Origin of the sequence: Pseudomonas putida (genome assembly GCA_029953615.1) — a bacterium.
Taxonomy (GTDB): Bacteria; Pseudomonadota; Gammaproteobacteria; order Pseudomonadales; family Pseudomonadaceae; genus Aquipseudomonas.
In genome coordinates this window covers 1,496,066-1,608,214 of sequence record CP124529.1, presented here as the reverse complement: position 1 = coordinate 1,608,214, position 112,149 = coordinate 1,496,066, and the positions used below count along the sequence as shown (strand labels likewise).

The 112,149-nt window shown below is 61.8% G+C and carries 113 protein-coding genes, 2 tRNA genes, 1 other RNA gene and 8 pseudogenes (2 of these 124 only partly in view); 90 read left to right on the top strand and 34 right to left on the bottom strand.

Annotated elements, in window-relative coordinates; translation table 11 throughout:
• Both amn and QIY50_07465 read left to right on the top strand, forming a co-directional pair.
• Window positions 1–256, top strand: partial view of an AMP nucleosidase gene (amn, locus tag QIY50_07470; GenBank protein ID WGV22027.1) — the final stretch only. The gene continues 1,208 nt to the left of window position 1, outside the view; the window shows 256 of its 1,464 coding nt (coding positions 1,209–1,464); its start codon lies beyond the left edge, outside the window; it ends in the stop codon at window positions 254–256.
• Window positions 257–262: 6 nt separating this feature from the next.
• On the top strand, window positions 263–895 hold the full coding sequence (locus QIY50_07465) for a pseudouridine synthase (GenBank protein ID WGV22026.1): 633 nt from the start codon (window positions 263–265) through the stop codon (window positions 893–895).
• 113 nt (window positions 896–1,008) lie between these two features.
• Here the strand turns inward: QIY50_07465 and QIY50_07460 are convergent, their stop codons facing one another.
• Together QIY50_07460 and QIY50_07455 are read right to left on the bottom strand one after the other, a co-directional pair.
• On the bottom strand, window positions 1,009–1,212 hold the full coding sequence (locus QIY50_07460) for a DUF2788 domain-containing protein (protein ID WGV22025.1): 204 nt from the start codon (window positions 1,210–1,212) through the stop codon (window positions 1,009–1,011).
• A gap of 54 nt (window positions 1,213–1,266) precedes the next feature.
• A complete protein-coding gene (locus QIY50_07455) occupies window positions 1,267–1,743 on the bottom strand; it encodes an Lrp/AsnC family transcriptional regulator (protein WGV22024.1) in 477 nt (158 codons plus the stop codon).
• 395 nt (window positions 1,744–2,138) lie between these two features.
• Here QIY50_07455 and QIY50_07450 point away from each other — a divergent pair, with 395 nt between their 5' ends.
• The gene (locus tag QIY50_07450) at window positions 2,139–2,924 is read left to right on the top strand and encodes a hypothetical protein (GenBank protein WGV22023.1); all 786 of its coding nucleotides are present in this window, start codon (window positions 2,139–2,141) and stop codon (window positions 2,922–2,924) included.
• Between the two features lie 124 nt (window positions 2,925–3,048).
• On the opposite strand, the gene QIY50_07445 is transcribed toward QIY50_07450, so the two are convergent.
• Window positions 3,049–3,921 carry a cation diffusion facilitator family transporter gene (locus QIY50_07445; protein WGV22022.1) on the bottom strand — a complete coding sequence of 291 codons (873 nt, stop codon included), beginning with the start codon at window positions 3,919–3,921 and terminating at the stop codon, window positions 3,049–3,051.
• Between the two features lie 22 nt (window positions 3,922–3,943).
• A complete protein-coding gene (locus QIY50_07440; GenBank protein ID WGV22021.1) occupies window positions 3,944–4,363 on the bottom strand; it encodes a polyribonucleotide nucleotidyltransferase in 420 nt (139 codons plus the stop codon).
• Window positions 4,364–4,478: 115 nt separating this feature from the next.
• Between QIY50_07440 and hrpB the strand changes: the two genes are divergently transcribed.
• Window positions 4,479–7,007 (top strand): ATP-dependent helicase HrpB, encoded by a 2,529-nt coding sequence (gene hrpB / locus QIY50_07435; protein WGV22020.1) that lies wholly within the window; start codon window positions 4,479–4,481, stop codon window positions 7,005–7,007.
• A 27-nt stretch (window positions 7,008–7,034) separates the two neighbouring features.
• Here hrpB and QIY50_07430 read toward each other — a convergent pair whose 3' ends face one another.
• The 3 genes from QIY50_07430 to QIY50_07420 all read right to left on the bottom strand — a co-directional run bounded on the left by QIY50_07430 (window position 7,035) and on the right by QIY50_07420 (window position 8,735).
• Complete coding sequence (locus QIY50_07430) at window positions 7,035–7,532, bottom strand: hypothetical protein (GenBank protein WGV22019.1); 498 nt, start codon at window positions 7,530–7,532, stop codon at window positions 7,035–7,037.
• Window positions 7,533–7,549: 17 nt separating this feature from the next.
• Entirely contained in the window at window positions 7,550–8,002 is a 453-nt protein-coding gene (locus tag QIY50_07425; GenBank protein ID WGV22018.1) for a hypothetical protein, read from the bottom strand.
• 76 nt (window positions 8,003–8,078) lie between these two features.
• The gene (locus QIY50_07420) at window positions 8,079–8,735 is read right to left on the bottom strand and encodes a YciC family protein (GenBank protein WGV22017.1); all 657 of its coding nucleotides are present in this window, start codon (window positions 8,733–8,735) and stop codon (window positions 8,079–8,081) included.
• 167 nt (window positions 8,736–8,902) lie between these two features.
• Between QIY50_07420 and QIY50_07415 the strand changes: the two genes are divergently transcribed.
• The 3 genes from QIY50_07415 to QIY50_07405 all read left to right on the top strand — a co-directional run bounded on the left by QIY50_07415 (window position 8,903) and on the right by QIY50_07405 (window position 10,911).
• A complete protein-coding gene (locus tag QIY50_07415; GenBank protein WGV22016.1) occupies window positions 8,903–9,655 on the top strand; it encodes a DUF2076 domain-containing protein in 753 nt (250 codons plus the stop codon).
• Window positions 9,656–9,817: 162 nt separating this feature from the next.
• Window positions 9,818–10,297: an NYN domain-containing protein gene (locus tag QIY50_07410; GenBank protein ID WGV22015.1), complete on the top strand. Its 480-nt coding sequence runs from the start codon at window positions 9,818–9,820 to the stop codon at window positions 10,295–10,297.
• A gap of 8 nt (window positions 10,298–10,305) precedes the next feature.
• Window positions 10,306–10,911: a 3'-5' exonuclease gene (locus tag QIY50_07405; protein WGV22014.1), complete on the top strand. Its 606-nt coding sequence runs from the start codon at window positions 10,306–10,308 to the stop codon at window positions 10,909–10,911.
• On the opposite strand, the gene QIY50_07400 is transcribed toward QIY50_07405, so the two are convergent.
• Window positions 10,908–11,357: an Lrp/AsnC family transcriptional regulator gene (locus QIY50_07400; GenBank protein WGV22013.1), complete on the bottom strand. Its 450-nt coding sequence runs from the start codon at window positions 11,355–11,357 to the stop codon at window positions 10,908–10,910. The genes QIY50_07405 and QIY50_07400 overlap by 4 nt on opposite strands.
• Window positions 11,358–11,511: 154 nt before the next feature.
• Between QIY50_07400 and yedA the strand changes: the two genes are divergently transcribed.
• Both yedA and QIY50_07390 read left to right on the top strand, forming a co-directional pair.
• Window positions 11,512–12,432 (top strand): drug/metabolite exporter YedA, encoded by a 921-nt coding sequence (gene yedA, locus QIY50_07395; protein WGV22012.1) that lies wholly within the window; start codon window positions 11,512–11,514, stop codon window positions 12,430–12,432.
• A gap of 55 nt (window positions 12,433–12,487) precedes the next feature.
• A complete protein-coding gene (locus tag QIY50_07390) occupies window positions 12,488–13,819 on the top strand; it encodes a DEAD/DEAH box helicase (GenBank protein WGV22011.1) in 1,332 nt (443 codons plus the stop codon).
• Between the two features lie 120 nt (window positions 13,820–13,939).
• On the opposite strand, the gene QIY50_07385 is transcribed toward QIY50_07390, so the two are convergent.
• From QIY50_07385 to QIY50_07375, 3 genes and pseudogenes are all read right to left on the bottom strand, one after another.
• Window positions 13,940–15,175, bottom strand: coding sequence for a TIGR03862 family flavoprotein (locus QIY50_07385; protein ID WGV22010.1), 1,236 nt, complete (start codon window positions 15,173–15,175; stop codon window positions 13,940–13,942).
• A 148-nt stretch (window positions 15,176–15,323) separates the two neighbouring features.
• A complete protein-coding gene (locus QIY50_07380; GenBank protein ID WGV23015.1) occupies window positions 15,324–16,238 on the bottom strand; it encodes a histone deacetylase in 915 nt (304 codons plus the stop codon).
• A 196-nt stretch (window positions 16,239–16,434) separates the two neighbouring features.
• A pseudogene (locus QIY50_07375) lies at window positions 16,435–17,122 on the bottom strand (histidine phosphatase family protein).
• A 179-nt stretch (window positions 17,123–17,301) separates the two neighbouring features.
• Between QIY50_07375 and QIY50_07370 the strand changes: the two are divergent.
• From QIY50_07370 to QIY50_07355, 4 genes are all read left to right on the top strand, one after another.
• A complete protein-coding gene (locus QIY50_07370) occupies window positions 17,302–17,871 on the top strand; it encodes a GNAT family N-acetyltransferase (protein WGV22009.1) in 570 nt (189 codons plus the stop codon).
• 95 nt (window positions 17,872–17,966) lie between these two features.
• Complete coding sequence (gene tesB / locus QIY50_07365; GenBank protein ID WGV22008.1) at window positions 17,967–18,836, top strand: acyl-CoA thioesterase II; 870 nt, start codon at window positions 17,967–17,969, stop codon at window positions 18,834–18,836.
• Window positions 18,833–19,423, top strand: a complete 591-nt coding sequence (locus QIY50_07360) for an HAD family hydrolase (GenBank protein ID WGV22007.1) — start codon at window positions 18,833–18,835, stop codon at window positions 19,421–19,423. Before tesB ends, QIY50_07360 begins: the two co-directional genes overlap by 4 nt.
• 165 nt (window positions 19,424–19,588) lie before the next feature.
• Complete coding sequence (locus tag QIY50_07355) at window positions 19,589–20,599, top strand: NAD(P)-dependent alcohol dehydrogenase (protein ID WGV22006.1); 1,011 nt, start codon at window positions 19,589–19,591, stop codon at window positions 20,597–20,599.
• 148 nt (window positions 20,600–20,747) lie between these two features.
• On the opposite strand, the gene QIY50_07350 is transcribed toward QIY50_07355, so the two are convergent.
• A complete protein-coding gene (locus QIY50_07350) occupies window positions 20,748–21,455 on the bottom strand; it encodes a FadR/GntR family transcriptional regulator (GenBank protein ID WGV22005.1) in 708 nt (235 codons plus the stop codon).
• 261 nt (window positions 21,456–21,716) lie between these two features.
• On the opposite strand from QIY50_07350, the gene QIY50_07345 reads away from it, so the two are divergent.
• The 3 genes from QIY50_07345 to gabP all read left to right on the top strand — a co-directional run bounded on the left by QIY50_07345 (window position 21,717) and on the right by gabP (window position 26,235).
• Entirely contained in the window at window positions 21,717–23,069 is a 1,353-nt protein-coding gene (locus tag QIY50_07345; protein WGV22004.1) for an MFS transporter, read from the top strand.
• A gap of 19 nt (window positions 23,070–23,088) precedes the next feature.
• Entirely contained in the window at window positions 23,089–24,435 is a 1,347-nt protein-coding gene (gene gudD / locus QIY50_07340; protein WGV22003.1) for a glucarate dehydratase, read from the top strand.
• A 408-nt stretch (window positions 24,436–24,843) separates the two neighbouring features.
• Window positions 24,844–26,235: a GABA permease gene (gene gabP, locus QIY50_07335; GenBank protein ID WGV22002.1), complete on the top strand. Its 1,392-nt coding sequence runs from the start codon at window positions 24,844–24,846 to the stop codon at window positions 26,233–26,235.
• Window positions 26,236–26,292: 57 nt separating this feature from the next.
• On the opposite strand, the gene QIY50_07330 is transcribed toward gabP, so the two are convergent.
• Entirely contained in the window at window positions 26,293–27,156 is an 864-nt protein-coding gene (locus QIY50_07330) for a LysR family transcriptional regulator (protein WGV22001.1), read from the bottom strand.
• A 176-nt stretch (window positions 27,157–27,332) separates the two neighbouring features.
• On the opposite strand from QIY50_07330, the pseudogene QIY50_07325 reads away from it, so the two are divergent.
• The 6 genes and pseudogenes from QIY50_07325 (at window position 27,333) to QIY50_07300 (ending at window position 33,321) form a co-directional block, all read left to right on the top strand.
• Window positions 27,333–28,857, top strand: a pseudogene (locus tag QIY50_07325) (MFS transporter).
• Window positions 28,858–29,020: 163 nt separating this feature from the next.
• Window positions 29,021–29,500, top strand: a complete 480-nt coding sequence (locus QIY50_07320) for a hypothetical protein (GenBank protein WGV22000.1) — start codon at window positions 29,021–29,023, stop codon at window positions 29,498–29,500.
• A gap of 702 nt (window positions 29,501–30,202) precedes the next feature.
• Window positions 30,203–31,081: a WYL domain-containing protein gene (locus QIY50_07315; GenBank protein ID WGV21999.1), complete on the top strand. Its 879-nt coding sequence runs from the start codon at window positions 30,203–30,205 to the stop codon at window positions 31,079–31,081.
• A gap of 32 nt (window positions 31,082–31,113) precedes the next feature.
• Window positions 31,114–31,227 (top strand): annotated as a pseudogene (locus QIY50_07310) (integrase).
• A 422-nt stretch (window positions 31,228–31,649) separates the two neighbouring features.
• Entirely contained in the window at window positions 31,650–32,738 is a 1,089-nt protein-coding gene (locus tag QIY50_07305) for an AAA family ATPase (protein WGV21998.1), read from the top strand.
• Window positions 32,739–32,799: 61 nt separating this feature from the next.
• Complete coding sequence (locus QIY50_07300; protein WGV21997.1) at window positions 32,800–33,321, top strand: hypothetical protein; 522 nt, start codon at window positions 32,800–32,802, stop codon at window positions 33,319–33,321.
• On the opposite strand, the gene QIY50_07295 is transcribed toward QIY50_07300, so the two are convergent.
• The 7 genes from QIY50_07295 to QIY50_07265 form a co-directional block, all read right to left on the bottom strand.
• Window positions 33,318–34,499, bottom strand: coding sequence for a DUF3596 domain-containing protein (locus QIY50_07295; protein ID WGV21996.1), 1,182 nt, complete (start codon window positions 34,497–34,499; stop codon window positions 33,318–33,320). The genes QIY50_07300 and QIY50_07295 overlap by 4 nt on opposite strands.
• 206 nt (window positions 34,500–34,705) lie before the next feature.
• Complete coding sequence (locus QIY50_07290; GenBank protein ID WGV21995.1) at window positions 34,706–34,846, bottom strand: hypothetical protein; 141 nt, start codon at window positions 34,844–34,846, stop codon at window positions 34,706–34,708.
• Window positions 34,843–35,226 carry a hypothetical protein gene (locus QIY50_07285; protein WGV21994.1) on the bottom strand — a complete coding sequence of 128 codons (384 nt, stop codon included), beginning with the start codon at window positions 35,224–35,226 and terminating at the stop codon, window positions 34,843–34,845. Before QIY50_07285 ends, QIY50_07290 begins: the two co-directional genes overlap by 4 nt.
• Complete coding sequence (locus QIY50_07280) at window positions 35,213–35,440, bottom strand: YlcI/YnfO family protein (protein WGV21993.1); 228 nt, start codon at window positions 35,438–35,440, stop codon at window positions 35,213–35,215. Before QIY50_07280 ends, QIY50_07285 begins: the two co-directional genes overlap by 14 nt.
• Window positions 35,430–35,621 (bottom strand): carbon storage regulator CsrA, encoded by a 192-nt coding sequence (csrA, locus tag QIY50_07275; protein WGV21992.1) that lies wholly within the window; start codon window positions 35,619–35,621, stop codon window positions 35,430–35,432. The genes QIY50_07280 and csrA overlap by 11 nt, the downstream gene beginning before the upstream one ends.
• Window positions 35,622–35,710: 89 nt before the next feature.
• Window positions 35,711–36,106, bottom strand: coding sequence for a LuxR C-terminal-related transcriptional regulator (locus tag QIY50_07270; protein ID WGV21991.1), 396 nt, complete (start codon window positions 36,104–36,106; stop codon window positions 35,711–35,713).
• Window positions 36,107–36,247: 141 nt separating this feature from the next.
• Window positions 36,248–36,976, bottom strand: a complete 729-nt coding sequence (locus QIY50_07265) for a LexA family transcriptional regulator (protein ID WGV21990.1) — start codon at window positions 36,974–36,976, stop codon at window positions 36,248–36,250.
• A 106-nt stretch (window positions 36,977–37,082) separates the two neighbouring features.
• On the opposite strand from QIY50_07265, the gene QIY50_07260 reads away from it, so the two are divergent.
• From QIY50_07260 to QIY50_07200, 13 genes are all read left to right on the top strand, one after another.
• Window positions 37,083–37,376 carry a Cro/CI family transcriptional regulator gene (locus QIY50_07260; protein ID WGV21989.1) on the top strand — a complete coding sequence of 98 codons (294 nt, stop codon included), beginning with the start codon at window positions 37,083–37,085 and terminating at the stop codon, window positions 37,374–37,376.
• A complete protein-coding gene (locus QIY50_07255; GenBank protein WGV23152.1) occupies window positions 37,321–37,923 on the top strand; it encodes a hypothetical protein in 603 nt (200 codons plus the stop codon). Before QIY50_07260 ends, QIY50_07255 begins: the two co-directional genes overlap by 56 nt.
• Complete coding sequence (locus tag QIY50_07250; protein ID WGV21988.1) at window positions 37,917–38,213, top strand: hypothetical protein; 297 nt, start codon at window positions 37,917–37,919, stop codon at window positions 38,211–38,213. The genes QIY50_07255 and QIY50_07250 overlap by 7 nt, the downstream gene beginning before the upstream one ends.
• Window positions 38,210–38,959: a phage antirepressor gene (locus QIY50_07245; GenBank protein WGV21987.1), complete on the top strand. Its 750-nt coding sequence runs from the start codon at window positions 38,210–38,212 to the stop codon at window positions 38,957–38,959. Before QIY50_07250 ends, QIY50_07245 begins: the two co-directional genes overlap by 4 nt.
• Window positions 38,956–39,480 carry a hypothetical protein gene (locus tag QIY50_07240; protein WGV21986.1) on the top strand — a complete coding sequence of 175 codons (525 nt, stop codon included), beginning with the start codon at window positions 38,956–38,958 and terminating at the stop codon, window positions 39,478–39,480. The genes QIY50_07245 and QIY50_07240 overlap by 4 nt, the downstream gene beginning before the upstream one ends.
• A gap of 4 nt (window positions 39,481–39,484) precedes the next feature.
• The gene (locus tag QIY50_07235; protein WGV21985.1) at window positions 39,485–40,282 is read left to right on the top strand and encodes a helix-turn-helix domain-containing protein; all 798 of its coding nucleotides are present in this window, start codon (window positions 39,485–39,487) and stop codon (window positions 40,280–40,282) included.
• Window positions 40,263–40,733 (top strand): hypothetical protein, encoded by a 471-nt coding sequence (locus QIY50_07230; protein ID WGV21984.1) that lies wholly within the window; start codon window positions 40,263–40,265, stop codon window positions 40,731–40,733. The genes QIY50_07235 and QIY50_07230 overlap by 20 nt, the downstream gene beginning before the upstream one ends.
• Window positions 40,734–40,753: 20 nt before the next feature.
• Window positions 40,754–41,065 carry a hypothetical protein gene (locus QIY50_07225; GenBank protein WGV21983.1) on the top strand — a complete coding sequence of 104 codons (312 nt, stop codon included), beginning with the start codon at window positions 40,754–40,756 and terminating at the stop codon, window positions 41,063–41,065.
• Window positions 41,062–42,453 (top strand): DnaB-like helicase C-terminal domain-containing protein, encoded by a 1,392-nt coding sequence (locus tag QIY50_07220; GenBank protein WGV21982.1) that lies wholly within the window; start codon window positions 41,062–41,064, stop codon window positions 42,451–42,453. The genes QIY50_07225 and QIY50_07220 overlap by 4 nt, the downstream gene beginning before the upstream one ends.
• Window positions 42,440–43,774: a site-specific integrase gene (locus QIY50_07215; protein ID WGV21981.1), complete on the top strand. Its 1,335-nt coding sequence runs from the start codon at window positions 42,440–42,442 to the stop codon at window positions 43,772–43,774. Before QIY50_07220 ends, QIY50_07215 begins: the two co-directional genes overlap by 14 nt.
• Entirely contained in the window at window positions 43,767–44,054 is a 288-nt protein-coding gene (locus QIY50_07210; protein ID WGV21980.1) for a hypothetical protein, read from the top strand. The genes QIY50_07215 and QIY50_07210 overlap by 8 nt, the downstream gene beginning before the upstream one ends.
• Entirely contained in the window at window positions 44,051–44,440 is a 390-nt protein-coding gene (locus tag QIY50_07205) for an antiterminator Q family protein (GenBank protein ID WGV21979.1), read from the top strand. Before QIY50_07210 ends, QIY50_07205 begins: the two co-directional genes overlap by 4 nt.
• 145 nt (window positions 44,441–44,585) lie before the next feature.
• A complete protein-coding gene (locus QIY50_07200; GenBank protein WGV21978.1) occupies window positions 44,586–45,050 on the top strand; it encodes a hypothetical protein in 465 nt (154 codons plus the stop codon).
• Window positions 45,051–45,100: 50 nt separating this feature from the next.
• Here QIY50_07200 and QIY50_07195 read toward each other — a convergent pair whose 3' ends face one another.
• Complete coding sequence (locus QIY50_07195) at window positions 45,101–45,502, bottom strand: type II toxin-antitoxin system HicB family antitoxin (protein ID WGV21977.1); 402 nt, start codon at window positions 45,500–45,502, stop codon at window positions 45,101–45,103.
• A 37-nt stretch (window positions 45,503–45,539) separates the two neighbouring features.
• The gene (locus tag QIY50_07190) at window positions 45,540–45,722 is read right to left on the bottom strand and encodes a type II toxin-antitoxin system HicA family toxin (protein ID WGV21976.1); all 183 of its coding nucleotides are present in this window, start codon (window positions 45,720–45,722) and stop codon (window positions 45,540–45,542) included.
• 225 nt (window positions 45,723–45,947) lie between these two features.
• Here QIY50_07190 and QIY50_07185 point away from each other — a divergent pair, with 225 nt between their 5' ends.
• From QIY50_07185 to QIY50_07045, 29 genes and pseudogenes are all read left to right on the top strand, one after another.
• A complete protein-coding gene (locus QIY50_07185; GenBank protein WGV21975.1) occupies window positions 45,948–46,271 on the top strand; it encodes a phage holin family protein in 324 nt (107 codons plus the stop codon).
• 9 nt (window positions 46,272–46,280) lie between these two features.
• Window positions 46,281–46,493, top strand: a complete 213-nt coding sequence (locus QIY50_07180; GenBank protein WGV21974.1) for a hypothetical protein — start codon at window positions 46,281–46,283, stop codon at window positions 46,491–46,493.
• Window positions 46,494–46,496: 3 nt separating this feature from the next.
• On the top strand, window positions 46,497–47,237 hold the full coding sequence (locus tag QIY50_07175) for a hypothetical protein (GenBank protein WGV21973.1): 741 nt from the start codon (window positions 46,497–46,499) through the stop codon (window positions 47,235–47,237).
• 185 nt (window positions 47,238–47,422) lie between these two features.
• A complete protein-coding gene (locus tag QIY50_07170) occupies window positions 47,423–47,968 on the top strand; it encodes a terminase small subunit (protein ID WGV21972.1) in 546 nt (181 codons plus the stop codon).
• Window positions 47,952–49,992: pseudogene (locus QIY50_07165) on the top strand (phage terminase large subunit family protein). Before QIY50_07170 ends, QIY50_07165 begins: the two are co-directional and overlap by 17 nt.
• A complete protein-coding gene (locus tag QIY50_07160) occupies window positions 49,983–50,183 on the top strand; it encodes a primosomal replication protein PriB/PriC domain protein (GenBank protein ID WGV21971.1) in 201 nt (66 codons plus the stop codon). The pseudogene QIY50_07165 and the gene QIY50_07160 overlap by 10 nt, the downstream one beginning before the upstream one ends.
• Complete coding sequence (locus QIY50_07155; protein ID WGV21970.1) at window positions 50,180–51,706, top strand: phage portal protein; 1,527 nt, start codon at window positions 50,180–50,182, stop codon at window positions 51,704–51,706. Before QIY50_07160 ends, QIY50_07155 begins: the two co-directional genes overlap by 4 nt.
• A complete protein-coding gene (locus QIY50_07150) occupies window positions 51,645–53,684 on the top strand; it encodes a Clp protease ClpP (protein WGV21969.1) in 2,040 nt (679 codons plus the stop codon). The genes QIY50_07155 and QIY50_07150 overlap by 62 nt, the downstream gene beginning before the upstream one ends.
• 68 nt (window positions 53,685–53,752) lie before the next feature.
• On the top strand, window positions 53,753–54,070 hold the full coding sequence (locus QIY50_07145) for a DUF2190 family protein (GenBank protein ID WGV21968.1): 318 nt from the start codon (window positions 53,753–53,755) through the stop codon (window positions 54,068–54,070).
• Window positions 54,070–54,450 carry a hypothetical protein gene (locus QIY50_07140; GenBank protein ID WGV21967.1) on the top strand — a complete coding sequence of 127 codons (381 nt, stop codon included), beginning with the start codon at window positions 54,070–54,072 and terminating at the stop codon, window positions 54,448–54,450. The genes QIY50_07145 and QIY50_07140 overlap by 1 nt, the downstream gene beginning before the upstream one ends.
• The gene (locus QIY50_07135) at window positions 54,425–54,943 is read left to right on the top strand and encodes a hypothetical protein (GenBank protein ID WGV21966.1); all 519 of its coding nucleotides are present in this window, start codon (window positions 54,425–54,427) and stop codon (window positions 54,941–54,943) included. Before QIY50_07140 ends, QIY50_07135 begins: the two co-directional genes overlap by 26 nt.
• Entirely contained in the window at window positions 54,924–55,490 is a 567-nt protein-coding gene (locus QIY50_07130; protein ID WGV21965.1) for a phage baseplate assembly protein V, read from the top strand. Before QIY50_07135 ends, QIY50_07130 begins: the two co-directional genes overlap by 20 nt.
• A gap of 85 nt (window positions 55,491–55,575) precedes the next feature.
• Complete coding sequence (locus QIY50_07125) at window positions 55,576–55,797, top strand: hypothetical protein (GenBank protein ID WGV21964.1); 222 nt, start codon at window positions 55,576–55,578, stop codon at window positions 55,795–55,797.
• 6 nt (window positions 55,798–55,803) lie between these two features.
• A complete protein-coding gene (locus QIY50_07120) occupies window positions 55,804–56,130 on the top strand; it encodes a GPW/gp25 family protein (protein ID WGV21963.1) in 327 nt (108 codons plus the stop codon).
• Window positions 56,127–57,017, top strand: coding sequence for a baseplate J/gp47 family protein (locus tag QIY50_07115; GenBank protein WGV21962.1), 891 nt, complete (start codon window positions 56,127–56,129; stop codon window positions 57,015–57,017). Before QIY50_07120 ends, QIY50_07115 begins: the two co-directional genes overlap by 4 nt.
• Window positions 57,010–57,648 (top strand): phage tail protein I, encoded by a 639-nt coding sequence (locus QIY50_07110; protein ID WGV21961.1) that lies wholly within the window; start codon window positions 57,010–57,012, stop codon window positions 57,646–57,648. Before QIY50_07115 ends, QIY50_07110 begins: the two co-directional genes overlap by 8 nt.
• Window positions 57,645–58,163, top strand: coding sequence for a hypothetical protein (locus tag QIY50_07105; GenBank protein ID WGV21960.1), 519 nt, complete (start codon window positions 57,645–57,647; stop codon window positions 58,161–58,163). The genes QIY50_07110 and QIY50_07105 overlap by 4 nt, the downstream gene beginning before the upstream one ends.
• The gene (locus tag QIY50_07100) at window positions 58,153–60,993 is read left to right on the top strand and encodes a phage tail protein (GenBank protein WGV21959.1); all 2,841 of its coding nucleotides are present in this window, start codon (window positions 58,153–58,155) and stop codon (window positions 60,991–60,993) included. Before QIY50_07105 ends, QIY50_07100 begins: the two co-directional genes overlap by 11 nt.
• 50 nt (window positions 60,994–61,043) lie before the next feature.
• Window positions 61,044–62,618 carry a phage tail protein gene (locus QIY50_07095; protein ID WGV21958.1) on the top strand — a complete coding sequence of 525 codons (1,575 nt, stop codon included), beginning with the start codon at window positions 61,044–61,046 and terminating at the stop codon, window positions 62,616–62,618.
• A 71-nt stretch (window positions 62,619–62,689) separates the two neighbouring features.
• Complete coding sequence (locus tag QIY50_07090; protein ID WGV21957.1) at window positions 62,690–63,850, top strand: phage tail sheath family protein; 1,161 nt, start codon at window positions 62,690–62,692, stop codon at window positions 63,848–63,850.
• A gap of 11 nt (window positions 63,851–63,861) precedes the next feature.
• Window positions 63,862–64,371: a phage major tail tube protein gene (locus QIY50_07085; GenBank protein WGV21956.1), complete on the top strand. Its 510-nt coding sequence runs from the start codon at window positions 63,862–63,864 to the stop codon at window positions 64,369–64,371.
• A gap of 11 nt (window positions 64,372–64,382) precedes the next feature.
• Window positions 64,383–64,970 (top strand): phage tail assembly protein, encoded by a 588-nt coding sequence (locus QIY50_07080; GenBank protein WGV21955.1) that lies wholly within the window; start codon window positions 64,383–64,385, stop codon window positions 64,968–64,970.
• A gap of 150 nt (window positions 64,971–65,120) precedes the next feature.
• A pseudogene (locus tag QIY50_07075) lies at window positions 65,121–67,908 on the top strand (phage tail tape measure protein).
• A 13-nt stretch (window positions 67,909–67,921) separates the two neighbouring features.
• On the top strand, window positions 67,922–68,800 hold the full coding sequence (locus QIY50_07070; GenBank protein WGV21954.1) for a phage tail protein: 879 nt from the start codon (window positions 67,922–67,924) through the stop codon (window positions 68,798–68,800).
• Entirely contained in the window at window positions 68,775–68,981 is a 207-nt protein-coding gene (locus QIY50_07065; protein ID WGV21953.1) for a tail protein X, read from the top strand. The genes QIY50_07070 and QIY50_07065 overlap by 26 nt, the downstream gene beginning before the upstream one ends.
• A 24-nt stretch (window positions 68,982–69,005) precedes the next feature.
• A complete protein-coding gene (locus tag QIY50_07060) occupies window positions 69,006–70,049 on the top strand; it encodes a contractile injection system protein, VgrG/Pvc8 family (protein WGV21952.1) in 1,044 nt (347 codons plus the stop codon).
• Window positions 70,050–70,095: 46 nt separating this feature from the next.
• A complete protein-coding gene (locus tag QIY50_07055) occupies window positions 70,096–70,584 on the top strand; it encodes a glycoside hydrolase family 104 protein (protein ID WGV21951.1) in 489 nt (162 codons plus the stop codon).
• The gene (locus QIY50_07050; protein WGV21950.1) at window positions 70,581–71,093 is read left to right on the top strand and encodes a DUF2514 family protein; all 513 of its coding nucleotides are present in this window, start codon (window positions 70,581–70,583) and stop codon (window positions 71,091–71,093) included. Before QIY50_07055 ends, QIY50_07050 begins: the two co-directional genes overlap by 4 nt.
• A 13-nt stretch (window positions 71,094–71,106) precedes the next feature.
• Window positions 71,107–71,331 carry a hypothetical protein gene (locus QIY50_07045; protein WGV21949.1) on the top strand — a complete coding sequence of 75 codons (225 nt, stop codon included), beginning with the start codon at window positions 71,107–71,109 and terminating at the stop codon, window positions 71,329–71,331.
• A 260-nt stretch (window positions 71,332–71,591) separates the two neighbouring features.
• Here the strand turns inward: QIY50_07045 and QIY50_07040 are convergent, their stop codons facing one another.
• The 8 genes and pseudogenes from QIY50_07040 to QIY50_07005 form a co-directional block, all read right to left on the bottom strand.
• Window positions 71,592–72,173 (bottom strand): hypothetical protein, encoded by a 582-nt coding sequence (locus QIY50_07040; protein WGV21948.1) that lies wholly within the window; start codon window positions 72,171–72,173, stop codon window positions 71,592–71,594.
• 1 nt (window position 72,174) lies between these two features.
• Window positions 72,175–72,822, bottom strand: a complete 648-nt coding sequence (locus QIY50_07035; protein ID WGV21947.1) for a hypothetical protein — start codon at window positions 72,820–72,822, stop codon at window positions 72,175–72,177.
• 3 nt (window positions 72,823–72,825) lie between these two features.
• Entirely contained in the window at window positions 72,826–73,638 is an 813-nt protein-coding gene (locus QIY50_07030) for a hypothetical protein (protein WGV21946.1), read from the bottom strand.
• A gap of 245 nt (window positions 73,639–73,883) precedes the next feature.
• Window positions 73,884–74,282, bottom strand: a transfer-messenger RNA (tmRNA) gene (ssrA, locus tag QIY50_07025).
• A gap of 100 nt (window positions 74,283–74,382) precedes the next feature.
• Window positions 74,383–74,679 carry a hypothetical protein gene (locus QIY50_07020; GenBank protein ID WGV21945.1) on the bottom strand — a complete coding sequence of 99 codons (297 nt, stop codon included), beginning with the start codon at window positions 74,677–74,679 and terminating at the stop codon, window positions 74,383–74,385.
• A 269-nt stretch (window positions 74,680–74,948) separates the two neighbouring features.
• A pseudogene (locus QIY50_07015) lies at window positions 74,949–77,760 on the bottom strand (FAD-binding and (Fe-S)-binding domain-containing protein).
• Between the two features lie 75 nt (window positions 77,761–77,835).
• Window positions 77,836–78,981 (bottom strand): FMN-dependent L-lactate dehydrogenase LldD, encoded by a 1,146-nt coding sequence (lldD, locus tag QIY50_07010; GenBank protein ID WGV21944.1) that lies wholly within the window; start codon window positions 78,979–78,981, stop codon window positions 77,836–77,838.
• A 63-nt stretch (window positions 78,982–79,044) separates the two neighbouring features.
• Window positions 79,045–80,715, bottom strand: a complete 1,671-nt coding sequence (locus QIY50_07005) for a lactate permease LctP family transporter (protein WGV21943.1) — start codon at window positions 80,713–80,715, stop codon at window positions 79,045–79,047.
• A gap of 257 nt (window positions 80,716–80,972) precedes the next feature.
• On the opposite strand from QIY50_07005, the gene QIY50_07000 reads away from it, so the two are divergent.
• Entirely contained in the window at window positions 80,973–81,740 is a 768-nt protein-coding gene (locus QIY50_07000) for an FCD domain-containing protein (GenBank protein WGV21942.1), read from the top strand.
• A 123-nt stretch (window positions 81,741–81,863) separates the two neighbouring features.
• Here the strand turns inward: QIY50_07000 and smpB are convergent, their stop codons facing one another.
• Window positions 81,864–82,346, bottom strand: coding sequence for an SsrA-binding protein SmpB (gene smpB, locus QIY50_06995; protein ID WGV21941.1), 483 nt, complete (start codon window positions 82,344–82,346; stop codon window positions 81,864–81,866).
• A gap of 163 nt (window positions 82,347–82,509) precedes the next feature.
• On the opposite strand from smpB, the gene QIY50_06990 reads away from it, so the two are divergent.
• Window positions 82,510–82,944, top strand: a complete 435-nt coding sequence (locus QIY50_06990; GenBank protein ID WGV21940.1) for a type II toxin-antitoxin system RatA family toxin — start codon at window positions 82,510–82,512, stop codon at window positions 82,942–82,944.
• 63 nt (window positions 82,945–83,007) lie between these two features.
• On the opposite strand, the gene bamE is transcribed toward QIY50_06990, so the two are convergent.
• Window positions 83,008–83,541, bottom strand: a complete 534-nt coding sequence (gene bamE, locus QIY50_06985) for an outer membrane protein assembly factor BamE (protein ID WGV21939.1) — start codon at window positions 83,539–83,541, stop codon at window positions 83,008–83,010.
• Between the two features lie 97 nt (window positions 83,542–83,638).
• Between bamE and fur the strand changes: the two genes are divergently transcribed.
• Window positions 83,639–84,043 (top strand): ferric iron uptake transcriptional regulator, encoded by a 405-nt coding sequence (fur, locus tag QIY50_06980; GenBank protein WGV21938.1) that lies wholly within the window; start codon window positions 83,639–83,641, stop codon window positions 84,041–84,043.
• 191 nt (window positions 84,044–84,234) lie between these two features.
• Here fur and recN read toward each other — a convergent pair whose 3' ends face one another.
• Window positions 84,235–85,908 carry a DNA repair protein RecN gene (gene recN / locus QIY50_06975; protein ID WGV21937.1) on the bottom strand — a complete coding sequence of 558 codons (1,674 nt, stop codon included), beginning with the start codon at window positions 85,906–85,908 and terminating at the stop codon, window positions 84,235–84,237.
• A gap of 191 nt (window positions 85,909–86,099) precedes the next feature.
• Between recN and grpE the strand changes: the two genes are divergently transcribed.
• The 8 genes and pseudogenes from grpE (at window position 86,100) to QIY50_06935 (ending at window position 96,498) form a co-directional block, all read left to right on the top strand.
• On the top strand, window positions 86,100–86,657 hold the full coding sequence (gene grpE / locus QIY50_06970; protein WGV21936.1) for a nucleotide exchange factor GrpE: 558 nt from the start codon (window positions 86,100–86,102) through the stop codon (window positions 86,655–86,657).
• Window positions 86,658–86,760: 103 nt separating this feature from the next.
• Complete coding sequence (gene dnaK, locus QIY50_06965; protein WGV21935.1) at window positions 86,761–88,686, top strand: molecular chaperone DnaK; 1,926 nt, start codon at window positions 86,761–86,763, stop codon at window positions 88,684–88,686.
• A gap of 196 nt (window positions 88,687–88,882) precedes the next feature.
• Window positions 88,883–90,007 carry a molecular chaperone DnaJ gene (dnaJ, locus tag QIY50_06960; GenBank protein WGV21934.1) on the top strand — a complete coding sequence of 375 codons (1,125 nt, stop codon included), beginning with the start codon at window positions 88,883–88,885 and terminating at the stop codon, window positions 90,005–90,007.
• Between the two features lie 13 nt (window positions 90,008–90,020).
• Complete coding sequence (gene dapB, locus QIY50_06955; GenBank protein WGV21933.1) at window positions 90,021–90,827, top strand: 4-hydroxy-tetrahydrodipicolinate reductase; 807 nt, start codon at window positions 90,021–90,023, stop codon at window positions 90,825–90,827.
• 309 nt (window positions 90,828–91,136) lie between these two features.
• Window positions 91,137–92,274: pseudogene (gene carA, locus QIY50_06950) on the top strand (glutamine-hydrolyzing carbamoyl-phosphate synthase small subunit).
• A 105-nt stretch (window positions 92,275–92,379) separates the two neighbouring features.
• Complete coding sequence (gene carB / locus QIY50_06945) at window positions 92,380–95,601, top strand: carbamoyl-phosphate synthase large subunit (protein ID WGV21932.1); 3,222 nt, start codon at window positions 92,380–92,382, stop codon at window positions 95,599–95,601.
• Window positions 95,598–96,080, top strand: a complete 483-nt coding sequence (gene greA, locus QIY50_06940; protein ID WGV21931.1) for a transcription elongation factor GreA — start codon at window positions 95,598–95,600, stop codon at window positions 96,078–96,080. The genes carB and greA overlap by 4 nt, the downstream gene beginning before the upstream one ends.
• The gene (locus QIY50_06935; GenBank protein WGV21930.1) at window positions 96,058–96,498 is read left to right on the top strand and encodes an MFS transporter; all 441 of its coding nucleotides are present in this window, start codon (window positions 96,058–96,060) and stop codon (window positions 96,496–96,498) included. Before greA ends, QIY50_06935 begins: the two co-directional genes overlap by 23 nt.
• 141 nt (window positions 96,499–96,639) lie before the next feature.
• Here QIY50_06935 and yhbY read toward each other — a convergent pair whose 3' ends face one another.
• Window positions 96,640–96,948: a ribosome assembly RNA-binding protein YhbY gene (yhbY, locus tag QIY50_06930; protein WGV21929.1), complete on the bottom strand. Its 309-nt coding sequence runs from the start codon at window positions 96,946–96,948 to the stop codon at window positions 96,640–96,642.
• A gap of 102 nt (window positions 96,949–97,050) precedes the next feature.
• Here yhbY and rlmE point away from each other — a divergent pair, with 102 nt between their 5' ends.
• From rlmE to pnp, 15 genes and pseudogenes are all read left to right on the top strand, one after another.
• On the top strand, window positions 97,051–97,677 hold the full coding sequence (rlmE, locus tag QIY50_06925; protein WGV21928.1) for a 23S rRNA (uridine(2552)-2'-O)-methyltransferase RlmE: 627 nt from the start codon (window positions 97,051–97,053) through the stop codon (window positions 97,675–97,677).
• A 203-nt stretch (window positions 97,678–97,880) separates the two neighbouring features.
• On the top strand, window positions 97,881–99,785 hold the full coding sequence (gene ftsH, locus QIY50_06920; protein ID WGV21927.1) for an ATP-dependent zinc metalloprotease FtsH: 1,905 nt from the start codon (window positions 97,881–97,883) through the stop codon (window positions 99,783–99,785).
• A gap of 8 nt (window positions 99,786–99,793) precedes the next feature.
• On the top strand, window positions 99,794–100,645 hold the full coding sequence (folP, locus tag QIY50_06915; GenBank protein ID WGV21926.1) for a dihydropteroate synthase: 852 nt from the start codon (window positions 99,794–99,796) through the stop codon (window positions 100,643–100,645).
• Between the two features lie 16 nt (window positions 100,646–100,661).
• Complete coding sequence (glmM, locus tag QIY50_06910) at window positions 100,662–102,002, top strand: phosphoglucosamine mutase (GenBank protein WGV21925.1); 1,341 nt, start codon at window positions 100,662–100,664, stop codon at window positions 102,000–102,002.
• Between the two features lie 65 nt (window positions 102,003–102,067).
• Complete coding sequence (gene tpiA, locus QIY50_06905) at window positions 102,068–102,823, top strand: triose-phosphate isomerase (protein ID WGV21924.1); 756 nt, start codon at window positions 102,068–102,070, stop codon at window positions 102,821–102,823.
• 4 nt (window positions 102,824–102,827) lie between these two features.
• A complete protein-coding gene (gene secG / locus QIY50_06900) occupies window positions 102,828–103,226 on the top strand; it encodes a preprotein translocase subunit SecG (GenBank protein WGV21923.1) in 399 nt (132 codons plus the stop codon).
• A 21-nt stretch (window positions 103,227–103,247) separates the two neighbouring features.
• Window positions 103,248–103,333 (top strand) — tRNA-Leu (locus tag QIY50_06895).
• 100 nt (window positions 103,334–103,433) lie between these two features.
• Window positions 103,434–103,510, top strand: a tRNA-Met gene (locus QIY50_06890).
• Window positions 103,511–103,640: 130 nt separating this feature from the next.
• Window positions 103,641–104,099 carry a ribosome maturation factor RimP gene (rimP, locus tag QIY50_06885; protein ID WGV21922.1) on the top strand — a complete coding sequence of 153 codons (459 nt, stop codon included), beginning with the start codon at window positions 103,641–103,643 and terminating at the stop codon, window positions 104,097–104,099.
• 59 nt (window positions 104,100–104,158) lie between these two features.
• Window positions 104,159–105,641, top strand: a pseudogene (gene nusA / locus QIY50_06880) (transcription termination factor NusA).
• 27 nt (window positions 105,642–105,668) lie between these two features.
• Window positions 105,669–108,197, top strand: coding sequence for a translation initiation factor IF-2 (gene infB / locus QIY50_06875; protein WGV21921.1), 2,529 nt, complete (start codon window positions 105,669–105,671; stop codon window positions 108,195–108,197).
• 116 nt (window positions 108,198–108,313) lie between these two features.
• Window positions 108,314–108,712 (top strand): 30S ribosome-binding factor RbfA, encoded by a 399-nt coding sequence (gene rbfA / locus QIY50_06870; protein WGV21920.1) that lies wholly within the window; start codon window positions 108,314–108,316, stop codon window positions 108,710–108,712.
• Between the two features lie 3 nt (window positions 108,713–108,715).
• On the top strand, window positions 108,716–109,633 hold the full coding sequence (truB, locus tag QIY50_06865; GenBank protein WGV21919.1) for a tRNA pseudouridine(55) synthase TruB: 918 nt from the start codon (window positions 108,716–108,718) through the stop codon (window positions 109,631–109,633).
• 149 nt (window positions 109,634–109,782) lie between these two features.
• Window positions 109,783–110,052 carry a 30S ribosomal protein S15 gene (rpsO, locus tag QIY50_06860; GenBank protein ID WGV21918.1) on the top strand — a complete coding sequence of 90 codons (270 nt, stop codon included), beginning with the start codon at window positions 109,783–109,785 and terminating at the stop codon, window positions 110,050–110,052.
• 251 nt (window positions 110,053–110,303) lie between these two features.
• Window positions 110,304–112,149, top strand: partial view of a polyribonucleotide nucleotidyltransferase gene (gene pnp, locus QIY50_06855; protein WGV21917.1) — the 5' portion only. Its footprint extends 260 nt past the window's final position; 1,846 of the gene's 2,106 nt are visible here — the first part of the coding sequence; its start codon is at window positions 110,304–110,306; its stop codon lies off the right edge, out of view.

Genomic DNA, 112,149 nt, shown 5'->3' with positions numbered 1-112,149 from the left:
GGCGGTGGACATGGAAAGCGGAACCATTGCCGCCCAGGGTTACCGCTTGCGCGTGCCATACGGCACGTTGCTGTGTGTGTCCGACAAGCCGCTGCACAGCGAGATCAAGCTGCCGGGTTCGGCTAACGCCTTCTATAACCGGGCGGTCAGCCAGCATCTGAAGATCGGCATTGCCGCCCTCGACCTGCTGCGCACCGAGCTCAACTCGCTGCACTCGCGTAAACTGCGCAGTTTCGATGAGCCGCCGTTCCGCTGAGGATCCATGTCACTGCCACCCCGTTCCAAGCCGCGCCGCCCCCAGGCGCGGCCTGCCACCGGCCCGCGCCGCCAGCCCAAGGCGCCACCGGCCGAGCCGCGTCTGATCCTGTTCAACAAACCATTCGACGTGTTGACCCAGTTCAGCGACGGCGACGGGCGCGCGACGCTCAAGGACTACATCGACATCCCGGGCGTTTACCCGGCCGGGCGGCTGGACCGCGACAGTGAAGGCCTGTTGCTGCTGACCAACGATGGCGGCTTGCAGGCGCGCATTGCCGACCCGAAGCACAAGCTGGCCAAGACTTACTGGGTTCAGGTGGAGGGGGAGCCGAGCGAGGAGCAGTTGCAGCGCTTGCGCGACGGCGTGGAACTGAACGACGGGCCGACCTTGCCGGCCGAGGCGCGGCGCCTGGACGAGCCCGAACTGTGGCCGCGCAACCCGCCGGTACGTTTTCGCAAGAGCGTGCCGACCAGTTGGCTGGAGCTGGTGATTCGCGAAGGGCGTAACCGCCAGGTGCGGCGGATGACGGCGGCGGTGGGGTTGCCGACCTTGCGCCTGGTGCGGGTGCGGATTGGTGACTGGGCGCTGGATGGGTTGGAGCAGGGCTGCTGGCGCGAAGTGGCCGCCAAGCTTTAGTTCAGTTCAAGGGCCTGTTCGCGGGCACGCCCGCTCCCACAGGTAGGGTGCAGCCCTCAAGTGCAGCGCCGGCCCTGTGGGAGCGGGCGTGCCCGCGAATGGCCTGGAATTTTCTACACCCCTTCGAGAAACCCCACCACCACGCTCTTGATGATGAACGCCAGCACCCCCAGCCCCAGCACGAAGAACAGGATCAGCGTGCCGAACTTGCCCGCCTTGGACTTTTTCGCCAGGTCCCAGACGATGAAGCCCATGAAACCGATCAACACGGTGACCAGGATGATCATCATCCACTCTTCGAATACGGCGGGATCCATCGGTGTTCTCCTGGCGGGTTGAGCGGCTGATTATACGCCTGCTGGCGCAGGCAATTAACGCAGGTGGGTCAATGGCAGCTCGGTGCTGGCCAGCACCTGGTTCAGCACGAAGCTCGAACGCACGCTGGTGACGCCTTCAATACGGGTCAGGCTGCCTAGCAGCAGTTTCTGGTAGTGGTCCATGTCGGGCACCACTACTTTCAGCTGGTAGTCGGCATCCATGCCGGTGACCAGGCTGCATTCGAGCACCTGGGGCAGGTTGCGGATGGCCGCCTCGAAGGTTTCGAAACGCTCCGGGGTGTGGCGGTCCATGCCGATCAGCACGTAGGCCGTCAGGCTCAGGCCGAGCTTCTTGCGGTCGAGCAGGGCCACCTGGCGCGAAATATAGCCATCGTCCTCCAGTTGCTTGACCCGACGCGAGCATGGCGAAGGCGACAGGCCGATGCGTTCGGCCAGTTCCTGGTTGGAAATGCGCGCATCGCGCTGCAATTCGGCGAGGATGCTCAGGTCGTAGCGGTCAAGTTTGCTCATGGTGGATGCCTTTTCTGTTCCGATTGCGGTGAATTATCAATCCAGGGTGAAAAATTGCGCAAGTGCTATTTGTCTGAGCAATCTTCGCAATCCTCTGCTGCAACTGCTTCGGTATCTTTATCCACAGAATCACTGCCCGGACATCAGTCCACGGCGACGCGCCCTAGGCGGGCGGTCGCGGCCAGCCATCCAACAGGATCTGCAGGCCCCCGGGCTACACACTTTCCAGAAGACGGTGTGAGGTGAGCCGGCGCCACAAGTGCCGAGCACGGACGACAATTCCTGAAGGGAGGCCCTGCGGCCTCCCTTTTTTCATGTCCGGATTTTTAATTGGCCTGCGCGACGGGCGCGGTAGACTGGCGCTGGTTGCCGTATTTTCTACCGAGAGGAACAACATGAAGTCGCGCATCTGGCAGTTGGCAGGTGTTGGTGTGCTGGGGTTGAGCATCAGCCTCGGGACCATGGCCGAAGGGCAGGGTGAGGGCGCGCCGGGGCGTTCGCTCAACTCGCGTGACGAAGTACAGCAGACCCAGCCGCCACGCCAGGGTTACTACCAGGACATTCCCCGCCGTCATGGTGAGAATCGCCACTGGGAAGCCGGTGGCCAGGGGCAACGGCCTGGCGGTGACTGGCAAGGGCGTCCGGATGGTCATGGCGATGGCTGGGGGCCTGGGCCGCAGTATCGCCCGGGGCACACCATCGATCATTTCCCGGACCGCTACTGGAAAGTGCCCTACCGTGGCGACGACTACTTCTACTCCAGTGGTTACTGGTATCGCCCCCATGGTGGCCGTTATGTCGTGGTGACCCCGCCCCATGGCGTGCGGGTCGACTACTTGCCGCCCTATGCGCGGGAAGTCTGGCTGGGCGGGGCGCTGTTCTTCCTGGTGGCCGATACCTATTACCAGTACCTGGCCGACAGCCGCGAGTACGTGGTGGTCAACCCACCAGTGGCCGTGCCGGCACCCGTAGGCGGTGGGTATGACGTGGTGGCCTACCCGATGTATGGGCAAGGGCAGGAGCAGCAGGACCAGGATCGTTACCAGTGCCATCGCTGGGCGGTGGGCCAGTCAGGGTTCGACCCGGCAACGGCGACGTACGCGCCGCCGGCCAATGTGGCGGACAGCTACCGACGGGCGCTGGGTGCCTGTTTCAGCGGCCGGGGTTACAGCATCAACTGAGCCAGATGTGCTGCCTGTTCTGGCCCTATCGCCGGCAAGCCAGCTCCCACAGGTATTGCGCATGCCTTCAGGCCGGTGCGGTTCCTGTGGGAGCTGGCTTGCCGGCGATAGCGCCCTTGCAGGTTCACACCGGATCCGCATGCACCATCACATCCGCCTGTGGATAACGCTGGCGGATCACCCTCGAGGCCTCCACGCACAAGGCGTGCGCTTCATGCAGCGGTAGCTGCCCCGGCATATCCAGATGCAGCTGGACGAACCACTGGTTACCCGAGACCCGGGTACGAAGGTCGTGCACGCCTTCAACCCCGGGGATGGCCAGCACCAGCGCAGCCATGTCTTCGCCTACCTCGCCGGGCAGTTCCTGGTCCATCAGGATGGCCGTACTCTCCCGGGCGATCTGCAGCGCGCTCCAGAGGATGTAGACGGCGATACCCAGGCCGAACAGCGCATCCAGCTGCGGCCAGCCAAAGCGTGCCAGCAGCAGGGCCAGCAGGATGCTGCCGTTGAGCAGCAGGTCCGAGCGGTAGTGCAGGGAGTCGGCCCGCACCGCCGTGGAGCCGGTCAGGCGGATGACCTTGCGTTGCAGTGCCAGCAGGGCAAGTGTCAGCACCAGCGACAGCAGCATTACCCCAATACCGACGGCAGTATCGCCGAGCGGTTGCGGGGTATGCAGGCGCTCCACTGCCTGTACACAAATCAGCACTGCACTGACCCCGATGAACAGCGCCTGCGCCATGCCGGCCAGGGCTTCGGCCTTGCCATGACCGAAACGGTGGTCGTCATCAGCCGGGCGCAAGGCATAGTGCACGGCGAGCAGGTTGAGGAACGAGGCAACGGCATCCAGTGCCGAATCGGTCAGCCCTGCCAGCAGGCTCACCGAGCCGCTCAGCCACCAGGCCAGCGCCTTGCTCAGGACCAGGATGCTGGCTACCGCCAGTGATGCGCGGGTGGCCAGGCGTAGCAGGCGCTGGTGTTCAGCCGGGGTGGTCGTCATCCGTGGTCAGAATCCTTGTGGTTCAGGCTGCCGGCACCAGGCCCAGGCTGGCCAACTGCTCGATGCTGCCGCGCTGCTGGATCAGCCGCGGGTCGTTCAGCGGCAGACGTTGGCCCAGCTCGCTCTCCAGAATGGCCTGCAACTTGGTGTTGTCGACCTTGCCATCTGGGCTGACGGCTTCGCGCAGTTTTACCGGGTCGACCTGGGCGGACCGCCCGCCTGAGTAATAGATGGCGCCGGTGGCGAAGTCGATACCGAAGGCGATCAGCCCCGGGATCACGTAGAACAGGATGCCGATGGCATCCATTGCGGCAACCACAGGGTCGATCTTGCCGCCGATCTGGCCGCGACGCTCCGGGTAGAGAATGGTGCCGCAGGCGGTCAGTTGGGTCAGCAAGGTGACGATGAGGGCGCCACCGATGACGCGGGTTGGGATGCGCATGTAAATCTCCGAAAGGTATTCAGCAGGGCAAGCGAAGCGCCTGCACCTGAAGCTAAGACCATGATAGAGCAGGCTGGGTTCGCCGTTATACTCGCGGGACTGTTCGAGGACCACCATGATTTCATTACCGATCGATGCTGTCTTGCCTGCCTTGCGCCAGGCGCTGGAAAACCGTGACGAAGCGGTGCTCGAAGCCCCTCCCGGTGCCGGCAAGACCACGCGCGTACCGCTGGCGCTGCTCAACGAGCCATGGCTGGCCGGGCAGCGCATTCTCATGCTCGAGCCCCGGCGCCTTGCGGCGCGGGCGGCGGCAGAACGGCTGGCCAGCGAGCTGGGCGAGCAGGTTGGCGAAACGGTGGGCTACCGCATTCGCCTGGACAGCAAGGTCGGGCCGAAAACCCGCATCGAGGTGGTGACAGAGGGTATCCTCACCCGCCGCCTGCAGGCCGACCCGGCGCTGGAGGGGGTGGGCTTGCTGATCTTCGACGAATTCCATGAGCGCAGCCTCGACGCCGATCTGGCCTTGGCCTTGAGCCTGAATGGCCGCGAATTGCTGCGTGATGACCCGCCACTGAAGATTCTGCTGATGTCCGCGACCCTGGAGGGCGAGCGCCTGTCGCGGTTGCTGGACGATGCTCCGGTAGTCAGCAGCGAAGGCCGCATGCACCCCGTCGACATCCGCTGGGGGCGGCCTTTCCAGCCGGGTGAGTTCATCGAGCCACGGGTGGTGGACAGCGTGTTGCAGGCGCTGGCCGACCAGGCCGGCAGTGTGCTGGTGTTCCTGCCGGGCCAGGCCGAGATCCGCCGGGTGCACCACAGCCTGCAGGAAGCGTTGGGTGAGCGGCCCGAAATCCTGCTGTGTCCGTTACATGGCGAACTCGACCTCAATGCACAGCGTGCAGCCATCGACCCGGCGCCCAAGGGCCTGCGCAAGGTGGTGCTGGCCACCAACATCGCCGAGACCAGCCTGACCATCGACGGCGTGCGGGTGGTGATCGACGCCGGCCTGGCCCGGGTACCGCGCTTCGACCCCGGCAGCGGCATGACCCGCCTGGATACCCAGCGCATTTCCCGCGCCAGTGCTACCCAGCGCGCCGGCCGTGCCGGCCGCCTGGAGCCCGGCGTGTGCTACCGCTTATGGTCCGAAGCCCAGCATGACCAGCTGGCCGCCCACGGCAGCGCCGAAATCCTGCAGGCCGACCTGGCCGGCCTGGCCCTGCAACTGGCACGCTGGGGCGTTGCGCCCGAGCAGTTGCGCTGGCTTGACCAGCCGCCCACTGCCGCTTTCGCCCAGGCCCAGGACCTGTTGGCGCGGCTCGGTGCCTTCAAGCCTGGCAGCCGTGACAACCTTAGCGAACACGGCCAGGCCATGGCCGAACTGCCGGCCCATCCACGTATCGCGCATCTGCTGCTGCGCGGGCAGGACCTGGGCCTGGCACAGATGGCCTGCGATGTGGCGGCACTGCTGGGCGAGCGGGATATCCAGCGCGGCGGCGGTGCCGACCTGCACAGCCGGCTGGCGCTGGTCAGCGGCGAGAGTAAGGCTACGCGGGGCGGCCAGGGTGGTGTGCAACGTGCCCGGCAACTGTCTCGCCAGTACCGCGGCCTGCTGCGTGGCAAGGCCGGTGCACCGGTTGCCGACCCGGATCACCCACGCTGGCTGGGTGCACTGCTGGCGCTGGCCTACCCCGACCGCGTCGCCCAGCAGCGCCGCGAGGGTGGTGCGGAATATCGGCTGGCCAACGGCCGTGCGGCGCTGTTTGCCGAAGCCGATGCGCTGATGAAGTGCCCGTGGCTGGTGATTGCCGACCTGGGTAGTCGCCAGGGCCAGCGCGAAGAGCGCATCTATCTGGCCGCCGAGTTCGATCCGGCGCTGCTCGAGGGCGTGCTGGCCGAACAGGTCGAGCGGGTCGATATCCTCGATTGGGACGAGCGCGAGCAGGTGTTGCGCGCCGAACGCCAGGTCAAGGTCGGCGAGCTGGTGCTCAGCCGCGAACCGCTGCCCGGCCTGGATGACGAAGCGCGGGCTCGCGCGCTGCTTGGCCTGGTTCGACGCAAAGGCCTGAACCTGCTGACCTGGACCCCCGAGCTGCGGCAATGGCAGGCGCGCGTGGCCTTGCTGCGTCAGCTGGACTTGGCCAAGGACGGTCACAGCGAATGGCCCGACCTGGCTGACGAGGCCTTGCTCGCCAGCCTGGAAGACTGGTTGCAGCCCTACCTGGGCAAGGTGTCGCGCCTCAGCCATTTCGCCGCGCTGGACCTGTCGTCGATGCTGCGCAACCTGTTGCCCTGGCCGCTGCCGCAGCGCCTGGAAGAACAGGCCCCCGCGCATTTGGCGGTGCCGTCCGGCTCGAACATCCGCCTGGACTACAGCGAAAACCCGCCGATTCTCGCTGTGCGTTTGCAAGAGCTGTTCGGCCTGGCCGATACCCCACGCATCGCCAACGGCCGCCAGCAGGTCAAGCTGCACCTGCTGTCCCCGGCACGCCGCCCGGTGCAGGTGACACAGGACCTGGCCAACTTCTGGCGTACGACCTATGCCGAGGTGAAGAAGGACTTGAAAGGGCGCTACCCGAAGCATTACTGGCCGGATGACCCGTTGGTGGCCGAAGCAACCGCGCGGGCCAAGCCGCGCGGCAGTTGAGGCTGGGTGCCCGCTTGCAGAAGGGGCTCAGATTGGTGTGATCGGGCTAAGCAGGAAGGGGAACACTTTGCCTTGCTCGACATTGAGCAGGGCTATCCAGTGGCCGCTGAAGTGCGGGGTGTCCTTGAGGATGCCGACCCTTTGGCCCAGGTGGTCGCGCAGGTAGCACAGCAGGCCTTGGTCAGTCAGCTGCAGCGGTTCGATCTTCCAGTACTCGATGACTTCGGCGTGGCGGTAGAAACCGAGGTAGCCGTTGCGGCTGATACCCAGTTTCTTGCCGAGCGGCTGGCTGCGCAGGCTGATGTGGTAATGCAGGCGGTTGTCGGTTTGCGAATCAAAGTGAAAGTCGAAGACCGGCGAGTCGCTGTCGCCACCTGCCTGCAGCCAGTCGTCCTGTGGGGTAAAGCCCCAGTTCCACTTGTCGCTGCTGCGGCTCAGGCGTAGCGGAATATTGCCGGTGCTTGACCGCAGGTAGAGCTGGCCGCGGAACGAGTTGGCGTACAGGGTGCTGATTTGTGGGTCCATGCGTCGTCCTCCCGGCTTCATTTGCCTGCAAGTTTGAGCAGGAAGGTGCAAGGTTCGCCTTTGGCTACGTTCAGTATCCTGTCCTCGCTGGCAAGTTCCGATGCCCGGCGGCCCTTGTCGTCAAGCAGGTTGCACAGCAGGCCTTCGCCGGTCAGTTCGAGCGGTTGCAGCTGCCACGGTGCCTTGACCGCCGCCGAGCTGTAGAAGCCCAGGTAGCCATTGCTGCTGATACCGAGTTGCTTGCCGTCACGGCCCTGGATGATCCAGATCGAATACAGCAGGCAGTCATTGCGGGTGGACTGGAAGTGGAACTCCAACAGCGGTGAGTCCTGGACGCCACCGACCCTGACCCAGTCATCGACTTGCTGCCTTTCATTGCTGATGCGCAGCGGGGTGTTGGCCCCCGCCGCGCGTTGGTACAACCGGCCGCAAAACGCTTTGCCGTAGGTGGCCTGGATGGCGGGATCCATGGTGCAGCTCCTGAATGATCAAAGGAGTTGCCACTGTATCGGCCGGCCGCTGCTGCCAGCAGGCCGTAACCTTTCCTCAAGCGCCCGCTTCACCCTCAAGCAACATGAACAGGCGATACAGCACCACGGTGCTGAACAGTTGCAGGAAGCCGCTGAGGCTGTCCATGGCCAGCTCCATGCCTGGCGATGGCTCGGGGAAGGCCATCAGCAGCAGCCCGTCGATCAGCCAGATCGGTGCCAGCACGCCGACCACGCAGATCATGATGCGCATGAAGTGCCCGGTGGTCATGCTGGCGCTGTCACGCATCGCCTGCACCACCGGCCGGCCGCGCAGTACCAGCAGGTACTCGGCGAACACCAGGTTGATCATGATCCATACGCCCGGGAAGATGAACAGCGCAAGGCCCGCCATGATCAGCAGCGAGCTGATCAGGATCAGCAGGGCCAGTTGCGGCCACAGCTGCACGGCACGGGCGAACAGGTCGCGCTTGGCGATTTCCTGGCCGTTGCTGCGGGTGTCGAGGTACAGGATCAGCGCAGCGCTGTACAGCGGGTAGAACAGCAGGCTGACCAGCATGCCGTAGGCCGGCGATGCCTGGTCACCCATCTGCCGGTACAGCAGCTGGGTGAGCAAGGCCTCCAGCACCACCAGCGGCAGGCACAGCTGGAGGATGTTCGGCAGGTGGCGGCGGAAGAAGTACAAGGAGTCGCGCAGGACGCTCAGCGGATTCATCAGTCAAGATCGCATGGCAGTAAAAACAGGGGCCTAACTTTAGCCCAAAGCAAGCTTGAGGCTGTCATTTGCTGAAAAAAGTTTCACGCCGCCGGTGATTGAATCCCACGTCTGTACGCCCCATCTTTGACGCTGTCCGTTGTCCCGCTACCCCACGAGGTCGCCCCATGAATACTGAAGAACAAACCCTGATCGATGGCCTGTTCGGCCGCCTCAAGCAAGCCGAGGACCCGAGCCAGCCGCGTGATGCGCAGGCCCAGGCATGCATCGAGGAACACGTGCGTCAGCAGCCGGCGGCGCCTTATTACATGGCCCAGGCGATTCTGGTACAGGAGGCGGCCATCAAGCGCCTCGACGAGCAGAACAAGCAGCTGGAAGCCGAACTGAAGCAGGCCCGCGCCCAGGCCGAGGCCGCCCGTGTCGGCAGTGCGCCGAACAACGGCGGTGGTGGTTTCCTGTCCAGCATCTTTGGTTCGGGGCGCAGTGCTGCCCCGGCCGTGCAACCGCAGCGTCCCGCTGCCGCCCCGGTGGCAACCGGTGGTGGTTGGCGTGAGCCGTCGGCGCCGGGCTTTTCCCAGCCACAAGCGCAGCAGCCTGGCTTTGGCGCCGCGCCGGCACGCAGTGGTGCCAGCAGCTTCCTCGGTGGTGCGATGCAGACCGCGGCCGGTGTGGCGGGTGGTGTGTTGCTGGCGCAGGGCATCAGCAGCCTGTTCAACCACAACTCGCAGCCGGAGGAGGTGGTCGAAGTGATCAAGGAAGAGCCGGCGCCGGCCAGTGACAGCGGTGGCTGGAACGACTCGGGGGCGCAGCAGCAGGTGGCTGACAACGGTGGTTGGGGCAGTGACCAGGGTGGTTATGCCGACAGCGATTATGGCAGCGATGATGGCGGGTTCTTCTCCGACGACGATTCGTACGTCTGACAGGTCTGGCATACTGCTGGCAATTTTGGGGGCGCTTTGCGCCCCTTTCGCGACGCAAGGCCGCTCCCACAAGGGTACGCGAACCCCTGTAGGAGTGGCCTTGTGTCGCGAAAGGGCTGCAGGGCAGCCCCCAGCAATCCCGGCCTGACAAGAGATGCCCAGGTGAAAAAGATCGCGCTGTTCGCCGATGTGCAGAACCTCTACTACACCGTGCGCCAGGCCCACGGTTGCCATTTCAACTACGCCGCGCTGTGGGCCGATGTCAGCCGCGAAGGCCAGATCATCGAGGCCGTGGCCTATGCCATCGACCGTGGCGACAGCAAGCAGCAGCAGTTCCAGCAGATCTTGCGCAACCTCGGTTTCGATGTGCGGCTCAAGCCCTTCATCCAACGCAGCGATGGCTCGGCCAAAGGTGACTGGGACGTGGGCATTACCCTGGATGTGATCGATGCCGCCAGCCGCGTCGACCAAGTGGTACTGGCCTCCGGCGATGGCGATTTCGACCTGCTGCTGGAGCGGGTGATCCAGCGCCATGGCACCGAGGCAGTGGTGTATGGTGTGCCCGGGCTTACTGCACTGTCGCTGATCCGTGCCGCCACCCGTTATGTACCCATCGAGGGTGCGCTGTTGCTCAAACACTGAGATTTTTCATGGAACGTATCGCTGTCATCGACTTTGAAACCACCGGCATCAGCCCCGGCGCCGGCTGCCGCGCCACCGAGGTGGCGGTGGTGATGCTGGAGGGTGGGCGCATCGTCGAGCGTTACCAGAGCCTGATGAACGCCGGCGTGCCGGTACCCGCCTTTGTCGCCGGGCTCACCGGCATCACCACTGCCATGCTGCGCAGTGCGCCGCCGGTGGACAAGGTGATGAACGAAGTGGCCGAATTCGTCGGTGGCACCCCGCTGCTGGCACATAATGCCGCTTTCGACCAGAAGTTCTGGGACTACGAATTGAGCCGCATCGGCCGTAGCCGCAGCCAGGCCTTCGCCTGTTCCTTGCTGTTGTCACGGCGCTTGCTGCCGGCAGCCCCGAACCACAAGCTGGGCACCCTGACCCGCTGGGCCGGGCTGCCGGATACCGGTACCGCGCACCGGGCCATGGCCGATGCCGAAATGGCCGCCAACCTGCTGCAACACCTGGCTGGTGTGTTGCGCCAGAGCCACGGTGTCCAGCAACTTTCGCACGACTTGCTCTGTCGCCTGCAGAAAACCCCTGCCGCAAAGGTTCGTGAAACCCTGGCCAGGTTCTGTTAGGGCTTCCTCTCCAGTTGCGCCAGTGGCACCCGCCGTTCCACCGCGCTGGAGAGAATGATCGAGGTCTTGCTGAAGCCGAACTGGGCTACCCGGTTGATCAGTTCCTCCAGCTCGGGCATCGAACCCACTGCTGCCTGCATGATGACGCAGGGGTCGCCGGTAACCCGGTGGCATTCGGTCAACTGGGGAATCTGGGTCAACGCTTCGTAGGCCTGCTGATTGCCGTGACTGGCCAGGCGCAGTTCGATCACGCACTGTATTGGCAGGCCGATCTTGCTCATGTCGACCTTGGCCTGGTAGCCGGTGATGACCCCGCTGGCCTCGAGCTTGGCCACCCGCTCGGCCACCGCAGGCGCCGACAGGTTCACCTGCCGCGCCAGTTGCGCGAAGGTGGCGCGGCCGTTGTCGAGCAGTGCGGCGAGCAGCATGCGGTCGTACTTGTCCATGGAATTTTCCTGCCTGGTTTCGATTCGATTGAAAAGCATCCGAATAACCATGCAATGCAAAGTGTTCGGGTTATTTAAAGCTGTTTTGTAACTTAAGTTTACACGTTGGCCTTTCTAAACTAAGCCACCCGTAAACGGATTTCGAGTGTTTCCCATGCCTGCCTCACGTCGCTTCCCTTTATTGCTCGTTGGCGCTTTCCTGGCCTTGTACCTGGTCTGGGGCTCCACCTACCTGTTCATTCGCATTGGCGTCGAGAGCTGGCCACCGATGCTCATGGCTGGGGTGCGCTTCCTGATTGCCGGTGGGCTGCTGTATGGGTTCCTGCGCTGGCGCGGTGTGCCGGCGCCGACCTGGCCGCAGTGGCGCGCGGCGGGAGCGATCGGTTTTCTGCTGCTCAGTTGCGGCAACGGTGGCGTGACCGTGGCCGAGCATGCTGGCGTAGCCTCGGGCGTGGCAGCACTGGCGGTGGCGACGGTGCCGCTGTTCACCTTGCTGTTCGGCCTGTTGTTCGGGCACCGCAATTCGAAGCTGGAGTGGGCGGGGATCGCCCTTGGGCTGGTGGGCATCGGCCTGCTGAACCTGGGCTCCAACCTGCAGGCAAGCCCGATTGGCGCGGCGCTGATCATTTTTGCGGCGGCCTCCTGGGCATTCGGCTCGGTGTGGAGCAAGACCTTGCCGCTGCCCCAGGGGCCCATGGCCAGCGCTGCCGAAATGCTGGTCGGTGGTGCCGTGCTGTTGCTTGGCAGCGTGCTGTCTGGCGAGCGCATGACGCACATGCCGACGGCTGCCGGCTGGGGCGCGCTGGCCTACCTGGTGTTCTTCGGTTCGATCCTGGCGTTCAGCGCCTACATGTACTTGCTCAAGCACGTGCGCCCGGCAGCTGCCACCAGCTACGCCTACGTCAACCCGGCCGTGGCTGTGCTGCTGGGCATCATCTTTGCCGGTGAGCAGATTGGTGCCGAAGAGTGTGTGGCTATGGCGGTGATCATCGGCGCTGTGGTGCTGATAGGCCTGCCGCAGTGGCGCAAGGCACCTGAGCCGGCGCAGCCGTTGAAAGGCGAAATCTGCAAGTAGGCAGGGGCGATGCGGTAAACTTGCCGCCTTCGCTGAACCCCCTGACGGTATTGCCATGAATTTCGCCAAACTCGGCCTGATCGAACCGCTGCTGCGCACCCTGCAGCAGCTGGACTACACCACCCCGACCCCGGTGCAGGCCAAGGCCATCCCCGCCGTGCTGGCCGGCCGCGACCTGATGGCCGCGGCCCAGACCGGCACCGGCAAGACCGCAGGTTTTGCCCTGCCAGTGTTGCAGCGCCTGGCGCTGGAAGGCGAGAAGGTAGCCAGCAACTCGATCCGCGCGCTGGTGCTGGTGCCCACCCGTGAGCTGGCCGAGCAGGTGCACAACAACGTGCGCGAGTATGCCGAGAACCTGCCGTTGAGCACCTACGCGGTGTATGGCGGGGTCAGCATCAACCCGCAGATGATGCGCCTGCGTCGTGGTGTCGACCTGCTGGTAGCCACCCCGGGGCGCTTGCTCGACCTGTTCCGGCAGAACGCCGTGAAGTTCAACCAGGTGCAGACCCTGGTGCTGGACGAAGCCGACCGCATGCTCGACCTGGGCTTTGCCGAAGAGCTGCAGTCGGTGTACGCCGCGCTGCCACGCAAGCGCCAGACCTTGCTGTTCTCCGCCACTTTCTCCGACCAGATTCGCATGCTGGCGGGGCTGGCACTGAACGACCCGCTGAGCATCGAAGTAAGCCCGCGCAATGCCACGGCCACCAGCGTCAAGCAGTGGCTGGTGCCTGTGGACAAAAAACGCAAGGTCGACCTGTTCTGCTACCTGCTGCGCAAGCAGCGCTGGAAGCAGGTGCTGGTGTTCGCCAAGACCCGCAATGGTGTGGACCAACTGGTGGAGCGCTTGCTGGCCGAGGGTGTGAATGCCGACGGCATCCACGGTGATCGCCCGCAAGCCACCCGCCAGCGTGCGCTGGACAGCTTCAAGGCCCGCGAAATCCAGGTGCTGGTGGCGACCGATGTGGCCGCCCGCGGCCTGGATATCGATGACTTGCCGCTGGTCGTCAACCTTGACCTGCCGATCGTTGCCGAGGATTACGTGCACCGCATCGGGCGTACCGGGCGGGCGGGCAACAAGGGCGAGGCGATCTCGCTGGTGTGTGCCGATGAAGTGCAACTGCTGGCGGCGATCGAAGTGCTGACCCGGCAGACCCTGCCGCGTCATGAAGAGCCTGATTTCATCCCCGACCACCGAGTGCCGATGACCGACGCCAGTGGCCAGGTGATCAAGAAGCCGAAGAAGCCCAAGAAGCCGAAGGAAAACAGCGCCAAGCGCGGGTTGGGGCGCTGGATGGACAGTGCTGAAGCAGGCAGTGCGGAGCCGGCGGTGAAGGCGGTGCGCAAGGTGCCTAGTTTCAATGGTGGGCCCCGCAAGCGTAAGCCGTAGCCTGGGGAAGCTTGGCCCCTGTGGGAGCGGGCATGCCCGCGAAGCAGGCACCGCGATGCATGGCACGGGCTTCGCCCGTGTTCGCGGGCACGCCCGCTCCCACAGTGGATCGAGTATGTGTCAGGATTTGAGCCAATCCACCGCCGCCCGCCCCGCGCGCAAGCCGCTGGCAAAGCACGCCGTCAGCAGATACCCCCCGGTCGGCGCTTCCCAGTCCAGCATCTCGCCGGCACAGAACACCCCCGGCATGCCCTTGACCATCAAGCCCTCATCCAGCGCCTCGAAACGCACCCCACCCGCGCTGCTGATCGCTTCATCCAGCGGTCGTGTGCGCACCAGCGTGATCGGCAACGCCTTGATCGACCTCGCCAACGCATCAGGGTCGGCAAAGGTCGCCTGATCGGTCAGCTCGCGCAACAGCGCCGCCTTTACCCCATCGATACCCAGCTGGCTGTGCAGGTGCTTGGCCATGGAGCGCGAACCCCGTGGCTTGGCCAGCGCCTGGGCAATCTTGTCCACAGGCTTGTCCGGCAAAAGGTCGAGCAGCAACATCCCGTGGCCGTCACGGTTGATGGCCTCGCGCACCGGCGCCGACCAGGCATATACCAGGCTGCCTTCCACACCCTGCGCGGTGAGGATGAACTCGCCCTTGCGCGGCGCGCCGCCGGGAATGCTGAGGGCAATGTTCTTCAACGGCGCCCCGGCGAACTTGTCCTTGAGCAGCGCGCTCCAGCCTGCCACTTCAAAGCCGCAGTTGCTGGGCTGCAAGGGTGAAATATCCACAGCTCGTTCGGCCAGCAATGGTTGCCAGCTACCGTCCGAACCCAGTCGCGCCCAACTGCCGCCACCCAGCGCCAGCACCACTACGGTGGCCTTTACCAGCCGCTCGCCCTGTGGATAAGCAATCCGCAAGGCACCCTCGGCATTCCAGCCCAACCAGCGGTGACGGGTGTGGATAACTACCCCGCTGTCACGCAGGCGCTTGAGCCAGGCGCGCAGCAGTGGCGCGGCTTTCATGTCGGCGGGGAACACCCGGCCCGAGGTGCCGACGAAGGTTTCGATGCCCAGGCCGTGAATCCACTGGCGCAAGGCGTCGGCATCGAAATCGCGCAGCAGCGCAGCAATTTCGCCCTGGCGTTCGGCATACCGGCTGACGAACGCCGGGTAGGGCTCGGAGTGGGTGATGTTCATGCCCCCGACACCCGCCAGCAAGAACTTGCGGCCCACCGAAGGCATGGCGTCGAACACCTCGACCGCCAGGCCCGCCTGGGCCATTGCTTCGGCGGCCATCAGGCCGGCTGGGCCGCCGCCGATGACGACAGCGAGGGGAGGGGAGGCGGGGCTCAGATCGGGCATGGTAGGCAGCAGGCTGTGGAAAAGAGGCGCATTCTAGCGCAGCGCGGCCTGAGGAAACACTGCTCAAAAAACGATCAGTGCTCTGCAGGCCTCGCCAGTAAAGGGCTGCAGCGGCTTTCCCGCAGGTTATCCACAAGCGGTTCCACAGTCATTGTGAACAACCGATGACGCGTGCTGCGCTGTGATGAAGGATGCCGTGGCGCCTGGCCAGGGCTGCTCGGTCCTTGCTGTAGCCACCGCCAATCACCCCCACCACCGGGATGTCGCGGCCCAGGCAGTGGCGCAGCACTGCCTCGTCACGGGCGGCAACGCCTGCATCGGTCAGTTGCAGATAGCCCAGGGCGTCGTCCTTGTGCACATCGACCCCGGCGTCATACAGCACCAGGTCGGGTCGATAGAGCGGCAGCAGGTAGTTGAGGGCGTCGTCCACCACCTTCAGGTAGGCCGTGTCGCCCATGCCGCGGGGCAGGGGGATGTCCCAATCGCTTTGCGCCTTGCGCGCCGGGAAGTTCTGTTCACAGTGCAGCGACACGGTGATGGCGTCTGGTGTGTCGTGCAGGATGCGTGCAGTGCCGTCACCCTGATGCACATCGCAGTCGAAGATCAGCACCCGGTGCACCCGGCCAGCCGCCAGCAGGTAGTGGCTGATCACGGCCAGGTCGTTGAAGATGCAGAAGCCGGCAGGGTGGTCGTAATGGGCGTGGTGGGTGCCGCCGGCAAGGTGGCAGGCGATGCCGTGCTGCAGCGCCATCTCGGCGCTCAGCAGCGAGCCGCCTACGGCGCGCACGGTACGCCGGGCCAGGGCCTCGCTCCAGGGCAGGCCGAGGCGGCGCTGGTCCTCGCGCGACAGCTCGCCGTTCATGTAGCGCTCGATGTAGCTGCGGTCGTGTGCCAGGGCGAGGATGTCGTTGGGGCAGATGTCCGGGCGCAGCAGGGCCTGGTCGGTGGTCAGCCCGCTGTCGATCAGGTGGTCGTGCAGAAGGCGGAACTTGTCCATGGGGAAGCGGTGCTCGGCAGGGAACTCCGGGCTGTAGTCTTCGTGGTAGATCAGCGGCAACGGCATGGGTGGGGTCGCAGTCAGGGCCAGTGCTGATCTTGCCATGGCGGGTGACTGATGTGGGAACACTTGATTTTGGCGCTGTCACTGGCCCCTGTGGGAGCGGGCGCGCCCGCGAAGCAGCCACCGCGGTGCTTGGCCCGGGCTGCGCCCGTGTTCGCGGGCATGCCCGCTCCCACAGGGATCGCGTCAGGGGCCAGAGCTATTTCGCGGTGCTGGCCAATACCCGCTGCCAGTCCGGCTCGTTCAAGCGGCCGAGGATGCGCGCCTTGCCATTACTGTCCACCGAAACGAACAGCGCACTGGCATAGCCGCTTTCCCGCTCGCCACCCACTACGTTCTGCTGGCGGGCGAAATGGTCGATGCAACCGTTGTGGGTCACCAGCACCAGGTTGTGCCCCGGTCGCTTGTGCGCCAGTGCTTCGCTGGCGAACTGCTTGTCGCACCCTTCCAGCCAGTCCTCGCTGGCCGCCGCCTGGCCGAGGAGTGAAATGCGCGGTTTGCCGGGTGCGCAGCTTCGGGCTGCTAAGCATGTCGGCGTTGTTCAGACCCAGCTGGTGCAGCCCTTGGCCCACGCGCCCGGCGGCCTGGCTACCGGCCACGGTGATACCGGTTGGGTCGTCCAGGCATGGGCCGGGGGCACTGTCGCAGCGCTCGGCGTGGCGGATCATCACGATCACCGCACCGCCGGCCCAGTCCTGCAGCAGGCCGCTGTCACTCAGTTGTTGTTCGTTGCCAAGGTCCACGATGTGCGTCCTCGTCGCCAGCCAGGTGCCCAACGCCGCCACCACCATGCACAGGCCAAGGGCGGCACCGACGGCTTTGCGGGTCAGGCGTCGCTTGCGCCGGGCGTGAATGGCTGGGTGCCCCAGGGTGTTGCTCGATAGCATGCGTTGCTCCGTTGGCAGGGTCGCGGCTGGCGCGGCGGTGATGGCGGGCATCCTGCCAAGTGGCCTGTCGGGGGGGGGTGAAGGGCATGTGAAAATTGCATTCGGGTGCGCCGGCTGGGTTAAACCCGCCCCCGCGCCTACGCTGTAAACTGCAAGGCGGTAAAACCGGAGCACGCCCCATGACCCCTATCCTGCAACTGGAAAGCGCACGCCTGGTGCTGCGCCAATGGCACGACGACGACCTGCGCGAGTTTGCCGCGTTGTGTGCCGACCCGCAGGTGATGCGCTACTTTCCGGCGCCGCTGACGCGCCTGGAGGCGGCTGCGCTGATCGGCCGTGTACGCGGGCATTTCAATGAGTACGGCTTTGGCCTGTGGGCCCTGGAGCGCAAGGACAGCGGTGCCTTTATCGGCATGACCGGGTTGTTGCACGTGGGGTTCGATGCTGACTTCACGCCGGCGGTGGAGATCGGCTGGCGCCTGGCACGCCGCCACTGGGGCCTGGGTTTCGCCAGCGAGGCGGCATGGACCTGCCTGCGCTGTGCTTTCGCCCAATTGCGCCTGGAAGAGGTGGTGTCGTTCACTAGCGAGAACAACCTGCCGTCGCAGAAGGTCATGCAGGCCATCGGTATGCAGCAGGACCTGAATGGCAGTTTCGAACACCCCCGCCTGCCTGTGGGCCACCCGCTGCGCCCGCATGTGCTGTACCGCATCGACCGCGCACACTGGGAGCGTACCTTGCGCGCCTGAATGCATGGCCATGCCCGACGCCTATGACAAACCCTGTATCATTTGCCTTCACAAGCGTGCTGTAGAGACGTGTTGCCTTGCTAGGAGAACCCCCGATGAGTCATGTGTTGGATGACCTGGTCGACCTGTTGAGCCTCGAGGCCATCGAGGAGAACCTGTTCCGTGGACGCAGCCAGGACCTGGGCTTCCGCCAGCTGTACGGCGGGCAGGTTCTGGGCCAATCGTTGTCGGCCGCCAGCCAGACGGTCGAGGATGCACGCCATGTGCATTCATTGCACGGCTACTTCCTGCGCCCTGGCGATGCCAGCCTGCCGGTGGTGTATTCGGTGGACCGCGTACGCGATGGCGGCAGCTTCAGCACCCGGCGAGTGACGGCGATTCAGAAAGGCCAGCCGATCTTCACCTGCAGCGCCTCGTTCCAGTACGACGAAGAAGGTTTCGAGCACCAGGCACAGATGCCCGAAGTGGTCGGCCCGGAAAACCTGCCCAGTGAAGTGGAGCTGGCGCGGGCCATGGCCGACCAGTTGCCCGAGCGCATCCGCGACAAGGTGCTGTGCGCCAAGCCGATCGAGATCCGCCCGGTCACCGAGCGCGACCCCTTCAACCCCAAGCCTGGCGACCCGGTGAAGTACGCCTGGTTCCGCGCCGACGGCAACCTGCCCGATATCCCCGCCCTGCACAAATATCTGCTGGCCTACGCCTCGGACTTCGGCTTGCTGACCACTTCGTTGCTGCCCCATGGCAAATCGGTGTGGCAGCGCGACATGCAGATCGCCAGCCTCGACCACTCGCTGTGGTTCCATGGCAACCTGCGTTCCGACGAGTGGCTGCTGTACGCCACCGACAGCCCTTGGGCAGGCAATGCCCGTGGCTTCTGCCGCGGCAACATCTTCAACCAGGCCGGGCAACTGGTGGCGTCGTCGTGCCAGGAAGGCCTGATTCGCCATCGCAAGGATTGGGCATGAGCCTGGGCGAGGTGCGCAACTGGGTGTTCGACATGGACGGCACCCTGACCGTGGCGGTGCACGATTTTGCCGCTATCCGCGTGGCGCTGGATATCCCGGCCGAGCACGACATCCTCACCCACCTGGCGGCGTTGCCGGCGGACGAAGCTGCCGCCAAGCATGCCTGGCTGCTGGAGCATGAGCGCGACCTGGCGATTGCCTCCACGGCAGCCACCGGTGCGGTGGAACTGGTGCGCGAACTGGCCGGGCGTGGTTGCCGGCTGGGCATTCTGACCCGCAATGCCCGCGCGTTGGCGCATGTGACGCTGGAGGCCATCGGCCTGGCGGACTGCTTCCCTGTGGAGCACATTCTCGGGCGTGACGAAGCGGCGCCCAAGCCGAGCCCGGATGGGCTGCTGAAGATTGCCAATGCGTGGGGCGTGGCGCCGGCGGAGCTGGTTATGGTCGGGGATTACCGCTTTGATCTGGACTGTGGGCGGGCCGCAGGGGCGCGCACGGTGCTGGTGAACCTGCCGGACAATCCGTGGCCGGAGCTGGCGGATTGGCATGCAGCCGATTGCCGGGCATTGAAGGTGATGCTGGGCTGAATTTTTGTATTGGCAATGCGGGCCCTATCGCCGGCAAGCCAGCTCCTACAGGGACCGCGCCGAGCTCAAATGCAGCACTCAACCTCTGGGAGCGGGTTCACCCGCGAAGAGGCCGGACCTGTCTATGCTGAACCCCAATCTATTCCCTGAACGGAGACCCCACCCATGACCAGCAAGGCCATCTACGTACAACCCGGCGGCGGCTACGACAAGGTCGAGGTCGGCACCTGCGAGGCCTCTTCACCCGAGGCCGGCGAGATCACCGTGCGCCTGCACGCCAGCTCCCTCAACTACCACGATTTCGCTGTGGTCAGCGGCATGTGGGGCCCGAGCGAACGGCGCATCCCCATGGCCGATGGCGCTGGCGAAGTGGTCGCGGTGGGGAGTGGCGTCACCGAGTTCCAGGTTGGCGACAATGTGGTCAGCACCTTCTTCCCCGACTGGCTCGACGGCCAGGCCAATGTCGAGGGCTTCGCCAGGGTGCCCGGGGATGGTATCGATGGTTACGCCCGTGAACAGGTTACCGCTCGCGCCAGCGCGTTCACCCTGGCGCCCAAGGGCTACAGCCACGCTGAAGCTGCCACGCTGACCACCGCCGGTCTCACGGCCTGGCGTGCGTTGATGAGCGATGACCACCTCAAGCCCGGCGATACGGTGCTGGTGCAGGGCACCGGTGGTGTGTCGATCTTCGCCCTGCAGTTTGCCAAGCTGGCGGGTGCGACGGTGATCGCTACATCGTCCAGCGACGCCAAGCTGGAGCGCCTGAAGGCCCTGGGTGCCGACCACCTGATCAACTACAAGAGCACCCCCGACTGGGGTGAGAAAGTGCGCGAGCTTACCGGCAACCGCGGCGTCGACCATGTGATCGAAGTGGGCGGCCCGGCGACGCTGGAGCAATCGATGATTGCCGCGCGCATTGGTGGGCATGTGTCGTTGATCGGCATCCTCACCGGCGTGGCCGGGCAGCTGCCGCTGGTGCAGGCGCTGGTGCGGCAGATTCGCCTGCAAGGCGTGCTGGTCGGCAGCCGCGCCCAGCAGCAGGCGATGGTGCGGGCGATCGATGCCAACGGCCTGCGGCCGGTGGTGGACAAGCATTTCGAGCTGGAGCAGATCGTCGAGGCGTTCCGTTATCAGGAGAGCAACCGGCATTTCGGCAAGATCTGCCTGACCTGGTAAGCAGGCCTGATGCGGTTCTCTTTGTAGGAGCGGCCTTGTGTCGCGAAAGGGCCGCGGAGCGGCCCCAGGATTTCAGCGACGATGCAAAAATTGCTGGGGCCGCTTCGCAGCCCTTTCGCGACACAAGGCCGCTCCTACAGGGATTGTGTCAGGCCTGTTCGGGCAGTAGTCGGTCGCGGCTGTTGGACAGGTGCAGGCACACCGCCGCCCGCGCCGCGTCCGGGTCCTGCCGGCGGATGGCATTGAGGATCGCCTCATGCTCAAGGTTCGCCAGGTACGCTTGCCGCGCCAGCTTGGCCCCGCTGCGTTCGGCCAGGGCCATGCGGTTGCGCGGGATCAGGCCGCTGCCCAGTTGCAACAGCATTTCAGTGAAGTACAGGTTGCCGGTAGCCTCGGCGATCAGCAGGTGAAAGCGCCGGTCGGCCTCGATGCAGCTGTCGCCGGCGGCGGCCAGGTCCTGGTAGTCGTCCAGCGCCTGGCGCATGCGCGTCAGGTGCCCCTCGTCACGGCGTAGCGCGGCCAGGGCTGCGGCCTGGCCTTCCAGGCCGATGCGCAGTTCCAGCAGGTCGCGCACATTCGCCGCGCTTTCCGCAGCGATGCGCAGGCCGGCCTGGGCCTGGCGCTCCATCACGAACGTACCGATACCGTGGCGTGGCTCCACCAGCCCCGAGGCCTGCAATTTCGACAGGGCCTCGCGGACCACCGTGCGGCTGACCCCGTGCTCGCGCACCAAGGCGTTCTCCGAGGGCAGCTTGTCGCCTGGCTTGAAGGTGCCCAGCAAAATCTGCTGGGTAAGGCTGGAGACCAGGTCATGGGCGCGGCTGTGGCCGCGTTGGTGGGCGTGTCCGGTGGCCATGGTAGGGTCCGATTGTTGTTGTGCTTGTACGACAAGTTAATCGATAAAAATATTTTTTGCCGATTTTTTCTGTGCTCAAGCCAGCGCGTAGTTTGTTTGTTCTCGCATGATCGATGCATTTATACATCGTACAAGCTTGTATTTTGCGATTTTGCTGCTTTTGTTGATCTTGTCGTACAACTGCGCTGCGCATAAGCTCCTGCCCACTGCCATGTCAGACAACCCCGACCCGCACAAAAACAATTAGTGGGAGATCCGCAAGTGAACGATACCCTCGCTCCGTCTGCCCGTAATGACGGCGAAGCCCTGGCCAGCGCCGTGGCCAAGGTCAAGCGCCACGTCCTGCCGTTGTTCGTCATCATGTTCATCGTCAACTACCTGGATCGCGTCAACATCGGCTTCGTCCGCCCGCACCTGGAAAGCGACCTGGGCATCAGCGCCGCGGCCTATGGCTTTGGCGCCGGCCTGTTCTTCATCGGCTACGCGCTGTTCGAGGTGCCCTCGAACATGCTGCTGCAAAAGGTTGGTGCACGGCTGTGGCTGACCCGCATCATGTTCACCTGGGGGCTGGTGGCCACGGCGATGGCCTTCGTGCAGAACGAAACCCAGTTCTACGTGCTGCGCTTTCTGCTGGGCGTTGCCGAAGCGGGCTTCTTCCCCGGGGTGATCTACTACTTCACCCGCTGGCTACCGGCCGCCGAGCGCGGCAAGGCGATTGCCATCTTCCTCAGCGGTTCGGCATTGGCGTCGCTGATTTCCGGGCCGCTGGCCGGTGCGCTGATGCAGATCCAGGGCCTGGGCATGCATGGCTGGCAATGGATGCTGTTCATCGAAGGCATGGCCTCGGTAACGCTGTGTTTCTTCGTGTTCTTCTGGCTCGACTCCAGGCCGCAGGACGCCAAGTGGCTGAGCCAGGCCGAGCAGGACGCACTGGTGGCCGCCATCGATCGCGAGCAGCTTGAGCGCGAAGCGGTCGGCGCAGTCAGGCCATCGGCCTGGCGCCTGCTCAAGGACCGCCAGATCCTGCTGTTCTGCCTGATCTACTTCTGCATCCAGCTGACCATCTACGCTGCCACCTTCTGGCTGCCGAGCATCATCAAGCGCATGGGCGACCTCAGCGACCTGCAGGTCGGCTTCTTCAACTCGATCCCGTGGCTGATCTCGATCCTGGCCATGTATGCCTTCGCCGCCGGCTCGGCGCGCTGGAAGTTCCAGCAGGCCTGGGTGGCAGGTGCGCTGGTGATCGCTGCCATCGGCATGTTCATGTCCACCACGGGTGGGCCGGTGTTCGCCTTTGTCGCAGTGTGCTTTGCGGCCATCGGTTTCAAGTCGGCGTCGTCACTGTTCTGGCCGATCCCGCAGGGCTACCTGGATGCCCGCATCGCCGCTGCGGTGATCGCCCTGATCAACTCGGTCGGCAACCTCGGCGGCTTCGTCGCCCCTACCACCTTCGGCCTGCTGGAGCAGCAGACCGGCTCGATCCAGGGCGGCCTGTACGGCCTGGCGGTGACCTCGGTGCTGGCGGCCATTGCCATCTTCTTCGTACGCACTCGCCCAAAGGGCGTCCCTTCCGATGACCTCACGGCCCCTTCGGCCCTGGGTCAGAGCCATTGATGACTGCGAGACAACAACCATGAACATGCACACCCTTCACACCAGCACCCCCGTGGTCACTGATTTGCGCGTGATCCCCGTCGCTGGCCACGACAGCATGCTGCTCAACCTCAGTGGCGCCCATGGCCCGTTCTTCACCCGCAACGTCGTGGTGCTGCGTGACAGCGCCGGCAATACCGGGCTGGGTGAGGTGCCCGGCGGCGAGAAGATCCGCCAGACCCTGGAGGACGCCCGCAGCCTGGTGGTCGGCCAGCCGATCGGCCATTACCAGCGCGTGCTCAATGCCATGCGCCAGACCTTCGCCAGCCGTGATTCGGCTGGTCGCGGCCTGCAGACCTTCGACCTGCGCATTACCGTGCATGCGGTGACGGCCATCGAGTCGGCGCTGCTCGACCTGCTTGGCCAGCACCTGAATGTACCGATGGCGGCACTGCTGGGCGAAGGCCAGCAGCGCGAGGCGGTGAAGATGCTCGGTTACCTGTTCTACATCGGCGACCGTCGGCAGACCGACCTGGCCTACCGCAGCGAAGCCGATGCCGAGGACGACTGGTTCCACCTGCGCCACGAAAAGGCCCTGACCCCGGACGCGGTGGTGCGCCTGGCCGAGGCCGCCAAGGCGCGCTATGGCTTCAGCGACTTCAAGCTCAAGGGTGGGGTGTTGCGCGGCGAGGAGGAGATGGAAGCGGTAACGGCCCTGGCCGAACGTTTCCCCGAAGCTCGCATTACCCTCGACCCGAACGGTGCCTGGTCATTGCAGGAGGCCATTGCGTTGTGCCGCGACAAGCATGATGTGCTGGCTTATGCGGAAGACCCGTGCGGTGCCGAGAACGGCTACTCGGGCCGGGAGGTGATGGCCGAGTTCCGTCGCGCCACTGGCCTGCCCACCGCCACCAACATGATCGCTACCGACTGGCGGCAGATGGGCCATGCGATCCAGTTGCAGTCGGTGGACATCCCGCTGGCCGACCCGCACTTCTGGACCTTGCAGGGTTCGGTGCGGGTGGCGCAGATGTGCAACGACTGGGGGCTGACCTGGGGCTCGCATTCCAACAACCACTTCGATATCTCGCTGGCGATGTTCACCCAGGTGGCAGCTGCGGCACCGGGTGAAATCACCGCGATCGACACCCACTGGATCTGGCAGGACGGCCAGCGCCTGACTCGCGAGCCGCTGCGCATCGTCGACGGGCATGTGCACGTGCCGGCACGGCCGGGGCTGGGGGTGGAGCTGGATGAAGACCAGTTGGCCAAGGCGCATGAGTGCTACCGCAACATGGGCTTGGGCGCGCGGGATGACAGCGTGGCGATGCAGTTCCTGATCCCGGGCTGGCGCTTCGATAACAAGCGGCCTTGCCTGGTGCGTTGAGGCTGCTGGCCTCTTCGCGGGCTTGCCCGCTCCCACAGGTTCTGGGGTTGTGGAGTACCTGTGGGAGCGGGCGAGCCCGCGAAAGGGCCGGTACAGCCACGACACACCCAAATGAAAAACAAAAGCTCCAGGCGGCCAGGTGACGCGATCGGGCATGCCATCGGCAACATCTGGCGTTAATGGAAACACCCTGTCGTGATCGAACAGTTCCGGGGCGTTCTCGTGTAATTTCCCGCAGCCCTGGGGGGCTTAAATGAAGCCCGACCTGCACTGACACATTGCTCTGTGACGCGCTCCAAATATCAACAACAGAACGCGAGCAACGTGTCGACTTATTGATTTCAAAGGAGATATTTTCGCCTACGCCTGCCCGTCCATCCTTGTGTCAGCAAAAAGAGAACAACATCAATGAACACCGTGGGATCTGATGGCAACCTTGCACAAGGTTTCAAGCCACGTCATGTAACGATGCTGTCCATCGCCGGCATCATCGGCGCCGGACTATTCGTTGGCTCTGGCCATGCCATTGCGGCAGCCGGGCCAGCTACCATAATCTCCTATTTCGTGGCCGGGACCCTGGTGGTACTGGTCATGCGCATGCTCGGCGAAATGGCCGTGGCACACCCCGATACCGGATCGTTTTCCACCTACGCCGAGCAGGCCATCGGCCGCTGGGCCGGCTACACCATCGGCTGGTTGTACTGGTGGTTCTGGGTACTGGTAATTCCGATCGAAGCCTTGGCAGCAGGGCATGTGCTGAACGCCTGGTTCCCGCAGGTGGACAGCTGGATCTTCGCCCTGGCCTCGGTGCTGCTGCTGGCCGGTACCAACCTGTTCAGCGTGGCCAAGTACGGTGAGTTCGAGTTCTGGTTCGCCATTCTCAAGGTCACGGCCATTCTCGGCTTCATCGGCCTGGGCTTCGCCGCGCTGATGGGTTGGCTGCCCAACCGCGAGGTCAGTGGCCTGAGCGGCTTGATGGCCGAGCACGGCGGCTTCGCGCCGAAGGGCTGGTCGGCGGTGGTCGGTGCATTCATCACCGTGATGTTCAGCTTCATCGGCACCGAAGCGGTGACCATCGCCGCGTCCGAATCCAGCGACCCGTCGCGCAATATCGCCAAGGCCACCCGCTCGGTGATCTGGCGTATCAGCACCTTCTACATCCTGTCGATCTTCGTGATCATATCGGTGGTGCCGTGGAATGACCCGCAGCTGGCGGTGGTGGGTTCCTACCAGCGTGCGCTGGAGATCATGAACATCCCCAACGCGGCCTTCATGGTCGACCTGGTGGTGCTGGTGGCAGTGACCAGCTGCATGAACTCTTCGATCTACATTGCCTCGCGGATGATGTTCTCGCTGGCCAAGCGCGGTGACGCGCCAGCCATGCTCAACAAGACCTCCAAGGTCGGTGTTCCGCGTGCGGCGGTGTTCGGCAGCACGCTGATCGGTGCGGCCATCGCCGTCCTCAACTACTTCGCGCCAAAGGGCGTGTTCGAGTTCCTGTTGGCCAGCTCCGGCGCCATCGCCTTGCTGGTGTACATGGTCATCGCCATTTCGCAGCTGCGCATGCGCCGCCGCCTGGAGCGGGAAAACACCGAGCTGAAGTTCCGCATGTGGCTGTTCCCGTACCTGACCTGGGCGGTGATTCTGTTCATCGGCGGGACGCTGGCAGTAATGATGTTCACGCCTGAACACCGGGCGGAAGTGACCTCAACGTTGGGCCTGGCGATCGTGATTTCCTTCCTGGGGATCGTGACCACGCGGGGCCATGCGCAACCGGTGGGGGCGCGTTCGATGGGGTGATTGAGTTCACCTGGCGGCAGGGCAACGGGCACCAGTGGAGGGTGCCCTTTGTTTTTTTTAGCCCTTGATCATCTCGATGTACTTCATTGCCGTTGGCGCTTTGTCGAAACGTCGATGAATCAGGCTGAGCCAAGAGCTGGCATGGCAGTCGACAATTCGCCGGTAGTTCACCTGCGGCAGGCTGATGCGCTGCACTACCGATTCCGGCACCACTGCGATGCCTTGGCCGAGTGACACCAGGGTGAGCACCGCCACCAGGCTACCGGGCTGTGGGCCAAGCCTGGGGACGAAACGACCTTGCGCCGCCACCTCCAGCGTGCCGGAGATCTGCTCAGGCAGGATGAAGGTTTCATTGGCCAGGCGCGAGGCCGGGATCTGCGGCACTTCATTGATCCGCGAGCTGGCCGGTAGGGCGAGGACGAAACCTTCCTGGTGCAAGGCGATAGCTTCGAGTTCCTCGGGGAGCTCCATCGGCGATCGCACGTAGGCAAGGTCAAGCAGGCCGTCGCAGACCATGCCGGGCAGTTCGGCCATGGGCAGTTCGCGAATGTTCAGGCGTACGCCGGGGCAGGTTTCGCTGTAGCGGCTGACTTGCTGTTGGAGCATGCCCGAGTACGCGGCCGAAGCCACATAGCCCAGTTCGATGCGCCCGCTTTCGCCTCGAGCTGCCCGTTGCGCACCCAGTTGCGCAGCGTCGAACTGGCGCACGGCATTTTCGGCCTCGACCAACAGCGCCTGGCCCGCAGCGGTTAGATTGACCTCGCGCTGGTTGCGTTCGAAGAGGCGCACGCCCAGTTCGCGCTCCATGTCCTGGATCTGCCGGCTGAGGGTGGGCGGGGCAATGCCCAGCTGTTCGGCGGCACGGGTGAAGTGGCCGTGACGGGCGACGCAGAGGAAGTAGCGGAAATGGCGGATTTCCATGGGTGTTACCTGCAGGGTAATGACACGGGCCGCCGGGGCTAACAAGCCTTGGGGCTGGCGGCGTTATGTTGGGGCCAACACTACAAGGCTGGTGGCTTGGCGGCAAAGCCTGCCCGGCGATCTTGCAGGCCAATAACACCGCCAGAACCAACCCGCTATGCATCCGGAGCCTCACCATGCCCTCTGCGCGTTTCACCTTGCTCACCGCCTCCCTGGTCTGCGCCCTGATCATTCTCGACACCAACATCGTCGCGGTCAGCCTGCCCAGCATCGCGCGCGAACTGTCCGGCTCGTTCGCCGATATTGAATGGGTGGTCAGCGCCTACCTGCTGGCCTTCGCCGCCTGCCTGCTGCCCGCTGGCAGCCTTGCCGACCGTTTTGGCCGCCGGCGCATGCTGCTGCTCGGCCTGGCCCTGTTCGGCATCGCCTCGCTAGCCTGCGGCGCGGCGCCCAATCTGCTGTTCCTCGACCTGGCCAGGGCAGCCAAGGGCGTTGGCGCGGCGCTTTTGCTGACCTCGGCCTTGGCCGCGATCGGCAACCGCTTCCATCAACCCCAGGAACGCATGCGCGCCTGGGCTTTCTGGGGCGCCTGCATGGGTGCCACCATCACTTTTGCGCCGCTACTGGGCGGGGTGATCGCCAGCACTCTTGGCTGGCGCTGGATCTTCTACATCAACTTGCCGTTGGTGGCAGTGCTGGCAGTGATGGTGTTGCGCAGTGTCGAAGAGTCCCGTGACAGCGCTGCGGCACGGCTCGACCCATGGGGCAGCCTGACTTTCGCCGGCAGCCTGGGTTACCTGATCTGGGCGATGATCGATGCCAACCAGGTAGGCTGGGGCAGTGCGCAAACCCTGGGGCGGCTGGTGATCAGCGCCTTCCTGTTCGGCCTGTTCGTCATGGTCGAGCGCAGCCAGGAACGGCCGATGATCGACCTGCGGCTGATGCGCAGCGGGCGTTTCGTTGGCGCCTTGCTGGGGATGTTTGCCTATGCTGCCTGCGCCCAAGTGATGATGACCCTGCTGCCGCTGTACCTGCAGAACGGCCTGCAATTGTCGGCCTTGGCTGCTGGCGCAGGCATGCTGCCGTTTGCCGTGGCCATGCTGCTGACCCCACGCCTGGGCATGCGTCTGGCTGCACGCTTGAGCCCGGCGCAGGTGTTTGCGCTGGGCCTGGTGCTGGTAGGGGCGGGCAACCTGCTGTGCGCCTGGGCTGCAGGGTACGGCGGCTATAGCGCATTCGCCCTCGCCAGCGTGGTGCTGGGCGCTGGCGCCGGGCTGCTCAATGGCGATACGCAAGAACATCATGGCTTGCGTACCGCGTGAACGTACCGGCATGGCTTCGGGCCTGAGCACCACCACGCGGTTCGGCGCGATCGTGCTTGCCATCGGTGTTCTCGGGGGTGTGCTAGCTGCCCGCAGCGGGCAATTGTTGCATGAGGCCATGGCCACCGTGGCTCCCGCTCAATCGGGCCAGGTTGCCGCAATGGCTACCCGGGTTGCCGCAGGTGACCTGCAAGCGGCATTGGCCATGCTCGACCCAGGCCTGCGTCAAGCAGTAGCTCCCTTGGCCCGGCAGGCGTTCATGGGTGGTTTCGAAGCTGTATTGCAAGTTGCGGGCGTAGCGGCACTGCTGTTTGCCGTATCGGTTGGCACGTTGCTGAGCCGGCCACTGCCAACCCTCCAGGGAGCACAGCAATCGTGAACCGGGTGGCCTGAAACGACGTTCGGCTTTGGAGGCAGGTCGCGTTGCATTACATGCTCCTTGCGCGCAACCAATTCAAATGATTACTCTCATTGAGGACGCGTAGACAACGGCGCCAAGGGATCTGGCAATCGCCAGATTATGCTGAGACAAGGACCTTCTCGTGCACGATTACTCCAACGAAACTTCAATCCCACAGTCCGAACTGCCGCCAGGCGTGTTTCCGCCGATGCCCGGCTTTACCATCGGCGACTTGCTTCATGTTGCCTGGCAGCCCGTTGAAGCGCTGCTTGAGCAGCGTGATATCGACCCCGGGCTGGTTCGCGAAACCAGTATTGCGATGGCCAGCCATCTGTACAAAGCGCTGGAGAGAGAAGATGCCCAGTACCAGATCGCGACCTGGTACCAGAAGCCTTATGACAAGCCCGAAAAGCGTGAGCGCAGCGTCGAGATCATCTCTGAACAGTTCGGGAGCATTACCTTGGATGCCGTCGCTGACTCCTTGGAGGGGTCACCTTTGCTACAGCTGGGCAAGGATTTTTATAGGCAGTTCATCGAGCTGACAGGAAATGCCATCAGGGATCATATTCTGAAGTTGAATGACCCTGCCTTCGATCCGTTTGCAAACCGCGAAGACAGGTGATAGCCAGGCATTAGGCAACTCGCCACTTTGCGCAGCGATTCATGTAGGCAGTACCCCACCCGTGAGCCAGGCTTGCGCTGGCTCACGTTCACATCCCGGGATACTTCAGCTCTCGGGCGCCACTCCCAGCAGCATCTGAACCTGACGCCGGAGCTGCCCCACCAGCTCACGTTCAGCGCGCAACTCGGAGCGCAGCTCATTGTTCTCGTGCTCCCGTGAATCCGAGCGATGCGCTGCACGTCCCGATCGTTTCTGACCACATCCCAGACCTCTCCAATCCGAGAGTGCACCAGCACGAGAACGAGCAGAGTGATGCCGCTTAGGCTCAGCAGTGCGAGCTGCAGGGTTTCCATTTATCGCTTCCTTGAGTAGTGGCTGTTTGCCGTTAAGTGAAACGATATGTCTAGTAAAGCTACACGTCTATATTGGCTACTTGTACAGGTAAAGGATTGGTGCAGATCCCGCCTGCGCTTGGCTGGCGCGTGGATAGGAGGGTGAAGGCAATGTGCTATCGTGCAGGCCGCGGATGGCATGGTCTTAAGAGGGAAGCGCTCTCGCAATGGAGATTTTCGACCGTCTGCTTGATACGTATAAATACTTTACATATCTAGCGCGTGTTGATCGTAATTGAGCAGACACGTAGGATTTCACGTCACGTCATTTGTCTGGTCGCTACCCACTGCCAATCATTCAGGGCCCACGATGAAACATAAGCAAAGCATGGATCAAATCCGCTGGGACCTTGCCCTGCGCTACCGCCTGATCGAAACGGTGGTCTGGTGGGAGGGGCGCCTGACCACCAACCACTTGATGCAGTGCTTCGGCATCAGCCGGCAGCAGGCATCAAAGGACATCAACACCTACATCACCGACTATGCCTCGAAGAATCTGGTCTACGACAAGCAGATCAAAGGCTACGTGCCAACCCGGCAGTTCAAACCGTTGTTCATCGACGACAGCGCCAGTGCCTACCTGGACCTGCTCAACCACAACGATGAGCGTGCGCCGCATATCGAAGGGTTGAACCTAGCTTACGCGCACACTGAAGTGTTGAAGGTACCCGATCGCTCTGTGAGGCCCGAGGTGCTGCGGCCACTGCTCAAGGCGTGTCGTGAAAAGCGGCGTCTGGACATCGAGTACGTGTCGTTCAAAACCCCGGAAGTGGAAGGGCGCACCATTGCGCCGCACACGTTGGTGTACACCGGGATGCGTTGGCACGTGCGGGCTTACTGCGAGAAGAACCGGGAGTATCGGGACTTTGTGTTGAGCCGTTTTCGAGGCGAGCCGGAGCTGCTCGACGATCAGACGGAAAATGGTGTCGAGCACGACGTGGAGTGGAACACCAAGATCGATGTGATCTTCAAGCCGGACGAGCGCCTGACGCCAGCGCAACGGTCGATCATTGAAGTGGACTATGCGATGACTGATGGGCAGCTTGTGGTCAAAAGCTCACAAGCATTGGCGAAGTACGTAGTGAAACGATTTCACGTAAATCCGAACCTGCATGACGCCCGCCCTGAAGCCCAGCAGTTGGTGTTGGCGAACCGGGCTGAGTTGAAACTCTGGCTGAGCCTGGACTAAAGACGTCCCTTGTCGACCTCACGGTTTTGCACATCGAGCGAAGACGGCCGATGATGATCTGGTGGGGTGAGCATATCCAGGAAGCAGCGACGGGTAATCTGTCAGTGTCAGCTATCCAGGAAAATCGGCACAGGGAGGTCGTTTAGATCCGCTGACACAGCCTCGAAGCCTTCTCTTGAGGCTTGGCGGCTTTGACTTTGAGGTCAGAGAGGAGGGTGGCTTGAGCGCGCATGCGGTATTCCAAGAGCGGTTTCGGTATTGCAAAAAATTGCCAGTAGATGGCTTGGAATACCGAATCTCGTGGATCCTGCTGGACGCTATCGGACCCTGATGGTGCTGAAAGCCGCGTATTTACTGGGTTTCAGGCACAAAAAAGACGTCCGTGGACGTCTTTGTTTGATAATTTGGGCCGGGGGGATTTGAACCCCCGGTAGGGCCCGTATCCTTGGGGGATTTGGGCCAGATGCTGTCATTAAGCTGCCATTCAGCTACGCTCCGCTACCCGACTGGGCATGGTAGGACATTCTGTGCCATCATCTTGGCATGCATGCCAAGCGATGGATTGCCCGTGAAGATCGAAACCCTCCGAATTAAGAATTTTCGAACCATATCTCAAGAGCAAGTACTTTCTCTTTCTGGAGGCCTAACGCTGGTTGGGCCTAATAATGCAGGAAAAACAAATGCTCTGATGGCCTTGTATATGTTTTTTACAGGCTATGACAACAAGCATGGTTATAATTCTGATACTGATCTTTCCTTCTCTGATAAATCTGTAAAAACAAGTTTGACTTGTCATTTTACGGGCGATCCAGCTGGCGATGATGCTGAAGCATTTGAAAGGTTGGGGCGGCTTAGAGGGTATCTTGGCATTGAAGATCCTCAAGATGGTTTTTCGATTAACGTATACTTCAATGGCTCTAATCCAGTTTATCAGGTGTACCCGGGAGTAAAGAGGCCGGAGGGAAAGGCATCTCAATATTCAACGGCGCAAAAAGCTTTTATACAATTGGTTTTAGATTCCTTTCAGTGCTATTACATACCGTCAAAAAAATCGATTGACGAGCTTTACAGTCAGTTTGTTTCGCCTTTCATTAAAATGAAAGTTGGGCAGGCTCTGACTGAGCATTTGCCCAAGATTCGAAAAAGTGTATCAGCGGTAGCCGATAGTATGAACTCTGTGCTTTCGGCTCATGGTCTGAATAAAATCACCGTAGGTTTCGATATTCCGAATGGTGCAATGAACGAGTTAGTATCCGGCTTCGACTTGCATGTTTCAGATCCTGATACTAGTTCTATTTATTCCAAGGGCATGGGCGTCCAAGCCGCAGTGCTGCTTTCCTCGTTCAAGTGGATCACTGAACAACAAACTGATGTCCATGTGATTTGGCTAATTGAAGAGCCCGAGACGTATATGCATCCATCCTTAGCATATCAGTCGTCGAAGATATTAGATGAATTGTCAGCTATCTCGAGCGTGGTTAAGACTACCCACGCAATCAATTTCGTGCCTACTGACATCAATGTGGTTCAGGGTGTAACACGCCAAGGAAAGTCTCAATCGACTTTGATTCGTCAGTTTCCTAATCATCGTGACGCTACGCAGTCGATTCGAGAATCGTTGGGGGTGAAATTTAAGCGACTATTTTGCCTTGGGTAAGTATACCCTCTTCGTTGAAGGTGAAACTGATAAGCTATACATTGAGCATGTGTGGGATTCCATGATTGACTACTTTCAGGCAAAGTATCCATTACTGATGTCCCATGATTTTTTAATTAAGGATTTTACAGGTGTTCCGGATTTATTAGGCTTCTTAAAGGCGAACTTTGGACTTCTTAATCCCGAAATATGCATCGTCTCGCTTTTTGATGGAGATAAAGCTGGCATAGATGCGTCAAAAGCCATGGCTGGATTCTGTTCTAACAAGCCTTATGATTTTAACGCCAATAGAGAGTACGTATTGCTTCCAAATGGCCGAGAAATTGAGGGGCTTTTCCCTGATGAATGGATTCTTGAAGCTTATGGGCATGAGCGCGCATGGTTTGAAAGCTCTCCCGTCGTGGATGCTGACGGACAGCTAATCTCGTTCAAAATCCGAGATGCTTCAAAGAAAGCCTTCGCTAAATACATGCTTGACCTTTATGACGACGATTCAACATATGATTCAGCGGAAGGTTTTTTCAAGATATTTAAAGTGATTAATAGAGCCTTTGAATTACAGGCCGAATTGAAGAAGCTTTAAAGTTGCTTCAAGGCCTTGTCGTTCACCGGTATGCAGTTTGCCCAGAGGTTCTCGGCACGCTCGCCTGACATATCATCAGCGGATGGCATCCAGCGCCCGTAGATTCTAGCGATCATTGTCCAGTCACTGTGGCCCATCTGCTTTGCCACCCACATAGGATGCTCTCCTGCTGAGAGCATCATCGACGCGTAGGTGTGCCTAGTCTGGTACGGACGCCGGTACCGCACGCCGGCCTTCTTTATCGCTGGCATCCACATCGTCTTACGGATGGGCTGATCCCCAGCCCAGCGCTCCAACGTTCGGGGATTTTGGAATACCTCGGAGTCAGCCAAAAAAGTATGCACTTTCTGCGCCCTGAGTGCCTCCATGGCAGGCCGCAGCAACTTCACTGACCGCCGGCCGGCAGCTGTCTTGGTCACTTCGGCCTCTCCACCTGCAGCCTGGGTCATCGCCCGGCTGATCATCATCTCCCCCCGCACCCAGTCCACATCCCCCCAGTCTAGCGCCACCAACTCGCTTGTCCGCAGGCCAGTCCAGAGCGCGAACTGCACCATGTTCCTGGCCTGGCCGCTCAAGGCCGCTAGGATCGCTTGCTGCTCCTCAGGGGAGAACGGGTCCACATCGTCATCTTTCGGCGGCGCTTCCTTCCTGGCGTAGGTCCACCCGGCGAGCGGGTTGATGTCCAGCAACTCTTCATCGACGGCATCATTGAGTGCAGATCGGAGGCAGCTCTGGATGTTGCTCAATGTCTTGTTGCCTACCTGTAGGCCATCCAGCCAATCGCGTACCAGCTTCCGTTTGAAGTCCACCACTAGGTGATGACCGAGCGCTGGCACCAGTCGAAGCTCGACGATCTTCCTGTAGCCTTCGAAGGTACTGCTCGATATGTGTTTCTGCTTGGCTGCCAGCCACCTAGCTAGAAACCCACCAACGGTTTCTTGGCTGGTCTCTGGCGCGAACTTGGCGGCCCGGGGAGAGCCAGGGAACGTAACGGCATAGTCGAACGTCCCCTGGGCGATCGCATGTTCGATCGCTGCCTTATGCTGCTGGGCCTTCTTCAGATTAGTGGCGGTGGGCTTGAGCGCGACGCGCTCGCGGCACCTAACACCCCGGAACATGAACGTGATCTCGATGCTCGAGTCTGAGACTGCCCTGACACCGCTCCCGCCTCTACCCATGATTCATATCCTTCCATGTCAATAAGCGTCCGGCCATCCGGCGCCTTTAGCCAAATTTCACCAAGCCGCCAGATCCCGTCGCGGATCTTTGAGCGGATCGCGTCCTCGGTGTAGCCAGACTCACTGGCAAACTTTCTGACGGTCATGTAGCGCATTGCCTTACTCCACCTGGCGCGTCAGGTTTTGGTTTCCACGATGATCTGTCACTACACGCCCCGGAAGTGGTCGGCCAGAACTTGTCGCCCGTCCAGCCCGCAGGCGGCGGACAGGTCGAGGACCTGTCCAAAGGTTGTTTCGCGCTGCTGCAGGGCGTCCCACAGCAGCAGGAGCAGGCCGGCTTGAGTCATGGCTCCTGCTCCAGCACCATCTGTTGCCGTTCGGCTTCCAGGCGCAGGGCTGTGTCGATAGCGCGATCCAAATCGCCGCCGCCGATGGCAGTGTCTCCTTGAAACACCAGTACATCGCTTCCTGGATCTTCAATGCAGACGCGGTCGCGCAGGTGGCGGTACCGGCGTGCGTCGGCAGCCATCTGGATATGGTCGTCGATGGAGAACTCTTCGCGCTCAAGCGTCGGGGTTACAAGATCACCTTGGCTGGCGCCGGCGATTACAGCCAACCCGCGGCCGATTGAAACGTGGGCGCCGAGCAGGGCGAACGGTAGGATCTGCTCCAGGCTTCCGCCTTCCGGTGCGCGCAGCACCAGCGTGATGCGATCAGGCAGCATCATGGGTAACCCCTTTCGCTTCAGCTGCTTGGGTGAGAGCATCGAGGATGGCGTTGGCACGTGCCCGGCCGTCCAGCTCGTTACGGATCGCTGTCACGATGAGCGAGTTCATGCTGCGGTCGTCTGCCTCGGCGGCTTTTGCAATCCGGTCGCGCATGCCGTCCGGAAGGCGAACGACGAACTTGTCGGCGTCGCGTGAGCCATATTCAAAGGTCATGGCTTACCTCCTGTTCCTTTTGCGCCTGGATGCGCTCATAAATTTCCTGGCGGTGAACGGCTACGCCTTCAGGCGCTTCGATACCCAAGCGAACTTGCATTCCGTTAACGCCGAGCACGGTGACGGTGATGTCGTCGTTGATTCGGATGGTTTCGCCTAGGCGACGGGTAAGGATCAACATGGTCAAACTCCTTTTTCAGGCAAGCCGGGGGCCTGCCGCGGTTGTTGGCTTTCGCAAAATCAGGGTTGGATCAGATCAGGCTGGCAGCTTCATGCCACCGCCAAGGCGCACTCAGCGCGCCGGGTTGCTATACGGGTTTCAATCTTTCGCTCGCCGCTGTTGCCGCCACGGCGGATGCGCATTGCATGGTCGTCGCCAATCATTCCGTGGATAGCCATGATGAGCGCCAATGCAGCTGCATTGTTACTGATAACGCCCCGCCTGAAGGCCTCGGCTACCAGGGCGGCGCGTCGTGTAACTCCCCACTTCGTGCCAAGCGCTATCACGCGCTTTTTTACACCGTCTTCGCTGATGCCAAGGATGCGTGCCACTTCTTTCCCTGATGCGCCTCCAGCAATGGCCAGCAAGCATTCCAGCTCACGCGGGGCAGCGCCGCGACCAAGAAAGCCGGTAAATCCAGACAGCGTGATGGTTTCGGTGCTCATGTCGGCTGCTCCATGCAGGGTGGCGATGATCGAAAGATACTAACGGTTATAATTTATTGTCAATACCAATGGTTATTATTTTTCGGTAGCACAAAAAAAGGCCCGCGTAAGCGGGCCTTTGTGAGAGCGAGGGGGGAGGGGTCAGAGCTTCATCATGGCTCGCACCACAACTCCGATAATTTTGCAGTTTCCGTTCACCTGGAGCATGGGGTATGCGGGGTTTAGAGGTTTCAAGAACCTGCGCCCAGCGTCTTCGATCAATTTTTTGAAGGTCGCTTCATTGCTGTCAGTCAGCTTCGCCACCACCAGTTTACCCGAGCAGGCATCGGCATCTGTATCCACCAGGATCATCATGCCCTCTGTGATGCTCGTCCCGCTCGGAGCTGTCATTGAGTCGCCTTTCACCTCAAGCCAGAAGGCGGCGCCCTTGGCTTCGTAGTCCGAAACCTCGTACCTATCAGAAAATCCTGGCGGGAACGGTTCGACAGCTTCAGCCCAGTCACCCGCCGCTACCCAGCTAATTACGGGATAGCGGTAAGACATTGATGGCTGAGCTGTGAGCTTGATATTGCTCTCCTCGCTAGAGGCGGCTTCCCCTATGCGAGCCGCCTCGGTGGTGTAAGCGATCTCGTTGGCGAGACGCGGACTGAAATTGGAAACGGGCACCTCCAGCAGCTTGGCAAAGACGGCGGCTGTACGAGCGTTCAATGGGTTGTACCCGTTCAGGTAATGGCTCACAGCTGCCTGGCTGATTTCAAGCTCAGCAGCGATTGTCGCCTGGGTGACTTTCCGATTCCTTCGAGAAAGGAAGGCTTCTTTGAGTCGGGCACATTCTTCTGCTTGTTCGGGGGGGAGGGCTCGTTTTTTCATGTGTTCATCCTAGAACTGATGGTAATGATGGTCAAAAACCAAAGGTGTGGACATATCTACTACCGGCGGTTATTTTATGTACCATAAGCCGTTTTTAGGTGAACCCATGACACCAGTTCAGTTGGCGGATTTCGTTGGTCAGCACGGCCAGGAAGAAGCCGCAAGGAGGCTTGGCACAAGTCAAGCCGCTATCAGCAAGGCCATTCGAAGTGGTCGGCAGATTCTAGTTCGTTCGCGTGCCGGCGGGCGCTTTGAGGCGTTCGAGGTTAAGTCGTTCCCGAGCGGTGGGGCGGTAGACAGACCGCGTGCCGACCTTGAGCTAATTATGTCGTCGATCGTTGGCCTTGCAGAGCCAACTGACGTGGCTGTTCAAACATCCAGTATCGGACAGGCTCTTTGATGAGGGCCTGTCCATCCCTGTTTTTGCTGTCTGGCTGACTTTTCACCAGGCAACAAAAAGCCCGCTTCGCAGGCGGGCCTTTAACCAGTCCCTTGCAGGGGACCTTCTTGAATCTTCGTCGCTTGGAGACGATTTCATGCACCCAAAAAATACCACCTCCGAAAGTCCAAATCAACATTCGGCAACGTTAACTGGTGTCTCCCAGTCTGGCGGCGGTCTAGCCGCAATCTTCACCCAAGATCAGCGCGCAGTTGTAGTCGGGCTGCTGATTGCCGAGCGAAACCATGCCAGTCGTTGGTGGACCTATCTTTCGGAAATGCGCCTCCACGGGCAGCTGCCTGATTGGGTCGTAGATCAGGAGGTCGGCCGCCATGTCGATTATGACCGCTGGAGTGTTCAGTGCCAGGCCACCAATCGTGAGCTGCTCGGTTTTGAAGGCCACCTCAACAGCTACGGCCGTTCCGAGTTGGCTGTTATGGACCTCCAAGAATGCGCTCCACAGAAACCTACTTCGCCAGTTCGTGGAGCGGGAGGTGCAGCATGCTAATTGCGCGAACCGAATTGGTGCCGATAGCGGTTGCCGGCGAGATAGTGCAGGACGTAATTGTCTCCGCAGAGGAGATCGCTAAATTCAACGAGGCCCGTGAGGCGTTCAGAGCCATCAAAACTCTCTACTGGTCCAAGGTTGTCCCAGGGCTTGGTGGCTTCGATAACCCGGTAGTGTGCGAGTTGGAGCGCCTCATGGAGCGAGTCGTCTTCGACACGCGCAATTTCCTGTACCCCCACCGCAACGCGGCTGCCTTCCATGACGCAAAGGATGTGGGAGGTGCTGAATGAATTTGTCCATCTCCACTGACAGCACCATGCCCAGCACGCAGTTGCGCGATCTGATCAATGAGGCGCGTGAGCAGGCCGGCGAGCCGAAGATTCGAAACGATCAGTTGATAGCCAAGATCGAGGACGAGCTTGAAGGCGAACTGGGGGTATGCAGAAAAATTGCGCACCCTCAAAGCGGGGTGCTGATGGATTCTTACGACCTGACTCGCGACCAATGCCTTCTGGTCGGGATGCGCGAGTCAAAAGCTGTCCGTCGTCGCGTCACGGAAAGACTCAAAGAGATGGAAGGGGCCGTACCCCGGGCCATGACCCAGGCCGAGCTGATCGCGGCCAGTGCAAACCACCTGGTGGCGATCGAGCGGAAGCAGGCAGAGCAGCGGCAGGCCCTGGCTCAGGTGGAGGATCGCACCAGCCGACTGGAGCAGGTCCGCTATCTCGACTCCGTGCCCAGCGGCTTTGAGACCATCACCACGATCCGCGACCGCATCAACAATCGCCATGGCCTGCCAGCCTGGGTGGTGAACGCAGTGATGCGTGAGGTTTCGGGGGCGCCGCTGCCGTTCGCCATGGTGCGCAGCCGCCATTCCGAAGAAGGGGGGCAGCCGTTCGCGATCTGGCCCAAGCCGGCCATTACGCGCCGATTTGACCAGTTCGTGGGGCAATGCGCATACGTCACACCCGAGTGTGCAACCCACCCCGAGATCCCACAGGGGCGATTCAAGATCAACCCGAGGGCGGCGCAATGACCGACAACGTGATCCCTCTGTTTGGCCGGAAGCCAACTGATCCGGTGGTGATCAACGAGGCGTACTTCGAACCACTGACCAACGATCAGCTCGCATACCGGGCCTGGAACCATTGCGACCTGGCAGAGGAAATCTTCTTCTCGGATGAGGCAGAGGAAGACTCCCTGCGCGAAGCCAAGTTTGAAGTGCTCATGGCTCAGTGGGCTTTGCGGGTGCTGGTTCGGCGACTAACCGGATTCCCTGCCCTTGAACTTCGGGAGCAGGTGAATCAGGCGTTCCTTGAGCGGCTTGCCATCGATCCGGGCGGGCTGACTTCAGCGACTGAGCCAGGCTCTGGCGAATCCTTGGTGATGTGCCCATGGCCCAGCTACGCCGGGGCTCGACATTTGCCTGAACGCGAGCGCTGGGTGGTTTACAGCACAGCCAAAGCATATCGGGCCGCATTGGAAGAGCAGGGTATCGCCATGGTTGAACCCTACGACCAGTTTGTCCAGCGGATCACCGCTGAGTTGGAGATTTGAACCGATGAGCGTTCAAGCAATGACCTGGGCCCTAGAACAGCAGGAGGTTGGCGAACCGCATGCCCGCCACGTCCTGCTGTGCCTGGCCAACTATGCCGATCAGGATGGGCGCGCCGCGTTCCCATCGGTCGCTCGCCTTGCAGTCGATACCGGCCTGAGCCCTCGCACTGTCCAGTATCGGCTTCGAGACCTGGAGCAGAAGGGAGCGATCCGCCGGGGCAACCAAGCGATTCCCGCTGCCTACATCACCCAGCGGGATCGCATTCCTGTGTGCTACGACATCGCCATGGAGCGGGGTGCACAGCATGCACCCGGTGCACGCCAAGACGTACCGGGGTGCACGCCAGAACATAACGGGGTGCACGCCAGGACAGAACGGGGTGCACAGCATGCACCCGAACCATCAATTAACCACCAATTAACCACCCATAACCGTAAAGAAGGCGCAGGCGCCTCTGGTGATGGCAAAGGGAAGCGGAAGGCAAAGGAATCCTTTGACCCTCTGATGGCCAAGCCGGAGAACTGCTCTGATCGCGCTTGGGCCGACTTCTGCGAGATGCGCAAGGCAAAGCGTGCACCGCTGACCAAGCGCGCTTGTGACCTGATTGCCAAGAAGCTGGAAGGGCACCAGAACGCTGATGCGGTCCTCGACAAGTCCACCGTCAGTTGCTGGACCGATGTTTACCCAGAGGCGACGGCAAACGCTGGCGCACGGCCAGGCCGGCCTGGCGCATTCAACAACCTCCCTCAGCACACCGATGACATGTACCAGGAGAGCCACGATGGCCGCTCGAATTTCTGATCTGTTCCACCGCACCCCGGCCAAGCGCATCTTCTCCGGCGAGTGCCCGGTGCATGGTCGCGTCGATATGAGCGAGGTCGAGCAGCTGGACGGCTCGATGCTGGCGCGTGGCTGCAAGCGCTGCGCTTGGGAGGCCCTGCATACCAGCCCCCGCGACTCGGCAGAGCGCGTCCTGGCCAATGCCCAGCACAAGGTCGAGAAAGCCAGCGAAGCGCTGATCGCTGCTGGGATCACCCCGCGCTTTGCTGGCGCCACCTTCGAAAACTATCTCGCTGAGAAGGAGCCGCAGCACAGGGCTCTGGCCAAGTGCCGGGCCTATGCCGAGCAGTTCCCTGCCAACTTCCGGGCGGGCCGCTCGCTGCTGCTGACCGGTAACGTTGGCTGCGGTAAGACTCACCTGGCCAGCGCTATCGTCCGCACGGTGGTGGCCGATAACAATGCCGTGCGCTGATCATCCCGGCCGGGGACATTGTGAGCATTGCCCGCGCCTCGATGGCGCCTGGATCGGGCTACACCGACCGTGACGTGGCAGTCCATCTTGGTGGCTTGGATCTGCTGGTGATTGATGAGGTCGGGGCGCAGAAGGGCAGCGAGTACGAGCTGGGCCTACTGCACAGCATTATCGACCGCCGGTATCAGGCCGTGCTGCCGACTGTGGTGATCAGCAACTTGAGCGCTGACGGCCTCAAGTGCTACATCGGCGATCGCGCCCTTGACCGCTTGCGTCAGAACGGCGGGCAGCAAGTCGGGTTCACCTGGGAGTCGAAGAGGGCTGCGGCATGAGGGCCCTGTATAGCGACGAGGCTGAGCACGGCGTGCTTGGCGCGGTCATTCACGCTTCGCTGCAGCAGGACGAAGGCCTGGTCGAGGACATGCTCGGCCAGATGACCTCGGCCGACTTCTATCACGCCGACAATGCGGCCCTGTTCGAGGCCATGCTGGAGTGCCGCGAGCAAGCCATGCCCATCGATCCGGTGACCTTGGGAGCAGTTCAACGGCTGCTCCCGGGTGGCGACAACGTCATGGCCTATGCCGCTGAGCTGGCCAGCAAGGTGCCTTCGCTGGCCAACTGGAAGGCCTACGCCAAGCACGTCAAGGAGTGGGGCGTGATACGCCGCATTCTCGACGTGGCGGGTGGCGCGCAGGAGATGGTGCAGGCTGGCGCACCTACCGGCGAAGTAATCGCCGCTGCCCAGCAGGCCATGGCAGACCTGCGCAACCTTGATGGTGAGGCAAAGGGTTACAAGCGGCTGGATCAATGGATGGGAGATGCCGCCGACCTGGTGGATGAAAAGCACCGAGGGGTGGCGCCGAAGTGGCCCTCCACGGGGCTCGAAAAGCTGGATGAGCTGGTCCAAGGCCTTCGCCCGAAGAAGGTGACCGTAATCGCCGGCCTGCCGGGCAGTGGCAAGACTACCCTGGCCCTGCAGATCGCACAGCACAACGCCGTCAAGGAGCGGAAGCCGTGGCTGGTGTTCTCCATCGAAATGCCCGGCGAAGAACTGGGGCTGCGCGCTATCGCCTCGCTTGGAGGGGTGGCTCTGCACAAGCTGGATAACCCGGCCCAGATGCGCGAAGACGACTGGGCCAGGATGAGCGGTGCCGTAGGATTGGCCCTGGAAGCCCCGCTCTTCGTCTGTGACGACCCGGTGCAGACACCGTCCACTATTCGCGCCACGGCTCGGCAGTGCCAGCGCGAGCACGGACTGGCCGGCATCGTGGTCGACTACCTTACCCTGGTGCGCAGCGAGCGTGGTGGCCGATCTCGTACCGAGGAGGTGGGCAAGATCAGCAAGGCCTTGCTGCAGCTGGCCAAGGAAATGGGCATCCCGGTCATTGAACTGGCCCAGCTGAACCGCGACTCGACAAAGCGCCCCGGGAAGAAGCCGCAGTCCAGCGACCTGCGCGATTCTGGCGAGATTGAGGCTGACGCCAGCTGTATCCTGATGGTGCACCGCGATATGGATACGGAGGAGGGCCAGAACGGCGTCACCGAGATCCTGATGACCAAGTGTCGCCATGCGCGGGTCGGCACCTGCATCGTCCAGCAGGAAGGGCAGTATGGCCGGTTCGCCACCTACGCTGGATCGCTGCCCAGTGATGATGAGGTCGAGGCTGGGCGTGGTAGCTATGCCCAGCGCTACAAGGGGGCCGGCAGTGAGCGATTCTAAAACTCTGACCGTCACCCTGAGCGATGCGGAGATTCGCCGGCATGCCGCCGGCGAGGTCTTCCAACTGCGGGATACCCGTCACCGAGAGCTGCGGTTCCGGTTCTCGACTGTTGATCGCTCCCGTGGTGCCTGGCACGTCGTGGTGCGCGGGCGCTGGGGCAAGGCTGGCGATTACCCGGGTATCAACACCAAAACTATGCTGACTACGCTGCCGGCCATCCTGGCGCGCCGGGCTGCCGATGCCGATGCCAAGTCGACGACCACCAGCTGGGCTACGGTGGGCGATGTGCTGGCGTGGTACCGCGATCGGATGAACCGTGACCGTGGCCTGTCGGCCAAACGCAAGGCCAGCGCCAAGTCAGCGCTTGATCGCCACCTGGTGCCCCGCCTGGGTGATCTGCTGTTGGCCGAGACCAACAAGCAGGCGATCGACCAGCGCCTGATGTGGCCGCTGCAGGAACGCTATGCCCTGTCCTTCGTGCGTTCGGTCTACGGTGTGCTTTCGGTCGCGTTCCGCCAAGCCCTGCGTCTGGACATGCTGCCCGCCAACCCCATGGCCTCATTGAAGTTCACCGACTTCGTGAGGACCCGGATCAGGCCGCGACCTGCGCGACTGCGTGGGGATGATGTGCCGGGCCTGCTGGAGGTGGTCGCCGAGCGCTTCGAGGTTGAGCCGGCGGGCTGCATGCTGGCTTTGATGATGCTGTGCCACGGTTCGCGGCTGGGCGAGACCCGGCTGGCGCGCTGGCGCAACGTCAACCTTGAAGCGGGCCGCTGGTTCATTCCGGCGGGTGACACGAAGACGAAGGCCGAGCACACCCTGCCGCTGACCCCCCAGGCTTGCGCACTGCTGCGCCGGTACCGACGCCTGCAGGCCGCCCAGGGCTATAACGGCCTGCTGCTGTTCCCGGGCAGCCATGGTGCACCGCTGAGCCCGAGCAAGGCCAACACCTTGTTCACCGATATGGCCAAGGGCGAGTGGTCAAGCCACGACCTGCGCAAGGTGGCCCGCACGGCGTGGACCGACCTCGGGGTGGATTACATGGTGGGCGAGCTGCTGCTGAATCACGCCATGAAGGATCTGGACGCCACCTACATCCACACCACGGCCGAAGGGCTGAAGCGTCAGGCGCTGGAGGCCTGGCACCAGCACCTCGACGGGCAGGGATTCGCCGCCATTCACACCGAGACATTGCCGGGACAGAAAACCGGACCTGCAACCGCTGACGCCAATACGGGCGTGGGTTGCAGCACCTCACAGCATCCATCCCAAGGGAGGATGCACGATCAAGAATTCAAGCCAGGAGATGGCCATGAGTAATGTCACTGCGGCCCTGCCGCGCAAGAGCATGACGCCCGTTGAGCGGGAATTCCTGAGCAAGGGCAACCGCCTGTTGTTGGAGCAAACCAACGGCCGGATCGCCTCGGCAGCCCTGATGGATATCGTCGCCGATTGGCACGGCTCACGCGCCGTCCAGGGATTCGAGCAGTACGCCAAGGCTTGGATCATCCAAGGTGGCGCCAAGAACAAACACGCCTTCAAGCTGCTGTGCGAGCTGTTCGGCCTGGACACCGACCCAACGCCCCGGAGGGCTGCATGAAGAAACGAACCTACGTGGACAAGGCGCTGGGCGATACCGAGTACCTGCTGGAGCAATGGGGCTGGTGGCGAATGAGTGAGATGGGGGTGCCCCGTTACGTGTCGCCGCTATACGCGCTCATGCGGGACAACGTCCCCAGCGAAGGAGGCGTCCGTCAGCATGTAATCACTGATGACCTGGCGCTCATCATCGACGGCGCGGTGGCCCGGCTGACAAAGCGCAACCAGCAGATGGGAGACTTCGTTTGGGCCTACTTTGGATCGAAGCACCCAGCCATGCGGGTCGGAAGGGAAGCGGGTATGTCCGAGCGTAAGGCGCGGGAGATCATCAAAGCAGGCGTCGCCTGGATCGACTGCGCGCTCGAAGGAATTCGAGAGGCGGCATAAAAAGTTCTATACGGGCGGATAAACACCTGTTTTCATAGCAGCGTGTCCAGCTTGCAAGCAACGCGACACAGAGAAACCCCGGCCATTGTGTCGGGGTTTTTTGTATGTTTAATTTGGCGACTCACGGACCATCAAGGATAGGTACATGAGTCGCTTCGGAAATCTCGTAAGGCAGTTTCAGGCTAGTTCTCAGCGGCTCGAGAGTCACGCTGATTATTTAGTCCTTCACGCTGAAGAATTGGCTGATGACTTCGGCGTTTGGTTGTCGCAAACCGAAAGTGGTCATACAGATCCGCTATCCCACCCAATTAAGGTCAAGGCGTTGGGGCGATACGTGGACGACGAGGGCGAGACCGTCTATAGCGAGAAATTGAGCTCTGGAGAGCTTGGCTACAAGCTGAACTTCGCGCTTGAGTTCAAACTGGCAGATGTGGATGTCTCAAGAGTTTCGAGCGTCATTCGCCTCCCGCTTACAATGGAAGTAGCTGAAGAAGGCGTGAAGGTGGAAGTATGCGACAACGGCGGCAAGTTCGGTTACACCCGTTCTAGGATGCCGGAGTATCTGTTCGATTGCCTGTACGAAATTTGTGAGAAATCGCTGAAGGTTTAATTCTGCGCCTCGCTGATAAGAGCCCCGCCATTGAGCGGGGCTTTGTGCATCTAACGTCCTAGCTTTTCCATGGCTGCATCGGCCAGGAAAGACGACCGACTCTTCACATTGTGATCGCGCACGTACCGATCGATCTGCTGGATGACAAAGCCCGGCAGAGTGACATTGACCTTCTCGGTCTTGCCTAGGTACGGCGTGATGTCGATTTCCAGCATACCCCACCCCATTTCGGCGAAGTCTGGATTGTTCCGGTGGGTGGCCGCGCTGGTGGGCATGGGGATGGCCTGGCCGCTGCCAGCGATCTCTTCCAGCATGATGTGGGCCACCTCGACTGCTGCCGCATAGGCCTCCTCGAAGGTGTCGCCAGCGGTGACAGCGCCTGGAATGTCGGGGATCTGAATACCGATGGCGGTATTCTCGTCGCCCCACTCGATGCAGATTGGGTATTGCATGGTGCTCTCCTACAGAGGTGCAAAGGGTGAAGCCGGGTTATTTCAACCCGGCTCGTTCCTTGATGCTCTTTACCGTGCCGATCGGTAGATCCTTTTTGGGGTGTGGCACTGGTATCGAGTTTGGGTTGTTGGGGTGTTTGAAGATGTGGTGGCTTCCAGTTACTCGTTTCAGAACCCATCCGGCGGCTTCAAGCTCCTTGATCAACTGCCTACTCTGCACCTCCATCTCCTTGTGTGGTTGATGGGATCATTATACCTCTAGGCGCATAAATCAACAAGGCAAATATGCGCCTAGAGTTACCTTTTAGAGTTCGCCATTACAGCGGACTTTTTGCCTTCTTGAGTCCAGCCATTGTGCTGGGCTTTTTCGTTTTCGGCCCAGGCCTGCTCCTAGCATCCCAGCGGATGCCGGCGACTTAGGGCCGTCCCTAACAGAGGAATGCAGATGAACAACGAGCACCAAGCGCTCGCTGATGTGCCCCTATGGCTGTTGATTTTGTTAAGCATGGCAGGCCTCTCGGGCGAGATGCTTCGAGCCTCAGGGGCCGATCTGAGTCTGCGGCAGATTCTGCAGCGCGTGGCTTTACGTTTCCTGGCGTCTGGATTGCTCGGCATGGCAACCCTACTGCTGGCCTTGGCCCTCTGGAGCAACCTCTATCTGGCTGCTGGTCTCGGCATTGTTATTGCCGTAATCGGCGCGGATGTCGCGGGCGGCTTGTATACCCAGTTCCTTGCCAAGCGGGCAGGGCTTCCTTCGAACGATCAATAAGGCAGGGAAATGACTGTATCGAACGAGTGTCGAATGTTGAGTCATTTAGAGGGGGAGGCATTACAGCGCATCGGCATCCTGAAAGGTGATGCTGAGCGGCTGGCCAAGGTTATCGGTGGTAGGGCGACTGTCGATCAGAATGCTCTTGAGAGGGCAATGATTGCCTTGCGCCGAGCCCTTGCCAAACTGGAAGACGTTGTTACGCGTAACGCGGCGGGTTGAGCCATGTTCAAAATCGGGTTGGACAATGCGTCGGGCGTGTCCTCGGCCTTGCAGCGCCTGTACCGCGACCAGCTGCCTTTCGCGGCGGCGTTCACCGCTACCGAGCTGGCCAAGCTAGTCAAGGCCGGCGAAACGCGGGTAATGAAACAGCGCCTAGACCGGCCTACGCCTATCACGCTCACTAGTCTTTTCTTGCGTGCGGCCACCAAGGCGAAGCCCGAGGCGCGGGTATACTTCAAGGACTCATGGTCATCGGGCATTCCTGCAGACACCTACCTGCAGCAGGCAGTGGCCGGTGGGCCGAGGCCGCACAAGCGCTTCGAGAAATCGCTGATAGCTAAGGGCCTGATGCAGTCCGGTCAGTTCGCCCTGCCTGCGTCGTACATGCTCAACCAGTACGGCAACGTATCGCGCGGAGTGATGACCCGCATTCTTTCGGGCCTTGGGGCTGCCGAGTCCTCCAGGGGCTACCAGTCCAACGCCACGGGCAGCAAGCGCAGCAAGCGCAAGGGCAATGCCCGTCGCTATTTCTCGGGCGTGGTCGATAGCATCGATGGTGTGTGGGAGCGCATGGACACGGCCTTTGGCGATGCCATCCGGCCGGTGTTCCTTTTCAGCAAAAGCGCGCCGATCTACCGCATTCAATTCCCGTTCTTTCGTATCGCGGAGAACATCGTTACGGCCAACCACGGCCGCGTCTCGACCGAGGCGCTCGAAAGGGCGATTGCCACGGCGAAACGGTGAAAGAGTCGCGAAAACCCCTCGATTTCCGGCCCGTAGGGGTTGACGGGAGGCGGGGGAGGCTATCCGGCCCTGCCCCCAACCCCGGCTTGCGGGTCCTCCCGGCACCCCCGGCGGATGGGGGTAATTCGGGCCCCGCCTTTTCGCTATGTATGACCCAAATTCGGAGGTTGGTTGTTGTTTAGTCCATGACAAATTCAACGATTACCCGACAGCCGTTCTGGCTGAACAAAAAACGCATGGCCGAAAGCCTCGGAATTTCGGTTCAAGCCTTCGACAAATGGGGCGTAGAGCCGGTCCAGAGGATCGGCCGAGAATCGTTTTACGACGTTCGTTCGGTGGTGGATAACCGCCTGCAGCACCAGAGCGGCAAGCAACAACCTGGCGGCGACGATATTGACCCTCTCGCTGAGGCCAAGCTGTTGCAAGAGCGTCTGCGCCTGACCAGAGAGCAGGCCGACGCCCAAGCGATGCGCAACGAGGTTAAGCGCCGCAACCTGGTGCCGGTCGATTTCGTGACGTTCGCCCTAAGCCGGATCACCAGTTTGATCGGCTCAACCCTCGACACCGTGCATACAAAGGTCAAGCGCAAACATCCTGATATCGAGCCGCGACACCTTGAGGCAGTGCAGCGGGAGGTCGCCGTTACGCGTAACGAAACGGCAAAGCTAAACGAGCGACTGCCGGAGATTCTGAATGAGTTCATTTCCGCCATGGATGACGACGGAGGCTGACCCGCCATGGCTGAAGCCGTTGGCCGACGCAATCGAGGTCGGGCTCTCGGCGTTGTACAAGGAACCGCCCATGACCGTCGTGGAGTGGGCCGATAAACACTTCTACTTGTCGTCGGAGTCTTCCTACCAGGAAGGGCGTTGGACCACCGCGCCGTTTCAGGTGGCCATTCTCAATGCGATGGGCAATGACCTGATCCGCGAAGTCAACTTCGTGAAGTCGGCCCGTCTCGGTTACACCAAGATGCTGATTGGCGTTCATTGGCTATCTGATCCAGCACAAGAAACGCAACGTGCTGATGTACTGCCCGACCGAGGGTGACGCCGAGGGCGTCATGAAACGCCACATTGAGGGCATGATTCGCGATGTGCCGGTGGTGCTCGACCTGGCGCCCTGGTACGGCATGAAGCACCGTGACAACACCCTGGAGGCCAAGTGTTTCTCCAACCGCAAAATGCTGTGGTGCCTGGGTGGCAAGGCGGCGCGCAACTATCGGGAAAAGAGCCCGGACACCGTCATTTACGACGAGCTGTCGAAGTTTGATGAGGATATCGAGGGCGAGGGGGCGCCGACGTTCCTGGGAGACAAGCGTCTGGAGGGTGCCACCTTCAAGAAGTCGATCAGGGGGTCAACGCCGACCGAGGCCGAGATATGCCAGATCACCCGTGCCGCCATCGAGTCGCCGCACGACCTGCGGCTCAACATCAAAGCGCCGTGCTGCGGCAACGAGCTGGTGTTGGAGTGGGGGGGCAAAGACAAGCCGTTTGGCATCAAGTGGCGACTCAATGATCGCCATGAGGTCGAGGCGGCCTGGTATCTGTGCCCGCACTGCCAAGGCGGCACCTTTGAGTATCACGAAATGGTCGAGGCGGCTGAGGCGACTGGTCGCTGGGTGTGCGAGCGCTCGGGCATCTGGACGCGCGACAGCATGGAATGGTTTGACGCCGAGGGCGAACCGACCGCCACGCCGCGCTCGGTGACCTTCAGCGTGTGGACGGGTTATTCGACGTTCACCACCTGGGTGGATATCGCCACCGACTTCGTCAAGGTCGGCAAGGACCGGGGCAAGCTCAAGACGTTCGTTAACACCACCCTCGGCGAGGTGTGGGAGGAAGACCAGACCGAGAAAGTCGACTGGGAGCTGCTGTACGAGCGCCGCGAGGTGTACCTGGCCCCGGTGCCGCCGCGTGCGGTGGTGTTGACCGGGGGTATCGACACCCAGGACGACCGCTACGAACTGCGGGTATGGGCCTGGGGCGCCGGCGAAGAATCTTGGCTGGTGTATCGCCGGGTGCTCTACGGCGACCCGGCCAGTGCCGAGCTGCTGCGCCAGGTCGGGCTTGAGGTGCGTCGTCAATTCACCTGCGCCGACGGCTCCAAGCTGGGCGTTGAGCGGTGGTGCTGGGACTCCGGCGGCCACCACTCGGAGACGGTTCGCAAACAAAGCCGCCTGCTGGGTGTGCATTGGGTGATCCCGATTTTCGGGGCCAGTACCTATGGCAAGCCAATTGCCAACTTCCCGCGCAAGAAGGACAAGAAGTCGCGCGTCTACCTGACCGAGGTCGGCACCGACAACGCCAAAGAGGTCATTTACAACCGCCTCAAGCTGCAGCGGGACGGCAATCGTCCCGTGCCCGGCCTGGTTCACTTCCCGGCCGATGATTCGATCTGTGACCAGGACGAACTCAAGCAGCTGACCAGCGAGACCAAGAAATGGGTCATGGCCAAGGGGCGGCGCGTGCTGCGCTGGGATGCCAGCAAGCGGCGTAACGAAGCACTCGACTGCTTTGTGTATGCCCTGGCTGCGTTACGCATAACGCAAGACAAGTTCGGCCTTGACCTCGATGCCTTGGCGGCCGAGCGCTGCCCGGCGACCGGCGTTTGGGAGGTGCTGCCGGCGCCTGAGCAGGTCGCCGAGACGAACGAGCCGCCGGCCACGCCGGAGGCTGAACCAATCGAAACAGTGACGCCCGAGCAGCCCGATGGGGGCGGCTTCCTGGGCATAGGAGTTAGGCCATGGCTGTAGACCCTCAACGGATGGTCGACCTGTACGTGCAGGCCGAAATTGATGTGCTGGCTGGCAAAGATGTAACGCTGGGCGGGCGCCGGGTGACGATGGAGGATCTTTCCAAAATCATCGCCGGGCGTAAGGAGTGGGAAAGCCGCCTGAGAAGCGCGAGGGGGAGCCAGGGGTTTGCCTTGGCTGACCTGCGGTGAATGTGATTGACCGGATGCTCAGGCCTCTGTTTCCCGGCCTGGTGGCCAAGCGCTTGGGGGCACAGCATGTCATCCAGGCCTATGAGGCGGCCGATATCACCCGAACCCACAAGGCCAAGGGGCAGGCCCGCAGTGCTGATGCTTCGCTGCAGAAAGACGCGCGCTCGATGCGCGCCCAGTGCCGCAAGCTGGACGAAGACCATGATCTGGTTATCGGGTTGCTGGATCGTCTGGAGGAGCGTGTGGTTGGCGGCCCAGGAATCGGGGTTGAGCCGCTGCCGCTGGACTACGCTGGCGCGGTGCATGTCGACTTCGCGGCTGCGATCAAAGCCGCGTGGGCCGAATGGTCGCTAAAGCCGGAGGTATCCGGCGAGCTGACTCGGCCGCAGGTCGAGCGCCTGATTTGTCGGACCTGGCTGCGTGATGGCGAGGCCTTGGCGCAGATGCTGAAAGGGCGCGTGTCTGGCTATGACTACCAAGGTGGCGTGCCCTTTGCCCTGGAGCTGCTGGAACCGGACTATTTGCCCTGGGAGTACAACGACCTTTCAAAAGGCATCGTCCAGGGCGTGCAGCGCAACGCATGGCGGAGAGTCCAGGCGTATTACTTTTACAAGCGTCACCCCGGCGACCTGCTAGTCCATGGTTTGGCGGAAAACACCAAGCCCGTGCCGGCGGATCGTGTGATTCACATTGCCCACCGCAAGCGGATAGGACAAAACCGGGGCGTGCCTCTGCTGCATGGCGTCATTACCCGGCTCGCGGATATCAAGGATTACGAGGAAAGCGAGCGTGTGGCAGCGCGGATTAGTGCTGCGCTGGCGATGTACATCAAGAAGGGCTCGCAAGATGACTATCAGGTCAAGCCTGACGGGAAGGAGCGAACCATTCCGATTCAGTCAGGCATGGTTTACGACGGCCTGAACCCCGGCGAAGAAGTCGGGATGATCGAGAGCAACCGGCCGAACCCGTTCCTTGAGCCGTTCCGTAATGGTCAACTCAAGGCCGTGGCGGCCGGTACGCGCGGCACCTTTTCTAGTGTGGCGCGCAGCTACGACGGCACCTATTCGTCGCAACGCCAGGAGCTGGTCGAAGGGCAGCAAGGCTACGACCTGCTGCAGCACGAATTTATCGACTACTGGTCCCGCCCGGTGTACCGCAACTGGCTGCAGATGGCGATTCTGAGCGGCCGCTTGGTGGTCCCGCCCACGGTCGATCCCAGCACCGTCTACTCGGCGGTTTATCAGGGGCCAGTCATGCCGTGGATCAACCCGGTTCATGAGGCTACAGCCTGGAACCTGCTAGTGGATGCCGGCTTCGCCGATGAGGCCGAGGTGGCGCGCTCGCGGGGGCGTAACCCTGCGGAACTCAAGAAATCCCGCATTGCGGAAATCTTGGTCAACCGGGCGAACGGGCTGGTATTCGGCTCGGACGCCTATCACAAGTTCTACGGGAACAAAGGCAATGCAGACACTGCAAAAAATCCCGCTGATCCAGCCACGGGCGGCAATCAGCCAGGCAAATAAGCCCGAGGAAAGCTGGTACGCCATCCGCGCCGCAGCGCGCGGCGTGGCGGAAATCATGCTTTACGACGATATCGGCGCTTGGGGTATCTCGGCCCGCCAGTTTGCCCGCGACCTCGCGGCGCTTGGCGATGTGTCACAGATCAATCTACGCATCCACTCCGCCGGCGGCGACGTCATGGACGGCATTGCGATGTACAACATTTTGCGCGGGCACTCGGCCCGCGTTGAGGTGTACATCGACGGCATGGCCGCTTCCATGGCCAGCGTGGTAGCGATGGCGGGCGATGTGGTCTACATGCCGGAGAACTCCAGCATGATGGTGCACAAGCCTTGGGGCGGTCAGGTCGGCGATGCGGACGACATGCGCGAGTACGCTGACTTGCTCGACAAGTTCGAGGGGACGCTGATCAGGGCTTACGCGCTCAAGACGGGTAAGAGCGAAGAAGAAATCGCTGCGCTGCTCAAAAAAACCACCTGGATGGACGGCAACGAGGCGGTGGCGGCCGGTTTCGCGGACCAGGTGCTGGAACCGCTTAAGGCCGCCGCTCAACTCAGTTCGAAACGTTTAGAGGAATACACCAGCATGCCAAATGCAATGCGCACCCTGATGAACCCGCGGGCCTCGATTCCCAGCCCAACCCCCACTCCGACACCCGACCCAGTCGCGCCGGTGATCACTGACGAGATGCGCGCCCAGGTACTGGCCGCCGATACTGCCCGCCGCACTGCTATTGCGGCAGCGTTTGGTGGCTTCGCGGCAGGCCATGCTGAGCTGCTGCGCACCTGCCAAGATGACCCGCAATGCACCGAGGCAGTGGCTCGTGAGAAGCTGCTGGCAGCTTTGGGCGATGGCTCGGCACCGGTGAGTGTGCCGACCGCTCGTCATCCTGGCCATGTCACTAACGGCAACATCGTTGGCGATTCGGTGCGTGCCTCGATCTCGGCGCGAGTGGGGCAGTCGGACATGGAAGCCGGCAACCCGTACAACTACATGCGACTGCATGAACTGGCCCGCGCCTCCCTGGAGGGACGCGGTATCAGCTGCTCGGATAGCAACCCGATGGTAATGGTTGGCATGGCCTTTACCCACACCTCCAGCGATTTCGGCAACATCTTGCTGGATATCGCTAACAAGTCGGTGCTCAAGGGCTGGGAAGACGCCCCGGAGACATTCGAATTGTGGACCAAGAAAGGCCAGCTGAGCGACTTCAAGCCGTCGACCCGTGTCGGCCTGGGCTCCTTCAGCAGCCTGCGTGAGGTTCGCCCTGGTGCTGAATATCAGTACGTTTCCGTTGGTGATCGCGGCGAGCAGATCGTGCTGGGCACCTATGGCGAGATTTTCACCATCACCCGTCAGGCCATCATCAACGACGACCTGTCGCTGCTGACTGACATTCCGCGACTGATGGGGCGCGCTGCCAAGGGCACTATCGGCGACCTGGTCTATGCGGTATTGACCGGTAACCCGCAACTGCGTGATGGCAAAACCCTGTTCCATGCGGACCGTAACAACCTGCTCAAGGGTTCCGCTTCGGCCTTGTCTGTCGCTTCGCTGAGCGCGGCCAAGACGGCCATGCGCACGCAAAAGGGCCAGGTCGAGAACGGCAAGCCGCGCACCCTGAACATTCGCCCGGAATTCGTGTTGGTGCCGGTCGCGCTGGAGGATACCGCTCGCCAGATCATCGCGTCGGAGTCGGTACAGGGGGCAAACATCAACGCCGGAATCAAGAACCCGATCAAGGACTTTGCCCAGGTCATCGGCGAGCCCCGTCTGGATGATGTTTCGGCTATCGAGTGGTACATGGCGGCGGGCCAAGGTAACGACACCGTCGAAGTGGCTTACCTGAATGGCGTAGATGTACCGTATATCGAGCAACAAGGCGGTTTCACCATCGACGGTGTGGCCACCAAGGTGCGCATCGACGCCGGCGTCTCGCCGCTCGACTCGCGCGGCCTGGGCAAGTCCCTCGGCAAGTAGGCCAAGCTGCCCCCCAAAGCACCCCGCACCTGCGGGGTTTGTTGTTTCTGGAAAAGGAGAAATTGGCAATGGCCAAGAATTACTCGGGCACCGGTCAAACGGTGGTCATCATTGCGCCGGCTGGTGGCGCGACTTCTGGCAAGCCGCTGGTGGTCAATACCATGGTGCTGATGCCGCTGGAGACTGCTGCGCAAGGCAAGCCTGTTACCTGCCGCACCGGCGATTCCTGGAATCTGCCAGCAGCGGCAGGCCTCAAGCTGGGGGCCAAGGTCAGCGTACTGGCGGACGGCTCGCTGGTGGCCGACGGCACTGCCAACTCGACACCGTTTGGCCGACTGCTCAGCGATGAGTCGGGCGGATTTGCCTCCGCTCTGCTGCGCCAGTAATGGCTGCCCTGAGTCGCTTCCGCGAGCGAATGGCCGCCCTCACAATCCGAATCCTTGATCGCGTGGGTGACCACGCGATCCTGGAGGACGGCACATCGGTAAAGGGCACTTTCGAGAATCCTTTCCTCGACCCGCAGATGATGGGGAAGAGTGGCAAGGGGCTTGCGGCGTCGGTAGATGCCGCAGCTGTAGGGGAGCCCCGGTTTTGCGTGCTGGCAGCAGAGGCCAAGCGCTTGCCCAAGGGCTCGATTCTGACCATTGACCTGCCGGCCTCTGAGGGCGGCGGACGTTACCGGGTGATCCGGCCGGAGCCGCTTGGCGATGGCATGGTGAACCTGGTGTTGGGGGTTGAGCGTGAGCGAACCGCAGACATCCGATAGCGAACTGACGCGGCTGCATGAGGCGATTACCGCCACCATCAAGGAAGGCATTCCGCAGCTGAAGCATGTGGAGGCCTGCCCCGTGCTCGAGGACGGCCTGCCACTGCCCATGCTGATGTACGCCATCACGAACATGCAGCCAGGGGATGACCCCGGCGACGGCCGTGTGTGCGTCGTGGCGACGTTCGAGGCGTGCATTCTGGTTGAGGCGGCCCGGCACCAGGCACCCATACAGGCGGCCATTCTGGCCACCAAGCTGGTGGGGCTACTGAATTACCAGCAGTGGGGTCAGGACTTCGTCTTGCCTGTTTCCGATGTGTTCGCCGGACCGACTGCGCCCATTCCCGAGCTGGCGGAATGCACCGCGTGGGCGGTCCAATGGCGGCAGACCATTTACTTGGGAACCACTCAGTGGGTTTGGGACGATGATTCGCCCAGCTCGCTGGTACTGGCGCCCGGCGAGGAAGAACGGCATGAGCTATCCGCTGGCTGAGCATGACCGGATGATTGCCGGCATGATTCGCAAGTGCCGGGTCGTGGCGCTCGACCTCGCCGCCGATCCGCCGGTGTGCCGGGTTTCAGATGGCGAATGGACCAGCGCCTGGGTACGGTGGCACAGCCTGGGTGCCGCACCTGGTGCGCGGCACTGGCTTGCCCCTGGCATGCACGAGCAGGGGGTGTTGATCAGTACCAGCGGTGATGTAAGCCAGGGTACATTCCTGCCGGGGCTCTACAGCGGCCCTGCGCCGGCGCCGGATGACCGCGACCATGTCCAGCGCTGGCTGTTCGAGGACGGCGGTTCGCTGACCTATGACTGGCAGGCCAAGCGCTACAGCATCGAGCTGCCGGCCGGCCAGGTGGATATCAAGGTGGGCGGATCGGTCGTTACCGTAACGGAGTCGGCCATTGAGGCGATGGCGCCCATGCTGCGTTTCACCGGGCCGATGCTGATTCAGGGCGCGTTACGCGTAACGGGCGATATCTACGGTGACGCCCGAATCATCGACACGGCCGGCAACACCGCCAACCACAAGCACTGATTCACAGCGGGCGGGCGCTCATGCGCCGCAGCCCTGATAACCACCAGCCCGCTGCGCGCGGGCTTTTTCATGCCTGGAGGAAACCATGGCAACTAAAAAGGGCGCTGTCGCGGCCCAAGAGGCCACTGTGGCCGACGAAACCCCTCAAGTGCTGTACCGAGACGCGGCGTTCCGCTCCCGCTCCATTTTCACCCCCAGCGGCGCCCAGTTCGATGTGGTCAATTTCGAGGTGCGGGTTCCGGCCTCGGACGACGAGGCGCTGGCCACCTTCGATGAGCACCCGGATTTCCAGCGCGTGCAGGAGTAACCCCCCATGATCGGAATGGACCGCCACACCGGCGCCGTGTTGTCCGGGGTCGATCACTTGCGGCAGTCCATCGTGGACATTCTGACCACGCCGGTGGGGTCGCGCCTGATGCGGCCGGAGTACGGCAGCAAGCTGCGCCGGTTTGTCGACCAGCCGGTTAACGCCGGCTGGAAAAGCGCGGTGCAGGCCGAGGCCGCGCGGGCGCTGCAGCGCTGGGAGCCACGCTTGGTCCTGCAGAGCGTGCAGGTGGTTTCTGCAGTGGGTGGTCAGATCGGCTTTCGCATCACTGGCACCTATTCCGAGGACAGCGTGAACCTTGAGGTAAGCATATGAGCACCATCGACCTGGCCAGCCTGCCGGCGCCTACGGTGATCGAGGAACTGGATTTTGAGACGTTCTATCAGGAAGGCTTGACGGGGTTTCGCGCCCTGATGGGCAACAACTGGAACGCCGAGTTGCTATCTGATCCGGTGGTAAAGCTGCTGGAGCGTGCGGCCTATGAAAAGGTGATGACCCGCGCCCGTATCAACGACGCGGCCAAGTCGCAGTTCATTGCCTTCGCTCAGGGCGCCGACCTCGATCAGCTGGCTGCCAACTACAACGTCAAGCGTTTGGTGATCGTGGCGGAGGACCTGAGCGCGGTACCGCCGGTGGCCGAGCAGCTGGAAAGCGACGAATCTTTGGCCGAGCGCACTCTGCTGGCCTTCGAGGGCATGGCGGTAGCCGGGCCGGCCGGCGCGTATGAGTTTCACGCCCGATCCGCCGATGGTCGGGTGGCGGATGTGAAGGCCAGCAGCCCATCGCCGGCCACTGTGCTGGTCAGCATCCTGAGCCGGGTCAATGGCGGGGTGGCTACCCAGGACTTGCTCAACAAGGTTGCCCAGGCGCTGACGCCTGAGAATATCCGGCCAGTAGGTGACCGGGTGCTGGTGAAGTCGGCCGAGCTGGTCAACTACGAGATTGAAGCGGTGCTGTATATGTTTCCGGGTGCCGAAAACGAGCTGGCCCTGGCGCAGGCCAAGACTTCACTGGATACCTACATCAACGCGCAGCGCCGGCTGGGGCGGGATATTCGCCGCTCGGCCATCCATGCCGCGCTGCATGTGCCTCGCGTGCAGCGGGTGGAGCTGATCAAGCCCGCTGCAGACTATGTGATCGAGGACCACCAGGCATCCAACTGCATCGGCTCCAGCGTTGTGATGGGTGGTACCGATGAGTGACACCAGCCTGCTGCCGATCAACCGCACCGCGCTGGAGGATGCCCTGGCGCAGGTGGGGCTGGAGCCGGCCGACCTGGCCAACGTGTTGCGCTCGATGAAGCGACCAGAAACCTGCCCGGCCGACATGCTGCCATGGCTGGCGATTGAGCGCAGCGTGGACCGCTGGGACCCGGCATGGTCCGAGGAAATCAAGCGCAAGACGGTGCGCGACTCGTTCGAGGTCCACCAGCGCAAAGGCACCATCGCCTCGCTGCGGCAGGTCATTTCGCCGTTTGCCGACATTATCGACATTGTCGAGTGGTTCGACCTGACCCCTATGGGGCCGCCCGGCACTTTTAGCCTGAGCCTGGCGCTGCTGAATACCGGCCTCAGTGACCGTGGGATTGCCGAGCTGGAGCGCATGATTCTGTCGACCAAGCCGGTCAGTCGGCACCTGGTCGGGTTGAGCATCACTTACAGCCCCAACGGCCAGTTCTACATGGGCGCGGCCGTGTCCTCGGGTGACGAAACCGAGATTCTATCGGCCGACCTGCAGGCCGAGGCTTTTGCTGACCTGGAGCTGATGATGCTGGCCAATGACCTGCATTACTTCGCCAACCACCGAATGCCTGAATTACTGGAAAAGCCATGAGCGAACTATCCGACCGCCAAGCGGCCGCCATCGCCCTGATGGAAGCCGCCGCAAAGACGGCCCATGACATTGTGCATGGAGCTGCTGACGCCACGGTGCAGACGGCTTCGGGGCCGTCTCCGACCTACCTCGCGCTGGCCAAGATGATCACCGACCTGACCGGCGGGCTGCTGCTGCCGCGTCGCAAGGCCATTGCCGCCGCTGGCAGCGCCCTGGCGCTGGATGTGGCGTATACCGCCGGGGTGTCATTTTTCGATGTGACGCTAGACAAGCCGCAGTGCGCGCTGACCTTCACCAACTCGGCAGTGCCGCCGGGCTATACGTGGTCGTTTTCGGTTCGCCTGCAGCAGGGGACCGGAGCCAACCGGGTGACGTTCCCGAGCAACGTCCGCTGGCCGGCCAACCGTCCGCCGGTGCTGTCGTTTGAAAAGGGTTCGGCTGACCTGCTGACGTTCCTGTGGGACGGGGTGCGCTGGTCCGGGTTCTTTGACGGGGGGTGGATCAATGTTTCTTAATCCGCTCAACAGCCGGCGGCCGGTCAGCCAGCGCACGGCGCTGGCCAATGCCGTCAGCCTGATCGAGGGCCATCACCGCTTTCTGCGCAAAAACACCGGCGACACCGTCGACGCGACAGTGCAGCACTATGTGCAGAACAACCAAGGTGTGCTGTCGAACAACCGGCATTTCATCGCCCATTCGCAGATGGAGTACCAGCCCAACGGCGACGGCACCACCGAGGGCCAGGCTCTGCATATTCTGGGTTATGCCCATGCCTATCTGGCAACCAAGGAGCCGCGCTATCTGGAGGCCGCCATATGGCACTGGGAGGCCTACGAGAAATATTTCTATGCGGGCCAGCCGATCCCTGACACGCCGCAGCGGCGTATCTGTAACTGGATCATCAATTCAAAGGAGCCGGTGCTGGCCAACTGGCCGGTGGACCCTGTCGAGCCGACGCACAGCGGCTTCAAGGGCGTGCCGTTCGCCTTCACCAATGGCGCCCTGTCGATTCCGCACGGTGCGCCGCACTGGGGCGAGTACCTGGACAAGGCGACGTTTGCTTTTGACGGAGCGCTGGCCTGGGGGGCGATCAATGCCGGCGTGCGCGCGCTGCGTGAAGACGGCTCTACCGACTGGGACAAGGACGGCACGGTGTATGAGGTGGATTGGATCATTGCCCACACCGGCCAGAAAATCACCCTCGACGGCAGGGTGCTGTCAGAAGGGCATACCGGCGCCGAAATCGGCCGGGTGCAGCTCAAGGACAACACCCTGAATGGGACCCACCTGTTCAACTACGCCACCCGGCAACCGGTCGAGCATGGCGGCTACCTGATCCCGCGCAATGCGGTACAGCACAACCGCCCGTTGCATGTGCCGCTGCTGGGCGGGGTCAACCAGATGGGCAACGCTGCAGACGGCGAACTGTGGTACATGGACGCCTGTTATCTGCTGTGGCGTATCACCGGCGAGGAACGCTACAAGAAAGCCATGGACGCCTGCCTGTCCACGGCTCATGAGTACACCCTGATTGACTCCACTGACCGATTTTTCCGGCAGAGCACGGTGGCCGCCACGCCGTTTACAGACGGCATTTCCTACGAGTTCGCCTACCCCAGCGAGGCGAAACGGGAGTACGGCCGCGACTCGCAGGGCTACATCACGCTGCAGACCGATATGGGCGCCCAGGTATCCATCGAGCAGCAATCGGTGTGGTTCCGCGTCAGCAAAAACTCCAAGGTGCGGACCAGTTTCGGCGGGGTCGACCAGGCAAACGGCGCGCTGACAGCCAAGGTCGAGGTCACGATTGCCCCGGAGAAAGTCGAAAACACCGGCACCCGTTACTGCTACATGCTGCCGGAGTCGACCTCCAGCTGGCAGGTGCTGCAGCACGATATCCCGCTGTCGCAGTTCTACCGGGTGGCCAAGGATGATGGGTCCGAATACATCATGGCGGACCTGCGCGCGGTGGTGCACTCGGCCGACATTACGTCGCAAGAGCGGCATGTGCCGGTGATCTTTCCCGGTCGGGCGGGCAATGTGGTGCGCTCGTTCTTCCCGGGCGGCGGCAATGGCGGCTGGTATGTGATCGGCAATTACCTGCAGCCGACCAAAAAGGCGCCGCTCAAAAGCATCACCTACCGGGCGGACGGCAATTTCAACGTCCGTATTCAGGACAAGGACGGATGGCGGTGGTGGTGGATGCTGCCGGCCACCGATGGCGTGTTTTCGACTGTGCAGATTCGCCCCGAGGACGGCACCCTGTCAGGCTACCAGCCCAACGCGGCCGGCCGGCCAAACCCGTCAGCGCCGAACTATGACGAGCTGGCGGAAATGGACATTCTGCTGGACAACGATGCCGACACGAACCTGACGTTTGAGTATTACTGCATCAACGAGCTGCCCGACCTGTATGACGGGGAGGACGGTTACACCATGCTGTACCGGCTCACTCTCAACGGTCAGCAGGCGTTTCGCGGCCTCGTGGGTGATTGTACGGTGGTTGGTTATCGCAACGACTCGTTGGCCTACAGCCCTGGGGTGATTCCGTTTTCCAATATCTACTCGGACGGCACCGAGCAGATTGGCGCGTGGCACGGCATGCCCTATCCCGGTTATCAATACCCGCTGATCTTCTGCCTGGACCCTGACACGTACAGCGTCGAGCTGGGGAACATGGTTGATTTCCTGTACGACTCCCAGCAGTGGTACCAGCAGAAATTCGGTGTCCTCGGACCTGGTGCGGCGGCGTACATCTGGAACCGCTGGGACAACTACCGCTACGGCCCGGCCGACACCTGGACCCAGTATCACTGGGGCGATGGCAACGCCTGGGCCGGCTACCAGCCCAGGGCGATGATGGGCGCCTGCAGGGCGTGGTACGAGCTGGTGCACCGGGGCAAGCCCGTGCCGCCCAAGCTGGTCGCCTACGCCGAGAACTGGCTGCGCTGGCTGGTGCAGTTCGTCAAGGACTCCAAGGGCATCTTGCCGACCGACTTCCCGACCAACAGCGTGCCCAAGCCGGTGGAGGATGACTTCACCGGGCACATGACCGGGCTGTGGCTGGCCGGCGCCTGCCTGGCGGCGATGGCCGGCAGTCAGGTGGCTGACCTGGATGTGCTGATCGAGGCGTGCATGGACGAGCTGCAGGCGAACTACACGGTAACGCCCATTCCTGATCATGCCATGAACGGCAGTTGGACCCCCGACCCGCGCCTGGGTACCGATAACGGCATGTTCTTTGGCTTCTGGGCCGGGGAAATCCTGCGCGGCCTGGGCCTGTACATCCAGTACCGGACCTTGGGCGTCGGGGCCAACATCTACGGCGGGCCTGTGCCCGCTTAGCGCTTCACGGCCTGCCGCGAGGGCAGGCCCCTTACTTCAAGAGCGAACCAATGGCAGATACAGATGCGATTTACGTCGCCATGCTGACTGACGCGGGCGCGGCTGCGCTGGCGAAAGCCATCGCCACCAAGACCACCCTCAAGATCACCCGCATGGCGGTAGGGGATGGCAACGGCAGTACGCCGCTACCCTCCAAGCTGCAGAAAAAGCTGATTCATGAGGTGTTCCGGGTCAACCTCAACCGCCTCTCGGTGGAGAGCGGCAGGCCGGTTATCGTGGCCGAGGGCATCCTGCAGCCGGAGGTCGGCGGCTGGTGGGTGCGCGAGGTCGGCCTGTACGACGACACCGGCGTGCTGATTGCGGTGGCCAGCTACCCGGCGACCTTCAAGCCGCTGCAGGAGCAGGGCAGCGGCCGCACCCAGGTGATCCGCCTGCTGATACAGGTGAGCAGCACCGCCAATGTGCAGATTCTGCAGGACCCCAACACGGTAACGGCCACCCTGGCGGTGGTGCAGGAGGCCATCAGCCAGGGCGAGGCCGCTACGGCCCGCGCACTGGCCACCGAGCGCACCATTTCGCTCAAGGGTGATGCCACCGGTGCGGCCAAGTTCAACGGCGCCGGTGACGCGGCGATCAATGTCACCCTGGCCAACTCGGGGGTGCAGGCCGGTACCTATTCCAAGGTGCGGGTCAGCGCCAAGGGTCTGGTACTGGAGGGGGCGGAGCTGACAGCAGCTGATATTCCCAGCCTGGACGCGACCAAGATCACCACCGGCACCCTGAGCCGGCCGACCACCGGCAACGCCGGCAGTGCGACCAAGCTGCAGACACCGCGCCTGTTCACCTTTGACGGTGATGTGGGCGGGCAGGCTCAGTTTGACGGCGCCAAGGATGTGGCCATTACCCTCAGCCTGGGCAGCACCGGTGTGCAGGCCGGTACCTATTCCAAGGTGCGGGTCAGCGCCAAGGGCCTGGTGCTGGAGGGCGCGGCGCTGACGGCTGCGGATATCCCCAGTTTGGACGCGACCAAGATCACCACCGGTACCCTGAGCCGGCCGACCACGGGCAACGCCGGCAGCGCGACCAAGCTGCAGACGGGGCGGACGCTGAGTTTCACCGGTGACGCAACCGGGCAGGGGGTGTTTGACGGCTCGCAGAATCTGTCGATTGCCCTGTCCCTGGCAGGCCTGAACGCGGGCAAGATCAATAGCGGCATCCTGCCTATTGTCCGGGGCGGTACCGGTGGCGGCACAGCCGCAGATGCGCGACAGGCGCTGAATGCGGCGATTCGTTCGCAGTTCTCGGGAGCGCCTAACGGCTTCTATTGGGACACGGACAACGGTTTTATGGCCCAGTGGGGGCGCGTGGGAATAGGGGATTTGCCCACCCAGTTTTATGAGTACCAAATCTGGTTCCACTCGGGTGGATTCTCGGCCGCGCCGTTCATTGTCATTCCGGTGATCTACCACAACAGCAATCCGGGGGTGCCGGCGGCAACCCTGACGCCGGCCATCATGGCGGGCAAAACCACAGGGGAAAGCTTCAACATCATGATTGGTGAATGGGCGGGTTCACAGCAGGATTTCAGCCTGTACTGGTTCGCCATTGGATTCCGAGCGGGCTAGCGCTCAATACATTTCACGCTGTTCAACGCGACCGCCCTTTGGCGGTTTTTTCGTTTCTATGGGGAGCATTTATGCCTAACTTTTTCCATGGTGTGACCACTTCGCTGGTGAATTCCGGGGCGCGCACCATCAGCGTGCCCTCGTCGTCGGTGATCGGCATTGTCGACGTTTACACCCCAGGTGTTGGCCTGGTTGAGCCCAACACGCCCGTGCTGATTGTCAGCGACCGAGAGGCCGTGGCGGCGTTCGGTCCTAACTCGCCAATGACCAAAGCTTGTCTGCAGATTCTCGACCAGGCCAAGGCCGTGATCATTGCCGTGGGTGTTACGTCCGCCGGTACACCGGCCAGCATCACCAGCGCCGTGATTGGCGGTGTGGCGGCTGATGGCAAGCGCAGCGGACTGCAGGCCCTGCTCGATGCCAAAAGCCTGTTCAACCAGCACCCACGGCTGCTGCTGGCACCCAAGCACTCGGCCACCAAGGCGGTGGCCACCGCTATGGATACCCTGGCGGATAAGCTGGAGGCCATGGGCCTGATCGATGGGCCGGGCACCACTGACGAGGCGGCTATTGCCTATGCCACCGAGTTTGGCAGCAAGCGGCTGTACATGGTCGACCCCGGCGTCAAGAAGTGGAGCGTTACCAGTAACGACGACGAGGGCCTGGCAGCGTCGCCAGTGGCGGCCGGCCTGTTCGCGCAGACCGATGCCAACATCGGTTTCTGGGCTTCGCCGTCCAACAAGGAAATCAAGAACATAACCGGCACCGTGCGGGCGGTCGAGTACCTGGACAACGACCCGACTTGCCGGGCCAACCTGCTCAACAACGCCAATATCACCACCATCATTCGCGACGGCGGCTATCGCCTGTGGGGCAACCGCACGCTGTCCAGCGACAGCAAGTGGGCATTCGTCACGCGGGTGCGCACCGTCGACATGGTGATGGCGGCCGTTCGTGCCGGCATGAAATGGGCCGTCGACCTCGGGATCACCAAAAGCTATGTCAAGGATGTGACCGAGACGGTGCAGGCCTTCATGCGCGACCTCAAGGCCGCCGGGGCGGTGATCGACTTCGAGGTCTACGCCGACACCGAGCGCAACACGGCCAGCCAGCTGGCCCAGGGCAAAATCATTTGGGTGATCCGCTTCACTGATGTGCCGCCTGCCGAGAACCCGATTTTTGAAATCGAGGTGACCGACGAATACCTGACCCAAGTTCTCGACGTAGCCTAAGGAGGCACGTAATGGCTGTTATTCCAGAAGTTTTGTTCAACATGAGCGCGTCGGTGGGCGGTGTCAGCCTGCAGGGCGATGTGCCGTCGCTGACCTTGCCCAAGCTCACGGTCAAGACCGACGAATATCGCGGCGGCGGCATGGACGCGCCGATTGAGATGGACATGGGGCTGGAGAAGCTGGAGGCCAGCTTTACCTCCAACGGCATGCGCCGAGAAACCCTCAAGTTTTTCGGTGAGTTTGACCAGTCCGGATTCAACTGCGTGTTCCGGGGCAGTTTCAAAGGGCGTGGAGGGGCCACCAAGGCGGTGGTCGCCACCCTGCGCGGCGCGCTCAAGGAAATCGATCCGGGAGACTGGAAGGTTGGTGAGAAGGCCGAAATGAAGCACAGCATCGCGGTGAGCTACTACAAGCTGGAAGTCGGCGGCCGCGTCATCTACGAAATCGACCCTGTGAACTGCATCCGCGTTATCGACGGTGTCGACCAACTGGCCAGCGTTCGCGCTGACCTCGCCATTTAAGGAGCCTGAGCATGTCCATTACCAACACTACCCCTTCCTGGCTCAACATCGAGGGCGGTCGCGCCGTTGTGTCGCTGAGCGTGCCCCTGGAGGTTTACGGCGAGGTGCGCCAGGCGCTGACCATGCGCTGTCCGACCGTGCGCGAAGACCTCATGGTGGCGCATCAGGCCGGGGACAACGACGAGCAGCGCGAATTGCTCATGTTGGGATCGCTGTGCGAGCTGACCGAGGATCAGCTGACCGCTCTGCAGGTGCGCGACTACCGCCGCCTGCAGCGGGCCTACAAGGAGCTGCTGGGCGATGACAGCGGCGAGAATCCGGCATGGCTCAAGCTGACCCTGGAGCATGCGGTGGTGCGCCTGATGGAGCCTATCGAGCGCGATGGCGTGAAGGTCGACCACCTGACGCTGCAATCGCCCTCGATCCGTCTGAGCCGTGAGGTGGAGGCCGAGGCCGGCGACGACAATAGCAAGCTGGAAATGCTGCTGTTCCAACGCCTGACCGATACCACGCCGGCCGAGCTGCATTCGCTGACCACCCGCGATTACAACCGTGTGCGCGCGGCCTACTTTCGCCTGGTCCACCAAGACGGGGTTTAACACCCCCGGATTCCAAAAGTCGCTTGCCAAGCGCCTGGCGCGAGAACTGGGGTTCTCGGCCGGCGAGCTGGAGCAAATGCCATTCGCGCGCATGGTCTGGTGGCTCTCTGAGTGAGCCGCCAGGCTGTGCCTGCGTGGGAGTGAGAAACCATGGCCAACAACAAGTTTTCCATTGGCCTTGTGATCGGCGGGGTGGTCAGCGCAACGGTCGGCGCCGCGTTCAAAGACGTTGAGGGCCGCATCGGCAAACTCAAGAAGCGCGGCGAAGAAGCCAAGGTGCTGCAGGGCGTCATTGGCGAAACCATGCGCCTGCGCGATGAGTGGAAGAAAGCCAGCGAGGCGGGAGAGGCCAGTGCGCGCGGTCTGCGCAACCAGCTGGACCGCAACCTTGATGCATTGCGAAAACAAGGCGTTGAGGTCGGCCGGCTGGAGGATCACTACCGCACGCTGGGTCGCACGGCTCAAACCGCTGCCCGTCAGGCCAAGGGGCTGCAGCAGATCGAGGCGGGCAAAGCCGGCCTGCGGTCCACCGTTGTGCAGGCCACGGTGGGCACCGCGGCCTTGGCTGTGCCCACCAAGGTCAGTGCCGATTATCAGGCGATAGTGCGTGATATCGCGATCAAGGCAGGGGTGGCCAACAAGGCCGAGGAGGTCGAGCTAAACCGGGGCATCATCACCACGGCCAAGGACACGGGCCTGGCGCGCAACGAGGTTGCCGGTGTCCTCAACAACCTGGTGGGTGCCGGTATGGACCTGCAGGAGGCGGCGCGCTATTCCAGCGTGGCCGCCAAGTTTGTGGTGGGTCAGGGCGCGGATGGTACCGACACCGCACGAATGATCAATGCCCTGGGGCAGAACGCCAAGATCACCGACCCGCAGGAGATGCAGCGGGCACTGGAGGCCATTGCCTACCAGGGGCAGGCCGGTAGTTTCGAGGCCAGCGACATGGCCAAGTGGTTCCCTGAGCTGCTGGCTGGTATGGCGAAGCAGGGTATCTACGGCATGGACGCCGTCACTCAGCTGGGCTCGATGCTGCAGGTGCAGATCAAATCCGCCGGCAGCGCCGACGAGGCGGCCAACAACCTCAAGAACTGGATGGAAAAGATCGGCTCAAGCGAGACGGTCAAGGCGTACAAGGACGCCGGTATCGACTACCAAAACTCGCTCAACACCGGGCTACAGAATGGCATGTCGACACTGGAGTCGAGCTTTGCGCTTGCCCAGCAGTACATCCAGAAGACCGACCCCAAAAAGGCTGCAGCCATGGCCGAGGCGGCGGCCAAGATCAACCAGGAGACGGACCCCGAGAAAGCCAAGCGCATGATGCAGGCGCTGGAAGAGTCCATGCGTACCGGCGACCTGTTCGCGGATATGCAGGTCAAATCCGCGCTCATGGCTTACATGCAAAACAAAGCGCTGTATGAGGACCTGAAAACCAAGTCTGCAGACGCGGCGGGCATTCTCGACCAGAACCTGGCCGAGCGCCGCGAAACGTCCTCTCAGAAGTGGAAAGAAGCCGCCAACGCGATTGACGACGCGTTTCGTGCCATCGGTGACGGTCTGCGGCCGCTGACAGACGGCGCCGCCGATGTACTACGGACGACGGCCAACGGCATCGGCTGGATTGCTGAAAAAGTGCCTTCGTTGGCTCTTGGGGCTACTGCCCTGGCTGCAGGTGGCTTTGCCATCACCAAGGCTGTGGCAGCTATCCGGGTGGCCCGAGGCTTGTACAACGTCGCCAAAGGGGGCTGCAGGTGCTGCCGGGGTGCAGCGTGTGTTCGTCACCAATCCCCAGGCAGGCGGCGGTAAGGGGGGCGGACCGGTTGAGAGCGGCGTGGGCGACACCGCACGACGCAACCCACGGCGCAGTCGGTGGGGGCGTGTCGGCGGCTTCGTGGGGCGCGCCGGGCGCTTGGCTAGCCTTGGCAAGGGGGTGCCGGTGCTGGGCACTGCGCTGGCAGCGCTACAGGTTGGTAGCGCTATGGCCAGCGATCAGCCGCCTGAGCAAAAGGCCGAAAGTGTCGGCGGAGCGGTAGGAGGTTTGGCCGGAGGTATCGCCGGCGCAGCCACGGGCGCTGCCCTGGGCTCGATCATTCCGGTGGTTGGCACGGCCATTGGTGGCCTGGTGGGCGGCATCCTTGGGAGCATTGGCGGTGACGCACTCGGTGCCAAGGTCGGGAGCTTGTTTGCCGACAAGCCGCAGCCTGATTCAGCGGCTGTGCCGGTGGAGCAGGTGGCGCCTGCAGAAGGTCGCGAAGGCGGGGCGGTGAAAGCTGCGCCCGCTGAGTCGCCTGTGACGCGTAACGACCCTGAGGCGCTGCGGGTGGTGCCGGCGCCTGCCGGGTCGGCGGTTTCCTACGATCCCAAGGCCCCTGATTCCAAGGACCCGTTCCTGGTGCCGGCGCTGACTGCGGGCAAGGTGCATTTCCCTGGTGCACCGCTCACGCGGCCGCCGGCCGAACCGGTCGTTACGCGTAACGAGCCTGAGCCGCTGCGGGTGGTACCAGCGCCTGCCGCACCGGCGGTTTCCTACGCCCCGAAGGAGCCCGAATCCAAGGACCCGCTCCTGGCGCCGGCGCTGACTGCTGTCAAGGAGCGTTTCCCTGGTGTGCCGATCACCCGGCCGCCGGCCGGCGATCCTGCGGCCTTGCTGGGCAACCTGCAGTCAGCTGGCGTCGTTGCGCCAGGTTTGGCTCAGGCAGGGCAAATGCTGGGCGATTACCAGCGTGCAGCGGATAAGCCGGCACCGGCCAAGGCTGAGCCGGCATCGCTCAAGCTGGACCAGCGGTTCGAGTTGAGCATGCCGGTGACGGTGAAAGGCGATGTATCAGACCGCCAAGCGCTGGCCTACGAGCTGCGGCCTTATTTCATGCGAATGATCGAGGACGCGACTCGCGATCTTAACGCGCGTCAGCTGTACGACGCGCCGTACCTGTAGGGAGGATTAACCCATGGCTTACATGGAGCAGCTGCAGGGCAGCTTAAAGTCGCTTGCCGCTGCGGGAGAGGCTGGCCGCCGCGCGGTGGACGGCATGATTGGCCCCATGAATGGGGCCGTTACTCAGATGAGAGGGGCGGTTTCCGAGCTGGAAACTCTGCCGGTGGTGGGAGAGCTGATCGGCGGCCAGTTGAACCGGGTCATGGGCAGCATCACCCAAGCCCAGGCCAAAGTCGGCAAGGTATTGGCCATCTACAACCAGGCCAGCAACGCGGTCACGCAAGTCCAGGAACGGGTGGCCGAGTTTGGCGAGCAGGCAGACCGGGCAAAGAAGGCCATTTCTAACATCGCGGACAAGTACAACCAGGCCGGCGGCATCAGCGGCATGCTGTCCAATTTTTCGCTGTCGGAAATGTTCTCCAGCGCCTCGATCCGCCCCAAGGAAGACCCGCCCAAAGAAGCTATCAAGGCGTTTCCCCACCTGCTTATCCTGCAGCCTCAGAGCGTCAAGGCGGAGCCGTTCTACTTCAACCTGGACACGGCGGCCTTTGAGGAGCTGCGGCGCAAAACCTCGTTCCGCTGGGCTGCTCAGGAGCGCCTGGCCCGACGCTCTGCGCAGCAGGCGGTGGGCATTGGCGATGAGCGCCTGACGCTCAAGGGTGTCATTTTCCCCTCGTTCCGTGGAGGCCTTGGCCAGCTCGACACCTTGCGCAGCATCGGCGGCCAGCTGCAGCCGCTCGGGCTGACCACCGGCTATGGCCAGGTGCTGGGCAATTGGTGTCTGACCGATATCGAGGAAGAACAACCTACGCTCCTGCAGGGCGGAATCCCGCGCAAGCAGGCATTCACCTTGGAGTTCACACGCTATGGCGATGATCTGTCGAACGTCTGATGGCGATGTTCTCGACGCTATCTGTTTCCACTACTACGGGCACCTGAGTGGCACGGTGGAGGCGGTACTGAGCGCCAATCCGGGGCTTGCTGTCGAATCCCAGCCCTACCGTGCCGGGGTGCTGATCACCCTTCCCGAACTGGCTAGAACTGACCAGCTGACCGTCCAGCTGTGGGACTAGCATCCCGCCTAACTGGAGCTTTCCATGAAACCGCAATTTCGTATCGTCGCTGACGGTACCGATATCACGCGCCTGATCAATGACCGCCTGCTGATGCTGCGCACACTCGACAAGCCCGGCATGGAGTCAGACGAGTTCGAGCTGCGTATTGATGACCGGGACCAGGCTGTTTCGCTGCCGTCTCGAGGCGCCAAGGTCGAGGTGTTTTTAGGCTACGACGGCGCGCAACTGACCCGCATCAACAGCTATACAGTTGATGAGGTTGAACTGACCGGACCGCCGGACACGCTGGTGATCCGAGGTAAGGCCAGCGACATGCGCGGCAGCGGCAAGACCACCCGCAACGGCAGTTTCGAGGGAAAGACCTTGGCCGAGATTGTCGCCACGGTGGCTCGCCGCAATGGCTGGGTACCGGCCTGCGATGTGCAGACCGTTATGCCGCGAGCGGACCAGCTGGGCGAGTCGGACTACAACTTTATTACCCGCATTGCCCGGTTGCATGACTGTGCCGCCAAGGTGGCCAACGGCAAGCTGTTGGTCCTCAAGCGGCAGGCGGGTGTCACGGCCAGCGGCAAAACGCTGCCGGCGATCACCATCCGCCGCTCGGACGTTAGCCGCTACTCGTTCCGCCTCGGGGACCGCTCGACCCACAAGAGCGTCAAGGCCACCCACCACAACGCCAAGACCGGCACGCTGGACGTTATCGAGCTGAAAAACGACGACGCCCCGGACGGCCTTCCGCCGGTGCATACGGACCGCCACATACACCCGAACAAGACCGCTGCCGAGCAGGCGGCCAAGGCGCGCCTGGCGGCGTTCAATCGCTCGACGGCCGGGGTGCGCTTGGAAATGCCGGGACGCGTCGACCTATTCGCTGAACGCCAGATCAACGCCCAGGGCTTCAAGGATGGCTTTGATGGCGAGTACCTGGTGGATTCCCTGGAGCAGGTATTTACCCAAGCCGGCTGGTCGACCACCGTTGAATGCAATGGCGGCCAGAAGGGCAAGGCAAAGGCCGCCGGCAAGAAAAAGAAAGGTAGCGGCCCGCTCCAAGTGCTGCAGCTGTAACCCTCCCCCGGCCGCGCTCTGCGGCAATCATCCAAGGAAAACTACCATGGCAATTATCTCGGCTGCCCAAGCAGGCGGCACCAACGTGCTTCGGTTTCTGGACCTGATCGCCTTCTCAGAAGGCACCTCCACCGTAAAGGCGAGCAATGACGGCTACAACGTGCTGTATGGCGGTGGCCTGTTCGCTGGCTATGTCGATCATCCGCGCAAGAAGCTGACATTCCCCATCAATGGCAAGCCCGTGACGAGCACCGCCGCCGGCCGGTATCAGCTGCTCGCTCGCTACTGGGATGCGTACCGGGCCAGCCTTCGCTTGGTGGGCGGATTCACGCCGGAGAACCAGGACCGCATTGCGCTACAGCAGATCAGTGAGCGCAAGGCCTTGGACGATATCAAGGCCGGTCGCATCGAGCAGGCCATCTGCAAATGCTCGAACATCTGGGCATCGCTGCCTGGGAACAGCTACGGCCAGAACCCCCATCGCCTGGACATGCTGCTGACCCAGTGGCAGAAGCTCGGCGGAGTACTGGCGTGATCGGCCTGGGCGACGTACCGGCCTGGTGCTGGTGGCTTGCAGCGCTGCTGATTGTGGCTGGAGCCCAGGAAATACGAGTGGGAGCGGGAAAATATGAGGCCTTGGATGCCAGGTCAGAGCTTGCCGACTACCGTCTGGAAGTCGCCGAGCGCGACCAGCGAGCCGCAGCACAGGCAAGGCAGGAGGAACAGCGACGCGCTCAAGCGCAGGAGGAAGCGAGAGCCCATGCCCAGGAAGAACGAACGATTGCTGATGCTGGCGCTGCTGACGCCGATACTGCTGGCCAGCGGCTGCGCAGTGACGCTGCCCAGTTCGCCACCTCCGTCAGTCGCCCCGGCACGGATACCGCCGCTATGGCCAGAGGCCAGGCAGCCACCCGCGCCGCCATGGTGCTCTCCGACCTGCTCGACCGGTCTGTCGCTACGAATCGAGAGCTGGCGAAAGCTTATGACCAAGCCCGAATAGCAGGTGATTTATGCGAGGCGTCCTATAATGCCCTGATCAAGTGATCGGGGCAGGGAAGTGGACAAACGCACCTTCATAGGGATGGTTGAGGCCGGCGAGCCGCTGATTCAGCAGGCCATCGACGCATTGCGGGCATACCACGAAGCTCAAGATCGTGGCGCATCACCTGAAGAGGTCGAGCGCTTACATCTGCTGGCCGAGTCACTGTTCCAGGTGGTGTCCGATTACCAGCTCCGCGTCATCGCCAAGGCCAGAGGCAAGGATTTGCCACCCCTTCATTAGCGCCGGTTACCGGGAGTACCACGCCGCTAGCGCCAAGCAGCCAGCCGCGCCTCTATGGTGCTCTCCGACCACCATGTGGATCAAATCATGATGCCTGACAACCCAGACATGATTTAGGTTGTCCACGCAATAAAGCGCTACTCCTAAGAAAAAATGGACAAGTCAAAAGTAGGAAGGTTGCGCCTCAGCTTAGGCGCACTTCCAAGCGATTTACGAATGTCATTTAGTTCAATTGAGGCGAGAGAGGTGCATCATCTAAGTCAGGCTCCAGTTGGCGGGGCAACCAATCTAGAAAGATCAAACGCGTCCCTGAAATGATGTTGTATTGCCGCTTTTTCTTCTCTTCCTGCAGGAATTATGACGAATATGTCTGCATGGCTAGGGGTCTCCTCGAGAGGAGTGGAAAAAACTGCAAAAATGCGCCTGCCATCAGGAGTTTTAGCTTCCCTAAAATATGAACAAAGGCCGGCGACATAACCTAAGTAGCTGCGCTTTTTATCTTCAGGCTTGCCTTCGTTAAATTTCGTCACTTTCTCGGCACCAAATACATGGATCTTTTCCGGCGTGGTCAACGATAGCTGCTGTACCGAGATTCCCCTCTTTGTCGCTTCACTGAAAGCACCCTCTGTAAATTCAGATTCTTGTGCCTTTACATGGCTAGGGCTTTCCATAGCCCTAGCTAGTAGTTCTCCGTCAGCGACTCGGCTACTTGTTTCGTAGATGCGATACTCCTCTGCTGCCAGCAGAGCGTCATCCACGTAGTTGCACGCAACTAGTGACTTATAGCGATTCGCCGAAGGGGTTTTCTCTTCGTCAAATATTTCACTCAGCCTTTCAGGCATTTTAGCGCCTCAAAGGTCTTTGATTGAATTTAGCGTGTTCGCGTAGTTTTTCAGTCTCAGATAAGTAAAATGTAGCGACTGAGCTTTTTCGCGTAGGTCTGTGCATCTGATAAACAGTCACACTTTGTTCGCCGTAGAGCGATACCGAAATATAAGTGTCCCTATTGTCAAATATGAAGGTTGGAATGCCTTCGTCATCTAACCCAGGGGTTACATTTGGGCACGACTCGATTTCGCTACTCACCAGACGTAAAAAGACATGGGCGTCCGCCAGGCTGGACTCGCTTGGAGGTAAGGCTTCATCGCCATCCCACCCGTGCTCGAGATGTGCGTAGCGTTCCAGAGCAGCTACTGCATCTACGCAGTACGAACGCCAAGGAAGATCTTCCTCTTCAATGGAAACAAGCTCATCGTTATTCCAGGCCAAAGAGCAGAACTGAAATTCAGATGGAGATATAGTCACACTTCCCATGTCCTCCCACACAAAGTGCGGTTCGGAGGTAGACGTGCGCTTAGCAATTTCCAAACAAGCGCCGAGAGCATAGTCCTTAAAACCAAAGCAAGTGCCGCTTCGCTCTGGTACAAATGCCTCAAAGCTAGGGTGGATGTTAATATTGAAAAGCTCAGCTGCTCTAAGGGCTGCGTTCATATATTACTCCTGCTTAGGCTTTTTCAAGCCAATCCGTGCAGACAGTTCATCAGATACTATTTCATCCAGAATGCATGAGTTATGAATTCTGATGTTGTTGAGTGTCTTCTGGAAGACTTCTGAGAAGTTATTGCTGGCGTCTTCCGGATCCCAGAAATCATTCACGTGAACTAGGTCCAGCGTTACGATGTACTCGCTGTTGTCCCAGTCTTCGCCAATTTTCTGAACACCATGGCTGGCGCGAATATTGTGAAGTAAATGGGAGTTATCTGCAGCTTTTCCAAAAACGCCTATGGCGAAATGCCAGAAATCGCCTTTTTTTTCCAAGCACACTTGTGGGATGTATTTTGAGTTTCCCTTAAGAGACTCCGAGGGTTCCCAGTTTTCGTCAGTAGTCACGAATTTGTTCAGGAATCTGACAACTACTCGTTTTAATTTGGCGTTCGATTTCTCAAATGCGGTGTTTGCAGTTTCTAGGTAAAACGAACTATCAGCTACAAAGCTATTAAAGTTTGAGTACGCTTGAGTAGTGTATCTGGCGAAAGCCTCGTGGATTTCAAAGCTATCGCTTTCTTCATCATCTTTATTTTTACTATAGAACATATACCCGACTGGTTCAGGGGCAGATGTCAAAGCTTCATGAGCTGTTACACCTTGGCCAGCCTTGCGACGAACGCGCCGGTAAGGCAGGCGATTTTGCAGCCGCTTGGCTTCAGTACGGATAGTCTCAAGCCCAGCGGCGGTGACCTCAGAGGTGAACTCGCAGGTTACCGAAATGGAATCTATGGCATGAGTGTCATACTGGGGCTTGAGCACAGGAGAAATCCTTTGATTTGCCTAGCAAGATGGTCGTCTGGCTTGGCGGAATTAGCTTGGTCCTGACGTGAGCATAGCATCATGTCTGACGAGACCGTAAGGCTTGGGTTCCATTACATTCTGAGTGCAAGAATGGAAGGATCCCAAGCTGTCATTAAGCTGGCATTACGGAGCCAATCCAGCCCAAAAACACACAAAAAAGGCACTTACGCATAGAGCTAAGTGCCTGATTTGTTTGGAATTATTGGTGGAGCCGGGGGGATTTGAACCCCCGTCCGCCAGTACTCCGCTGTCGGTACTACATGCTTAGCCGTGTCTACTGATTTAATCCGCAGCCGCCCGACGGGCAGGGTGCTTTGGATGAGTTGTGTAAGTTTTAGTCACTTCGCCCACAACGTGCTACGCGACGATCCTGTTCTGTATGACAATCAGTTCGGGTTTACAGGCATCCCCTAGTGATTGCTGGAGCCGAAGCTACCAGAAGCAACGGGTCAAGAGACCGCATTAAGCGGCCAGCTTGTACTCCGCGCCGTAGGTTTCGTCATTGGCAACTATAAAAGTTGCAACAGTGGATTTACGAGTTCTGTTACCAACTCGGCATGCACCTAGAGTTTCGCTACCGGCGTCGAATCCTAATCGGCCCCACACTAGCTCTTGGCTAACGCACCTTACGGTACGTGAGGCAGAGTATACGCCATTACGCGGGCGACGTCGACTGCCGGCCCGGTCGCCCGCTTTCTGGCCTCACGCGCCGCTGCCACCGCCGCTGGTGCCGCTGCCTTTCTCGGTTTTTTCCAGGCGCTCCAGCACTTTGCTGGTGATGGCGATGCATTCCTTGGTGTCGCCCGCGGCCTGGGCAGCCTTGGCTTTGTCGACGTGCTCGGTGATGGCCTTGTCCAGGCCTTCGGAGGTGGCGCCGGCGGTGGCCATGCTGTCGTCGATCTTTTGCAGGTTGGCCGTGCACAGGTCTTCGGCGGCGAACACCGGTGAAGCCAGCAGGGTGGCGGCCGCGAACAGGGCCGAAAGCGCGGTACCTTTCATGGGAGTCTCCTTCTGGGCCTCTGGAAGGTGGGCCTGTAAGGGTGGACTGCGGGGGATTGGCGCGGGTTCAATCGAGATGATGGCGGGGTGAGATGATGGTGGGGATGGCACCGGCTATGCCGGTGTTCGCGGTGAACCCGCTCCCACATGGAATTGGGTTGGCTCGGGCATGTGCAGTACCGGTGGGAGCGGGCGTGCCCGCGAAACAGGCAGCGCGGTGTATGGCACCGGCTGCGCCGGTGTTCGCGGGCATGCCCGCTCCCACAGGGTCAGATACTGCGGGGGCGGGTGACGCGGTCTACAAGGTAGACCAGGCCGTGGTAGTCGATGCCGCTGTGGCTCGATAGGCCAATCTCGCAGGTGCGGCTGGTGGAGATGCCTTCGCTGCAATACTGCACCGCATCCTTCAGGCTACGCAGCGAGTGGGCGTTGAGCTCGGGGGTAGTGAAGCCTTTGTCACCGGCAAAGCCGCAGCAATGTATGCCCTCCGGGATTACCACCTGTTTGCTGCAACGCCGCGCCAGGTCGATCAGCGCCTGGCTTTCGCCAAGGTGCTGGGTGCTGCAGGTCACATGCACTGCCACGGGTTCGTCCTGGGGGGTGAACTCCAGGCGCTCGAGCAGGTGGGTGCGGATGAAGCGCACCGGGTCGTACAGGTCCAGCCGGGTGTCGCTCAGGTCCTGCACCAGGCGCAGGGTGCACGGGCTGGTGTCGCAGTAGATCGGGTCGAGGCCGCCGCGGCTGGCGTGCAGCAGGGCGGCGATCAGTTCCTGGCGTTTGTGTTCGGCCTGCTCGGGGTAACCCTTGGAGGCGAACGGTTGGCCGCAGCACAGGCTGTCGGCGTTGTCGGGGAACACCACCTGATAGCCGGCCTTTTCCAGCAGGGCGCGGGTCTTGTCCAGCAGCGAACTCTGCTCGCGGTCGGCATAGGCCGGGCCCATCACTCGCGAGACGCAGGCAGCCAGGTACACCACCCGAGGGCGGGCGTCGTTGCTGGCCGGGCCGAAGTCCAGCGGGCGCAGGGGTTGTGGCATGGCCGGGGACCACTGTGGCAGGCGGCCTTTGCTGGCTTTGCTCAGCGAGGTGCTCAGGCGGCCCAGGCGTGGAGCGCCGAGCAGCTTGCGGGCGGTGTTGGCGGCGGTCAGGGTCAGGCGCGCTCCAGCCAGGGCGGTGTGGAAGTGTTCGGCCAGCCAGTCGGCGGTTTTTTCGTGCCCGGCGGCCTGGCTGCGCAGTTTTTTCACCAGTTCGCCGGTATTGATACCGACCGGGCAGCGCTGGGCGCACAAGCCGGTGGCGGCGCAGGTGTCGATACCCTGGTACTGGTAAGTCTGCATCAGTTCGCGGGTGTCGAGGCCGGCGCGCTGCCTGGCCTGGATATCACGCCACATGACGATGCGCTGGCGCGGGCTGAGGGTCAGCCCCTTGGACGGGCACACCGGTTCGCAGAAGCCGCATTCGATGCACTTGTCGACGATTTCGTCAGCAGCGGGCAGCGGCTTGAGGTTTTTCAGGTGGATGTCCGGGTCTTCGCTCAGCACCACGTCGGGGTTGAGGATGCCGTTGGGGTCGAGCAGGCGCTTGAGCTTCCACATCAGTTGGTAGGCGTCGTGGCCCCACTCCAGCTCCACGAACGGCGCCATGTTGCGCCCTGTGCCGTGTTCGGCCTTGAGCGAGCCGCCGAACTCCACGGCCACCAGTTGCGCGACGTCGTCCATGAAGGCCTGATAGCGGGCGACTTCCTCGGCACTGTTGAAGCCTTGGGTGAAGACGAAGTGCAGGTTGCCTTCCAGGGCGTGGCCGAAAATGATCGCTTCGTCGTAGCGGTGCTTGTCGAACAGCTGGATCAGGCGGTTGACGCCCTCGGCCAGTTGTTCGACGGGGAAGGTGACGTCTTCGATAATCACCGTGGTGCCGGTCTGGCGTACGGCGCCGACGGCGGGGAAGGTGTCCTTGCGGATCTTCCACAGCTGGTTGTACACGGCCGGGTCCTCGCTGAAGTCCACCTGCTGCTCCAGCGGGAAGTCGGCGATCGAGGCCATCACCTGTTGCAGCTGTTCATGCAGCAGGCTCTGGCTGGCGGCGCGGGACTCGATCAGCAGGGCGCAGGCATTGTTCGACAGGCCTTTTACCCACAGCGGCATGCCGGGCATGTCCTGCACCGAGCGCAGGCTGCGGCGGTCGAGCAGTTCTACCGCAGAAACTGGCTGGCGCTTGAGCACGGTCACCGCGCGGCAGCAGCTTTCCACGCTGGGGAACACCAGCAGGGCGCTGGCCTTGTGAGGGTGGTCGGGCACGGTGTCGTAGGTGACGGCGCTGATGAAGCCCAGGGTGCCTTCGGAGCCGACCAGCAGGTGCTGCAGGATGTCCAGCGGCTGGTCGTAGTCCACCAGAGCGTTCAGCGACAGGCCAGTGGTGTTCTTCAGACGGTATTTGTGCCGGATGCGCTCGGCGAGTGCAGTGTTGGCCCGGGTCTCGCGGCCCAGGCGGGCCAGTGCTTCCAGCAGGTCGGCATGGCTGGTCTCGAACGCAGCGACGCTCGGCCGGGTCTTCGCTGTCCAGGCGCGTGCCGTCGGCCAGCACCAGGCGCAGGCCGGCCAGGGTGTGGTAGGTGTTCTGCGCGGTGCCGCAGCACATGCCACTGGCGTTGTTGGCGACGATGCCGCCGATCTTGCAAGCGTTGATCGAGGCCGGGTCGGGGCCGATCTTGCGCCCGAAGGGGGCCAGCCAGGCGTTGGCCTGGGCGCCGATGACGCCAGGCTGCAGGCGGATCTGCTCGCCTTGGCCGCGGATTTCGCGGCCGTTCCAGTTATCGCCCAGCACGATCAGCACCGAGTCGCTGATGGCCTGGCCGGACAGGCTGGTGCCGGCGGCGCGGAAGGTGACCGGCACCCGCTCGCGCTGGGCCAGCTTGATCAGGCCGACCACTTCGTCTTCGGACTCGACGCGCACCACCAGCTTGGGGATCAGCCGGTAGAAGCTGGCGTCGGTGCCGAAGGCCAGGGTGGAGGTGGGGTCGTCGAAGCGGCGTTCGGCGGGGATCAGGCGCTCGGCATCACGCAGGAACGCGGCGGGCAGGCTCATGCAGTCTCCTCGCGGGGCCGTGGCGTCTGTGCGCCACATGCCCCGGGTCAATCAGGCGGTCGTTCTTGCGGGCGGTCAGGCGCCCAGTTCGCGTACCAGCGAGTCGCGGGTGATTTCGCTGATCGACTTGGCGCCGGTCAGCACCATCGCTACGCGCATTTCCTTCTCGAACAGCTCCAGCAGGTTCTTCACCCCCGCCTGGCCATGCACGGCAAGGGCGTAGAGGAAGGCGCGGCCGATCAGTACGGTATCGGCGCCCAGCGCAATCATGCGCACCACGTCGAGGCCGCTGCGGATGCCGGAGTCGGCGAGGATCTTCAGGTCACCTTTGACCGCATCGGCAATTGCCGGCAGGGCTCGGGCGCTGGACAGCACACCGTCGAGCTGGCGACCGCCGTGGTTGGACACGACGATGCCGTCGGCACCGAAGCGGACCGCATCGCGGGCATCATCGGCATCGAGGATGCCCTTGATGATCATCGGGCCGTCCCAGAACTCGCGGATCCACTCCAGGTCTTTCCAGGAAATGGACGGGTCGAAGTTGTTGGCCAGCCAGCCGATGTAGTCGGCGAGGCCGGTGGGGTTGCCGCGGTAGGTAGAAATGTTGCCCAGGTCGTGTGGGCGCCCCATCACGCCGACATCCCACGCCCACTCGGGGTGGGTCATGGCTTGCAGCACGCGGCGCAGCGGGCCGTTCTTGCCGCTCATGCCCGAGTGGGCATCGCGGTAGCGGGCGCCGGGTGTGGGCATGTCGACGGTGAACACCAGGGTCTTGACCCCGGCGGCCTTGGCCCGCTCCAGGGCGTTGCGCATGAAGCCGCGGTCCTTGAGCACGTACAGCTGGAACCACATCGGTCGGTCGATGGCCGGGGCCACTTCTTCGATCGGGCACACCGACACCGTGGACATGGTGAACGGAATGCCGTGGGCCGCCGCCGCGCGTGCCGCCTGCACTTCGCCACGGCGGGCGTACATGCCGGTGAGGCCGACCGGGGCCAGGGCCACCGGCATGCTCAGGGTTTCGTCGAACAGCTTGGTCTGCAGGCTGAGCTCGGACATGTTCTTAAGCACGCGCTGGCGCAGGGCAATGCTGGCCAGGTCCGAGACGTTGTGGCGCAGGGTGTGCTCGGCGTAGGCGCCGCCGTCGGCATAGTGGAACAGGAAGGGAGGCAGCTTGCGTTGGGCCGCGGCGCGATAGTCGGTAGAGGCAGAAATGATCATGGATTCTCGCAGCGTTGCTTGTGGGGATTGCCGGGCGCGCCATGGCGCCCGGCCCCTTTCACTTTAGTGATGAACCAGCATGCCGGTCAGCCAGTAGGCCTGGATCAGGGTGATCAGGCCGACGATGGTGGCGAAGAACAGGCTGTGCTTGACGGTGAAGCGGAACAGGTCGGATTCCTTGCCGACCAGGCCGGTGGCGGCGCAGGCCACGGCGATCGACTGCGGCGAAATCATCTTGCCGGTCACGCCGCCACTGGTGTTGGCCGCTACCAGCAGGGTGTCGTTGACCCCGATCTGGTGCGCGGTGGTGGCCTGCAGCGAGCTGAACAGGGCGTTGGACGAGGTGTCGGAACCGGTCAGGAACACACCCAGCCAACCAAGGAACGGCGAGAAGAACGGGAACGCGGCACCGGTACCGGCCAGCACCAGGGCCATGGTCGAGGACATGCCCGAGTAGTTGGTGACGAAGGCGAAGGCCAGCACCATGCCGATCGACAGGATCGGCCAGCGCAGCTCCCAGAAGGTTTCCTTGAAAGTGGTCAGACCAGTTTTGAAGTTGATCTTCAGCACGGCCATGGAGATCAGCGCCGAGAGGAAGATTGCGGTGCCGGTGGCAGAGATCGGGTCGAGCTTGAACACCGCTGGCATGGCGGTAGGCGCGGCGACGATCGGTGCAGTCTTGATCACCAGCTGGTCCAGGTGCGGGATAGCGAAGTTGAAGACGAAGTTGTACATCGCGCCGCCGGGGGCGAAGGCCGCCTTGAACGGTTTCAGGGTCCAGATGGTGACCAGCACGGTGAGGATCAGGAACGGCGACCAGGCCTTGAAGATTTCGCCAAAGCTGTAAGGGCTTGGCTGGCTGCCGCTTGGTTGCACCACGGCGGCGCCAACGCTGCCCTTGGCTTCGGCGAATGAACGCTTGGGCTGCCAGACTTTCAGGAACAGGGTGAGGGCGATCAGGCTGGCCAGGGCCGAGGTGATGTCCGGCAGCTCCGGGCCGATGAAGTTCGAGGTGAAGTACTGGGTAACGGCGAAGCTCAGGCCGGCAACCAGGGCGGCAGGCCAGGTTTCCTTCACGCCACGCAGGCCGTCCATCATGAACACCAGCCAGAACGGCACGAACAGCGACAGCAGTGGCAGCTGGCGACCGGTCATGGCGCCGATGTGGAAGGCGTCGATGCCGGTGACCTGGCCGGCCACGATGATCGGGATGCCCAGGGCGCCGAAGGCCACTGGCGCGGTGTTGGCGATAAGGCACAGGCCGGCGGCGTACAGCGGGTTGAAGCCCAGGCCTACCAGCAGCGCGGCAGTGATTGCCACCGGTGCACCAAAGCCCGCCGCACCTTCCAGGAAGGCACCGAAGCAGAAGCCGATCAGCAGTACTTGCAGGCGCTGGTCATCGGTAATCGACAGCACCGAGCTGCGGATCACTTCGAACTGGCCGCTCTTGACCGTGAGTTTGTACAGGAACACCGCGGCAACGATGATCCAGGCAATCGGCCAGAGGCCGTAGAGGAAGCCATAACCCGCGGCGGCGAATGCCATGTCGACAGGCATCTGGAAGGCAAAGATTGCCACCAGGATCGACAGCGCGAGGGTGATGCTGCCGGCCACGTGGCCTTTGAGGCGGAACACGGCGAGGGCAAGGAAGAAGAAGACGATGGGAATGACCGCCGCCAGTGCGGACAGGCCAAGACTACCAAGTGGGCTATAGAGTTGTTGCCAGGTTTGCATATTGGGGTGGCCCCTAATTGTTGTTGGTCAGGCACTGGCATTGGATAATTGGTAAGACCAATTTACAATGGCTGGGCGCTAGGTTAAAAGCGTCGTCGTGGGTGTGTCAATTTGTCCCGTGCAAAACTTTGGTCGAGTGCCGATGAGCGGGCGCCTGATGGGCTTGGAAAATCATTGCCTGATGGGTGTTTGCGCGGCCTGGATCGGCGAGAATAGACGCCCCCTGAAATCTGCCGGGGGTTTGTGGAGAGCATGTGATGGTTTTTGATCAGGTCCGCCAACGGCGCCTGTCCGACGACATCGTCGATCGGCTGGAAGGGATGATTCTGGAAGGTACGCTGACCTCGGGGCAGCGGCTGCCGGCCGAGCGCGTCCTCGCCGAGCAGTTCGGCGTGTCCCGCCCGTCACTGCGTGAGGCGATCCAGAAGCTGGTGGCCAAGGGGCTGCTGGTCAGTCGCCAGGGTGGGGGCAATTTTGTCGCCGAGTCCTTGGGGTCCACGTTCAGCGACCCGTTGCTGCAGCTGCTCGAGCACAGTGCCGAGGCGCAGCGTGACCTGCTCGAATTCCGCCATACCCTGGAGGCGTCCTGCGCCTACTACGCGGCCCAGCGCGCCACCCAGCCGGACCGCGCGCGGCTCAAGGCGGCCTTCGATGCGCTACAGGACTGCTATGCCAGGGCTGACGAAGTGACCCGGGCGGAGGAGGGGGCGGCCGATGCGCGCTTCCACCTGGCGATTGCCGAGGCCAGTCATAATGCCGTGCTGCTGCACACCATCCGGGGCTTGTTCGACCTGCTCAAGCGCAACGTGGTAACCAACATCGGTGGCATGTACCAGCAACGGGCCGAGACTCGGGACATGCTGATAAGCCAGCACCGGGAGCTGTACCTGGCGATAGTCGAGGGCAGGGCGGAGGAAGCGCGGGAGGTGTCCAGCCGGCACATTCTGTATGTGCAGGAGGTGCTGGAAGAGGCGCACGAAGAGGCGCAGCGGGTGGCGCGGGCGGAGCGGCGTAGCGGGCGCTGAGATTGGTGTTGGATTCTTCGCGGGCTTGCCCGCTCCCACAGGATATGCGCCGAGCCTGAAAGTGGCGCGATACCTGTGGGAGCGGGCGAGCCCGCGAAGAGGCCGGAACAGGCTAAGGAGTTATTACTCTTCTTTGCCCTTGTTCCGCACAGCCCGCTGCAGCTCGCGGTTGGAATCACGCTCGCGCATGGTGTCGCGCTTGTCGAATTCCTTCTTGCCCTTGCCCAGTGCAATTTCGCACTTGATCAGGTGCTTGCTCCAGTACAGCGCCAGGGCCACGCAGGTGTAACCCTTTTGCGCCACGGCCGCTTCCAGGCGCTCGAGCTCGCGCTTGTTCAGCAGCAGCTTGCGGGTGCGAATGGGGTCGGCGATGACGTGGGTGCTGGCCGTGGTCAGCGGGGTGATGTGGCTGCCGAACAGCCAGGCCTCACCGTCCTTCAGCAGCACGTAGCTGTCAGTCAGGTGCGCCTTGCCGGCTCGCAGGCTTTTTACTTCCCAGCCGGACAGGACCAGCCCGGCCTCGAACTTGTGTTCGATGAAGTAATCGTGTCGCGCTTTCTTGTTTTGCGCGATGGTCCCGGTCGGATGTTTTTTTTGCTTAGCCATAGGGGCGGCATTATAGGCAAGTCGGTGCGTCGTCCGCTATGGGATTTCGGTGTGCTTGAGCCACTGCAATGAATACCGGACAATACCGGCGCTGTCATAGCTACAGAAAATGTTTTCGGCGCGCTGCGAAGCAACGCCACCCAGCCCTGGAAGTGACGCCTGGATGACTACCCATATTCAACGCTCCGCCCTGCTGCCATACCCCGCCCAGGCGCTGTATGACCTGGTCAATGATGTCGCCAGCTACCCGGAATTTCTGCCTTGGTGCTCCGATTCCACGGTACTGGAAGCCAACGACACGCACATGCGCGCCAAGCTCGAAGTGGCCAAGGGTGGCATGAGCCAGCACTTCGTTACGCGCAACGTGCTGGTGCCGGGGCAGTCCATCGAGATGAACCTGGAAGAGGGGCCTTTCACCCAGCTGCATGGCTTGTGGGTGTTCAAACCGTTGGGTGACAAAGCCTGCAAGATCAGCCTCGACCTGTCGTTCGACTACGCGGGGCCGCTGGTGCGCGCAACCCTGGGGCCGCTGTTCAACCAGGCGGCCAATACGCTGGTGGATGCGTTCTGCCAGCGCGCCAAGCAGCTGAATGCCTGATTGAAAAAACGGCAACAAAAAAAGCCCGGACCAGGTCCGGGCTTTTTTGTATCTGCTCGCCGCTTATTGAGGCGAGGTTTCCAGCGGGGCCGGCGTCGGGACCGGGGTGGTCTCGATAGTGTCGATCTCACGCTGGATGGATTCTTCCACCGAGCCTGGCTTGGCCGGTTTTTCTTCAGGCTGCACGGTTGGCTGCTCAGGCTGGTTGGCCGGGCTGACCGTGGTGTCGCCGCTGCCACCGAGGATTTCCTGGTCGCGGCTGACGCCTGGCATGAAGTCGCCAGACAGGCTGACCAACTGGTCGCTTTCGTTGAAGAACACGCTCATGCGTTCTTGCTGACGTTTGCCGCCGCCTGGCTGCAGGCTGTACAGGTAATCCCAACGGTTGGTGTTGAAGGTGTCCTGGATCAGCGGATTGCCCATGATAAACCTTACTTGCCGGCGGGTCATTCCGGGGCGCAATTGGTCTATCATGTCTTGCGTAACGACATTGCCCTGCTGGATGTCGATTTTGTAAACCCCGGGAAACGAGCAACCGGCGAGTGCGAGCAGTCCCACTAGGGTGAGGCTGGTTAGCAAGAGCTTGGTGTTTTGCATCGGTGGGCGACTTCCACTATCTTGGCTGGACAACGTAAACCCCGATCATACCCGTATTAAGAGAAGCTGCGAAGCAGCATCGGCGAGAAAGCTGACCATGGTTGAAAATAGCGAATTGCGCAAAGCCGGTCTCAAGGTGACCCTGCCTCGAGTCAAGATCCTTCAGATGCTCGACTCCACAGAGCAGCGTCACATGAGCGCCGAGGATGTTTACAAGGCGCTGATGGAGGCTGGCGAGGATGTGGGCCTGGCCACCGTCTATCGCGTACTGACCCAGTTCGAAGCGGCGGGTCTGGTGGTTCGCCACAACTTCGACGGCGGTCATGCGGTGTTCGAACTGGCCGATGGCGGTCACCACGACCATATGGTCAACGTGGAGACCAGTGAAGTCATCGAGTTCATGGATGCCGAGATCGAGAAGCGCCAGCGTGAGATCGTGGCCGAGCATGGCTACGAGCTGGTGGACCACAATCTGGTCCTGTACGTACGTAAAAAGAAGTAACGATTTTTATCGTTATGAATGACAAAGGCGACCTTCGGGTCGCCTTTGTGCTTTCTGGGGCTGGAAGATGTGTTGTCGGCGCTGGCCCCTTCGCGGGCGCGCCCGCTCCCACAGGTACGCTACAGATTTCAGATCCGGTGAATATCCTGTGGGAGCGGGCGTGCCCGCGAATTGTCCTGAAAAATGAGGGCTCAGGCCTTGCCGCTAACCACCATCTTGCGCGCATGGGCCAGGGATTCCTTGGTCAGGTCGATGCCGCCCAGCATCCGCGCCACCTCTTCGACCCGCTCGCGCTTGCCCAGGCTGGCCACGGCAGTGTGGGTGGTGTCGCTGTTGCGCACCTTGTGCACGAACAGGTGGTGATGCCCCTGTGCCGCCACCTGCGGCAGGTGGGTCACGGTCAGCACCTGGCCACGTTCGCCCAGGCGGCGCAGCAATTGGCCGACGATTTCGGCAGTAGGCCCGCCGATACCGACGTCGACTTCGTCGAACACCAGGGTGGGAATGCGCGAGGTCTGCGCGGTAATCACCTGGATTGCCAGGCTGATGCGCGACAGTTCGCCACCTGAAGCCACCTTGGCCAGGCCCTTGAGCGGTTGGCCGGGGTTGGCGCTGACCAGTAGCTCGATCTGCTCCAGGCCATGAGGGGAAAGGTCTGCTCCCTCATTGGGGGTAAGGGCGATGCAGAAGCGCCCCCCGGGCATGCCCAGGCGCTGGATCTCCTGCTCGACGGCCACCGCCAGTTGCTGGGCGGCCTGCTGGCGCAGTGCGCTGAGTTCGCGAGCCTTTTCTTTATAGTGCTGGGCGAAAGCGGCCAGCTCCTCACCCAGGCGCTCGATCGACTCGTCACTGGCGTTCAGGCCCTCCAGCTCTTCCATCAACTGCTGCTGCAGATGGGGCAGCTCGGTAGGGTGCACCCGGTGTTTGCGCGCCAGCGTGTAGATAGTGTCGAGGCGTTCTTCCAATGCCTGCAGACGCATGGGGTCGGCGTCGAAGTTGTCGAGGAAACGGTTGAGTTCGCCTACGGCTTCCTCGACCTGGATCTGCGCACTGGCGATCAGGTTGGCCGCTTCGCCCAGTGCCTTTGGCGAATTGGTGGCGGCACCCAGGCGGTTGAGGCTGGAGGTGAGGGCGCTGAGCACATTGCCAGAATCGCTTTCGCTGCACTGGTCGATGACCTGGCGGCAGATGCCGAACAGGGCTTCGGCGCTGGTCAGGTTCTTGTGTTCCTGCTCCAGCTGCTCCAGCTCGTGTTCGCCCAGGCCAAGATTGTCCAGTTCCTCCAGCTGGTAGCTCAGCAGCTGATGGCGGGCGCGCTGCTCATCGCCGGAGTTGGCCAGGCGCTCCAGCTCCAGGCGGGTCTGGTTCCAGCGCTTGGCCGCCAACTGTACCTGGCGGGCCAGGTCGACGGCGCCGGCGTACTCGTCGAGCAGGCGACGGTGGGTGTCGGTCTTGAGTAGCGACTGGTGCTCATGCTGGCTATGGATATCGATCAGCAGCTCGCCCAGCGCCTTGAGGTCGCCGAGCGGGCATGGCGTGCCATTGATATAGCCGCGGCTGCGGCCTTCGGCGGTGATCACCCGGCGCAGGATGCACAGGCCGTCGTTGTCCAGGTCGCGCTCGGCCAGCCAGGCATGCGCCTCGGGAATGTCCACCAGATCGAAGGTGGCGAGGATGTCTGCCTTGTCCGTGCCGGGACGCACCACGCCGCTGTCGGCCCGGTCGCCCAATGCCAGGCCGAGGGCGTCGAGCATGATCGACTTGCCGGCACCGGTCTCGCCGGTGATGACGGACATGCCGCGGGCGATTTCGAGGTCGAGGTGCTCGACGATGGCGTAGTTGTGTATGGACAGGTGCACCAGCATGGGGCGGCTCCCGAAAGTCAGATCTGGTTATTTATACAGTACTTTTTTCAGGCCTGCCAATGCCCCCTGGCAGATTCTGTTGCAGCCGGGAAAACCACCTTGCCCCTTGAAGCTGTTTTTTTCGGCCCCATATAGCCGACATCCAAGGCGAGCCTGGCTCGCAGTCCACAAAATTGCGCAGGAGAGACCCCATGGCTGACGAACAGCTGAACGAAAAAGACCTTAACGTTGAAGAAACCGGTGCAGAACCCGCTGCTGATGCCCGTGTTCTGGAACTCGAGGAACAGCTGGCCGCTGCCAAGGACCAGTCGCTGCGCGCCGTAGCCGACTTGCAGAACGTGCGTCGTCGCGCCGAACAGGATGTCGAGAAAGCCCACAAGTTTGCCCTGGAGAAATTCTCCAGCGACCTGCTGCCGGTGATCGACAGCCTGGAGCTGGCCCTGGCTCACTCCAGCGCGGAAGACGAGCACGTCAAGCAGATCCGTGAAGGTGTCGAGCTGACCCTGAAGATGTTCCAGGACACCCTCAAGCGCTACAACCTCGAAGCGGTCGACCCGCATGGCCAGCCGTTCAACCCTGAGCACCACCAGGCGATGGCCATGCAGGAAAACGCCGAGGTAGAGCCGAACAGCGTGCTGAACGTGTTCCAGAAGGGCTACCTGCTCAATGGCCGCCTGCTGCGCCCCGCCATGGTGGTGGTCAGCAAGGCGCCGAGCGCGCCACAACCCTCGATCAATGAGAAGGCTTGAAATCCTCCGGGGCATCCCCATCTAGGTGTCAAGCGTTCAAGTATTACCGCAGTTGGCCAAAGTAGTCGCTGCTACCAAATTCAAAGTTTCGGGAGAGTCAAACATGGGCAAAATCATCGGTATCGACCTGGGGACCACCAACTCGTGCGTCTCCGTTCTGGAAAACGGTAACGTCAAGGTCATTGAAAACGCCGAAGGCGCGCGTACTACCCCTTCGATCGTGGCCTACGCCAACGACGGCGAAATCCTGGTCGGTCAGTCGGCCAAGCGCCAGGCTGTCACCAACCCGCACAACACCCTGTTCGCAGTGAAACGCCTGATCGGCCGCCGCTTCGAAGAAGACGTCGTGCAGAAAGACATCAAGCTGGTGCCTTACAAGATCGTCAAGGCCGGCAACGGCGACGCCTGGGTACAGGCCAGTGGCAAAGACATGGCGCCGCCGCAAATCAGCGCCGAAGTCCTGAAGAAAATGAAGAAGACCGCCGAAGACTACCTCGGCGAGCCAGTGACCGAAGCGGTCATCACCGTTCCGGCGTACTTCAACGACAGCCAGCGCCAGGCTACCAAGGATGCCGGTCGCATCGCTGGCCTGGACGTGAAACGCATCATCAACGAGCCGACTGCCGCTGCACTGGCTTATGGCATGGACAAAGCCAAGGGCGATCACACTGTCATCGTTTATGACCTGGGTGGCGGTACCTTCGACGTTTCGGTCATCGAAATCGCCGAAGTCGACGGTGAGCACCAGTTCGAAGTACTGGCTACCAACGGCGACACCTTCCTGGGTGGCGAAGACTTCGACATGCGCCTGATCGACTATCTCGTCGACGAGTTCAAGAAAGAGTCCGGCATGGACCTGAAGAACGATCCGCTGGCACTGCAGCGTCTGAAAGAAGCCGCTGAAAAGGCCAAGATCGAACTGTCCTCCGCTCAGTCGACCGACGTGAACCTGCCGTACATCACTGCAGACGCTACCGGTCCGAAGCACCTGAACGTGAAGATTTCCCGCGCCAAGCTGGAATCGCTGGTCGAAGACCTGGTTGCCCGTACCATCGAGCCTTGCCGCATCGCGCTGAAGGACGCCGGCATCGATGCCAGCAAGATCGACGACGTGATTCTGGTTGGTGGCCAGACCCGTATGCCGCTGGTACAGAAAGCCGTTGCCGACTTCTTCGGTAAAGAAGCCCGCAAGGACGTCAACCCGGACGAAGCCGTGGCCATGGGTGCTGCCATCCAGGGCGCCGTGCTGGCCGGTGACGTGAAAGACGTACTGCTGCTGGACGTCAGCCCGCTGACCCTGGGTATCGAAACCATGGGTGGCGTGATGACTTCGCTGATCGAGAAGAACACCACCATCCCGACCAAGAAGTCGCAGGTGTTCTCGACTGCCGACGACAACCAGGGCGCCGTGACCATTCACGTGTTGCAGGGTGAGCGCAAGCAGGCTGCCCAGAACAAGTCGCTGGGCAAGTTCGACCTGGCTGACATTCCGCCAGCACCACGTGGTGTGCCGCAGATCGAAGTAACCTTCGACATCGACGCCAACGGCATCCTGCACGTCAGCGCCAAGGACAAAGCCACCGGCAAGTCGCAGTCGATCGTGATCAAGGCCAACTCCGGCCTGTCGGACGAAGAAATCGAGCGCATGGTGCGTGACGCCGAGGCCAACGCCGAGGAAGACCGCAAGTTCGAAGAGCTGGCCGCTGCCCGTAACCAGGGTGACGCGCTGGTTCACTCGACTCGCAAGATGGTCGCTGACGCCGGTGACAAGGTTACCGCGGAAGAGAAAACCGCCATCGAGGCTGCCGTTGTTGCCCTGGAAGCTGCTGTCAAAGGCGACGACAAGGCTGCCATCGACGCCAAGGTCGAAGAGCTGTCCAAGGTTTCGGCACCGGTTGCCCAGAAGATGTACGCCGAGCAGTCGGCCGAACAGCCTCAGGGTGGCGCCCAGCAGGCCGAGCCGGAAGCCAAGCACGATGACGTGGTTGACGCCGAGTTCGAAGAAGTGAAAGACAACAACAAGCAGTAAATCCCTGCATGTTGTCGGCCGGTTCACCGCCGTTTGGCGGTGAGCTGGTAGGATGTCACCGCGCGGGGGCTTGCTCCCGCGTTGGCGTATCTGGAATTCGAGAATTTTTACAGCATCTGTCAGTGGCCCTGTGGGCAAAGGCAGGTGCTGATGGCGCGGCGTAGATGCCAGACGCCCAACAAGGTGCAAATGACCTATGTCCAAGCGTGATTATTATGAGGTACTGGGTGTCGAGCGCGGCGCCAGCGAATCAGACCTCAAGAAGGCTTACCGTCGCCTGGCGATGAAGTACCATCCGGACCGCAACCCGGGCGACAAAGAGTCGGAAGACAAGTTCAAGGAGGCCAACGAGGCCTACGAAGTGCTGTCTGACGCCAGCAAGCGTGCGGCGTTCGACCAGTACGGTCATGCGGGTGTGGACCCGAGCATGGGTGGCGGTGGTGCCGGTTTCGGCGGTGCCAACTTCTCCGACATCTTCGGCGATGTGTTCAGCGACTTCTTCGGTGGCGGTCGCGGTGGTTCGCGTGGCGGCGCCCAGCGTGGCAGCGACCTGCGCTACACCCTGGAACTCAACCTGGAAGAAGCAGTGCGTGGCACCACGGTCAGCATTCGCGTGCCCACGCTGGTCAACTGCCAGCCGTGCGACGGCTCCGGTGCCAAGAAGGGCTCGACCCCGTCCACCTGCCCGACTTGCGGTGGTATTGGCCAAGTGCGCATGCAGCAGGGTTTCTTCTCGGTGCAGCAAACCTGCCCGCGCTGCCATGGCCAGGGCAAGATCATTACCGACCCCTGCACCTCGTGCCATGGCGAAGGCCGTGTCGAGGAATACAAGACGCTGTCGGTCAAGGTGCCGGCCGGTGTCGATACCGGCGACCGCATCCGTTTGTCGGGCGAGGGCGAGGCCGGTACCCATGGTGGCCCGACTGGCGACCTGTACGTGGTGATCAACGTGCGCGAGCACGAGATCTTCCAGCGTGATGGCAAGCACCTGTACTGCGAAGTGCCGATCAGCTACACCGATGCCGCCCTGGGCGGCGAGCTGGAAGTGCCGACCCTCGATGGCCGGGTGAAGCTGAAGATCCCGGAAGGCACCCAGACCGGCAAGCAGTTCCGTCTGCGTGGCAAGGGTGTTGCCCCGGTGCGTGGTGGTGGTGCCGGTGACCTGCTGTGTCGTGTGGCGGTGGAAACCCCGGTCAACCTCAGCCGCCGCCAGCGCGAGCTGCTCGAAGAGCTGCGTGATTCGCTGGAAGGCGACAGCTCCCACTCGCCCAAGGCCAATGGCTGGTTCGATGGCGTGAAGCGCTTCTTCGGCGATCTCTGACAAGGAAATGGCTATGCGACGTATTGCAGTGATGGGCGCGGCAGGGCGAATGGGCAAGACCCTCGTCGAAGCCGTGCAGCAACAGGCCCCGCAGGCGGGCCTGACGGCGGCGATCGACCGCCCGGACAGCTCGCTGGTGGGGGCTGATGCCGGTGAGCTGGCGGCCCTGGGCCGTATCGGTGTGCCGATTTCCGACGACCTGGCCAAGGTGGTCGACGAGTTCGACGTGCTGATCGACTTCACTCACCCTTCGGTGACCCTGAAGAACCTGGCGTTCTGCCGCAAGGCAGGCAAGGCCATGGTCATCGGTACCACGGGCTTCACTCCGGAAGAGAAGCAGCAACTGGCCGAAGCAGGCAAGGAAATCCCGATCGTCTTCGCCGCCAACTTCAGCGTCGGCGTCAACCTGTGCCTGAAGCTGCTGGATACCGCGGCGCGCGTGCTGGGTGACGATGTGGATATCGAAATTCTCGAAGCGCACCACCGGCACAAGGTCGATGCGCCGTCCGGCACTGCGCTGCGCATGGGGGAGGTGGTTGCCCAGGCGCTGGGTCGCAACCTGCAGGAAGTGGCCGTGTATGGCCGCGAAGGGCAGACCGGTGCGCGTGAGCGTCAGACTATCGGCTTCGCCACCGTGCGTGCCGGTGATGTGGTGGGTGACCATACCGTGTTGTTCGCCGCCGAAGGCGAGCGCGTCGAGATTACCCACAAGGCCTCCAGTCGCATGACCTTTGCCAAGGGGGCCGTGCGTGCGGCGCTGTGGCTGGACGGGCGCGAGCCTGGGCTGTATGACATGCAGGATGTGCTCGAACTGCGCTGAGCCGTTGGAGTGGTGCTGGCTTCTTCGCGGGCTTGCCCGCTCCCACAGGAGCTTCACAATCCGTGTGGGAGCGGGCAAGCCCGCGAAGAAGCCAGCACCGATGTCAGCCTGTCGCATTGATATGTTTTAGAGACACATCTGCGGTAGACCGAAAACGCACTTTTCTGTAAGCTACAGCTTTAGTGTGTCCACTAAAAGCGCGCAGCGAATTGAATTCAGCACATGAAAGCGGGGTGACGTGTCCATACGTCACTCCGCTTTTTTGCAACCTGCGATCGCCCTTTCATGCTTGATTTACGGGAGGTCTTCTTGACAAAGCCAGCCATACTCGCCCTTGCCGACGGCAGTATTTTCCGCGGTGAAGCTATCGGTGCCGACGGTCAGACCGTTNGGTGAGGTGGTATTCAACACCGCTATGACCGGCTACCAGGAAATCCTTACAGACCCTTCCTACGCGCAGCAAATCGTTACCCTGACCTACCCGCACATCGGCAATACCGGTACTACCCCGGAAGACGCCGAGTCGAACCGTGTCTGGTCCGCTGGCCTGGTCATCCGTGACCTGCCGCTGCTGGCCAGCAACTGGCGCAACACCCAGTCGCTGCCTGAGTACCTCAAGGCCAACAACGTCGTCGCCATTGCCGGCATCGACACCCGTCGCCTGACCCGAATCCTGCGTGAAAAGGGCGCTCAGAACGGTTGCATCCTCGCCGGTGACAACATCAGTGAAGAAGCCGCCATCGCCGCTGCACGCGCCTTCCCGGGCCTGAAGGGCATGGACCTGGCCAAGGTCGTTTCCACCAAGGAACGCTACGAGTGGCGCTCCAGCGTGTGGGAACTGAAGACCGACAGCCACCCGACCATCGAAGCCGCTGATCTGCCATACCACGTGGTGGCCTTCGACTACGGCGTCAAGCTGAACATCCTGCGCATGCTGGTTGCCCGTGGCTGCCGCGTGACCGTGGTGCCGGCCCAGACCCCGGCCAGCGAAGTGCTGGCACTCAACCCGGACGGCGTGTTCCTGTCCAACGGCCCTGGTGACCCCGAGCCGTGCGACTATGCCATCCAGGCGATCAAGGACATCCTCGAGACCGAGATCCCGGTATTCGGCATCTGCCTCGGCCACCAGCTGCTGGCCCTGGCTTCCGGCGCCAAGACCGTGAAAATGGGCCACGGCCACCACGGTGCCAACCACCCGGTCCAGGACCTGGACACCGGTGTGGTCATGATCACCAGCCAGAACCACGGCTTTGCCGTTGACGAGGCCACCCTGCCGGGCAACGTCCGCGCCATCCACAAGTCGCTGTTCGACGGCACCCTGCAGGGGATCGAGCGTACCGACAAGAGCGCGTTCAGCTTCCAGGGCCACCCTGAAGCGAGCCCAGGCCCGACCGACGTCGCGCCACTGTTCGATCGTTTCATCGATGCCATGGCCAAGCGCCGCTGAGCATCCTGCTTCAAGGCCCCGGGCCGGCTTGCGCCGCGCCCGGAAGCGCCTGACCCAGATTGTTCAAAGCGGCTTGCCGACTGACCCCGGATTTGAGTGACAACCATGCCAAAACGTACAGACATCAAAAGCATCCTGATTCTCGGCGCTGGCCCGATCGTGATCGGCCAGGCCTGCGAATTCGACTACTCCGGCGCCCAGGCCTGTAAAGCCCTGCGCGAGGAAGGTTTCCGCGTCATCCTGGTGAACTCCAACCCGGCCACCATCATGACCGACCCGGCCATGGCCGACGCCACCTACATCGAGCCGATCAAGTGGCAGTCGGTGGCCAAGATCATCGAGAAAGAGCGCCCGGACGCACTGCTGCCGACCATGGGTGGCCAGACTGCACTGAACTGCGCCCTGGACCTGGAGCGCCACGGCGTCCTGGAAAAGTTCGGCGTGGAAATGATCGGTGCCAACGCCGATACCATCGACAAGGCCGAAGACCGTTCGCGCTTCGACAAGGCGATGAAGGACATCGGCCTGGAGTGCCCGCGCTCCGGTATCGCCCATAGCATGGAGGAGGCCAACGCCGTCCTCGAGCGCCTGGGCTTCCCGTGCATCATCCGTCCGTCGTTCACCATGGGCGGCACCGGTGGTGGTATCGCCTACAACCGTGAAGAATTCGAAGAAATCTGCGCCCGTGGCCTGGACCTGTCGCCGACCAAGGAACTGCTGATCGACGAATCGCTGATCGGCTGGAAGGAATACGAGATGGAGGTGGTCCGCGACAAGAAGGACAACTGCATCATCGTCTGCTCGATCGAGAACTTCGACCCGATGGGCGTGCACACCGGTGACTCGATCACCGTTGCCCCGGCGCAGACCCTGACCGACAAGGAATACCAGATCATGCGCAACGCCTCGCTGGCGGTGCTGCGTGAAATCGGTGTTGAAACCGGCGGTTCCAACGTGCAGTTCGGTATCTGCCCGAACACTGGCCGCATGGTCGTGATCGAGATGAACCCGCGCGTTTCGCGTTCCTCGGCGCTGGCCTCCAAGGCCACCGGCTTCCCGATCGCCAAGATCGCTGCCAAGCTGGCTGTCGGCTACACCCTCGACGAACTGCAGAATGACATCACCGGCGGCCGTACCCCGGCGTCCTTCGAGCCGTCTATCGACTACGTCGTCACCAAGCTGCCGCGTTTCGCCTTCGAAAAATTCCCGAAAGCCGACGCCCGCCTGACCACCCAGATGAAATCCGTGGGTGAAGTCATGGCCATCGGCCGTACCTTCCAGGAGTCCCTGCAGAAAGCCCTGCGCGGCCTGGAAGTCGGTGCCTGCGGCCTCGACCCGAAAGTCGACCTGGCCAACCCTGAAGCCAGCAGCATCCTCAAGCGCGAGCTGACGGTACCGGGCGCCGAGCGCATCTGGTACGTGGCCGACGCCATGCGTGCCGGCATGACCTGCGAGCAGATCTTCGACCTGACCGGCATCGACATGTGGTTCCTGGTGCAGATGGAAGACCTGATCAAGGAAGAAGAGAAGGTCAAGACCCTGGCCCTGTCGTCGATCGACAAGGACTACATGCTGCGTCTCAAGCGCAAGGGCTTCTCTGACCAGCGTCTGGCCAAGTTGCTGGGCATCACCGACAAGAACCTGCGCCGTCACCGCCACAAGCTGGAAGTGTTCCCGGTGTACAAGCGTGTCGACACCTGTGCTGCCGAGTTCGCCACCGACACTGCCTACCTGTACTCCACCTACGAGGAAGAGTGCGAGGCCAACCCGTCGACCCGCGACAAGATCATGATCCTGGGTGGCGGCCCTAACCGTATCGGCCAGGGTATCGAGTTCGACTACTGCTGCGTACACGCTGCACTGGCGCTGCGTGAAGACGGTTACGAGACCATCATGGTCAACTGCAACCCGGAAACCGTCTCCACCGACTACGATACCTCCGACCGCCTGTACTTCGAGCCGCTGACCCTGGAAGACGTGCTGGAAGTGTGCCGCGTCGAGAAGCCGAAGGGCGTGATCGTTCACTACGGCGGCCAGACCCCGCTGAAACTGGCGCGTGCCCTGGAAGAAGCCGGCGTACCGATCATCGGTACCAGCCCGGACGCCATTGACCGCGCCGAAGACCGCGAGCGCTTCCAGCAAATGGTTCAGCGCCTGAACCTGCTGCAGCCGCCAAACGCTACCGTGCGCAGCGAAGAAGAAGCCATCAGCGCTGCTGGCGGCATCGGCTACCCGCTGGTTGTGCGTCCGTCCTACGTGCTGGGCGGCCGTGCCATGGAAATCGTCTACGAACTGGATGAGCTCAAGCGCTACCTGCGTGAAGCTGTGCAGGTGTCCAACGACAGCCCGGTACTGCTGGACCACTTCCTCAACTGCGCCATCGAGATGGACGTGGACGCGGTGTGCGACGGCACCGACGTGGTAATCGGCGCGATCATGCAGCACATCGAGCAGGCCGGCGTTCACTCCGGTGACTCCGCGTGCTCGCTGCCACCTTACTCGCTGAGCAAGGAAGTGCAGGACGAAGTCCGCGTACAGGTCAGGAAAATGGCTCTGGAGCTGGGCGTGGTCGGCCTGATGAACGTACAGCTGGCCCTGCAGGGCGACAAGATCTACGTGATCGAAGTCAACCCGCGCGCCTCGCGTACCGTGCCGTTCGTGTCCAAGTGCATCGGCACCTCCCTGGCGATGATCGCGGCCCGCGTCATGGCTGGTAAAACCCTGAAAGAACTGGGCTTCACCCAGGAAATCATCCCGAACTTCTACAGCGTCAAGGAAGCCGTCTTCCCGTTCGCCAAGTTCCCGGGGGTTGACCCGATCCTCGGCCCTGAGATGAAATCGACCGGTGAAGTCATGGGTGTCGGCGACAGCTTCGGTGAAGCCTTCGCCAAGGCCCAGATGGGGGCCAGCGAAGTGCTGCCGACTGGCGGTACCGCGTTCATCAGCGTGCGTGACGACGACAAGCCGCAAGTGGCTGGCGTTGCCCGCGACCTGATCGCCCTGGGCTTCGAAGTGGTTGCAACTGCGGGCACCGCCAAGGTTATCGAAGCGGCTGGCCTGAAAGTGCGCCGTGTGAACAAGGTGACCGAAGGTCGTCCGCACGTGGTCGACATGATCAAGAACGATGAAGTGTCGCTGATCATCAACACCACCGAAGGTCGCCAGTCGATCGCCGATTCCTACTCGATTCGTCGCAATGCGCTGCAGCACAAGATTTACTGCACCACCACCATTGCGGCCGGTGAAGCCATCTGCGAGGCGCTGAAATTTGGTCCGGAAAAGACCGTTCGCCGCCTGCAGGATCTGCATGCAGGACTGAAAGCATGAGCATTACCAAGTACCCGATGACCGTCCAGGGCGCTCGCGCCCTGGAAGAGGAGCTGCTGTTCCTGAGCAAGACCGAGCGCCCGCGCCTGAGCCAGGCCATTGGCGAAGCGCGCGAGCTGGGTGACCTGAAGGAAAACGCCGAATACCATGCTGCTCGTGAAGAGCAGGGCATGGTCGAGGCGCGTATCCGCGATATCGAAGGCCGCCTGCAGAACTCGGTGGTGATCGACGTGACCACCATCGCTCACACCGGTAAGGTGATTTTTGGCACCACCGTGGTGCTGGCCAACACCGAGACCGATGACGAAGTGACCTACCAGATCGTTGGCGAAGATGAAGCCGACGTGAAGAAAGGCAAGCTGTCGAGCAGCGCTCCGATTGCCCGCGCCATCATTGGCAAGGAAGAAGGGGATACCGTTGTCGTGAAGACGCCAAACGGTACGGTCGAGTACGAGATTGTCGAAGTCAAGCACATCTGACCGGCGCCTGCGGGCGCCATCCCTCGAAGGGATCCTCTGGCAACTGGCCCAGGTCTTCTGGGTCGGTGGCTTGTGGGTGTTTCACGTGGGGCTGGTGCCAGCGCTCAAGGTCAGTGGCCTGGCGCCGCTACTGGTGCAGGATATCGCCGGGCAGATCGACCGCTGGTTGATCGGCGTGGCGTTGCTTGGCTTGTTGACCCAGCTGGCAGTGCTGGCAAGGGTGGACGGCCTGGCGGCCTGGTGGCGGCAATTCCGTGGCCAGATGCTGTTGCTCGGCTTCGGCGCCTGTGTGGGGTATTACACCCTGCGCTACGGTATTTCCGTAGGCGAGCGCTGGCAGATGTTCTGCTTCCTGGTGCTGGGCTTTTCAGGGATTGTGCTGGTGGCCCAGCCGGTTCCGGTCAGGGCGCGAGGCTAAGCGGCACGAAATCGCCGGGGCCGCTTCACGGCCCATCGCCGGCAAGCCGGCTCCCACACCGACCGCATCGAATTCAAGCCATGCGCCGTACCTGTGGGAGCTGGCTTGCCGGCGATGGGCTGCGCAGCAGCCCCTTTGCCGTTACTTGTAACGGTGGATGTTGGACAGCTGCTTGTTCGGCTGTGGGTTCTTGCGGTAGATCAGGGCTTTCTTGCCGATGGTCTGCACCAGCTCGGCACGGCCGGCCTTGCACAGTTCGGCAATGGTCTCGGCGCGCTCTTCGCGGTCTTCCGAGCGAATTTCGACCTTGATCAGCTCATGGTCGACCAGGGCGCGCTCCAGTTCGGCGATTACGCCCTCATTCAAACCGTTGCCAGCAACGATCAGGACCGGCTTCAGGTCATGACCAATGGACTTGTATTGCTTCTTCTGCTCGTTATTGAGCGGCATAATCTGACCCTTTCCGTCTGATTCTGTAAAATTGACCGGCATTTTACCCGAGGGCCACCGGCTCCGCCCAGTCAATCACGACGCATATCATCGAGGTGCCCCGTGGTACAACGTTCCAAAAGCAGCGCAAACTGGCTGCGAGAGCATTTCAACGATCCTTTTGTGAAACAGGCACAGAAGGATGGCTACCGCTCGCGTGCGAGCTACAAACTGTTGGAGATCCAGGAAAAGGACCGGCTGATCCGCCCAGGCATGAGCGTGATCGACCTTGGTGCTGCGCCTGGTGGCTGGTCGCAGGTGACCAGTCGTCTGATTGGTGGCCAGGGCCGCCTGATCGCGTCCGACATCCTGGAGATGGACTCGATCCCGGATGTAACCTTCATCCAGGGCGATTTCACCCATGATGAAGTGCTGCAGCGCATTCTCGAGGCGGTCGGCGATTCGCACGTAGACCTTGTGATTTCCGACATGGCCCCCAATATGAGTGGTACGCCCGCGGTGGACATGCCGCGGGCCATGTTCCTCTGCGAACTGGCCCTCGATCTGGCAACCCGCGTGCTAAAGCCCGGCGGCGACTTCCTGATCAAGATTTTCCAGGGCGAAGGGTTTGACGTGTACCTGAAGGACGTGCGCAGCAAGTTCGACAAGGTACAGATGCGCAAGCCGTCGTCATCGCGTGACCGTTCCCGCGAGCAGTACTTGCTGGGCCGGGGCTTCAAGGGGGCGTGAAAGGCGGCAAGCGGGGTGGCCGATAGTTATTTCCAATCGGCCGCTGCGTCAGGATCGTCCGAACTTCGTGTAGTCTAGCTTTCACAAAGGGTTACAGACGGTGCCTGCGGCTGCGTAGGTAATGTAGTAAGTTAGGGCGATGAATATCATGCGAGGAACGGCTGCGTCGTGCGCCGACCTCAGAGGGTAGCGAATTGAACGACATGGCAAAGAATCTGATCCTGTGGTTGATCATCGCAGCTGTCCTGGTGACGGTGATGAACAACTTCTCCAGCCCTAACGAGCCGCAGACCCTCAACTATTCCGACTTCATCCAGCAGGTCAAGGATGGCAAGGTCGAGCGTGTGACCGTCGATGGCTACATCATTACCGGCAAGCGCGCCGACGGCGACAACTTCAAGACCGTGCGCCCGGCCATTACCGACAACGGCCTGATCGGCGACCTGGTCGACAACCACGTCATCATCGAAGGCAAGCAGCCTGAGCAGCAGAGCATCTGGACCCAGCTGCTGGTGGCCAGCTTCCCGATTCTGGTGATCATTGCCGTGTTCATGTTCTTCATGCGCCAGATGCAGGGCGGTGCGGGCGGCAAGGGCGGGCCGATGAGCTTTGGCAAGAGCAAGGCGCGCCTGCTGTCCGAAGACCAGGTCAAGACCACCCTGGCCGACGTTGCAGGTTGCGACGAAGCCAAGGAAGAGGTTGGCGAGCTGGTAGAATTCCTGCGTGACCCGGGCAAGTTCCAGCGTCTGGGCGGCCGTATCCCGCGTGGCGTGCTGATGGTCGGCCCGCCCGGTACCGGCAAGACCCTGCTGGCCAAGGCTATCGCCGGCGAGGCGAAGGTGCCGTTCTTCACCATTTCCGGTTCGGACTTCGTGGAAATGTTCGTCGGTGTCGGTGCCAGCCGTGTGCGCGACATGTTCGAGCAGGCCAAGAAGCACGCCCCGTGCATCATCTTCATCGACGAGATCGACGCTGTTGGTCGCCACCGTGGCGCCGGCATGGGCGGCGGTCACGACGAGCGTGAGCAAACCCTCAACCAGTTGCTGGTGGAGATGGACGGCTTCGAGATGAACGATGGCATCATCGTCATCGCGGCTACCAACCGTCCGGACGTGCTCGACCCGGCGCTGCTGCGCCCCGGTCGCTTCGACCGCCAGGTGGTGGTCGGCCTGCCGGACATTCGTGGTCGCGAACAGATCCTCAAGGTGCACATGCGCAAGGTGCCGGTCGGCGAAAACGTCAATCCCGCGGTCATCGCCCGTGGTACCCCCGGCTTCTCCGGTGCCGACCTGGCCAACTTGGTCAACGAGGCCTCGCTGTTTGCCGCGCGCGCCAACAAGCGCCTGGTCGAAATGAAAGAGTTCGAGCTGGCCAAGGACAAGATCATGATGGGCGCCGAGCGCAAGACCATGGTCATGTCCGAGAAAGAAAAGCAGAACACCGCCTACCACGAGGCTGGCCACGCCATTGTCGGTCGCCTGGTGCCCGAGCACGATCCGGTTTACAAGGTATCGATCATTCCGCGCGGTCGCGCCCTGGGCGTGACCATGTTCCTGCCGGAAGAAGACCGCTACAGCCTGTCCAAGCGCGCACTGATCAGCCAGATCTGCTCGCTGTATGGTGGCCGTATTGCCGAGGAAATGACCCTGGGCTTCGACGGTGTCACTACCGGCGCATCAAACGACATCATGCGTGCCAGCCAGATCGCCCGCAACATGGTGACCAAGTGGGGCCTTTCCGAAAAGCTCGGCCCGCTGATGTACGCCGAGGAAGAAGGCGAGGTATTCCTGGGCCGCAGCGCTGCCAGCCAGCACGCCAGCGTTTCCGGCGAAACCGCCAAGCTGATCGACTCGGAAGTGCGCAGCATCATCGACCAGTGCTACGCCACCGCCAAGCAGCTGCTCACCGACAACCGTGACAAGCTCGATGCCATGGCCGAAGCGCTGATGAAGTACGAGACCATCGACGCCGAGCAGATTGACGATATCATGGCCGGCCGTACCCCCCGCGAACCGCGCGACTGGGATGATGACTCCGCTTCGGGCAAGCCTGCCGCCCAGGGTGATCGCCCGGAATCGCCGATCGGCGGTCCAGCGGCTCAACACTAAGGGCATCTATGAGCTCAGTGCAGTACCCGACCCGGTTGCCTTGCGGCAACCGGGTTCTTGATTTGTCGCGTACCCATGTCATGGGTATTCTCAATATCACACCTGATTCCTTCTCCGATGGCGGGCGCTTCAACCAGCGCGACGAGGCATTGCGTCATGCCGAAGCGATGGTTGCCGCAGGCGCCACGCTGATCGACATCGGCGGCGAGTCCACGCGGCCGGGTGCTCGCGCGGTATCGGTGACCGAGGAACTGGAGCGGGTGGCGCCCATGGTCGAGGCGATCAACAGCCGCCTCGATGTGGTTATCTCGGTCGATACCTCCACGCCTGCGGTCATGCGTGAAGCGGCGCGCCTCGGTGCCGGGCTGATCAACGATGTCCGGGCCCTGGAGCGCGATGGTGCCCTGGACGCGGCCGCAGATACCGGCCTGCCGGTGTGCCTCATGCACATGCGCGGCGAGCCGGGTAACATGCAGGACGACCCGCATTACGAAGATGTGACCGTCGACGTTACGCATTATCTTGAGCAGCGAATGGCCGCCTGTGCGGCGGCGGGCATCGACGCTAACAGAATCATTCTTGATCCGGGCTTCGGTTTCGCCAAGACACTGGCGCACAACCTGAGCCTGTTCAAGCACATGGAAGCGCTCTATCGCCTTGGGCGCCCGCTGCTGGTGGGTGTTTCACGAAAGAGCATGATCGGCCTGACGCTGGAACGTCCGGTCGGCGAGCGCTTGTACGGCAGCCTTGCGCTGGCGGCGTTGGCCATGACCAAGGGGGCGAGCATCCTTCGTGTCCATGACGTGGCCGAAACCGTCGATGTAGTGCGCATGATCGCTGCGGTGCAAAACGCCGAATAAGAACATTGGAGCCCCTATGAGCAGAAAATACTTTGGTACCGACGGCATTCGTGGCCGCGTCGGCGAATACCCGATCACGCCTGACTTCATGCTGAAGCTTGGCTGGGCGGCCGGCATGGCCTTCCGCAAGCAAGGCCACTGCCGGGTGCTGGTGGGCAAGGACACCCGTATCTCCGGCTACATGTTCGAGTCCGCGCTCGAAGCCGGCCTGTCCGCGGCGGGTGCCGATGTGATGCTGCTTGGGCCGATGCCGACGCCGGCCATCGCCTACCTGACGCGAACCTTCCACGCTGAAGCCGGCATCGTCATCAGTGCATCGCACAACCCGCACGACGACAATGGCATCAAGTTCTTCTCGGGCCAGGGGACCAAGCTGCCGGACGAAGTCGAGCTGATGATCGAGGAATTGCTCGACCAGCCGATGACCGTGGTCGAGTCGAGCAAACTGGGCAAGGTTTCGCGCATCAACGATGCCGCCGGTCGCTACATCGAATTCTGCAAGAGCAGCGTGCCGAGCAGCACCAGCTTTGATGGCCTCAAGCTGGTTGTCGACTGCGCCCACGGTGCTACCTACAAAGTTGCGCCAAGCGTGTTCCGCGAGCTGGGTGCCGAGGTGACCGTGCTGCACGCCCAGCCCGACGGCCTGAACATCAACGAAGGCTGCGGCTCGACCCACATCGAATCGCTGCAGGCCGCGGTGCTGGTGGGCCATGCCGACCTGGGCATCGCTTTCGACGGTGACGGCGACCGCGTGCTGATGGTCGACCATACCGGCGCCATCGTCGATGGCGACGAACTGCTGTTCATCATTGCCCGCGACCTGCAGGACCGTGGCAAGCTGCAGGGCGGGGTAGTGGGTACGCTGATGAGCAACCTGGGCCTTGAGCTGGCGCTGAAGGACCTGGATATCCCGTTCGTGCGGGCCAAGGTCGGCGACCGTTATGTCATGGCCGAACTGCTGGAGCGTGAGTGGCTGGTCGGGGGTGAAAACTCCGGTCACGTGGTGTGCTGCAACCACACCACCACGGGTGACGCGATCATCGCTGCCCTACAGGTGCTGATGGCGCTCAAGCGTCGTGGTGAAACCCTGGCCCAGGCCCGTCAGGCCCTGCGCAAGTGCCCACAGGTGCTGATCAACGTGCGCTATGGGGCCAGCAAGGTCGACCCGCTGGAGCACCCGTCGGTCAAGGAAGCTAGCGCCAAGGTGACCGAAGCGTTGGCCGGGCGTGGTCGCGTGCTGCTGCGCAAATCCGGTACCGAGCCGTTGGTGCGGGTGATGGTCGAGGGCGAAGACGAAAGCCAGGTGCGTGCGCACGCTGAAGCGCTGGCCAAACTGGTCGGCGAAGTTTGTGTCTGAAGGCGCTTGCCAGCGCAGATAGGGTTGGGTACTATCTGCGCCCACTTTGACCGACGAGGTAAAGCATGCGTCGCCCCATGGTAGCTGGTAACTGGAAGATGCACGGTACCCGCGCTAGCGTCGCTGAGCTGACCGAAGGCTTGAGAAATCTGGCCTTGCCGAGCGGAGTGGAAGTCGCGGTGTTTCCACCGGCCTTGTTCATCAATCAAGTGATCGATGGTCTGGCAGGTAAGGAAATTACTGTCGGCGCACAGAATTCTGCAGTACAACCCGAACAGGGTGCGCTGACCGGAGAAGTTGCTCCGGAACAGCTGGTTGAAGCAGGTTGCAAGTTGGTGTTGATTGGCCATTCAGAGCGTCGCCAGATCATTGGTGAAAGCGACGAAGTGCTCAATCGCAAGTTTGCGGCGGCCCAGGCCAAAGGTTTGAAGCCAGTGTTCTGCATCGGGGAAACCCTTGAAGAGCGCGAGGCCGGCAAAACGCTCGAAGTTGTCGGGCGTCAACTAAGCAGTATCATCGAAGCATTCGGTGTTAAGGCTTTTGCCAATGCAGTAATTGCCTATGAGCCTGTATGGGCCATCGGCACCGGCCTTACGGCCACGCCACAGCAGGCCCAGGATGTGCATGCCGCCATCCGCGGCCAGCTGGCGGCAGAAGATGCTGAAGTGGCTGCGAAGGTGCAGTTGCTCTACGGCGGCAGCGTGAAGGCGGCCAATGCGGCCGAACTGTTCGGCATGCCGGATATCGATGGGGGGCTCATTGGTGGGGCGTCCCTGAACGCAGACGAATTCGGTGCAATTTGTCGCGCCGCAGGAAACTGAACAAATGCTGGAAACAGTCATCGTTGTTTTTCATCTGTTGGCAGCGCTGTCGCTTGTAGTGCTGGTTCTGTTGCAACAGGGTAAGGGTGCGGAAGCAGGTGCATCTTTCGGCGCGGGTGCTTCAAATACCGTGTTCGGGAGCCAAGGTTCTGCAACGTTCCTGAGTAAATTAACTGCTATACTCGCTGCCACTTTCTTTTTGACAGCACTTGGGTTAGGATACTTCGCGAAGCAACAAGCTCACCAGCTTAGCCAAGCGGGTCTTCCGGATCCAGCAGTGCTAGAAGTGAAAGAGCCGCAGAAACCGGCAGTTAATGATGATGTACCGGTGCTCCAGCAGCAGAAGAGCGAAACCACTCCTGATACGGGTGATGTACCTCCTCCGGCACAAGAGCAGAAGTAACGGGTTTCAAGTAGTAGTATTGCCGAGGTGGTGGAATTGGTAGACACGCAACCTTGAGGTGGTTGTGCCCATAGGGTGTAGGGGTTCGAGTCCCCTTCTCGGTACCAATTAAAGCTTGAGAGCCCGCTTTAGCGGGCTTTCTTGCAGGTGAAGGTTCGGATTTGACCCTCAACAGGGTTCGGTCTTATACTTTTGCCCCAGCTTTGTCGCGGGGTGGAGCAGCTTGGTAGCTCGTCGGGCTCATAACCCGAAGGTCGTTGGTTCAAATCCAGCCCCCGCAACCAGCTTCAGCGGAGCCCCTTTTCAGGGGCTTTTTGCTAACCGAACAGTTTTCGGCGTCGTTGTCCAACGGCGCTTTCAGGGATGGGCGCTTCGCCCATTTTTTATTTGCACAGCATGCACGAGGGGGTTCAGGTGTCGAGCAAGCTAGAACAGTTGCAGGCCTTGTTGGCCCCGGTTGTCGAGGGTCTGGGCTATCAATGCTGGGGGATCGAATACGTTTCCCAGGGTAAGCATTCGGTACTGCGCATCTACATCGACAAGGAAGGCGGCATCCTGGTGGATGACTGCGAAGCGGTCAGCCGTCAGGCCAGCGCAATTCTCGATGTGGAAGATCCGATCAGCAGTGAATACACCCTTGAGGTGTCTTCTCCAGGCATGGATCGCCCACTGTTCACTCTGGAACAGTTTGCCTCGCATGCCGGCGAACAAGTGAAGATCAAGCTGCGCTCACCCTTCGAGGGTCGTCGTAACTTCCAGGGCCTTCTCCGCGGTGTGGAGGAGCAGGACGTGGTAGTCCAGGTGGACAATCAAGAGTTCCTGTTGCCGATCGACTCGATCGACAAGGCCAATATTATTCCCAGTTTTGACTGAGACGTGCCGGGCCCGGCGGACGATCCGGGCCCAATGGCTTGCGCAAGGCGAGGCGTACGATGAGCAAAGAAGTACTGCTGGTTGTTGAATCGGTATCCAACGAAAAAGGTGTACCGCCCGGCGTCATTTTCGAAGCGCTGGAAGTGGCTCTGGCCACTGCAACCAAAAAACGTTTTGAAGACGAAGTCGACCTGCGTGTGGAAATCAACCGCCACACCGGTAGCTACGAGACCTTCCGTCGCTGGACCGTGGTCGATGAAGCCGATCTTGATGATCCGGCGATCGAGACCTGGCTCGACAAGATCAAGGACACCCACCCTGAAGCCAAGGTCGGTGACGTGATCGAAGAGAAGATCGAGTCTATCGAGTTCGGTCGTATCGCCGCCCAGACCGCCAAGCAGGTCATCGTGCAGAAGGTCCGTGAGGCCGAGCGTGCCCAGGTGGTCGATGCCTACCGCGAGCGCGTTGGCGAGATCATCTCCGGTACCGTGAAAAAGGTTACCCGCGACAACGTCATCGTTGACCTGGGCAACAACGCTGAGGCCTTGCTGGCCCGCGAAGACATCATTCCGCGCGAAACCTTCCGCGTTGGCGTGCGCCTGCGTGCGCTGCTGAAGGAAATTCGCACTGAAAACCGTGGCCCACAGCTGATCCTGTCGCGCACCGCGCCACAGATGCTGATCGAGCTTTTCCGCATCGAAGTGCCGGAAATTGCCGAGGGCCTCATCGAAGTCATGGCTGCCTCCCGTGATCCGGGTTCGCGAGCCAAGATTGCCGTCCGCTCCAAGGACAAGCGCATCGACCCGCAAGGCGCCTGCATCGGCATGCGTGGTTCGCGCGTCCAGGCCGTATCCGGGGAGTTGGGTGGTGAGCGTGTGGATATCGTCCTCTGGGACGATAACCCGGCGCAGTTCGTCATCAACGCCATGTCGCCGGCTGAAGTCGCGGCGATCATCGTTGATGAAGATGCCCATGCCATGGACATCGCCGTCGCCGAAGACAACCTGGCCCAGGCCATTGGCCGTGGCGGTCAGAACGTTCGCCTGGCCAGTCAGTTGACCGGCTGGACCCTGAACGTGATGACCGAGAAGGACATCCAGGCCAAGCAGCAGGCCGAAAACCGGTGACATCCTGCGCAATTTCATCGATGAACTGGAAGTCGACGAGGAGCTGGCCCAAGTGCTGGTCGACGAAGGCTTCACCAGCCTCGAGGAAATTGCCTACGTACCGTTGGAAGAAATGCTCAACATCGATGGCTTTGACGAGGATATCGTCAATGAGCTCCGCGCTCGGGCCAAGGACCGTTTGTTGACCAAGGCCATCGCTACCGAAGAAAAACTGGCAGACGCCCACCCGGCTGAAGACCTGCTCTCCCTTGAGGGCATGGACAAGGACCTGGCGGCGGAACTGGCGGTGCGCGGCGTGGTTAACCGCGAAGACCTGGCCGAGCAGTCGATAGACGATCTGCTCGACATCGACGGCATCGACGAAGAGCGTGCCGGCAAGTTGATCATGGCCGCCCGAGCCCACTGGTTCGAGTAATTAGGCGCGGCCTGAGGAGAGAAGTGCATGACGCAAGTCACGGTGAAAGAACTGGCCCAAGAGGTCGAGGCACCGGTAGAGCGCCTGCTGCAGCAGATGCGTGAGGCAGGCCTGCCGCACACCGACGCCGGTCAGGTAGTGACCGACAATGAGAAGCAGACCCTGCTGACTCATTTGAAGAGCAGCCACAAGAGCAAGGCGGAAGAGCCGCGCAAGATTACCTTGCAGCGCAAAACCACCAGCACCCTGCGTGTCGCCGGTAGCAAGAGCATCAGCGTAGAAGTACGCAAGAAGAAAGTATTCGTGCAGCGCAGCCCGGAAGAAATCCAGGCTGAGCAGAAGCGTGAGCTGGAAGAGCGCCGCGCGGCTGAAAATGCCGCTCGCGACAAGGTCGAGGCCGAAGTTCGCCAGCGCAACGAAGAGCAGGCTCGCCGTCAGGCCGCCGAAGCCCCGGCTGCCGCCCCTGCGCCTGCTGCCAAGCCTGAGGCGGCACCTGCTGCTGCCCCGGCTCCGGTAGTTGCCGACGCTCCGGCGTCCGAAGACGCCGCAGCCCGTGCTGCCGAGCGCAAGAAGGACGAAGCCCGTCGCAACGAAGGCCGCACCCGTGACGAAGATCGTCGCCGTGGCGAGGCCCCGCGCGTGTCGATCAAGGTCAAGGTCAAGGAGAAGGAAAAGGCTCCGACGCCTCGCGCCGCGCCGCGCACCACCGATGAAGAGAGCGATGGCGTACGCCGTGGCCGTGGTGGCAAGAGCAAGCTGAAGAAGCGCAACCAGCACGGCTTCCAGAACCCGACCGGTCCAGTCATTCGTGACGTGACCATCGGCGAGACCATCACCGTCTCGGAACTGGCCCAGCAGATGTCGGTCAAGGCCGCTGAAGTGGTCAAGTTCATGTTCAAGCTGGGTACCCCGGTCACCATCAACCAGGTGCTCGACCAGGAAACCGCTCAGCTGGTCGCCGAAGAACTGGGCCACAAAGTGACCCTGGTCAGCGATACCGCCCTGGAAGACTCCCTGGCCGAATCGCTGAAATTCGAAGGTGAAGTCGAATCGCGTGCGCCGGTCGTTACCGTCATGGGTCACGTTGACCATGGTAAGACCTCGCTGCTCGACTACATCCGTCGTGCCAAGGTTGCCGCTGGCGAAGCCGGTGGCATTACCCAGCACATCGGTGCCTACCACGTGGAAACCGACCGCGGCATGGTCACCTTCCTCGATACCCCTGGCCACGCTGCGTTCACCGCAATGCGTGCCCGTGGTGCCAAGGCTACCGACATCGTCATCCTGGTGGTGGCGGCGGACGACGGCGTGATGCCGCAAACCCGCGAAGCCGTTCAGCATGCCAAGGCAGCTGGCGTTCCGCTGGTGGTCGCGGTGAACAAGATCGACAAGCCGGGTGCCGACCTCGACCGCATCCGCAACGAGCTGGCCGTCGAAGGCGTGACCTCCGAGGACTGGGGTGGTGATACTCCATTCGTCAAGGTTTCGGCCAAGATGGGTACCGGCGTCGACGAGCTGCTCGAAGCTGTCCTGCTGCAGGCCGAGATTCTCGAACTGACCGCTACCCCGACCGCCCCAGGTCGTGGCGTGGTTGTCGAATCGCGCCTGGACAAGGGCCGTGGCCCGGTGGCGACCATCCTGGTTCAGGACGGTACCCTGCGTCAGGGCGACATGGTCCTGTGCGGTTCCAACTATGGCCGCGTGCGCGCCATGCTCGACGAGAACGGCAAGCCTGTGAAGGAAGCCGGCCCGTCGATCCCGGTCGAAATCCTCGGCCTGGACGGCACCCCGGAAGCCGGTGACGAGCTGTCCGTGGTTGCCGACGAGAAGAAGGCCCGTGAAGTTGCCCTGTTCCGTCAAGGCAAGTACCGCGAGGTCAAGCTGGCCCGTGCTCACGCCGGCAAGCTGGAAAACATCTTCGAGACCATGGGTCAGGAAGAGAAGAAGACCCTCAACATCGTCCTCAAGACCGACGTGCGTGGTTCCCTGGAAGCACTGCAGGGTTCGCTGTCGGGCCTGGGCAACGACGAAGTTCAGGTGCGCGTGATCGGTGGCGGCGTCGGTGGTATCACCGAAAGCGACGCCAACCTGGCGCTGGCTTCGAATGCAGTACTGTTCGGCTTCAACGTGCGTGCCGATGCCGGCGCGCGCAAGATCGTCGAGCAGGAAGGTCTGGATATGCGTTACTACAACGTGATCTACGACATCATCGAAGACGTCAAGAAGGCTCTGACCGGCATGCTCGGCAGCGATGTTCGCGAGAACATCCTGGGTGTTGCCGAAGTCCGTGACGTGTTCCGTTCGCCGAAGTTCGGCGCCATCGCTGGCTGTATGGTCATCGAAGGTACCGTGTACCGCAACCGTCCGATCCGCGTACTGCGCGAAGACGTTGTGATCTTCGAAGGCGAGCTGGAATCGCTGCGTCGCTTCAAGGACGATGCCTCCGAAGTGCGTAACGGCATGGAGTGCGGTATCGGCGTGAAGAGCTACAACGACGTCAAGGTCGGCGACAAGATCGAAGTCTTCGAGAAAGTCCAGGTGGCTCGTACCCTGTAAGGGGCGAGCGTGGCGCAGGCCCCGCCCCAGGGCGGCTGGCAGCGTCTCTGAAGGTAGCGCCCGGTCAGGCTTCAGCTTGACCGGGCGTTTGCCGCTTTAAGTTACAGGTAGCAAGAATGGCAAAAGAATATAGCCGTACCCAACGCATCGGCGACCAGATGCAGCGCGAGCTGTCGGAACTGATCCGCCGTGAAGTCAAAGACCCGCGCGTCGGCCTGGTGACCATCACTGCCGTCGACGTCAGCCGCGACCTTGGCCACGCCAAGGTGTTCATCACCGTGATGGGCCAGGACGGTGCCGATGCGGTGCCGCAGACCCTCAAGGCCCTGACCAGCGCCGCGAGCTTCCTGCGCCTGCACCTGGGCCGTGTGATGCAACTGCGCAGCGTGCCGCAACTGCATTTCCACTTCGACGAGAGCGTCAGCCGAGGTGCCCACCTGTCGGCACTGATCGAGCGCGCGGTCGCCGAAGACCGTCAGCACAAGGATGCCGACAAGCCGGACGCCGAGGAGTAAGCGGTGGCCCAGGTCAAACGTATCCGCCGCAACGTCAGCGGCATCATCCTGCTCGACAAGCCGCTGGGCTTCACCTCCAACGCCGCGCTGCAAAAGGTGCGCTGGCTGCTCAATGCGGAAAAGGCCGGCCACACCGGCAGCCTCGACCCGCTGGCAACCGGCGTTCTGCCATTGTGCTTTGGCGAAGCGACCAAGTTTTCGCAGTACCTGCTCGATTCCGACAAGGGCTACGAAACGGTCATGCAGATGGGGCAGACTACCAACACCGGCGATGCCGAAGGTGAAGTGCTGCAGACCCGCGAGGTGACCGTTGGTCGCGCCGACATCGAGGCCCTGCTGCCGCGTTTTCGTGGCCAGATCAGCCAGATACCGCCGATGTACTCGGCGCTCAAGCGTGACGGACAGCCGCTGTACAAGCTGGCTCGTGCAGGAGAGGTAGTGGAGCGCGAGGCGCGTTCTGTTACTATTGGCCGCTTGGAGTTGCTCGAGTGCGAAGGCACCCGTGCACGGTTGAGCGTAGGATGCAGCAAAGGCACCTATATCCGTACCCTGGTGGAGGATATTGGCGAGGCCCTTGGCTGCGGCGCCTATGTCGCCGAGCTGCGCAGGACCCAGGCCGGGCCTTTCGCGCTGGCACAGACGGTCACCCTCGAGGAACTCGAACAGGCCCACGCCGAAGGCGGCAACGAAGCGCTCGACCGCTTCCTGATGCCCTCGGACAGCGGCCTGCAGGATTGGCCGCTGGTGTGCCTGTCCGAGCACAGTGCGTTCTACTGGCTGCATGGGCAGGCGGTACGCGCTCCGGACGCGCCACAATTTGGCATGGTCCGGGTACAGGATCACAATGCACGCTTCATCGGTATCGGTGAAGTGAGCGAAGACGGGCGCATTGCGCCGCGTCGGCTGATTCGGTCGGAATGACCGAAACCGTGGGGCAAGGCAATTGCCAGGTCCTGCGGCACCAAGGGTGGCTGTCAGTAGGCACGGTCACACCTTTTTTTTATTAATACAGGGATTTGTCCCTGGCCTATTGGACCCCGCATGCGGGATCCGTTATCAGGAGAAGCCACATGGCCCTCAGCGTTGAAGAAAAAGCTCAGATCGTTGCCGAATACCAGCAAGCCGCCGGCGATACCGGTAGCCCGGAAGTGCAGGTTGCTCTGCTGACCGCCAACATCAACAAGCTGCAAGGCCACTTCAAGGCCAACGACAAAGACCACCACTCCCGTCGTGGTCTGATCCGTATGGTCAACCAGCGTCGTAAGCTGCTGGATTACCTGAAGGGCAAAGACACCACTCGTTACAGCGCCCTGATCGGTCGCCTGGGCCTGCGTCGCTAATAGCGGCCTGGGCAGTGGTGTGCATGGCGTGTCGCAGGCTTCGACAGGGCTGTTTTGCAGTGCTGCCGTTGGACACGCCACGCGTATCTCCGAGGTTGGCAGCCTGGCAATGCTGAGCGGTTTTTCCGCTTGGTGCCAGGCTCCCAGCCTCGTGTTGTATCTGGACGGTCAATGGGGCCGATTCCCCGTTCTGCCCAAGAATTCGCAAGAAACCAGTTCCCCCAAGAGCCACTGAAAAAAGGTAGGAAACCGTGAACCCGGTAATCAAGACTTTCCAGTTCGGTCAATCGACCGTCACTCTCGAAACGGGCCGCATTGCCCGTCAGGCAACCGGCGCCGTGCTGGTTACCGTCGACAACGACGTCACCGTGCTGGTGACTGTGGTAGGCGCCAAACAGGCTGATCCAGGCAAGGGCTTCTTCCCGCTGTCGGTTCACTACCAGGAAAAGACCTACGCCGCCGGCAAGATCCCGGGTGGCTTCTTCAAGCGTGAAGGCCGTCCTTCCGAGAAAGAGACCCTGACCTCGCGCCTGATCGACCGTCCGATCCGTCCGCTGTTCCCGGAAGGCTTCATGAACGAAGTGCAGGTCGTCTGCACCGTGGTTTCCACCAGCAAGAAGACCGACCCGGACATCGCTGCGATGATCGGTACCTCGGCTGCCCTGGCCATTTCCGGCATTCCGTTCGAAGGCCCGATCGGCGCCGCTCGCGTTGCCTTCCACGAAAGCACCGGCTACCTGCTGAACCCGACCTACGAGCAACTGGCTGCCTCGAGCCTGGACATGGTCGTTGCCGGTACCGAATCGGCTGTACTGATGGTTGAATCGGAAGCCAAAGAGCTGACCGAAGACCAGATGCTGGGCGCCGTACTGTTCGCCCACGACGAGTTCCAGGCCGTTATCCAGGCCGTCAAGGAACTGGCCGCCGAAGCCGGCAAGCCGACCTGGGACTGGCAGCCAGCCCCGGCCAACGTCGAGCTGATGAACCTGGTGCGTGGCGAGTTCGGCGAAGCCGTTTCGCAGGCCTACACCATCACCCAGAAGGCTGACCGCTACAACCGCCTGGGCCAGCTGCGCGACGAGGCTGTTGCCCGTCTGAGCAACGAAGAGACCGGCCCGTCCGCCAGCGCCATCAAGGAAATCTTCGGCGAGCTGGAGTACCGCACCGTCCGCGAGAACATCGTCAACGGCAAACCGCGTATCGACGGCCGTGACACCCGCACCGTGCGCCCGCTGAACATCGAAGTCGGCGTACTGCCGAAGACCCACGGCTCGGCGCTGTTCACCCGTGGCGAAACCCAGGCCCTGGTCGTTGCGACCCTGGGTACTGCCCGTGACGCCCAGCTGCTGGACACCCTGGAAGGCGAGAAGAAAGACCCGTTCATGCTGCACTACAACTTCCCGCCATTCTCGGTGGGTGAGTGCGGCCGCATGGGTGGCGCCGGCCGTCGTGAAATCGGCCACGGTCGCCTGGCCCGTCGTGGCGTACAGGCGATGCTGCCGAGCGACAGCGAATTCCCGTACACCATCCGCGTGGTTTCGGAAATCACCGAATCCAACGGTTCCAGCTCCATGGCGTCGGTCTGCGGTGCTTCCCTGGCCCTGATGGACGCCGGTGTACCGATGAAGGCGCCGGTTGCCGGTATCGCCATGGGCCTGGTCAAGGAAGGTGACAAGTTCGCCGTCCTGACCGACATCCTGGGTGACGAGGACCACCTGGGCGACATGGACTTCAAGGTAGCCGGTACCGCCAAGGGTGTTACCGCGCTGCAGATGGACATCAAGATCAACGGCATCACCGAAGAGATCATGGAAATCGCCCTGGGCCAGGCCCTGGAAGCGCGCCTGAACATCCTCGGCCAGATGAACCAGATCATCGCCCAGTCGCGTAGCGAGCTGTCGGCCAACGCGCCGACCATGATCGCGATGAAGATCGACACCGACAAGATTCGTGACGTCATCGGTAAAGGCGGCGCCACCATTCGCGCAATCTGCGAAGAGACCAAGGCTTCGATCGACATCGAAGACGATGGCTCGATCAAAATCTTCGGCGAAACCAAGGAAGCGGCAGATGCTGCCAAGCAGCGCATCCTGGGCA

What these genes read in the sequence shown, in the direction of transcription:
- QIY50_07070 (WGV21954.1), top strand. Translation starts at nt 67,922, where the DNA reads ATGGCTTACATGGAGCAGCTGCAGGGCAGCTTAAAGTCGCTTGCCGCT.
- QIY50_07360 (WGV22007.1), top strand. Translation starts at nt 18,833, where the DNA reads ATGAGCCTGGGCGAGGTGCGCAACTGGGTGTTCGACATGGACGGCACC.
- QIY50_07180 (WGV21974.1), top strand. Translation starts at nt 46,281, where the DNA reads ATGACTGTATCGAACGAGTGTCGAATGTTGAGTCATTTAGAGGGGGAG.
- QIY50_07085 (WGV21956.1), top strand. Translation starts at nt 63,862, where the DNA reads ATGGCTGTTATTCCAGAAGTTTTGTTCAACATGAGCGCGTCGGTGGGC.
- QIY50_07235 (WGV21985.1), top strand. Translation starts at nt 39,485, where the DNA reads ATGAGCGTTCAAGCAATGACCTGGGCCCTAGAACAGCAGGAGGTTGGC.
- QIY50_07420 (WGV22017.1), bottom strand. Translation starts at nt 8,735, where the DNA reads ATGAATCCGCTGAGCGTCCTGCGCGACTCCTTGTACTTCTTCCGCCGC.
- QIY50_07465 (WGV22026.1), top strand. Translation starts at nt 263, where the DNA reads ATGTCACTGCCACCCCGTTCCAAGCCGCGCCGCCCCCAGGCGCGGCCT.
- QIY50_07450 (WGV22023.1), top strand. Translation starts at nt 2,139, where the DNA reads ATGAAGTCGCGCATCTGGCAGTTGGCAGGTGTTGGTGTGCTGGGGTTG.
- rpsO (WGV21918.1), top strand. Translation starts at nt 109,783, where the DNA reads ATGGCCCTCAGCGTTGAAGAAAAAGCTCAGATCGTTGCCGAATACCAG.
- QIY50_07040 (WGV21948.1), bottom strand. Translation starts at nt 72,173, where the DNA reads ATGCCTGAAAGGCTGAGTGAAATATTTGACGAAGAGAAAACCCCTTCG.
- QIY50_07400 (WGV22013.1), bottom strand. Translation starts at nt 11,357, where the DNA reads ATGGACAAGTACGACCGCATGCTGCTCGCCGCACTGCTCGACAACGGC.
- fur (WGV21938.1), top strand. Translation starts at nt 83,639, where the DNA reads ATGGTTGAAAATAGCGAATTGCGCAAAGCCGGTCTCAAGGTGACCCTG.
- QIY50_07000 (WGV21942.1), top strand. Translation starts at nt 80,973, where the DNA reads ATGGTTTTTGATCAGGTCCGCCAACGGCGCCTGTCCGACGACATCGTC.
- QIY50_07230 (WGV21984.1), top strand. Translation starts at nt 40,263, where the DNA reads ATGGCCGCTCGAATTTCTGATCTGTTCCACCGCACCCCGGCCAAGCGC.
- smpB (WGV21941.1), bottom strand. Translation starts at nt 82,346, where the DNA reads ATGGCTAAGCAAAAAAAACATCCGACCGGGACCATCGCGCAAAACAAG.
- QIY50_07300 (WGV21997.1), top strand. Translation starts at nt 32,800, where the DNA reads ATGATTGACTACTTTCAGGCAAAGTATCCATTACTGATGTCCCATGAT.
- QIY50_07260 (WGV21989.1), top strand. Translation starts at nt 37,083, where the DNA reads ATGACACCAGTTCAGTTGGCGGATTTCGTTGGTCAGCACGGCCAGGAA.
- QIY50_07205 (WGV21979.1), top strand. Translation starts at nt 44,051, where the DNA reads ATGAAGAAACGAACCTACGTGGACAAGGCGCTGGGCGATACCGAGTAC.
- folP (WGV21926.1), top strand. Translation starts at nt 99,794, where the DNA reads ATGAGCTCAGTGCAGTACCCGACCCGGTTGCCTTGCGGCAACCGGGTT.
- QIY50_07270 (WGV21991.1), bottom strand. Translation starts at nt 36,106, where the DNA reads ATGAGCACCGAAACCATCACGCTGTCTGGATTTACCGGCTTTCTTGGT.
- QIY50_07290 (WGV21995.1), bottom strand. Translation starts at nt 34,846, where the DNA reads ATGACTCAAGCCGGCCTGCTCCTGCTGCTGTGGGACGCCCTGCAGCAG.
- tpiA (WGV21924.1), top strand. Translation starts at nt 102,068, where the DNA reads ATGCGTCGCCCCATGGTAGCTGGTAACTGGAAGATGCACGGTACCCGC.
- QIY50_07055 (WGV21951.1), top strand. Translation starts at nt 70,096, where the DNA reads ATGGCAATTATCTCGGCTGCCCAAGCAGGCGGCACCAACGTGCTTCGG.
- QIY50_07430 (WGV22019.1), bottom strand. Translation starts at nt 7,532, where the DNA reads ATGGACCCACAAATCAGCACCCTGTACGCCAACTCGTTCCGCGGCCAG.
- bamE (WGV21939.1), bottom strand. Translation starts at nt 83,541, where the DNA reads ATGCAAAACACCAAGCTCTTGCTAACCAGCCTCACCCTAGTGGGACTG.
- QIY50_07380 (WGV23015.1), bottom strand. Translation starts at nt 16,238, where the DNA reads ATGCCGTTGCCGCTGATCTACCACGAAGACTACAGCCCGGAGTTCCCT.
- yhbY (WGV21929.1), bottom strand. Translation starts at nt 96,948, where the DNA reads ATGCCGCTCAATAACGAGCAGAAGAAGCAATACAAGTCCATTGGTCAT.
- QIY50_07330 (WGV22001.1), bottom strand. Translation starts at nt 27,156, where the DNA reads ATGGAAATCCGCCATTTCCGCTACTTCCTCTGCGTCGCCCGTCACGGC.
- QIY50_07220 (WGV21982.1), top strand. Translation starts at nt 41,062, where the DNA reads ATGAGGGCCCTGTATAGCGACGAGGCTGAGCACGGCGTGCTTGGCGCG.
- QIY50_07425 (WGV22018.1), bottom strand. Translation starts at nt 8,002, where the DNA reads ATGGATCCCGCCATCCAGGCCACCTACGGCAAAGCGTTTTGCGGCCGG.
- rbfA (WGV21920.1), top strand. Translation starts at nt 108,314, where the DNA reads ATGGCAAAAGAATATAGCCGTACCCAACGCATCGGCGACCAGATGCAG.
- QIY50_07200 (WGV21978.1), top strand. Translation starts at nt 44,586, where the DNA reads ATGAGTCGCTTCGGAAATCTCGTAAGGCAGTTTCAGGCTAGTTCTCAG.
- QIY50_07405 (WGV22014.1), top strand. Translation starts at nt 10,306, where the DNA reads ATGGAACGTATCGCTGTCATCGACTTTGAAACCACCGGCATCAGCCCC.
- QIY50_07350 (WGV22005.1), bottom strand. Translation starts at nt 21,455, where the DNA reads ATGGCCACCGGACACGCCCACCAACGCGGCCACAGCCGCGCCCATGAC.
- QIY50_07415 (WGV22016.1), top strand. Translation starts at nt 8,903, where the DNA reads ATGAATACTGAAGAACAAACCCTGATCGATGGCCTGTTCGGCCGCCTC.
- QIY50_07035 (WGV21947.1), bottom strand. Translation starts at nt 72,822, where the DNA reads ATGAACGCAGCCCTTAGAGCAGCTGAGCTTTTCAATATTAACATCCAC.
- QIY50_07210 (WGV21980.1), top strand. Translation starts at nt 43,767, where the DNA reads ATGAGTAATGTCACTGCGGCCCTGCCGCGCAAGAGCATGACGCCCGTT.
- QIY50_07250 (WGV21988.1), top strand. Translation starts at nt 37,917, where the DNA reads ATGCTAATTGCGCGAACCGAATTGGTGCCGATAGCGGTTGCCGGCGAG.
- QIY50_07240 (WGV21986.1), top strand. Translation starts at nt 38,956, where the DNA reads ATGACCGACAACGTGATCCCTCTGTTTGGCCGGAAGCCAACTGATCCG.
- QIY50_07385 (WGV22010.1), bottom strand. Translation starts at nt 15,175, where the DNA reads ATGCCCGATCTGAGCCCCGCCTCCCCTCCCCTCGCTGTCGTCATCGGC.
- QIY50_07440 (WGV22021.1), bottom strand. Translation starts at nt 4,363, where the DNA reads ATGCGCATCCCAACCCGCGTCATCGGTGGCGCCCTCATCGTCACCTTG.
- secG (WGV21923.1), top strand. Translation starts at nt 102,828, where the DNA reads ATGCTGGAAACAGTCATCGTTGTTTTTCATCTGTTGGCAGCGCTGTCG.
- QIY50_07355 (WGV22006.1), top strand. Translation starts at nt 19,589, where the DNA reads ATGACCAGCAAGGCCATCTACGTACAACCCGGCGGCGGCTACGACAAG.
- tesB (WGV22008.1), top strand. Translation starts at nt 17,967, where the DNA reads ATGAGTCATGTGTTGGATGACCTGGTCGACCTGTTGAGCCTCGAGGCC.
- yedA (WGV22012.1), top strand. Translation starts at nt 11,512, where the DNA reads ATGCCTGCCTCACGTCGCTTCCCTTTATTGCTCGTTGGCGCTTTCCTG.
- ftsH (WGV21927.1), top strand. Translation starts at nt 97,881, where the DNA reads ATGGCAAAGAATCTGATCCTGTGGTTGATCATCGCAGCTGTCCTGGTG.
- QIY50_07110 (WGV21961.1), top strand. Translation starts at nt 57,010, where the DNA reads ATGAGTGACACCAGCCTGCTGCCGATCAACCGCACCGCGCTGGAGGAT.
- QIY50_07295 (WGV21996.1), bottom strand. Translation starts at nt 34,499, where the DNA reads ATGGGTAGAGGCGGGAGCGGTGTCAGGGCAGTCTCAGACTCGAGCATC.
- QIY50_07080 (WGV21955.1), top strand. Translation starts at nt 64,383, where the DNA reads ATGTCCATTACCAACACTACCCCTTCCTGGCTCAACATCGAGGGCGGT.
- QIY50_07390 (WGV22011.1), top strand. Translation starts at nt 12,488, where the DNA reads ATGAATTTCGCCAAACTCGGCCTGATCGAACCGCTGCTGCGCACCCTG.
- QIY50_07455 (WGV22024.1), bottom strand. Translation starts at nt 1,743, where the DNA reads ATGAGCAAACTTGACCGCTACGACCTGAGCATCCTCGCCGAATTGCAG.
- gabP (WGV22002.1), top strand. Translation starts at nt 24,844, where the DNA reads ATGAACACCGTGGGATCTGATGGCAACCTTGCACAAGGTTTCAAGCCA.
- QIY50_07095 (WGV21958.1), top strand. Translation starts at nt 61,044, where the DNA reads ATGGCAGATACAGATGCGATTTACGTCGCCATGCTGACTGACGCGGGC.
- gudD (WGV22003.1), top strand. Translation starts at nt 23,089, where the DNA reads ATGAACATGCACACCCTTCACACCAGCACCCCCGTGGTCACTGATTTG.
- lldD (WGV21944.1), bottom strand. Translation starts at nt 78,981, where the DNA reads ATGATCATTTCTGCCTCTACCGACTATCGCGCCGCGGCCCAACGCAAG.
- QIY50_07090 (WGV21957.1), top strand. Translation starts at nt 62,690, where the DNA reads ATGCCTAACTTTTTCCATGGTGTGACCACTTCGCTGGTGAATTCCGGG.
- infB (WGV21921.1), top strand. Translation starts at nt 105,669, where the DNA reads ATGACGCAAGTCACGGTGAAAGAACTGGCCCAAGAGGTCGAGGCACCG.
- QIY50_07100 (WGV21959.1), top strand. Translation starts at nt 58,153, where the DNA reads ATGTTTCTTAATCCGCTCAACAGCCGGCGGCCGGTCAGCCAGCGCACG.
- QIY50_07065 (WGV21953.1), top strand. Translation starts at nt 68,775, where the DNA reads ATGGCGATGATCTGTCGAACGTCTGATGGCGATGTTCTCGACGCTATC.
- QIY50_07245 (WGV21987.1), top strand. Translation starts at nt 38,210, where the DNA reads ATGAATTTGTCCATCTCCACTGACAGCACCATGCCCAGCACGCAGTTG.
- QIY50_07185 (WGV21975.1), top strand. Translation starts at nt 45,948, where the DNA reads ATGAACAACGAGCACCAAGCGCTCGCTGATGTGCCCCTATGGCTGTTG.
- QIY50_07005 (WGV21943.1), bottom strand. Translation starts at nt 80,715, where the DNA reads ATGCAAACCTGGCAACAACTCTATAGCCCACTTGGTAGTCTTGGCCTG.
- QIY50_07120 (WGV21963.1), top strand. Translation starts at nt 55,804, where the DNA reads ATGATCGGAATGGACCGCCACACCGGCGCCGTGTTGTCCGGGGTCGAT.
- QIY50_07175 (WGV21973.1), top strand. Translation starts at nt 46,497, where the DNA reads ATGTTCAAAATCGGGTTGGACAATGCGTCGGGCGTGTCCTCGGCCTTG.
- QIY50_07105 (WGV21960.1), top strand. Translation starts at nt 57,645, where the DNA reads ATGAGCGAACTATCCGACCGCCAAGCGGCCGCCATCGCCCTGATGGAA.
- QIY50_07125 (WGV21964.1), top strand. Translation starts at nt 55,576, where the DNA reads ATGGCAACTAAAAAGGGCGCTGTCGCGGCCCAAGAGGCCACTGTGGCC.
- dapB (WGV21933.1), top strand. Translation starts at nt 90,021, where the DNA reads ATGCGACGTATTGCAGTGATGGGCGCGGCAGGGCGAATGGGCAAGACC.
- QIY50_07170 (WGV21972.1), top strand. Translation starts at nt 47,423, where the DNA reads ATGACAAATTCAACGATTACCCGACAGCCGTTCTGGCTGAACAAAAAA.
- dnaJ (WGV21934.1), top strand. Translation starts at nt 88,883, where the DNA reads ATGTCCAAGCGTGATTATTATGAGGTACTGGGTGTCGAGCGCGGCGCC.
- carB (WGV21932.1), top strand. Translation starts at nt 92,380, where the DNA reads ATGCCAAAACGTACAGACATCAAAAGCATCCTGATTCTCGGCGCTGGC.
- dnaK (WGV21935.1), top strand. Translation starts at nt 86,761, where the DNA reads ATGGGCAAAATCATCGGTATCGACCTGGGGACCACCAACTCGTGCGTC.
- QIY50_07195 (WGV21977.1), bottom strand. Translation starts at nt 45,502, where the DNA reads ATGCAATACCCAATCTGCATCGAGTGGGGCGACGAGAATACCGCCATC.
- QIY50_07130 (WGV21965.1), top strand. Translation starts at nt 54,924, where the DNA reads ATGAGCTATCCGCTGGCTGAGCATGACCGGATGATTGCCGGCATGATT.
- QIY50_07150 (WGV21969.1), top strand. Translation starts at nt 51,645, where the DNA reads ATGCAGACACTGCAAAAAATCCCGCTGATCCAGCCACGGGCGGCAATC.
- QIY50_07445 (WGV22022.1), bottom strand. Translation starts at nt 3,921, where the DNA reads ATGACGACCACCCCGGCTGAACACCAGCGCCTGCTACGCCTGGCCACC.
- QIY50_07140 (WGV21967.1), top strand. Translation starts at nt 54,070, where the DNA reads ATGGCTGCCCTGAGTCGCTTCCGCGAGCGAATGGCCGCCCTCACAATC.
- QIY50_07145 (WGV21968.1), top strand. Translation starts at nt 53,753, where the DNA reads ATGGCCAAGAATTACTCGGGCACCGGTCAAACGGTGGTCATCATTGCG.
- glmM (WGV21925.1), top strand. Translation starts at nt 100,662, where the DNA reads ATGAGCAGAAAATACTTTGGTACCGACGGCATTCGTGGCCGCGTCGGC.
- QIY50_07315 (WGV21999.1), top strand. Translation starts at nt 30,203, where the DNA reads ATGAAACATAAGCAAAGCATGGATCAAATCCGCTGGGACCTTGCCCTG.
- QIY50_07280 (WGV21993.1), bottom strand. Translation starts at nt 35,440, where the DNA reads ATGACCTTTGAATATGGCTCACGCGACGCCGACAAGTTCGTCGTTCGC.
- csrA (WGV21992.1), bottom strand. Translation starts at nt 35,621, where the DNA reads ATGTTGATCCTTACCCGTCGCCTAGGCGAAACCATCCGAATCAACGAC.
- greA (WGV21931.1), top strand. Translation starts at nt 95,598, where the DNA reads ATGAGCATTACCAAGTACCCGATGACCGTCCAGGGCGCTCGCGCCCTG.
- QIY50_07060 (WGV21952.1), top strand. Translation starts at nt 69,006, where the DNA reads ATGAAACCGCAATTTCGTATCGTCGCTGACGGTACCGATATCACGCGC.
- QIY50_06990 (WGV21940.1), top strand. Translation starts at nt 82,510, where the DNA reads ATGACTACCCATATTCAACGCTCCGCCCTGCTGCCATACCCCGCCCAG.
- QIY50_07160 (WGV21971.1), top strand. Translation starts at nt 49,983, where the DNA reads ATGGCTGTAGACCCTCAACGGATGGTCGACCTGTACGTGCAGGCCGAA.
- grpE (WGV21936.1), top strand. Translation starts at nt 86,100, where the DNA reads ATGGCTGACGAACAGCTGAACGAAAAAGACCTTAACGTTGAAGAAACC.
- recN (WGV21937.1), bottom strand. Translation starts at nt 85,908, where the DNA reads ATGCTGGTGCACCTGTCCATACACAACTACGCCATCGTCGAGCACCTC.
- QIY50_07370 (WGV22009.1), top strand. Translation starts at nt 17,302, where the DNA reads ATGACCCCTATCCTGCAACTGGAAAGCGCACGCCTGGTGCTGCGCCAA.
- QIY50_07285 (WGV21994.1), bottom strand. Translation starts at nt 35,226, where the DNA reads ATGATGCTGCCTGATCGCATCACGCTGGTGCTGCGCGCACCGGAAGGC.
- hrpB (WGV22020.1), top strand. Translation starts at nt 4,479, where the DNA reads ATGATTTCATTACCGATCGATGCTGTCTTGCCTGCCTTGCGCCAGGCG.
- QIY50_07265 (WGV21990.1), bottom strand. Translation starts at nt 36,976, where the DNA reads ATGAAAAAACGAGCCCTCCCCCCCGAACAAGCAGAAGAATGTGCCCGA.
- QIY50_07020 (WGV21945.1), bottom strand. Translation starts at nt 74,679, where the DNA reads ATGAAAGGTACCGCGCTTTCGGCCCTGTTCGCGGCCGCCACCCTGCTG.
- QIY50_07115 (WGV21962.1), top strand. Translation starts at nt 56,127, where the DNA reads ATGAGCACCATCGACCTGGCCAGCCTGCCGGCGCCTACGGTGATCGAG.
- QIY50_07460 (WGV22025.1), bottom strand. Translation starts at nt 1,212, where the DNA reads ATGGATCCCGCCGTATTCGAAGAGTGGATGATGATCATCCTGGTCACC.